Origin of the sequence: Clostridium sp. MF28 (genome assembly GCF_002969175.1) — a bacterium.
Classification (GTDB): Bacteria; Bacillota; Clostridia; order Clostridiales; family Clostridiaceae; genus Clostridium; species Clostridium beijerinckii.
This window is the reverse complement of record NZ_CP014331.1, coordinates 1,728,261-1,843,603: the sequence shown is the minus strand read 5'-3', so window position 1 is coordinate 1,843,603 and position 115,343 is coordinate 1,728,261. Positions and strand designations below refer to the sequence as shown.

Below are 115,343 nucleotides of genomic sequence, written 5' to 3'. Positions count from 1 at the left end.
TCCATGGCCAGAAGTATTCTTTATTTGTATGTTTTGGGAAATAGCGCTTCCCATATAATAGGTAAGTTAAGATGACTAAAATGTCTAAGCATAGCCAAATTAAAGTGATATAAGTTGTAATATTTAATATATTATCTTTTAAATCGAAATAAGAATTGACACTTTCCCAAGCAAAATTAAGAGCTAATGCAATAAGTGGAATTCCGCAAGCTTTATATCTAAAACCTAAATGAATTAATTTTACATAAACAATCGACCAACAAAATCCACAAACTAATAACAAAAATAATACCATAAAATTGCTCCCTTATAATTATAAAAGTTAATTACATTGTTAATATATGATATTCAGAAGCTAAGAAAACTAGACTCGTATTTATTAATTTAAATTAGTAAATACGAGTCTAGTTTTCTCTTTTTAGATCTTCTATTGGCTGATATACATATAGCTCACAGTAATTGTCTTTGGACCTTGAATTGTCTATATATTCAAACCTGAAGGTGGCAGCAAATTTATAGCCAGACTTAAAAATCCATTTTCTATATAACTGGACTAATAAACGGCCTAAATGTCTTCCGTTAAGATCGTCAGGGCGAAAGAATCCAACAAAACGGAACACTACATATTTATGAGCTGGTATAGAAATACTAATCATTCCTTCAGGTATAGTATTTATATCAGAAACTTGGACACTTGGAATGTAATATATGAAGTCATCACTACCCCAATCTGTAAAACCAAAGTATTCATGTGGGTTTATCAAATTATTAATTTTATGCTTATGATTATAGAAGAAATCTCGACCATATGAATTTGCGCTTTTATCACCAGATTTGCTTAATATCTTATGCTTTATCCCAATCAAATTGAATTTTTGTTTAAAGACAAATTGAGGATTATATGTAATAGAATTACCTATGGATAAGATATCATTGCAATTAATTTTTTCTTTAAGTATTAAACTCAAAGAAATCTTATCGGATCTAATTTTAAGAGGCGTATGTCCAAAACATTTTTTAAATGCTCTAATATATGATTGTTCATAATCAAAACCGTACTCAAGAGCAATATCTATAATTCGCATAGTTGTATTAATTAATTCGTTAAGGCTAGATGTTAATTTTCGACCTTGAACATATTCCATAATAGATTCGCCGGTTAAAGATTTAAAGATTCTGTGTAGATAATATTTTGATATTCCTGTATGTAGTGAGATGTCAGCCAAAGAAATCTTATTATAGAGGTTATCTTCAATATAATCTACAGTTTCAATAATAGTTTCTTTTAAGTCTTTCATATTTTAAACACCTTTTCTAAAAAATAGTTATTGAGATAAATGAAAAATAATAAGGCAATAATTTTATGTAATATATTTGATGCTGAACAAAATTAAATATATCAATTTATTCATTTTGGAAATATATCGGACATTAAAAAAGCAATATCTGTTCATTTTAATTAACAATTTACATATAAAATCATATTGAAAGATGATTTTAAATTGTTTAGATTTATTATATCGATTAAAAGTTATAAAGTAAATACTTTGTAAATTAGAAAGAATTATACTGTATTGGTTACGGAAAGTAGGAGGTTTAGTATGAGTAGAAGAGTAGTTATTACAGGGATTGGAGCAGTTACATCACTTGGAATTGGAGCAGATAAGCTTTGGAACTCAATAAAGGATGGAAAGTCTGGAATTAGTATGATTGAGGGAATAGATGTTTCTGATTTACCTACCAAAGTTGCATCTCAAGTAAAAGATTTTGATCCAAGTAGCTTTATTGATAAAAAAGAAGTTAAAAGAATGGATAGATTTGCACAATTTGCTCTAGCATCAGCTCAAATGGCTATGGAAGATTCGGCACTTAATTTGGAAAAAATAAATAAAGAACGTATGGGAGTAATAATTGGTAGCGGCATAGGAGGAATTGGGACTTTAGAAAGTCAGTATGATGAATTGAAAGAAAGAGGTCCTAGAAGAGTAAGTCCGTTTTTAGTACCAATGATGATAGCTAATATGGCTTCAGGACTTGTTGCTATAAAATTTGGAGCTAAAGGTTATAATGAATGTACTGTTACAGCGTGTGCAACTTCAACAAATGCAGTTGGGAACGCATTTAAAGTAATTCAAAGAAATGATGCAGATATAATGATTGCTGGTGGAGCAGAGGCTTGTGTAACGAAACTAACTTTAGCGGGTTTTTGTGCAATTAAAGCTATGACAACAAATCATGATCCGGCTACTGCATCTAGGCCGTTTGATTCAGAAAGAAATGGATTTGTACTTGGAGAAGGTTCGGGTGTTCTTATACTTGAAGAATATGAGCATGCTTTAAATAGAGGAGCTAATATAATTGCCGAAATAGTTGGATATGGGTGCACTAATGATGCGTTCCATATAACTGCTCCGGCTGAAGGAGGGGAGGGGGCTGCAAGATGTATGAAAATTGCGCTTGGAGACGCAAAGATTACACCTTCCGATATAGGATATATAAACGCTCATGGAACATCAACAAAAGCAAATGACAAAAATGAAACTATGGCTGTAAAATCTGTTTTTGGGAAACATGCGTATGAACTTGCTATAAGCTCAACAAAATCAATGACGGGTCATCTGTTAGGAGCTTCAGGTGCTATAGAGGCGATTATAACAGCATGTGCTCTAAGAGAAGGATTTATCCCTCCAACAATAAATTACAAAAATCAAGATCCTGATTGTGATTTAAACTATGTACCTAATGAAGGAAAGAATCTGGAATTTACTTATGCTTTGAGTAATTCCTTCGGTTTTGGGGGACACAATGCAACTTTAGTTTTAAAGGCATTTAATTAGTTTAAGTGATATAACGGGTTGAGTTAGCTTGTCTTATTTAAAGAAGCTCTAGTAGCGACTTTTACATTAAAATTGTTGATAGTTCATTATTTTTGTGAGATTTTACAAATGCATAAGAAAATATGGATTATTTTGTTATAATATGATAATGTAGACATAAGCAAAACAATTCAAACATAATAATCTGAAAAACAGAATTAAAGATAGGTAGAGCGTTGCTCGACCTATCTTTAATTCTTTAAGAAAACTAGATTTAAGACTAGAGATATTAGGTCAGAGTTTTAAAGAACACAACCATATATGCTATAGTCTATAATGATATTATAGAGTATGGAGTTATACTGCTTTTTGAGTGACATGCTATGATTAAGCTAATTTTAGATAGCTATATATTTAAACTCGGATGATTGGAAAATTTTCTGTGAGCGTAAATTGCAAATATGCTTAAAAAAATTAACCCTAATAATCCTTCCCCATTAATAATTTTTACATTACCAATAATAAATCCATAAGAAACATTATTATAAGAGTAGCCAAGTGTGGCTATGTTTATATTATTCCATAATATGTGCATTATACTTGGTAAAATTACATTTGGTGACATTGTATAAAGATAAGTAAAGCAATAGTTCAACGCAAAAATAGCTGCACATTGCAAAACTACATATGTAACTGCGTTAGGTAAACCAAAATGCATATTTAGAATAAAGAATGCTGGAACATAGTATAATGACCAAATGATACCCATTATAAAATTTGTTCTTTTAATACTATATCTTTTTAAAAGACGAGGTAAAAGGTAACCTCTCCAACCATACTCTTCAAATAATCCAGCTATAAAAAGTGTTAAAGAGATCAAAGTAATCTTTATAGAATCGAGAAATATGTACGATATATTTTCTGATAATACACCTTGTTTAGTTAAATATGCAGATGACCCGCATAGAAAGATCACAATTAATGGAAATGCAATAGCGAAAATTAAGCCCTTCAATGTGATTTTGTAAGTAAAGGGATTTAGTAATACTTTTAATGACCTTGATTCCATTAATATCGAAATTATAGCAGCGAAAGCTGGAATAACCATTATAATAGTTAAGGCTCCAATAAAACCTTTCGGTAAAAGTATTATACTTATAAAATAAGTTAATAAAAAAGTGATTGATAGGAATATTTTTTCGTATTTCATTTTTAAGCTCCTTTTAAAAACATAATTGTTTTAGTTCTTCGATATAATTATATTTTGTTTCGTAAAATAAATAACTTTGATTAATTATTATATCATATAGTTTAGAATATTATGTGGCAATGTTGGAATATTATATGAAAAACATGAAATGTTGCATTAGAAACTATATTTTTTGAGTTTTATTATTAAGAAGCAAAAATTTTTTATAGTCAATGCACTAATGGTTATTGAATATATATGATAAAAAGGGTATATTTAACAATTAAGTGGATAGTGTTATTATAAATATGGGATCATAAAAGAAGTCATTCTAAAGATGTACCATATTAGTCCGTGTGAATTGGACATTATAAAAAGGAGAGAGCTATGAAGAAAAAAGTGATAATAATAAATGGAACTATGGGGGTTGGAAAAAGTGCAACCTGTAGAGAGTTAAATAAAAAGTTAAAAAATTCAGTATGGCTTGATGGGGATTGGTGCTGGATGATAAATCCTTTCGTAGTTAATGAGGAAAATAAGAAAATGGTTATAAATAATATAAATTATTTACTGAGAAGCTTTCTTACTAATTCATCATTAGAATATATTATTTTTAATTGGGTTATACATATGGAAGAAATTTTTGATGATATATTAGAACCGTTAAATGATTTGAATTTTGAGATTATCAAGATAACTTTAATTTGTGATGAAGATGCTCTAAAGAAGAGAATTTTAGGAGATGTAAAGTTAAAGTTAAGGGATGAAGAGTGCGTAAGTAGAAGTGTTGAACGTCTTGATTTATATAAAGAAATGTCAACTAAAAAGATTGATACAAGCAACATTTCTGTATTGGAAACTGTAGATAAAATAATGAAAATTATTTAAAAATAAATATTATTTATTTTTGATGACATGGAATATATTTAGGGAAAAAAATGTATACTGTGTAGATACCCCATTAACTAATACTTAACTTTCTTATATTAATATTTTATAGGTGGATTATCCACCTATATTTTTTTGTAAAACTATAAAATTTAAATATAGATAAATAATGTTAAAATTATTATAATAATTATGAAAAAAATGTAAAAAACAAGGCTTTTGATTAATAATATTTTTAATAATACTATGATATTCCGAAAAAATATATAGGGGGTAGTCCTTTGTAGAGTCAAGGTTTAGAGCATATAAGGGCGGACGGTAGAGTAAAAATAAGTAAAACAGAGGAAGTTACAGCTATTTTCTTTTTAAAGAGAATCTCTAAGGAAAAACATGTTGAATAATGTCGAAAAGATGATAGTATTAAGGCATGGACTTCGTTGAAAGAGTAAACAAGTGAAGCAATTAATAAAGAAAATGTTTACTTTAAAAATTCAGAAGACAAATAAAAAAACAAAGGAGAAAAACTAATGAAGAAAGCTTTTTTAAGAAAGATAGTGACGGCTGTTATTGCTGCTACAACAATGACTAGTATTGCACCATTAGGAGTATCTGCAGCGACTAGTAATTCAATGTTTAACAATTATTACAATGTATTCTCTAATGGAGGATTACAAACTGGTTGGGTTAATAACAATGGTCAATGGTCATACTTTGATAATAGTGGAGCAATGCAAACTGGTGTTATTAAAGTTAATGGTGAGACTTATTGCCTAAATCAGAATGGTATAATGGAGATTGGAAAGGTTTTAATAAACAATAGAATATATACAACTTCTCAAAGTGGACAAGTTATAGGGACTAAAGCTCCATCAAGTGATAAGGTATTCGATTCTGGAAATAACGTAGTACAAGATAATAATAAAACATCTACAGTAAAACCTTCAAATACGACAAGTACAACAGGAGGTACAACTGGAACTGTAACAACAACTAAACCCGCAACAGGAAGTACGACTGGTACTGTAACTACAAAACCTACAACAGGAAATACAAATAGTACTGGCACAACAACAACTGGAAATACAACAAATTCAGGAAGTACAACAAATACTTCTACAAGTACAAGCTCGCTAGATGTTCAGGGGTTACCTAAGTTACCAGCTAATTATTCTGTAACTGTACAAGCTGCTGCTGAACAAAAGATTCTTGAATTAATGAATGCAAAAAGAACAGAAGCGGGTTTAAAACCGTTAACATTAGATAATACTTTATTACAAGTAGCTAGATATAAGAGTAATGATATGATCCAAAATAATTTCTTCGACCATACAAATCCAGATGGAACAAAGTGGACAAATTGGTTGCAAGCAGTAGGCTATAGATACACTACAACAGGTGAAAATATAGCATACAACACATATGATGCTGTTGAATTATTTACTCAATGGTGGAACTCACCAGGTCATAGAGCAAACATGATGAATTCTTCATATACTAAAGTTGGTGTAGGAGTTCTTTATGGAAATGGTAAATACATGGGAACACAAGAATTCTCAAACTAGTAAGCCATAATAATTACATGTGGCTTATCGAAATAAAGGACAATTATTTTTATGAAAGTCCTTTATTTCTAGTTTTTGATATTTGGTTTAATCATAGAGCTTAATTTAATTATACATAATCAATGGAATTGAAATGAAGAGAATATACCCTAAAAGGTAATGTCTAAAAGACTGTGCCGTTTAGGGTATATTTTTTATCTTAATTAGTACATATGTATATAATTTTAGGTTATCCTTATTATAGAATGTGATTATAATATCTAGTAAAAAGTGCGATGTTTATAGCTAATTTCGAGAGAATTTTAGCATAATATTTTAATGAATTTTTTGCAATTAAATAGAGAATTTATTTGGGATTTTTCGATAAATTAAAATATGCATTATATAAGAAGTATTGTTAAGTTTTTTATAATAATTAATTTTATTTCTCGTATAAGTATTGAAATAATAAATCTATATTTAGAATTGAAGTAAACTAAATATTAAAATAAAATTAGAGTGTAGAAATTTGATTGCGCTATGGTTATATAAAAAAATAAAATGTAAGGAGGAAGTTTTATGGCTTTTGGTAAAGATTTTTTATGGGGTGGTGCTGTTGCAGCTCATCAAGTTGAAGGTGGTTGGAATAAAGGAGGGAAAGGTCCCAGTGTTGCAGATGTAATGACCGCAGGAGCTCATGGAGTACCAAGAAGGATAACAGATGGAGTGATTAAGGGAGAAAATTATCCTAACCATGAAGCTATTGATTTTTATGGACATTATAAAGAAGATATTGCACTCTTTGCAGAAATCGGTTTTAAATGCTTTAGAACAAGTATTGCGTGGACGAGGATTTTCCCTAAAGGTGATGAATTTGAGCCTAATGAAGAAGGTTTGAAATTTTATGACAATATGTTTGATGAATTATTGAAGTATGGAATCCAACCCGTTATTACGTTAAGTCACTTTGAAATGCCTTATCATTTGGTCAAGAAGTATGGAGGGTGGAGTAATCGAGAAGTTATTGGATTTTTTGTACGTTATGCAACTACTGTAATGGAGCGCTATAAGAACAAAGTTAAGTATTGGATGACTTTTAATGAAATTAATAACCAGAAAAATACTATAAATTCTATATTTGCATGGACTTGTTCAGGAATCCAGTTTAAAGAAGGTGAAAATAGAGAAGAGGTAATGTATCAGGCTGTTCATCATGAATTAGTTGCTAGTGCATTAGTAGTTAAGAAAGGGCACGAAATAAATCCTGACTTTCAAATTGGATGTATGTGTTCATTTGTTCCTATATATCCTTTCTCCTGCAATCCAGATGATATGATGCTTCAAGTTGAATCGATGCATGATCGTTATTTGTTTGCTGATGTACATTGCAGAGGTCATTATCCTTCTTATGCATTAAAAGAATGGAGTAGAAAAGGGTATGATATCAAGATGGAACTAGAAGATGCTAAAATTTTAGCTGAGGGGACTGTAGATTATTTAGGGTTTAGTTATTATATGTCTGATGTAGTTAAATCAGGAGTTAATGAAGTTGATAAGGATTCGGTAAATGGAGGGTCAAGTGCAAGTGTTAGGAATCCACACGTAAAAGCTTCGGATTGGGGATGGCAAATTGATCCTGTTGGGTTGAGATATTCTTTAAATTTATTATATGAAAGATATGAACTTCCATTATTTATAGTAGAAAATGGATTTGGTGCTATTGATGTTAAGGATGCAGATGGTTCATGTAATGATAATTATAGAATAGATTATTTAAGGGCGCATATAAAAGAAATGAAAAAAGCAATTGAATTAGATGGTGTTGATTTGCTAGGATACACTCCGTGGGGATGTATTGATTGTATTTCATTTACTACAGGAGAAATGAAAAAACGTTATGGATTTATATATGTGGATAAAGATAATGAAGGAAATGGAACGTTAGAGAGATCGAAGAAGAAATCATTTGATTGGTATAAGAAAGTAATTTCATCTAATGGCGAAGAAGTTTAAATAATAGGCATAATTAGGAATGATGAAGTTTAAAATTCTGAATATATATTAATAGGTGGAATTAGAGTAGTAGTTGTAACTACATCTATTATTTAACAGAAGCAAAATATTTTTATTGTATATATTAATAATTCATATAGAATATCCTTTATAAATTTCCTATATTAAGACGCTCACAAAATATAAATCAATTAGGAAGATTTTATTTGTTGTGAATGCAAACTTATTCCTAGAATGAAATAGAACTAAAGAATGAAGCCTAAAAATTCAAAATAATTTAAGTTAAGTAAATTTAGGAGTAGAAATACACAAAATACTGTGGTAAAATATTACTTATTTTGTTGCATATGCTAATGATAACGGATAACTTAGGAGGATACTATTATGGAAGATAGAAGGCACCTTGAGTGCATAGAAGAGACTTCTTATATATTATTAAAAAATCATAAAGTTTTTAAGGTGAGTCAACAGTTTGCAGAAATTACGGAATATACAACTGCTGACTTGCTTGGAAAAAGTATCAAAGAGATATTTAAAATTCTAAGAGTCGGCCCAAGCGTTGATGTAAAAAACATCGCTAAAAAGGCCGACTATTTTTTATTTACTAAATCTCTTGAATTTAGATCAATTTCAATGGAAATAATTAATGGAAAGATACTCAATTATTTATTATAAGAGAAAATCCAAATTCAAGACTTGAAGTTAAACATGCATACTTATCAGAATTATGTAAATCAAACTTTGTGGGAGTAGCAGTTTATAGTGTTCCTGACATGATACTTATTAAAGCAAATCAGGAATATTTAGATTTCTTAGAACCTCCATTTAACCAATCATATTATAGTATAGGGCAAAGCATAGAGAAGATTATATTAGGATGGAGCGGAAGCAAAGTAGAAAAATTTTGGAAGGAAGCTATATTTACAGGAAAAGCAGTTCAAGTAAAAGAATATGAACATATTGGATATGAAAGGGGAATTACATATTGGGATTCCATAATTGTTCCAGTTGCAGAAGGTGGAAGTATCAAATATGTGGTAAGTAATACATCTGAAGTTACAGAAACGGTACTTAATAGAAAGAAAGTTGAAGAACAAATGGATGCCATTAACATTCAAAACAAAGAAATGGAGGCTATATTTGAAAGTATTCCAAATGGAGTATTCGTTAGATCAAAAGAAGGAGATATACTTCAGCAAAATGAGATATCGAGAAAATTGATTGAATACCCTAATGAGGAAAAGACTTCACATGGAAAAAATAGTGAAGCTAAATATTTTAATGAATCAGGAAAAGAAATTGACATTGAAGATATGCCATCGTTTCGCGCTTTGAAAGGTGAGAAAATTAAAAATCAACGTATTACAGTTATAGATAATTGTAAAGAAAGTGTTTTAGATATGAGTTCTTCACCTATTTATGATAAAGAAAATACTGTGTTGATGTCAGTTACTGCATTTGATGATATTACAGAACTTGTAAGTAATGAGAAAAAAATTAGAAATAATAGAGAGCAATTAAAAGCGATTATAGATAACATGTCTGATGGAGTTGTAGCTATAGGAAAATGCGGCAATCTGGTTATGCTTAATAAAGCAGCAGAGAAACATTTTAATGTCATAAAAATAATTGAAGGAAGAAATAAAAACGATAGTGAAATAAAATATTTTGATATTAATATGAAGGAATTGAAGGAGGGGAGTCTTCCGTCAGATAGGATTTTAAGAGGAGAAATAATTACTGAATATAGAATAATTATAAAGAGATATAGCGAAAATATATATATGTGTATAAGTGGTAATCCTGTATATGATGATAGTGGTAATTTCTTATTTGGAATGATGTGTATGAAAGATATAACGGAAAAAGTTAAACAGGAAAGAATCATAAAATCTCAACATGATTCAGTTTTGCAGGCGGAATTTGAAAGGAATGAAGCATTAGAAAAAACAATAGCTATGAAGGATGAATTTCTTTCCATAATATCGCATGAATTCAGAACACCACTAAATGTAATTAATTCAGCAGTACAAGCTATGGAGTATATTTGCTTTAATGAGTTATCAAATAATACTAAAAAATATTTGGGGATGATAAAACTTAATGCATTTAGGCAATTAAGGCTAGTAAACAATATTCTTGATATAACCAGTTCAAATTTGAAGAGTACCAAAATAAATAGAAAGAACATAGATATTGTGTTTTTTATAGACGTGATTGTTGAAGCTGTAAGATCATATGCTAGTAAAAAAGAAATTGGTTTAATATTAGAAACATCATATAAAGAATTTATGGTCGCTATTGATAATGAAAAATTCGAAAGGATACTTTTAAATCTGCTATCTAATGCTATTAAATTTACTTCTGATAATAAGAAAATAACTGTACGATTTAATGCTTTAAAAGAAAATATATTTATAGAAGTAAGCGATGAAGGTATAGGTATTTCAAGTGATAAAATAGATACAATTTTTGAGCAGTTTGGGCAGGTAGATAGTTCTCTATCTCGTCAAGTGGAGGGGACAGGATTAGGATTATCATTAGTTAAGAAATTTGTTGAGGAACTAGGTGGGAGAATTTTTGTAAATAGTAAAGTTGGTAAAGGAAGTGCTTTTATAGTAATGCTGCCAAATGAAAAGGTTACCGAAACGTATGATTACAGATCATCAAAAGAGTTTTTTTACAATCACATTTTAGAATCAACTAGGGTGGAATTTTCTGATATTTATCTATGATCATAAAAGAATTGCAGTAAAATTAATGGAGGAGATTTTTATGTTTATGTATGCATTTTCTATTATAATTGTTGTTGTATCAAATATGATTTATCATATTTGCTCAAAGTCAGTTCCGGAGAAGGCTAACCCTTTCTCTTCTTTATTCATTACTTATTTAACTGGAGTAATTGTAGCCGCTATAGCATTTAAATTTTATAAATCAGATAAAGGATTTTTTGAATCCTTTGATGATCTGAATTGGGCGAGTATATTACTAGGGTTTGCTATTGTTGGTCTTGAGTTTGGATATATAATGGTATATAGGTCCGGCTGGGATATAAGTATAGGATCTCTAGTATCTAATATTCTTCTTGCACTTATACTAATTCCAGTAGGTATAATTTTTTATAAGGAAGGATTTAATATAAATAAATTAATAGGAATAATATTATGCATTCTTGGACTAATATTTATAAATAAAAAGTAAGAATCAATTACTACAATTTCGTAGTGATTGATTTTTTTTAGCTGATTAATATTTGTATAAATTAGGATGATTTAATTGTAGTGCTTATTCATATTAAAATTCATAAATATATTTTATATATTTGATCAAAATTTTAATATGCTAAGGTTATAATTTCAAAAAAGTAATCATATTAAAATACTATGAATTGAAATTTGAAAAATATATTTCTAGAATTTGCGTTGGAAAATATTTTAATAATATCAATACTTTAAGTTATATGAATCAAAATCAAGCTATGAAAGAGAGGAATATTTATGATTCGGAGAAAAAATAAAATATTGGCTGGTATGCTTTCAATGCTATTATCTATATTGCTATTAAACGGTTGTGGAAGTACATCTGCAGAAATACCAACTAATTCATCAGCTGATAATCAATCATCAAGCGGTGAATCTGTATTAAGATATGCTGTAGAATCTTCACCTAAAAGTTTGTTTAGCCCATTATTATCAAATACAACGTATGATAATAATGTAAATAGCTTGGTATATTCACCATTGATTTTATTGGATGAGAATAATGATTTTAAGCCTGGACTTGCAGATAAATATGAATTTTCAGGTGATAATCTTACTGTGACATTCAATTTAAGAAAAGATGTCAAATGGCATGATGGAGAAGATTTTACAGCAGATGATGTTGCATTTACATTTACTAGCATGGCTGATCAAAAGTACACAGGATCAAGATTCAATGAAATTTCCAAAATAGTTGGTGCGCAGGATTATCATGATGGTAAAGCAGATTCTATAAGTGGAATTAAGGTTATTGATAAATATACCATAAGCTTTACATATTCTAAAGTTTATGCGCCAGCATTATCAAATTTTTCACAACGTGGAATTATTCCGAAGCATATTTGGAGTAAAGTAAATGTTGCTGATTGGGATAAGCAAAGTGATTTGCTTAATAAGCCTGTAGGAACCGGACCATATAAGCTTATAGATTTTAAACCAGACCAATATGTTGAATTAGCTAAAAACGATAGTTATTTTGGAGGAGCTCCCCAAATAGATAAATTTATTTTTAAGGTTGCTAATACAGAAACAGAGCTTTCGGAGTTAGCAAAAGGGGATCTTGATATTGTTGAACTTTCAAGCACAAAAGAAGAAGATTTAAAGATGTTAAAAGATGCAGGTATAAAAATAGAGGAGAAACCAAGTGCGAATTATCAATTTATGACTATGAATAGCAATAGAGATTTCTTTAAAGATAAAAGAGTACGTCAAGCAATCACCTATGCGATAAACAGAAAAGGCATAGTTGATAGTTTACTAGGTGAACATGGACAAGTAATAAATGCACCTATATCTCTAGCTGGATGGGCTTATCCTAAGTCAGGACTTAATACCTATGATTATAATGCAGATAAGGCTAAAGAATTACTAAAAGAAGCTGGATGGATTGAAAATAATGGAGTTCTTGAAAAGGATGGTAAGAAATTTGAAGTGGATTTAATGGTTCCGACAGGAAATAAGGTTCGTGAACAAAGTGCTCCAATTATTCAGCAAAATTTAAAGGATGTAGGTATTATAGTAAATATCAGTACTATGGATGTTGCTTCTGCTATGGCAAAAACTAAAGGACAAGGAGATTATGACATGGGATTATTAGGATTTACCTTAGAAGTTGATCCAGGTGATGCCGATCGTTATTGGTCTTCAAGCATTGCAAATAATTCTCAATTTAATTTTTCGAATTTTATAAATGCTAAAAGTGATGAATTTATAGAAAAGGCTGCAACTACTATTGATCGTAATGAACGTAAAGAAGTTTATGCAAAATGGGGACAATTATTGAATGATGAAGCACCATATGTATTTTTATATTCACAAAATGCTATTCGTGCTCATAATCCCAAATTGCAAGGATATAAGTACTCAGCATATTCTGTATTTCCAGACATACAAAACTGGACGATTTCAAAATAGTAAGTTACTGCGCAAGAGTGATATAGAAGTGAAATATAAAAATTGAAAATTTGATGTATTGGTTAGGGTAAAAGCCCTAACCGATATGATTTTATAGGAGGAGGTGATCGTTCTGCAAAAATATGTATTTAGACGTTTAATACAAACAATACCTGTATTGATTGGAATTTCTATAATTGTTTTTATGCTTGTAAAGCTGCAACCAGGAGATCCATTTTCATCTATGATGGATCCTAATCTTTCACAAGAAATGAAAGAAAAAATGTTGGAACAATTGGGATACAATGATCCCGTATTAATTCAGTATTTTAAGTGGCTAATGCAAGCTTTACAGGGGAATCTTGGATATTCTATTCAATTTAAACAGCCGGTTCTAAATGTTATAGGCAGCCGGCTGGGCAATACAGTTATCTTATCTATATGCTCAATGATTCTTAGTATTTTAATAGCGATTCCATGTGGAGTTATAAGCGCCACAAAACAGTTTACTAAAACTGACTACATTGTCACAGTATTTGCATTTATAGGATTATCTATTCCATCCTTTTTCTTTGGTATGATTTTGATTAAAGTGTTTTCTGTAAATCTAGGATGGCTTCCTATATCGGGTATGGTGACTACAGGCGTTAATTTAACTGGCTTATCATTTGTAATAGATGTTGCAAAGCATATGTTATTGCCGATGATAGTTCTTGCACTAATGAATACGGCTAGTTTAATGCGTTATACACGTTCTGATATGATTGAAATTTTAAAAACAGATTATATACGTACAGCACGTTCAAAAGGAGTTGGGAAGAGGAATGTTATATACCAGCATGCCTTAAAAAATGAATTACTGACTTTAATTACAGTAGTAACTATGCAGATACCATCATTATTATCAGGCGCTCTTCTTACAGAGACAATTTTTGTTTGGCCAGGGATTGGAAGGCTGAACTACAATGCTGTTATTAGCAGGGATTATCCACTTATTATGGGCATAGTTATGATGGTTGCAATAATAAGTTTATTTACGAATTTATTGGCAGATATACTTTATGCAGCCGTAGATAAACGTATAGAATTTGATTAAGGGAGGAAAGGTGTGTTAAAACATGTGATTTTAGCTAGGTTTCTAAAGAATAAGCTGGCCGCAATTGGTTTTTGTCTTTTAATTATATTTGTATTAGCAGCGATTTTTGCACCATTTTTGTCAGGTTATGGGAGAGACACGATAGATTTAATGAATATAGAAAGTCAACCAAGTTTAAGGCATTTATTTGGAACAGATGAACTTGGAAGAGATGTATTTACTAGATTATTATATGGTGGACGCATTTCATTGGGGATTGCAGTAAGTGCAACTGTTTTGCAGTTGTTAATAGGAGTTACGTTAGGCTGCATCAGCGGATTTTATGGAGGCTGGATTGATAATGCAATCATGCGTATAGTCGATACAATTATGTGTTTTCCTTTCTTTGTGATAGCAATTACAGTTGCTGCGCTAGCTGGACCTAGTGTTTGGAACGTAATTTTGATTATAGGTCTTTTACAATGGACGGGAGTTGCTAGAATTGTAAGAGCTGAAATTCTTTCTATTAAACAAAGTGAATTTATTGAAGCTGCACGAGCTATGGGACTTAACAGTTTTGAGATTATTATTAATCATTTGCTACCCAATACATTATCACCGGTTATAGTGAATGCTACGTTAGCTGTTGCACAAGGGATTTTAATGGAAGCTGGTTTAAGCTTCCTAGGATTAGGAGTAAAACAGCCCGAGCCAAGCTGGGGGAATATATTATCAGCAGCTCAAAGTATGCGTGTATTGCAATATGAATGGTGGCTTTGGATTCCCGCAGGAGTATTGGTATTCTTATCAGTTCTATCAATTAATTTTGTAGGGGATGGACTTAGGGATGCTCTTGATCCCAAAATGAATATATAGGAGGGGGGCAAATATGGATAAACAAATTCTCTGTATTAATAATCTATCTGTTAGTTTCGGAGAAGGAAAAGATAAAGTAATAGCTGTAGATGATGTAAGCTTTGCTTTTGAAAAGGGCAGAATACTAGGAATTATAGGGGAATCTGGTTGTGGTAAGAGTACTTTAGCTTTATCTATCATGGGATTGTTACCAGATAAGATAAGTAATATTGAAAATGGAGAAATATTATTTAATGGAAATGATTTAAGTAAGTTTACAGAAAAACAATTTGAATATATTCGTGGAAATGAAATTTCTATGATATTTCAGGAACCAATGACTTCACTAAATCCAGTATTTAAAATAGGAAGGCAAATAGCAGAGCCGCTAAAGATACATAAAAGTTTGTATGGGAGAGCGCTTAAGGAGAAGGTAATTGAGATTCTTAGAGCAGTCCATATTCCAAATCCAGAAAAAGTTTATAATTCTTATCCACACAACTTGAGTGGAGGGATGCGTCAGAGAGTAATGATTGCAATGGCTCTAAGCTGTGAACCAGAAATATTAATCGCAGATGAACCTACAACAGCGCTAGATGTAACTATTCAGGCTCAAATTCTATTTCTATTAAAAGAATTAAATAACAAAGTTAAAACATCTATTTTGTTTATTACCCATGATTTATCGGTAGTTGCTGAAGTCTGTGATGAAGTTATGGTATTGTACGGAGGAAAGGTGGTTGAGCAATGTAATGTATATGAGTTATTCGACAATGCTAAGCATCCTTATACTCTTGGATTATTGGAGTCGCAACCGCATAGATGTGAAAGTGGAAAACCTCTAAAAAGTATTGAAGGGATAGTGCCGTCTTTATCAGATATGCCCTCAGGGTGCCGATTTAGTAATAGATGTTCTAAAAAGTTTTGCATAAAATGCGAAAGCGATATTCCACCATTATTTAATATTAGAGATAATCATAAAGTAGCATGTTGGTTATATGAGGAGGGAAAGGATTTTGATTGACACTATTTTAGAAGTAGATCGGATTAGAAAGAAATATGTAATTGAAAAAAGCTTTTTGGGAAGAGAAAAGATTGTTTTAGATGCGGTAAATGATATTTCATTCTCAATAAAAAAGGGAGAATGTTTTGCTTTGGTAGGAGAATCAGGATGTGGAAAGTCTACAACAGCCAGAACTATATTGAAATTAATAGATGCTGATGGTGGAAAAGTAATATTTGAAGATAAGACTTTATTTGATGTCGAAAATAAGAAATCAATTAGTAACAAGGAAATGTGTAGATTAAGAAAAGATATGCAGATTATTTTTCAAGATCCATTTGCTAGTTTAGATAAAAAAATGAAGGTTGGACAAATTATAGCAGAAGGAATTAAGAAACATAGATTGATACATGGGAAAGATGCATTTAATATAGCAGAAGAATACTTAAGGATTTGCGGTATGGATAAAGAAGCTATAAATCGATATCCTCATGAATTTAGTGGTGGTCAACGTCAACGAATAGGAATTGCTAGAGCTTTGGCTGTTCAGCCTAAATTTGTGGTTGCAGACGAACCAGTAGCTTCATTAGATGTTTCTATTCAAGCACAGATTATAAATTTACTGAATGAATTAAAAACACGATATCTACTAACTTTTCTGTTTATATCTCATGACTTAGGCGTTGTAAAATATTTCTGTGATAGAATTGCAGTTATGTATTTAGGGAACATTGTTGAGCTGGCTGAAAAAAAAGATTTATTTGATAATCCAATGCATCCATATACAAAAATGTTACTTGAATCTATGCCGGTTAGTCATCCAAAATTGAGGAAGCAGAGGCTTAGTATAAAAGAATCAGAGATAACATTGAAAGATAGAGAAAATGGGTGTAAATTTTGTAATCGCTGCCTATATGCATATGAGCGATGCAAAAATGAAATTCCTGTTTTTAAAGAAATTGAAGGTGATCATTTTATTGCATGCCATTTATATGATTGATTGGTAAACTTGATATATTAATCCATTAATTTCATACATCATTGCACCATTTAAAATAGAGGAATTTGAATATTTTTGTGGAAATATAGAATTTATGAAATATATTAAATTTAAAGTAAAAGTTTTTTATACTAATATGCTGAATTTTCTTGGTTTACAGAATGAAAACGCTGCTTAAACATAAAAATTAGCAATAATATATTCAGATTATTATACAAGAGAGTGAGGTGTAAAATAGGAAGATACAAGCTAAATCATAAGTATCTATCCTATTAAGTGAATGAGTGAAACAGGTATATGTGGTTGGTTATCAAGAGATGGAAAATTTTATAAATGTGGTGAATCTAAACATAATCTTTTAGCATCCAGGTTAGAAAAAGAATTGGGATTAGAAATGTTTGATGAAGAAAAATCAATTTATCTTCATGATACAGCATTGCTAGAGACTCTTGGGTTTATTAAATTTACTCAATCTACCTATGGATTAGTAGGAGATAATTATGACAATCAATTTATGTTATTCTTTGGAAAAAGATTTTCTTATGAACAGCGAAAATGGATGGAAGAAAATATATTAAAGATGTCATCATATCAAAGATCAGAGTGCAGGCAAAGATTAATTTTGGGGTACTAAAATAATCATATAACTATGTGCATATGAATGTTATAGAAATTATATATTGGGAATTGGAAATGCATAATTTTTAACTATGCGTAGTTTATTAAAATATTCGGGATATATGTGAAAATAAATAAACATAAAAATAGAGCTAGTATCATAGATGTTAGAATACTAGCTCTATTTTCTAATTAACATTATTTAATTGCAATTTTAGAATATTGAAAAATAAACATTTAAACCTGTATAGTAAAATATAAATACAATGACTAGATTTTTTGTGTAAAACTGTTTCGTAACATATTTGAAAAAAAGATGAAGTAATATACAATTATGTTATAAGTATTGAAGGGAGGAATAAAATGAAAAGTCTAAGATTAAGAAATATCATTATTTGTACATTGGTTGCAGCTTCGATCACAGCGCTAACCCCAATAGGAGTTTCGGCAGAGTGGAAGTCTAATTATAAAGGCTGGTGGTATACAGAAGGTAATTCGTATGCCACTGGATGGAGAAAGATAGATGGCTTTTGGTATTATTTCTACCAAAATGGATATATGGCACAGAATACTACTATTGATGGATATTACTTGAATTCTAGAGGAGTGTGGATTGACTCAGTAAATACATTAATAGGACAAGAAATATTAAAGAATGTCAGTATTCAAAATCCATCATTTTATATAGAGTGTCCAAGTAGTGGTGTGGATATTAACAACCTAGAAAATATTATTAAAGATGAGATAAGTAAGTTAAAAATCACTAACTCTTATGAAATGTTTAATGTATCTGATTATGATGTAACCATGACAAGTGATGGATCGGGTAATATTGGAATACAGGTTAAATGCAATTATAAAATGACAGCAGGAATGGAAGCAGATTTGGATTCGAAAGTGAGATCCATAGTCGCACAGATTGCTCCAGATAGCATGAGTCAGCCAGATAAAGAACGTGCGATACATGATTGGATAATAAATAATACAAAATATGATCAATCTTTAACTATATATGATCCTTATAATACTTTAATTAAACATACTGGAGTCTGCGAGGGATATTCTCTTTTAGCTCAAAAAATGTTTACTGTTGCAGGAATTAAATCAATGGTTGTAGAGGGTACTGCTGATGGACAGGCTCATGCATGGAACTTGGTTTATATAAATAACAAATGGCGTCATGTGGACTGTACGTGGGATGATCCTGTATCTAATTACGGTGATGTTATACAATATGACTATTATAACTTAACAGACCAAGAAATAAGTGCAGATCATTCATGGGACACCTCGGTTTATCCAAATGCTAATTAGGTATACAATTCAATTTAAATGAAAATATATATTATGCAATATAAAATACTAAATGTTTATGGTAGTCCTGGTTTAGGTAGTTTGTTTTTGCATAATATATTTTAAACAATCTAAAAATCATTAAGTGAATAAGTAAATTCTTGATCTTTGATAATTTCTGAAAATACAAGGCTTAAATCCTTTTGTCAAAAAAAGCAGTGCGAGACTAAAGTCATTAATAACGAATTTACTCTTGCAATCAAGAAGTTAGTTTTTCATTTTACAAAAATCTAAAAATGTAATATTGACTTAAAGTTAACTTTAAGTGTTAAAGTAAAGTTATAAAAACAAAGGAGTTGAGAGAATGAAATATCAAGCATCAAAAAATAGATATAATGAGATGAAGTATAGTAAATGTGGGGAAAGTGGTTTAAAGCTTCCTATGATATCCTTTGGCCTTTGGCATAATTTTGGAAGTAATGCAGATTATAATAACATGAAAGAATTATGCTTTACTGCTTTTGATAATGGAATAACTCATTTTGATTTAGCAAATAACTATGGGCCAGTTCCAGGAAGTGCAGAAGAAAATTTTGGACGTATTTTAAGAGAGGAATTAGCATTATATCGTGATGAATTATTAATTAGCACAAAAGCAGGTTATAAGATGTGGGAAGGGCCTTATGGAGACTTTGGAAGCCGTAAATATATATTAGCGAGTTTGGATCAGAGCTTAAAGCGCATGGGATTGGAATATGTAGATATATTCTATCACCATCGAATGGATCCTGATACTCCATTAGAAGAATCTATGATGGCTCTTGATACAGCTGTAAAAAGTGGAAAAGCACTTTATGCAGGAATTTCAAATTATAATGGAGAGACAATGGAAAAGGCAGCTGCGATTTTAAATGAATTAAAATGTCCATTTGTAATTAATCAAAATAGATATTCTATATTTGATAGAACTATTGAAAATAATGGACTTAAAAGAGCAGCAAAAGAAAATGGAAAAGGAATTATAGCGTTTAGTCCATTGGCCCAAGGGACATTAACAGATAAGTATTTAAATGGAATTCCAGACGATAGTCGAATGAAGGTAGATGGAAGATTCTTAAAGCAAGATATATTGACAGAGAAGAAGTTAGAGCAAATTAGGAGATTAAACAACATTGCTTTAAATAGAGGGCAAACTCTTGCTCAAATGGCGCTTAGCTGGGTACTAAAAGATTCAGAAGTAACAAGTGTACTTATTGGAGCATCAAAACCGTCTCAAATTATTGAAAATGTGGGAATAGTTCATAATATTGGATTCACAGATGAAGAGCTAAGGATGATTGATGAAATAAGTGCCAACTAGGCTAGGGATAAAAAATCGAGTTTTATGTATACATTTTCTTTTTCTTTCTATTCTAAAAATAGTAATTTTGGCGTATAATGTATCTTAGAAATTTCTAGTATAAGGAGAGAGACTATGAAATATTCTATACAAGAAGCAGCTAGAATTACAGGACTAACAGCATCTACCTTAAGATATTATGAATCTGAAGGATTATTGCCTAATATTAAAAGGGCTGAAAATAGACATAGATATTATGATGAGTCAAATCTAGAGTGGATAGCAGTAATTAATTGTCTAAAGAACACGAATATGCCCATTGAGCAGATAAAAGAATTCGTTGCTTTAAATAGCCAAGGTGATGGTACATTATATAAAAGGTTGGAGTTAATATTAAAGCACAGGGAAAATGTTCAAAAAAAGATAGATGAATTAAATAAATACATGGAACATATTAATTACAAGGTTGACTATTTCACCATGGCGTGTGAATTAGGGACTGAAAAGGAGCTTAAAAAAGAGCGATATCCAAATCATTTCTATATAGAAGAAGATGAATAATGAGAGTTAAGAAAAAATATTTAGTGATACATAAAATATCAAATTAGCGTTTATATAAGTGAAAATATTTAAAAAGTTTAGTATTTTTTTATACTAGACTTTTTGTTATATAATTTCTAAATTCAATGGAAAATAAAAATTGATTTTGTGTAGTTAGTTATATAAAAATAGTAGAATTTAAGGTGATCATCAATATGAAATATAAACTAAATGTATGCAAATAGATTGATAAGAAACGGAGAGTAAGGGTAGTGAAATCTTATTAAGAAACAAGAAGCTCTTATGTATCGAAAATAAAAAAGCGTATTTCAGAAAGAAGCAGCAACAAAGGAATTGATGGATAAAATAATAAAAAAGCAAATGGGTAAATAATTAGGAACTCTAGAAATAGGGTTCTTTTTGTGGCTGTTTTAAAATTATGATAAAAATACTTAAGAATTCTGATTAAAATGAAAAAAATGTTGCAACTTTATTAAAAATGTATTACTATATAACAGTAAAATCTAAAAGTTCAGATGAAGATAGCGGGAGAGTAATGGCTATGGTCATTCACCGAAGAAGTAAATCTTTCAGGTACCTATTTAATTAGAGATGACCGCTATTGGATGAAACCTTGGAGAGACTCGAAAAGAGCACCGAAGGAGAAAGCTGTAAAGGCGAAACTCTCAGGTAAAAGGACAGGGGACAGATAACATATCTTATCAAAGTAATATATTATAGATTACTTCATTTAGATCTTATCTATTCCCATTTATATCTCAAATCACAAAATATTTAGATTAGTAAAGGGCTTTTTAGTACATGCCTTTTAACTAAGATGGAGGGATAAAATGGATCAATTAAAATCAGAAAATCAAAACTTATCAAGAGGACTAAAAAATCGTCATGTCCAATTACTCGCAATTGGAGGAGCAATCGGTACTGGATTATTCCTTGGTTCAGGAAGGTCTATTCACTTAGCGGGACCATCTATATTGTTTGCGTATATGATAACAGGAATAATTTGTTTTTTTATTATGCGTGCCCTTGGGGAATTATTACTTTCTAATTTAAACTATCATTCATTTGTAGACTTTGTATATGATTATTTAGGAGAGAGAGCAGCATTTATTACTGGATGGACCTACTGGTTCTGTTGGATTTCACTTGCGATGGCAGATGTAACTGCTGCAGGTCTTTATATACAATACTGGTTCCCGAATGTAGCTCAATGGGTTCCAAGTCTTATAATTCTTATAGTTTTATTGATTATGAACCTTACAGCAGTAAAGTTATTCGGCGAAATGGAGTTCTGGTTTGCTTTAATTAAAGTTGTTGCAATTTTAGCGCTAATTATAATCGGTATATTTATGGTTATTAAAGGATTTTCTACAGATGCTGGCGCAGCTAGCTTCACAAATCTTTGGAGTCATGGAGGATTGTTCCCGAAGGGTGCAACTGGATTTATTCTTTCATTCCAAATGGTTGTATTTGCTTTTACCGGAATCGAGTTAGTAGGACTTACGGCTGGTGAAACAGAAGATCCAGAACGAGTTATTCCAAGGGCTATTAATAATATTCCAATTAGAATTATTATTTTCTATGTTGGAGCACTATTTATTATTATGAGCATATATCCATGGACTTCAATTAATCCAGATAAAAGTCCATTTGTACAAGTGTTTTCAGCAGTAGGAATTGCAGCGGCAGCGAGTATTGTAAATTTCGTTGTATTAACATCAGCTGCTTCTGCATGTAACAGCGGTATTTTTAGCACAAGCCGTATGGTTTACTCTCTTGCAAAAGAAGGTAATGCACCAGAGTCAATGAATAAATTAACGTCTAATCAAGTACCTGCTAATGCTACAATCTTCTCAGCAATTATTATCTTGATTTCAGTTATTTTAAATTATATTATGCCAGAAGGAGTATTTGTTCTAATTACAAGTATATCAACATTTTGTTTTATCTTTATTTGGGCAATTATTGTTGTTTGCCATTTGAAATATCGTAAAACTAATCCAGAACTTGCAGCTTCGAACAAATTCAAGATGCCACTTTACCCAATGATGAATTATATAATTCTAGCGTTTTTAGCTTTTGTTATAATTACATTAGCATTTAATAATGAAACTCGTGTGGCTCTATTTGTAACGCCAGTATGGTTTATTATGCTTTGGTTGATCCATAAGGGGATTAAATCAAAAGCGGAAACAAAAGAAGTTGTTAAAAGAAATTTAGCATAAGATTTTAACACTCAAATAACTCTGTTAAATGATTGTAGATTTTGATGTGATGAATGTTTTTAATACGTATGCTCACATTTTTAAAGTATGAATTTAAGAAATATTTAAGATAAAAGATAATAAACCACTTTATTCTAGATTAATCAGAATAAAGTGGTTTATTATATTGTTAACAATATATCTAAGTATTAATTAGTCTTGATACTGAGATAATTGTTGGCATGCAGAATTAAGAGAATTTATTGCTTGTTGAATTTTATTTTTATTATCTTGTTTTTCTGCAGAGCTAAGAGCTTGTTGTAATGAGCTAATAGTATCTTTGCATGAAGATACGCTTTGATCAACATATTGTTTAGCTTTTCCTGGCATATTTAGCACCTCCTATATAAATCATTCAAAGTTAGTATGAGCATAACTTAATTAAATATACGAAATTAAGAGAAGGAATTTGTATTGTAAATATTGGATATTTTGATTATGTAATACAAAGGGGAATAGTTTTTTATTAATCTTAAGCTGCTTCTAAAATATAAACTTTAGTTATTAAGAGTAATCTGAATTATCTTAGCGTATTCAGTTATATAATTTTTATATTATTTAGAACTGAAAAAGTATAAAAAAGTATACAAAAGTATAATATACAACACATGAAAATAACTTTAGAATAATAAATGTAACTTAATACATAGGGGGATAAAAATGTTAAAAAGTATATTAAGAACATTAGCCGCTTTAACTATATTTACTATTATTCCAGTTATTTCATATGCTAATGATTCAACAAATGCATCGGAAATAAATTGGATTGAAGGGCCAAAGAATGTTGATGTAGGAACTGACTTAGCAAAGTTAGATTTGCCTAGTGAATACGTTTTTGCGAATGGAAAAGATGCAAAGGAATTAATGAAAGAAATGGATAATTCAGTTACCGGCATGGAACAGGGAATAGTTTTATCAAAAGATAATAATGAAAATTGGTATGTTTTATTTGAATTTGATAATATGGGATATGTCAAAGACAATGATGCAGGAAAAATAAATGCTGATCAGTTATTGTCCGATATAAAAAATGGAACTGAAGAGGATAATAAGGAAAGAATGAAGAATGGAAAATCTACATTAGATATAATTGGATGGGATGAAAAACCACATTATGATCCAAATACCAATAATTTAGTATGGTCAGTATTATGTAATAGTAGTGGCGAACAGATAGTTAATTATAATGTAAGAGTTTTAGGGCGTGGTGGAGTGACTGAAGTCACACTGGTTGCAAGTAAGGACGAAATGTTGGCGGTTAAACCTAAACTGGAAAATATTCTTAAGAATTATGCTTATAAAGAAGGAAAAAGATACTCAGATTACATGAAAGGCGATAAGGTAGCAGAAGCAGGATTAGCAGCACTAATTGTTGGAGGCACAGCATCTAAGATAGGTTTGCTTGCTAAAATACTAATAATATTTAAGAAGGTATGGATATTTGTTTTGGCTGCTATAGGAGGTCTATTTGGTAAAGTAATAAAGGTATTTAAGAAAAAGCCATATAGATATGATGAAACTGAATTGAATTCAAATAAAATTGTATTTAAAGAAAATTCTGAGGCAGATATAAAAAGCTGATATATTTTTTAAAATAATTTGTATGAGCTTTATTAGTTGCAAATATTCCAATATAAACTAAAGGTACATGTGAAAGCTTACTAAAAGCAACTTCCTCACATGTACATTTTTGTTGTATATGGAAAAAATTTATTGTAGTTATTCAGAATATAAATAAGGATTTGTTATAGGAAATGAGTAGAAATAAAAGCCATAAGTAAATTTATGTAAATTCACTTATGGCCATTAAATAAAGAATATAGCAGTATAACTCACACTAATATAGATAACTTAGTATCTAATTATAATCTTTCGACCATAATTAAACAGTGCAATACCTATATTAATATTTTGTTCGACTAAATAAGATACTTACACGACCATATATAATCTTTTGACTATATATGATTATTACACCACCAAATATAATCTTAGCTTGACTTTATAAGATAAGTTGGAATCCTATTATAATAAAATTAATCTACTATAATAAAACTTTTCCTAACCATATAAAATCTCATCTAATGTTAATACAAGTCTTTTGACTTGTATTAACATTCTGATAAACAAATATATTGTTTTTGAACATATTTGTTTGCTTAACTGTTATATCATTTATGATATTAGCATATCCTAAAGGAAGTATTTGATACTATGAAATTCATGGTAGTGCTATATAAATTTTCATTGATAAAATAATTAACTAGTAATTTTAAAAAAATTTCTAGTGATATAGTGATTAGTTAAAAGTTTTTGGGTGCAATATGTAGACTTAATGACTACAAAATTGTAGTCATTAAGAATTGAAATTTAAATGTAAAATTATAAGGCGTTTTTATAATTTTATATTTAATACTATTTTTTATTATGTTCTTGTAAACTAGTTAAAGGCACTTCGCGTGAATTTTTTGGATTTTTAAAAAAATGGATATTAGCAGTTTCTGTATTAGTATTTACGCTTTCGATGTAAATTGGAGTTCCATTAAGTGTTACATTTGCCATTACTGATGATGAAACAATTTCCTGTGCTCTTTCTTTATCCATAATAAATCTCTCCTTTATGATTTTATGATTAGCTATATATTTGACATGGGAAAATTATAATATTCAATAAAAAATAAAAGTTCACAGTTTCTTAACAAGTTTTAATAAATTTTATTTTTACATCAAAAGATTGTGTGAAAAAATATTTTATTAGATAAAATACGCTTATTATAAAAAATATAATATGGTATTATGGGAGTAGATGAAATAATTAGTAGAAAAGTAGAAGGTGATAGACTTGATAGATTTTGATTATAGAGGATTAACGGGAGATATCATTACAAAAGAGGAATTTAGTTATGAAGAAGAACGAAAAGCTTGGAATAGGGCTATAGAAAAATATCCATTAGCAATTGTATATTGCCATACTAATGATGATATCATCAATGCAATAACTTGGGCCAAATTGCATTCAGTAGAAATTAGAATAAGGTCAGGCAGACATCACTATGAGGGATATTCAACAGGAAATGATGTTTTGGTTATTGATATTAGCAAAATGAATGCAATTAGTGTAGATGAAGAAATAGGAGTAGTAAAGATACAAGGCGGAGTTAGGAATAGGGAACTTTACGAGGTTTTGGGAGAACTGGGCTATCCATTTCCAGGAGGAGGATGTCCAACAGTTGGAGTTTCGGGACTAACTTTAGGTGGCGGATGGGGTTATTCAAATAGATTGCTTGGATTAGCATCTGATAACTTACTTGAAATTGAATTGATAGACTATAAGGGGGAAAGAATAGTTGCTACAGATAAATCTAATACAGACTTGTTTTGGGCTTTAAGAGGTGCTGGTGGAGGAAATTTTGGAGTAGTTACTAGCATGATATTTAAACTTCCTGAAAAAATTAAGATGGCGACTTTAATAGATATCGATTATATAGGTGCTGATGATCATGAGATATTAGATATATTTGAGATTTGGACACATTTATATATGAATTTAGATAAAAGAGTTAATTTAAAGATGGGGATATATAATTCAGAAATAAAAGGAAGAGGAGTCAGAATTGCAGGAATAGTATATGGTTCCAGAGAAGAGGCAGAAGTAATTTTAGGCGACTTTAAGAATATTTCTAAAAAGGGAGTATTTGATTTTAACTATATTTCAGTTTTAGATGTAAATAGAAGGATTCAAGATGGTCATCCTCCATATGAAAAATATAAATCAGCAGGAAGATTCGTATATAAGGATTATAGTAGAAGTGAAATGAAAAAAATTATAGAACTTGTTGAAGAGAGGGCTAAAGGTGCAGTATATGCAGCTGTTTCCCTATATGGATTAGGTGGAGCAATTATGGAAAAAGATAAAAATGATACAGCTTTTTACTATAGAGATGCGAAATTTATAATGGGGTTTCAATCTGTTTGGGAAGAGGCTGAGTATGCGCCTATGAATATAGAATGGGTTAAAGAAAAGCTTAAATACATAAATAGTATCACAACAGGTTCATATATTAATTTTCCATGCGCAGATATTGAGGATTATGAAAAAGAGTATTATGGAGAAAATTTAGAGAAATTAAGAGAAGTTAAATTGAAATATGATCCGTATGAGGTGTTTAAATTTCCTCAAGGAATACGAATTGGAAACGGGCAAAATTTAAATTAAGGAAATTATTTATAATAAAATATTATATTGGAAGCGAAAAAAGGCTATGTATAAGAGATAATTGTTTTAAACTTATACATAGTCTTAAGTTTTTTATATTACTTTTAAAATGAAGATATTCAATAATTTTATGTACGTTTAAAAATATTTTAGAAAATATTTTGCCAGTAAGACTTTATATTGAATTATATTACATAATTTGCTAAGATTTATACATAGAAATAAATCAAATTTTAAATACAAATGTAAAGTTATTCTGGTTTTAATGGGAAGATATTACTGTTTGAACATTAGTGTATTATTGTGTAATATTTTAGGAGGTAATTATTTGGTTAATTTTGAGATGGAGATTAAAAAAATAAATCCAATCAATATAAAGGAAATGGAATTGAATAGATATAAGATCGATAATGACATTAAGAAATCCATTATTCTATATAATTCAGCAATAGGAGAAATAAAAAAGAGCAACTTTGAGTTGGCTGTAAATGATTTGAAAAAAGCTTTATCCTATAATAAGGGGTTTTCAGATGCAATTAAGCTTATTGGATTGTGCTATGTTAGTATGAAGCAATATAGAAATGCAGAAAAGATCTTTAAGAAACTCAAAAAATACGCGATATATGATAGTTTAGCAAATGATTATATACAAAGTCTAAAAATAGAATCATCCAGAGGAAGAAATGTAAATAATATGGATGTTATAAATCATATTAATAGTGATATATGGAATGAGTACTCTAAAAAAACAAAGCGCTCGACAGGGAAAATAATTATGGTTATATTAAGTACAGTAATCATTATGGGTGGTATTGTAATGAATTATTTTTATCCAAAGTTTATTCAGGTGGCAATAGCGAAGGTTCCTATCGAAACTCAAGAATTTTTACATAAGCTTATTATAAATAATAAACTAATAGTAAAGCAAGAGGAAGTCGATAACGATCAGAACAAAGTAGATGATTCGTTAGAAGAGAACATGGTAAATCTTGAAAATAGTGAGAAAGCTAAAATAGATTCAGAAGATCAGAAAGTAAAAATCGATAGCTATAAAAATAATATCTTTGGCATGTTAGATGAGGCTGAGAAATCAATTGGAGACGGAAAATATGAAATTGCTGCTGAGGATTTAATAAATGTGAAGAACGAAAATCTTGATAATGATATGAAAGCGAAGTTTGATAAATTATGGCAAGATTTAAAAATAAGTGGACTCTGGCCTATATACAATGATGGAAATAAGCTATATAAACAAAAAAAATATGCGGAAGCACTTCCTAAATTAAAAATGGCTTCACAAATCGATTCTGATATAGATATTATGCCTTGGTTGATGTATCAAATAGGGACATGCTATAAAGAGACAAATGATTATTCAAATGCTCTTATATATTTTAAGCAGGTAAAAGATAAATATCCTAAAACTGAGTATGCTTCATATGCAGATTATAGTATGAAGGAAATGGGAAATTAGAAATGTTTCTTTCCGAAAAAATAGCTATATTTATGTAATTAATTTCAAAAAATTTAATAAGAATAATTATAATTGAAACGTGCTGCATTAGATTAAATAGTCTATACAGCACGTTTTATCACTGTCTTTAAAGAATAATAAGTAAAGATTACACAAAAGTGGGATAATTGTATATAATTATATAATATTGTATTATATAGGTAGAGGCGTTTTAATAATCTATTAAAAAATAAGATTAAGGGAAATTAGCCTTTAACCTCATGATTATATGAGACAGTATTATTGACATATTTTTTAGATTGTATATGGATTGGAGAGTGGTACTTTTGTATTCTATTATTATAGTAGAGGATGATTCTATACAAAGAGACATTTTAAAGAGAATGATATTATCTGTATGTGACTTTGTAAAAATTTATGAGGCTGATAGCGAAATGTCAGCATTAGAAATAATTTTAAATAATGATATTAATATGTTTTTAATAGACATTAGTTTAAAACAATCTTCAGGATTGGATCTTGCTATGAAGATTAGAAGTATATCTAAATACGAATTTAGGCAAATCATTTTTTTAACAACACACATGGAATATATAACTCAAGCATTTAAACAAACTCATTGCTATGATTATATTGTAAAACCATATGATAAAAATGATGTACAAGCTATGCTGAATAAGATTATTCTTAATGAAACAAGTGACTTGAATAACAAAGTTGATAATTATAGTGAGGAGAAAGACAAAGAAGTTGTAATCACTTTAAAAAATGGCGTGTACGTTGGAATAAAGGTAAATGATATTATATTTATAGAAGTTGATGGTAAAAACTGTGATATTAATACTTACAATGGCGTTTATACTGCATATAACATAAGTTTAAAAAAAATATTGCAGCTAGTTGACTGCAATTATATAGTTCAAAGCCATAGAGCTTTTGCAATAAACACGAATTATATATACAAGATAGAAAAACTAGACGTTAAACTTAGTGAAGTATATTTTAACGAATGTAGTAAGACAGCATTTTTAGGATACAAATTTAAAAATAGCATTATGTCTGAATTTAAAAAAGGAAAAGTGATAATATGTTAAGTTCAGCGATTATAAATGGAATGAATACATTTAATATAATTTATTTATGGGCAACATTAACCAAGAAAAATAATGATATATTGAAATTGGCTTTAAGTGTATTGATTGCTTCAATATTAGTTACAGGTATTGAAGTATTACAATTAAACTTTATGTTAGAATATATAGCAGTTATTATAAGCATTAAAATTATATATAAGGCAGATTTTAAACAAGTTATACTAGGATTTTTTTTAGTGTTGATTGCAGTAATGAGTTTAGAATTAATATTCGCGGCCCTTATTGATAAGTTTATCTACGATAATATAGTCACGGAAATTTGTGTGGAAGGAATAATATTGGTAGGAGAAATTATATTCTCAAAGATAAATTTATTAAATGAAAATTTTATTTTTGAGAATAAGGATAATATAGTTTTCATTTATTCTATTCTAATATGCAGTATATATGCTATGCTTTTTAAAATTAGTTGGTATTATGATAACATAGTAATTTTAAACAATTTATTTCTTTCATCTTTAATATTTGGCATATTGGCTTTATCTCAAGTTTTGATATACTTGTATTTTATTAAGGTGACAAGAGAAAAAGAATCATTAAAAATTTCAAATGAGTATAATGCTGTTATCGATGAAATAGTTCAAGAAATAAAACAAAGACAACATGATTTTGTTAATTATAAAAATTCAATAAGAGGAATGGTGGAAGTTTTAAGTGAAAAAGATTTAAAGGAAGCTATTAGAACTTATATGAAAGACGAAGATATATATGATAGTAAAATAAATGAACTTATATATATTGATAATGTAGTTGTTAGATCTATAATATATAGAAACATGTGCAGGGCAAAAAAGCATAATATTGTTTTTAAATATGAAATAGAAAATAATGTTTTAGATAATATATTAAGCTATAATGAATTTTCTAATATATTAAATAATTTGCTAAATAATGCTTTTGATGAGGTGACAAAAAAAGATTGTTCAATAAAATGTATTGAAATAAAGATTTTTAATGAAAATAAAGAATCTCATCTAATAGTCAAGAATCAAGTGGTAAATCCTAGTGACATTAACTTAGATGAGATTTTTACAAGAGGCTATTCTACTAAAAATACAGATACAAGAGGTTATGGTTTATATAATGTACAACAAATAGTTAATTTACATAAGGGATACATTAAAATTAATATCCAATGTAATGAAATTATTTTTGATATTTATTTTAATAATTCTTCAGGATAATCTGGCTCGCCCCATACGCCTGCACAGCTTGATTTAGATGCTAAGTTAAATAACTTAAGAAGTATAGCTGAAAAAATGTTTATAGATTTTTGCATTTGAAACCACTCCTTTCGTATTAATAATAATTATTTGAAGTATTTGCAAGAATATACTTATAAATATGCAATTACATAATTGCATATTTGATAGATTAAAGAATACTACAATCCAAAAAGCTAGCGATATTAAAGAAATTATTTTTAATGTCGCTTTATTTTTTACAGGTCTCTTTAAATTACGGCATGGCGCATAAGCTGCAACTATAATAAAAGATATTGTAAAAAAAATTATATAAAAGCTATTGCTTAGCTTGGGAGTCAGTGTCGTAAAAAGCAGTACTATTACGAAGTACATTATAGTAACAAGCAAACATGAAATAAAAGTTTTACAATGAGTACCTCCCATAAAAGGCCTGATTGAAATTAAAATAACATAAGATAGTAAAAGTATAGGGACTTCATTCAAGCCTAGAAATATTAAGAATATAACTACAAAATCAAATAAATTACCTAAAATAACCTCTAATGTATATTGGATTTTTAGTAAATCTGTTTTAATTAAAGAAGGATTATTTTTTTCTAAGTATCTTGTTATAAAAGTTGATATTAATTTTATCATTTTAACCTCTCTAGATTATTTAGTGAACAATATCTTTATAAAGTATATTGGATAAAATTTCAATATTATTGGAATAAAACGTACAAATTTTGGAATGAAAAGAATAATTGTTTAATAATTAAGCAAATAATTTATTGCATTGCTTTTAATACTTCATATTGTATGTTTAGAGGAAACACTATTTATTTAGGTTTAGTAATATGAGAATATATAAATGTGGTAAAGAGTGTTATTAACAATTGTATTAAGCTGATGGTGATGTTAATAATACTAGTAATTAAGAGGGGAGAGGTGAGATGAAAAAACAACTTAGAAAAGTGATGATTTTGGCTGTATCATTATTAATGCTTTTGGGACAAACTTCTAACATTGTTTTCGCTGCAACTTCACCAAATATATCAAGCAGTGCTTATAACAGTGAAAACATATTTACTCAGAGTGGTTACAAAGGACAATGTACATGGTTTGTATGGGGACGTGCATATGAGAAATTAGGAATAAAGTTAAACTCTCAGTTTTATGGCAATGCAAAACAATGGTGGAATGAAACTACTTATTCGAAAGGGCAAACACCAGCCGCTAATTCTATAGCTGTATTCGGGAATGGTAGCGCGGGGCATGTTGTATTTATTGAAAGTGTTTCTGGTGACACAATATACTTTAACGAAGCTAACTATCATGTGAGTAAGGCATATGATGGCACAGAGGAAAATCAGACAGTATCAGCATTTAAGAGCAGATCTGCGAATTTTCTTGGATTCATATATCTACAGGGTAATCCATCTGAGCCGAGTGATCCAACACAAAGTGGCTTTACTTATACAAATAATGCTCAAGTATTAGGAGATTTTCTTTATGTAAGAGATTCGAGTGGTAATATTATTCCTGGTCGTAGAGTTGATGATGGGGATAAAATAACAGTATTGGATGTTAGTTATTCAACACAACTGGCTTTGATAGAATATCCAACACCTAATGGAGTACGGACAGGATATGTTAGCAATGCTACAAATATAATCAAATATTTTAATGCTGGAGCTTGGAAAAATGGTTCTACATCGGAAACTGTTTATGATTCTAATGGAAATATAATAGGATCACTATCTCCTGGTGAGACTGCGACACCACTGTATCGTAAAAATGGTAAGTTGAGTGTAGTTTATAATACGTCTAAAGGCGCAAATACTAAATCAGGATTTGTAGTATATAATGGAGGTTTCAATAAGTATTAACAAGTGAGTTTTAAAAATGTGGGTATGACTTTATTTCAAAGAGGAAAGTCTAAATGAGATTGTGGGTTAGAGAATAGGTTTTATATATACATTTATAAATAATAAATATAGCTTAATAAAAATTGATGATATAAAATGTTTGATATCATCAATTTTTTATTATTTTAGATATAACCTTATATGCAAATGTTTCTGAATAGTACATAAAGTGAATTGAAAGAATTTATAAATTAAGGTTTCATATTTTTAAAATATCAAAAGTATAGAGGTTGGATTTTTAAATATTTACTTCAGAATATTCAATGTATACAACGGTTTCTAGTGTGTCAATATATGTATTAGTTAGCATAATAGCGAATAATAGCGAAAAAATAGAATAACTTCACAAAAAGGTGAGAAGATAGGAGATTAATATATGCCAGAGGTGTTAAGATAAAACACGTCGCTAAGAGATGTGAAATTAATAACTTAAAGCTAATAGAACTAATGAAAATGAAGTTCAAAAAGTTTTTTTAGTTGTTGACAAGCTTTGAAAGCGGTGATATACTGAGTAAGCTGTCAGAAACGATAGATACTTGTAAAGCCTTATAACAACAGGTTTTAGAAAGAAAAATTGGTCTTTGAAAATTGAACAGAATAAGATAAATACATTTAAGTAAACCAGCAATTTTTATTTGAGTAAGCTAAGATTAAACTTTTAATTGAGAGTTTGATCCTGGCTCAGGACGAACGCTGGCGGCGTGCTTAACACATGCAAGTCGAGCGAGATGAACTCCTTCGGGAGGGACTCTAGCGGCGGACGGGTGAGTAACACGTGGGTAACCTGCCTCATAGAGGGGAATAGCCTTTCGAAAGGAAGATTAATACCGCATAAGATTGTAGTGCCGCATGGCATAGCAATTAAAGGAGTAATCCGCTATGAGATGGACCCGCGTCGCATTAGCTAGTTGGTGAGGTAACGGCTCACCAAGGCGACGATGCGTAGCCGACCTGAGAGGGTGATCGGCCACATTGGGACTGAGACACGGCCCAGACTCCTACGGGAGGCAGCAGTGGGGAATATTGCACAATGGGGGAAACCCTGATGCAGCAACGCCGCGTGAGTGATGACGGTCTTCGGATTGTAAAGCTCTGTCTTCAGGGACGATAATGACGGTACCTGAGGAGGAAGCCACGGCTAACTACGTGCCAGCAGCCGCGGTAATACGTAGGTGGCAAGCGTTGTCCGGATTTACTGGGCGTAAAGGGAGCGTAGGTGGATATTTAAGTGGGATGTGAAATACTCGGGCTTAACCTGGGTGCTGCATTCCAAACTGGATATCTAGAGTGCAGGAGAGGAAAGTAGAATTCCTAGTGTAGCGGTGAAATGCGTAGAGATTAGGAAGAATACCAGTGGCGAAGGCGACTTTCTGGACTGTAACTGACACTGAGGCTCGAAAGCGTGGGGAGCAAACAGGATTAGATACCCTGGTAGTCCACGCCGTAAACGATGAATACTAGGTGTAGGGGTTGTCATGACCTCTGTGCCGCCGCTAACGCATTAAGTATTCCGCCTGGGGAGTACGGTCGCAAGATTAAAACTCAAAGGAATTGACGGGGGCCCGCACAAGCAGCGGAGCATGTGGTTTAATTCGAAGCAACGCGAAGAACCTTACCTAGACTTGACATCTCCTGAATTACCCTTAATCGGGGAAGCCCTTCGGGGCAGGAAGACAGGTGGTGCATGGTTGTCGTCAGCTCGTGTCGTGAGATGTTGGGTTAAGTCCCGCAACGAGCGCAACCCTTATTGTTAGTTGCTACCATTTAGTTGAGCACTCTAGCGAGACTGCCCGGGTTAACCGGGAGGAAGGTGGGGATGACGTCAAATCATCATGCCCCTTATGTCTAGGGCTACACACGTGCTACAATGGCTGGTACAGAGAGATGCTAAACCGTGAGGCGGAGCTAAACTTTAAAACCAGTCTCAGTTCGGATTGTAGGCTGAAACTCGCCTACATGAAGCTGGAGTTGCTAGTAATCGCGAATCAGAATGTCGCGGTGAATACGTTCCCGGGCCTTGTACACACCGCCCGTCACACCATGAGAGTTGGCAATACCCAAAGTTCGTGAGCTAACGCGCAAGCGGGGCAGCGACCTAAGGTAGGGTCAGCGATTGGGGTGAAGTCGTAACAAGGTAGCCGTAGGAGAACCTGCGGCTGGATCACCTCCTTTCTATGGAGAAATCTAGATCAGCATGATGTCTGACTAGTACAGATACATTATTATGTGTCAAAATATAAAATACTTGCTCAAAGGTTACTTAAGTATTTGTTCTGTTCAATTTTGAAAGACTAAGTCTTTCAAAATGCGTAGCTTAGTAGCGACAAGTGCGAGAAAGCGAAAATTTTATGAAATGAAGCGTACTTCACGTACGTAAATGAGTAAAATTTGTAGCTGATGAAGAAATTGACGGTAATAAGCAAGCAAGATGTTCTTTGAAAATTGCACATAGATTTAATGTATATATAAAATACAACAAAGCCAAGAATAAATATTCTTTGTGAAATGATTAAAAACAAATTGGAGCAAATTATAATATATATCGCTATATACTATATTTGTAAGCCAATTTGCGCAGCTTATTGGTGGCAAGTGCGAGGAGTCGATGAAATTTTGGAGTGAAGCGTACTTAAATGTACGTGAACGAGAAAATTTCAGCAGACGACGAAGCAATTGACATCAATAAGCAAGCAAAAGGTCAAGCTACAAAGGGCGCATGGTGAATGCCTTGGCATCAGGAGCCGATGAAGGACGCGATAAGCTGCGATAAGCTTCGGGTAGACGCACATAGTCAGAGATCCGAAGATTTCCGAATGAGGAAACTCACATGGGAAACCCCATGTATCATAAAGTGAATACATAGCTTTATGAAGGTAAACCCAGGGAACTGAAACATCTAAGTACCTGGAGGAAGAGAAAGAAAAATCGATTTTCTTAGTAGCGGCGAGCGAAAAGGAAAGAGCCCAAACCAGAGATTTATCTCTGGGGTTGCGGACAGAACATAACGTGAAATTATAGTTAATTGAACACAACTGGAAAGTTGGACCGTAGGAGGTAATAGTCCTGTAAATGAAAACTATAATGAGCAGTTCTGCACCAGAGTACCACGAGACACGTGAAACCTTGTGGGAAGCAGGGAGGACCACCTCCCAAGGCTAAATACTACCTGATGACCGATAGTGAAGCAGTACCGTGAGGGAAAGGTGAAAAGAACCCCGGGAGGGGAGTGAAATAGAACCTGAAACCATGTGCCTACAACCGATCAAAGCACCTTATGTGTGTGATGATGTGCTTTTTGTAGAACGAGCCAACGAGTTACGGTATGTAGCGAGGTTAAGTACTTAAGGTACGGAGCCGAAGGGAAACCGAGTCTTAATAGGGCGACTAGTTGCATGCTGTAGACCCGAAACCGGGTGACCTATCCATGGCCAGGTTGAAGCGAGGGTAAAACCTCGTGGAGGACCGAACCACGTTGCTGTTGAAAAAGCATGGGATGAGCTGTGGATAGCGGAGAAATTCCAATCGAACTCGGATATAGCTGGTTCTCCTCGAAATAGCTTTAGGGCTAGCGTCGGAAAATGTGAGTAGTGGAGGTAGAGCACTGAATAGGCTAGGGGGCATAGCGCTTACCGAACCTTATCAAACTCCGAATGCCACATACTATCAGTCCGGCAGTCAGACTATGAAAGATAAGTTCCATGGTCAAAAGGGAAACAGCCCAGATCGTCAGCTAAGGTCCCAAAGTGTAAGTTAAGTGGAAAAGGATGTGGGATTTCTAAGACAACTAGGATGTTGGCTTAGAAGCAGCCACTCATTAAAAGAGTGCGTAATAGCTCACTAGTCAAGAGATCCTGCGCCGAAAATGTCCGGGGCTCAAACTTACCACCGAAGCTACGGGTTCACGTGTATAACGTGAGCGGTAGAGGAGCGTCGTAATCGGGCTGAAGTCGTACCGTAAGGAGCGGTGGACTGATTACGAGTGAGAATGTTGGCATTAGTAGCGAGATGTAGGCGAGAATCCTACAGGCCGAATATCTAAGGTTTCCTGAGTAAAGTTTGTCTTCTCAGGGTTAGTCGGGACCTAAGGCGAGGCCGAAAGGCGTAGTCGATGGACAATTGGTTGATATTCCAATACCACTATAATCGTTATTATCGATGGTGTGACGGAGAAGGATAGGATGTGCTAGCTATTGGATGCTAGTCTAAGCGTTTAGGGAGTTGGGATTGGCAAATCCGTTCCAACAATTCTGAGGCGTGATGGGGAAGGTTCTACGGAACCGAAGTATCTGATTCCATGCTTCCAAGAAAAGCATCTAGAGAGAGAAGTAGTGCCCGTACCGCAAACCGACACAGGTAGATGAGGAGAGAATCCTAAGGCCGACGGAAGAATTGCAGTTAAGGAACTAGGCAAATTGACCCCGTAACTTCGGGAGAAGGGGTGCCTGAGAAATCAGGCCGCAGAGAATAGGCACAAGCAACTGTTTAACAAAAACACAGGTCTCTGCTAAAGCGAAAGCTGATGTATAGGGGCTGACGCCTGCCCGGTGCTGGAAGGTTAAGGGGAACACTTAGTGGTAACGCGAAGGTGTGAACTTAAGCCCCAGTAAACGGCGGCCGTAACTATAACGGTCCTAAGGTAGCGAAATTCCTTGTCAGGTAAGTTCTGACCCGCACGAATGGCGTAATGACTTGTGCACTGTCTCAACTGCAAATCCGGCGAAGTTGTAGTGCGAGTGAAGATGCTCGCTACCCGCGATTGGACGGAAAGACCCCGTAGAGCTTTACTGTAGCTTAGCATTGAATTTCGGTATTGTCTGTACAGGATAGGTGGGAGACTGGGAAACTAGGGCGTCAGCCTTGGTGGAGTCGTTGTTGGGATACCACCCTGATAGTATTGAAGTTCTAACTGGATGCCATGAAACTGGTGACAGGACATTGTTAGGTGGGCAGTTTGACTGGGGCGGTCGCCTCCTAAAATGTAACGGAGGCGCCCAAAGGTTCCCTCAGAACGGTCGGAAATCGTTCGAAGAGTGTAAAGGCAGAAGGGAGCCTGACTGCGACACCTACAAGTGGAGCAGGGACGAAAGTCGGGCTTAGTGATCCGGTGGTACCTCGTGGGAGGGCCATCGCTCAACGGATAAAAGCTACCTCGGGGATAACAGGCTGATCTCCCCCAAGAGTTCACATCGACGGGGAGGTTTGGCACCTCGATGTCGGCTCGTCGCATCCTGGGGCTGAAGTAGGTCCCAAGGGTTGGGCTGTTCGCCCATTAAAGCGGCACGCGAGCTGGGTTCAGAACGTCGTGAGACAGTTCGGTCCCTATCCGTCGCGGGCGTAGGAAATTTGAGAGGAGCTGTCCTTAGTACGAGAGGACCGGGATGGACTGACCTATGGTGTACCAGTTGTTTCGCCAGAAGCATAGCTGGGTAGCTAAGTCGGGAAGGGATAAACGCTGAAAGCATCTAAGTGTGAAGCCCACCTCAAGATGAGATTTCCCATAGCATAAGCTAGTAAGACCCCTTGAAGACTACAAGGTTGATAGGTCAGAGGTGTAAGTGCGGCAACGCATTTAGCTGACTGATACTAATAGGTCGAGGGCTTGACCAATATAATCAAGTTGTAATATACATTAAATAGAGAGAAAGCTCGACTCACTAGCGTTCGCTGAGTAAGTTCGAGGAACCAAATATGAAATTTGGACTCTCACTTATGTGCAATTTTGAAAGAACAAGGTTCTTTTAAGTAGTAATTATTTAGTATAATTGCTGAAAAAATAGTATAAGCGATGGACTTGGGTTATTTTTTCTAAGGAAACACTAACTCACATACGTTCGTTGGTGTGCTGTTTTTCAACCAAATCGAAGATTTGGGAAAAACATGCATCTCGTGATGATGGCATAGAGGTAACACTCCTTCCCATTCCGAACAGGAAAGTTAAGGTCTATAGCGCCGATGGTACTGCATGGGAGACTGTGTGGCAGAGTAGGACGTTGCGAGGTAAGTATAAAAGATAGCTGTAATGGCTATCTTTTTTTTGTCTTATTAAATATACTAATTAAATTGGTAGTAAGGAAGTTTTTATATAAGGAAATATGAGTTTCAATTAGTAAATAAATTTAATAATAAACTATAAGCTTATTTCATATGTTATAAAAGAATTCATGAGCCGGCATGTATTGCTTTAATTTAGTTTTTATATTGTTTCTAGAATAAGTGGGAAGAAAGCCATTTATAAGAAATAATCATATTAAGTTGAGCTTTTCTATGTTACTTATTTACATATATAGAATATATATTATCAATTTAATTTTCTTGTAACATATAAGGTAATATGTTAAAATAGTGTCAAACAATTAGGTGTAAAAGTTTTATTATTGGGATTTATCAAAAATACTCTGATAATAATATTAAAACAATAATATTGTTATACGATAATTAAATAATAAGAGCTAAATAAAGATTCAAAAAATATGATATATTTAAAAGGGATATGAGAGGAGAACATTTAATGGAGGCAGATTGTAATTCATCTGAAGGGGAATCTATCTTAAATAATTGGATGAAGGAAAAGTGTGATAATATGGAGTTGGTAGTAGTGAATGATATTCCGATTTTAGTGGAGGATTGTTTATCTATACTAACAGGTACTGTTGCTAAAGTTAAAAACTCAACTGACAAGTTAATTGTCACAACTATAGACAATACTAATTATGTTTTAGAATCGTTCACAGAAATGAATATTACAAATTAAACGTATTTTGAAAATTCATATTAACATGTTGGAATTCGATTTTATACAGAAGGAGATAGCTTTTTACAAGACTATAAGAGTGATATTTGGATTCCTATAATATCAGAGAGTAAAAATTAGTAATAAAATATTTTAAATTAAATATAATTGGCTTAGTATTGCCGAAATTTAAAATAAAAGCAGGTGGTTTTAATTAAACTATCTGTTTTTATTTTAGAATAAAACGAGTTAACTCTCCTTTTTATATATTAGAAAGTGGCTATAAAGGTTAAAGTATCCATAAAGTGCAATGAAAATAGTTTTAATATTCGTAGGAGATTTAATGTATTCTGATGAAAAATTAACAAGCCACTTTGAAGTTCATGAAATTATTTTGATAGTAATGTATTTATGTGAATAATATTCATGTAAACCCTTTATAAGGAATAAAATCCTTGTATGTTATGAATTGTAGGGAATATGCCACTATGATATAATTATGTTAAAAGATGAAGCAAACACTATAGGAAATTATGGAATGCAAAATTATATGGACTAAATTCATAGAATATGTATGACAGTTACTGAATAATGCAAGATAAAGTAATATTCTGTCACTATTCGTTTGAATAGTTTTTGGTTATATAGAATTATAATAAAATTAATCAAATCTGTTTATCAGTACAGTTCCTTAGAAGTGCAGATAAAAAGTTACTTTGATTTATAGGAGGAGGGAAGAAGGTCTAAAAGAGTGGTGATAAGCTTAATTAAGTACATTTACGAAAGATAAATTTAAGGAGGGGTACACAAATGAAAAAAATTATTTCAGCAGTTACTTTTTTATTAGTAGCATTTGGATTTACAGCAAATGTTAATGCAGCGGTAGTAACATCAGTCTCAACATCAAATGAACGAGTAATCATCGTATTTAAAAATAAAGCTGATAAAAATGTAGTTTCAAAAGCGAGAGGAAATGTAAGACGAGAATACAAAAATGCAAACGTTCTATCAGCATCTGTTCCTACTACAGCTATTAAGGATTTGAGAGATGATCCCAATGTATTAGCCGTAGAACAAGATATAATAGTTAAAACAAATTCTCAAACAGTAGACTGGGGAGTGAATAAGATCCAAGCTCCGACAGCATGGTCTTCAAGTTATACTGGAAAAGGAGTAAAAATCGGAATTGTTGATACTGGGATAGCTAACCATGAGGATCTATCAGTTGCAGGTGGCGCAGCTTTCACATCTTATACAACATCATATTTAGATGATAATGGGCACGGAACGCACGTTGCAGGTATAATAGGAGCGAAAAATAATGGTTATGGAATTGTTGGAGTTGCTAATGAGGCAAGTCTTTATGCTATAAAAGTATTAGGAAATGATGGGGCTGGATACCTTTCTGATATAATCGCAGGAATAGATTGGTGTATTACAAATAAAATGGACATTATTAACTTAAGTCTTGGTAGTTCCGTACCATCAACTGCATTGCAACAAGAAGTTGACAAGGCTTATAATCAAGGCATTTTAGTTGTTGCGGCAGCAGGAAATGATGTACATCAGATGGATCAACGGATACTGTAGATTATCCAGCAAAATATAGTTCGGTTATAGCAGTAGCGGCAATTGATTCTAATAATAAAAGACCTTCGTTTTCCTCTACAGGAAATACTGTTGAAGTAGCGGCGCCAGGGGTTAGTGTTCTTAGTACATATTTAAATAATAAATATGTATCTATGAGCGGTACTTCAATGTCAGCACCTTTTGTTACAGGAGATTTAGCATTATTAAAGCAGGCTAATCCAGGGCTTTCTCCAAATCAATTACGTGCAAAACTTAATGAAAATGTTATTGATTTAGGAATAAGCGGAAAAGATAGTTGGTATGGTTATGGGCTAATACAAGCACCTAGAGGACAAACATCAACGGTGACACAGCCAATTTCAACAATACCAACTAATACGCAGCCTGTTACTACTCAACCAGTTGTAAGTCAGCCTGTGACAACGCAACCTTCAAAATTAGGGACAAGAACGGTTGTGTCTACAAATAAAGCCTATTACTTAGCAGGTGATATAATATATATTAAAGCTAAGGTTACAGATACTTCTGGCAAAGCAATTCAAGGAGCAGCCGTTAAATTTAGTATTACTTCACCCAAAGGTGTTGTGACAATATATAAAGGAATGACAGATAGATCTGGAGAGGCTTTTTTTGGTATTTTGACATATAGAATTACAGGAAAAGGTACTTATAAAGTTCTGGCTGAGACTACATATAGTAGTTATATGACAAGTTCGTCTAATACTGCATTTCAAATTTATTAAAAATAGTTTATATAGTAGAACTTAGTGAAATACATTACCTACCACTATTTTGTGGGAGGTAATGTATTTTTTGATTAGAGGACATTACTAAAGCAAGGAATAATTCACAATAAAAAAGATAGATGCATTGGAATTTGTTGGACTAATTACTATAATTAATAAAAAATGTCTGTTTTATAGGAGGTATTTCGCTGATATTGTCGAATATTAATTAAAGTACTAATCTAATATTTTAGAAATATATAATAACTTAGGAGGAAAAACATGAATATTAAAAGGAAGTTGACGTTAACACTTCTTCTTGCGAGTTCTGTGCCTTTAATAATATTCACAATCATTAATTTGTTTTTTTCACAAAAGATTGCGATAGAAAATGCACTAGCTGATAATTTTAAAAGAGCAGAAATTGTGGATGAAAAGATAAATGGTTTAATTGAGAGAAATATGTATGGGATAAAGAGCATGGCTAGAAATCCTATTATTAGTTCCTATGATGCAGAAAAATCTAAACCAATTTTAGTTGAGAGTTCAAAAGTATATCCAGATTTATCATTTACGGCTGTTACTAAATTGGATGGAGTTCAGTTTGTGAGAAGTGATGACTCTAAATCATCTGATATATCAGATCGTAATTTTTATAAATCAGCACTTAAAGGACAGGATGAGGTTGTATCTGAAGTTCTTGTAAGTAAAGATAATGGAAGTTTAATCACAGTTCTAGCAACGCCTATTAGAGATAAAGAGGGCGGGATTGTAACGGGAATTTTACAAGGAAATATTGAACTTCCAGTGCTAAATTCTTTTGTTAAAGAGCTTTCCCAGGATAATGCAACTGTTTATATCGTAGATTCAGACGGCAAATTGCTAGCTCATCCTACTAAGACATTAGACAAGCCAGAAGATCGTACAGATTTAAATGATTTCGAATTTATTAAGAAAGGTGTAAAAGGGGAGAGTGGTTCCGAAGAAGTAGTTAAAGATGGGAAAAGTATGCTTGTGAGCTATGTTCAGGATAAAAAGACAGGATGGGTTATTTGTGCTGAAATTCCTAAAAGTATTACTGTTGAAAAAAGCATACATTCTTTAATTAATACTAGTTTAATAGGAATAGTTATATTGTTTATTACATGTGGAGGAGTTTTTGTTCTAGTTGGTTATGCAACTAAACCATTGCATATACTTTTAAATGCAGCAAATAAGATTTCAAATGGAGATTTAACAGTTAATAATATAAACATAAAATCCAACGATGAGATAGGTAATTTAGGAAGAGCATTTGAAAAAATGGCTGTTAACTTACGAGAGGTAATAAATAATATTAAAGAACATTCAGAGAGAGTTTCATCAGCATCTAGTGAGATGACAGATGTTTGCGAGCAGCAGTCAAAAGTTGCTACAAATTCTGCAGAAAATGTTAATGAAATTGCGGAAGGTTCTATGTTAGTAAGCTCTAAGATAGATAAAATAAATTCTAATATGAATATTTTAGATAGCGCAATAAAAGATATAAATGAAAAATCAGATAATGTTTCTTCGGCTGTACAAACTGCGTCTAGCTATTCTGAGAAGGGAAGCGAGGCACTCCATAAAGTTAACTCAAGTATGGTTAATATTAAAAGTTCAGTTAACGATACATCTAAAGTTATAGACAAGCTTGGAGAGCATTCACAAGCAATAGGGAAAATTACAGAAGTAATAAAGGGCATCTCAGAACAAACAAATCTGTTGGCTTTAAATGCAGCAATAGAAGCAGCACGTGCCGGAGAACAAGGAAAAGGATTTGCAGTTGTTGCTGATGAGGTTCGTAAATTAGCAGAACAATCTGGAGAAGCTGCGGGGCAGGTTAGTGCTCTTATAAATGGTATACAAAAAGAAACTGAAAATGTAGCTTTAGTTATGAATAAAGGCATAAATGAAGTTAATGATGGATCTAAAGTAGTGAATGAAGCTAATAGCTATTTTCAATTAATATTTAAATCTATACAAGAAGTTGAATCTAATATGCAGGAAGTAAGTAATGCTATAGATAATATGAATAAAACTGAAAAGGAAGTATTTGTTAATATTAGTGATATTACACAGCTTTCTGAGGCTGTAGCAGGAGAAACTCAAGGAATATCTGCGGCTACAGAAGAACAAGTAGCTTCAATTGAAGAAATGACAGCATCAGTTCAGAGCTTTAGCGATATGGCTACAACGCTTAAAGAATTAACAGATAAGTTTAAGACAAATTAATACTATTTATCTTTAGCGTAAAAAAACTCAATGATAATTGTCTACTTTCCATAAATAAGTGGTTATTTTATTAATGGATTAAAATTTAATATGCTCCCTTTTATGATCGATAGTTTTTTACTGTCTACCATGTAGGGCGCATATCATTAATTTATAGTGCGATAGTCCTTTTTTGCTTATAAATTACGAAATAGTAGTGAAACTATTATATTCTATATTATGAAAATTTTAGTTTGGATAATATAGCTAAAATGAGTTGATGAAACTAATAAATTCTAAATATTCAAGCCTTTGAGCATTTAGATAAGATTGGAAGTTTCTGATAATGAATCTATCTGAACTAGTTAAAATATTATTCTCGCACCACTTCTTATAAAATTTGTATCTATAACGTGCCGCTTCAGAAGATATTGAACAGTATGTTTCTATGTCATGAGAAGATCTAATATTCAACTTATGAAGAATTACTGGATTAGATAATAAAAGACCAGTAAAATAATTTGCTTCAGCCTCCATAATTTTATATTCAGATTCTGACAGGTAGTCATCAAATATTTTAGTATTATCAGATGAATAATGGCTACATAAAATATGACCTAATTCATGAGTTAAAGTCCATCTAATTCTTTCATCAGATTTAAAATCTAAATCATTATAATAAATTATATACTTATTTGAAGGTTTAAAATAATCAGTACATCCTTCGTCAGAAGTTAATATTTCAAAAGTTTCTTCTTTGGTTAGATTGTGATCAAGCATGAATCGATGATAAGAAACTATTTTTATATTATCGAAAGAACCTATTATTTCAAATACGTTTATAGGAAACTTACTAATATTTAATTTTATATAAATATCATTAACTATCTGTTTTATACGCTTATATCTAATCGTCGAAGTACTCATCAAAAGCAGACCTTAAAATTTTCATCATTTTTTCTTTGTTTTTAGGATCCATTTTTCTTCGAGCTCTCTCAATTCTTCTTATATCATCATCGCCAAATCCAGTGTCACTAATTCTCTTATCAGGAAAGTCTAATTCTTCTATATTATCAGACAATAAGTAATCAACAGTAGTATTTAAAGTATTTGCCAACTTAATTAATGTATCATTGCTAGCACCTTGTCTATTTCCTTCTATCATTCCTATAGTAGATTGACTTACACCAATAGCTTCAGCTAACTTTTGCTGTGTAATTTTTCTCTCTTTTCTAAGTAGTTTTACTTTATCACCTAACATTATAAATTCACCTCTTAAGATAATTTTATCATAGTGACCGATAAATTCAATAAAAAAATTAAAAAAATGAAAGTAATTTTATTATTAATCTATAAACCACATTATTTTCATAACATGAGGACAAAATAATTAATAAAATTAACCTTAAAATTAAATAATTAAAGGAGAAAAATATGAAAATGAAGAAATCGGCAATTTTATTAACTGGCATAACAATACTCAGTTTCTTATTAATGAGAAATTTTCATGTTAATAATCTGAAGTGTATTAATCTAATAAAAAAAGAGGCTTTAGCTGTTAATAAAATTAATTATTTTAATATGGAAGTATCTTTACGTAATGAATCAAAACAATACGAAATAATTAATGAAGTTTATAGTAAAGATCATGTGAAGATCAATTACCCTCAAATAAAAAATTATGCTGATGCAGTAAAGCTTGACTCTATAAATAAAGATTTAAAAAATGCAGCCCTAAGTATTGTAAATATATATGTTGAGAATAATACAAATATTAATGATATAAACATGGAAGTAAATTATGAAGTGAAAACTAAAAATAATAAATATATATCAATAGCTTTTAATGGATTAGTAAATATTAAAGGAACAGCATATCCAACTTCAATCTTTTATACGGTTAATATAGATTTAGAGAACGGTTTAACAGTTGGTCTTTCAGAATATGCTAATGTGCAGGGAGTACTAGAAAAATTAAAAAAGTTAGATGATGTTAAAATGCTTTCAGAGGATGATAAATTAATAGAAGTACAGAAGTCTGTTATAAAAAACATTAGTGATGATGAACTTTTAAATATATTAAAAGATGCTGATTTTCACGAGAAAGATGGCGTGATTGAAATTCCAAAGAAAGGAGCTTATAGTTATATGGAAGATAATAAAATAGTAATTAGCATTCCAATGATTCATGCTATAGGAGATCATGCGGAATTTATAATAGAAAAGCAATAGATCTTTAAGTAAAGTTTTTGTAAGATAAAAAATATAGTTGAGATTGATCGCCTATATTTTTCAATTCATTGATGCTGTTTAATAGCCTCCGCCAGTAACATTTTTGAAAACTTATAATTCTAGTTTTTGAGCTTTATACATTTGAATAGTATAGAAAATGTAAGTAAATTATTAAAAATTAAGAATTTAGTAATAAGAATATATTACTATTATATGATATAATTGGATAATAGATTTTGATGCAGATAATTATTTATTCAATTAAAATATATAATTTGGAGGGCGAAATATGGCAAGTGTATTGAATGATGAAGAAATACTATGTTCTATTAATTCTTACAAAGATATTAAAGCTTCAAGTAAAGTAGCAAATACGTTGGTTAATTTGCTAGCACAGGGAGTTGCAGGTGGAGTAGTAAATGATTTTAAATTGATTCTTACTCCTAAAAATTTATATATACAGGCTATTACTCATGCTGTTTGGGGAGGGCTATCTGATATTGCTTATACAGATAAAATATCAAGAGAAAATATAAAATCATTTAATGTCAAAAATGAAGATGCAAAAGAATATATTGAAATAATAACAAAAGATGATAAAGTAGCAAACTTTATTAGAGATAATGAAAAAAAGAACGATTTAGCATTAGTGATGTCGTCAATTTTAAAAGAAGGTAAATAAAATTCAATTGAAAAATCATTGAGAAAGTCATCTTGTATGGAAATGTCATTTAGTTAACTAAATGACATTATTTATATAGTGGCTTTTTTGATATAAGGTGAGTTTTAATGCTATTAGCCTAAACTATATATAGCTGCTCTTAAGCAGAAGTAAATCGCGTTTTGCTGATTGTAGTCTTAAACTTATAAATTGTACAAAATCTTAATTGGAATTTATAGTAATTATAAAAGTACGATCATTAAATACTAAATAAATCTTGTAGATTTATTCTCTTTTAAGATATAGTCACTTCTCCATTTCCAACTACAACTATTTTATATCCATCTTTAAGCGGAAGTAAATTATATTTCTGTGATTGAGGTCTCAATCGTAAAGACTGTATAAAATTTTGTTCGGAATCAAAAACAAGTATGTAAGCACGCTCATTATAAGAATCATTTTGAATAGTATAACTTGTATTAGGAGATAGTTTTAAATCTTCTAATGTGTAGAACCCCTTTTTTAAAACTCTAGATATGGACAGAGCCTGAATTGTTGAAATATTTAATGACAAAAATAAGAAAAATAATATTGAAACAGTAAATTTTTTCATAGATATGACCACCTTTATATTTTTTGCTAAAGTAAACTAATCTATATACTCTAAGAAATAGTAATTTCACCATCTCCAATTATTATTATCTCATATCCAATTTGGATAGGTGGTAAAGCATATTTTTCTGATTTAGGGACTAATCTTATAAATTCCTGAACAATTTCATTTGAATCAAAAAGAACTACAGAAACATATTCAGTGGGAGAGGTATTTTGTATTGTATGCAGAGCATCAGGGGATAAATTTAAATCTTTTGTTGTATAAAAACCCTGTCTAAGAATTCTAGGCTGATCGGCAGAAGCCGTTATTGTTATATTAAATAATAAGAAAATAAAAAATATAATGCTGATTTTTCTCATTAAAGTAATCCACCTTTCTAAATTGAACCGTAAATATATTTTATTTTTTGAAGATAAAAAAAATATATTCACAAAACATAATTTTAAATATTTTAGTTCTTTGCTCAGTAACAATGCATTTCCAATTTTCATATTATGTTATGAAGAATATGCTGCAGATGTAGCAGGGAGGGAAATTAATGACTGAAGAGCAATTTGTGGTGTTTCATATAGGAAAAGAGAGGTATGCGGTGCCAATAGAACAAGTTAATGAAATTATTGGTTATGCGGCTCCTACTAAAATACCATTGAGTAGAGAATATATACTAGGAGTCATAAATTTAAGGGGAAGAATAATACCGATAATTAATTTAGGTCAGAAGATCTGCATAAAAAATAAAAAAAGAAATGATGAACAGAAAATAATAATTATTGAAGATAGTGAAGGAGCTTTTGGTGCTATCGTTGATGAAGTAGAGGATGTTACAAGGATTCCAAAAGATAGTATAAAAAAGATTAATTATGATGTATGTAACGGAAATGAATATATAATTGGAATTGCCAAACAAGATAATTATCTAATAGTTATATTAGATTTAAATTTATTTTGGAGGAAGTGTTCAAATGAAATTTACAATCAGAAATAAACTTATTGCTTCATTTGGGTTAATAATTTTGCTAACGTCTTTTTTAGGAGTGTATTCTATAATATCAATTAAAAATGTAAAAGATAAAGCAAGTGAAATTGCAGAAGTTTGGTATAAGAGGAGCGAATTGGCTCATACTATGGATCAAAATATTTCAGAATATAGACTTAGAGAATACAGACATGTACTAGAAGATGATCCTGACTTAATGAACGCTACAGAAAAAGAACTTCAAGATTTGAGAGAAGAGTTTGAAGATGAATTAAAAGAATATCAAGGAACTATGATATCAAGCGATGATATGGAGATATTTAAAGAAATTAAAGAGTATTATCCTAAGTATTTTGAAACTAGCAGGAAGACTATTCAATTAAGTAGAGAATCTCAAAATAAGGATGCATTTAATTTAATGTATGGAGAATCTAGACAGGATTTTGAGAATGTAAATAGCGCAATTGAAAAACTTGTTCAATATAACCAGGAACAGGCGAATTTGGCCAATATACAAAATGATCAAATTTATAATCACTCAAGATTAATGCTCACACTGAACGTAATAATTATAATAATAATCAGTCTTGTAGTAACAATATCTATAATAAATATTATTACAAAAAGAATAAACTTTTTGGTTAAATTTATTAATAAAACTGCGAATTTAGATTTAGTATTTGACCAAGCTGGTTTGAATATAATAAAAAGATATAAGGACGAATTTTACGATATGGGTATTGCAGTAGCAAACATGAGAAGAACACTAAGAGAACTTGTGGAAAGTATTAAACAGAACTCCGTAAATGTAGCATTAAATTCTGACGTTTTATCAAATATAATATCTGAAACATCTCAGTCAATAGAGGCTATAGCGAAGGCAATTGATGAAATGGCACAAGGTTCTACTGATCTTGCAAGGAATACTGAAACTGGAGTAGATAAATTAGAGGTTTTAGCAAAAGAAATTCATGATTCGGTAGAAAATACTAATTCAGTGAAGAATTATATAGAATTGGCGTTAAAATCAAATTTGGAAGGTATGGAGAATATAAATAAATTAAAAAGTGTTGTAGAATCAAACCATAAAGTAGCGGAAAATATACTTGATCAAGTTAGTGTTTTAAATAACAAATCTCAATCAATTGAGAAAATAACTGACGCAATTAAGGGCATTACATCACAAATTAATATATTGTCTCTTAATGCAGCCATAGAAGCAGCAAGAGCGGGAACACAAGGAAAGGGATTTGCTATTGTGGCTGAGGAAATTAGAAAACTTGCATATGAAGCCGCTGATTCAACAAAAGAAATAGATGCTATCGTTAGAGAGGTTAAGAAGGAAATAAATAAAACTAAATCAGAAATGATAACGGTAGGAAATATGGTAATTCAAATGGGTGAGGTATCAAATGATACTGAAAAGGCATTTAAAACTATAGAAAGTTCAGCATCTAATGTGGTTAAGCAAATAGATAGGATAGTAGTTAGTATAAATAGTATAGACAATAATAAAAATGATGTTATAGGAAGTATAAGCGATATGTCTGCAATAGCAGAAGAGTCAGCTTCTACTACGGAGGAAATATCGGCATCCATAGAACAACAGTCTGCAAGTATGGAACAAATAAATCAATCTGCAAAAGATTTAAAGAATGTTTCCATAGAGCTGCAAGATTTAATAGCTAAATTTAGAACTTAAACTAATGATGAGGTGTAGTAGGTATGAAGATTCTACACCTTAAATTTTTTTGAAGTATATGGAAGTTAATAAACAATGAAAGGAATGTTTACCAAATGTGTTATAATTGATAATAATAACAAAAGTTAAAGATATAATTTAAGCTTATGGGGGGCAAAAAATGCAAAACATATATCTTTTTATTTCTACTTTATTTGCATATTTTACGAAAGGTATAACTGGCTTTGGAAATACACTTGTTATGGGTTCGTTATTTTCCTTTGTAGTATCAAATAGGTTAACAACACCAGTAGATCTTCTCTTTGGAATTCCAACAAATACATATATGGCATGGAAAGAAAGAAAAAATATCTCTTTAAAAATTGTCATTCCATTATCTCTCATGCTGCTGGCAGGTATTGTACCTGGAACATTACTATTAAAGGCTGGAAGCGATCGGATATTAAAATGTATACTAGGTGTTGTAATTGTTGGAATTGCAGTAGAAATGTTAACAAGAAAGCCTAGTAAAATTCAAAATAAGAAAGCTAGCATTATTTTTCTCATAGTAATAGGAGTAATTTCAGGAATATTAGCTGGGCTTTATGGAATTGGAGCACTTTTAGTTGCATATGTCAGTAGAACTACAGAGAATAAAAATGAATTCCGCGGAAATATTTGTTGTATTTTTTTAGTAGATAATATATTTAGATTTTTCTTATACTTATTTACAGGAATATTAACTAAGGAAGCATTAATTATGGCTTTATGTCTTTCTCCAGCAGTTATTATTGGAATGATTATAGGAGTTAAAGTTGATTCAAAGATGGAAGAAGAAACAGTTAAAAAATCAGTAATTGCTTTACTTATAGCAAGTGGAATGATTTTATTTTTAAAGAGCTTTTTTAGCTAATAATGCATAACCCAAATAATAAAAGGACATTAGATATATCATTATTAAATTAATTTTTAAAATTAAAATTAGAATATTTAAGTAATATTAAAAACATATAATAAAGTAATGAAAACTATGTTATAATTTATATAGTATAGTTTTTACTATTGGATAAAATATATTAAATTTAAGGGGGAGTTAAATGACGAAAAAATATAATGATATTTGGGTTAAAGCAAGCAGAATACTATTTATGATAATAGGTTCGATTTTGGTAGCAGTAGGTTTAGAGATATTCTTGATACCTAATAATATAATAGATGGAGGTATGACTGGAATATCAATTATGGCAAGCTATCTAACAAAAGTACAACTAGGAGTATTTACATTTCTATTTAATTTACCATTTGTTATAATAGGATATAGGCAAATAGGAAAAACATTCGCTATTTCAACTATATTTTCAGTAATATGCTTGTCAGTTGTAGTAACATTGCTTCATCCAGTTCCAGGAATAACACAAGATGTACTTTTAGCCACTATATTTGGCGGAATTATAATAGGAGTTGGAGTAGGCTTGATTATAAGAAATGGTGGTTCTTTAGATGGAACAGAAATTGTAGCTATAATATTAGAAAAGAGAACTGCATTTTCTATTGGGGAAATAGTTATGTTTTTTAATCTTTTCATCTTAGGTACTTCGGGCTTTTTATTTGGATGGGATAGAGCAATGTATTCTTTAATAGCATATTTCATTGCTTTTAAAACCATAGATATAACAGTTGAAGGCCTTAATGAGTCAAAAGCAGTAATAATTGTATCGGATAAAAATAATGAAATATCAGAAGCAATAATGGCTAGGCTTGGTAGAGGAATTACTTTGTTAGATGGAAAGGGCGCTTATAGTGGCACAGAAACAAATGTTATTTATGTGGTTCTATCAAGGCTTGAAATAGCAAAGCTAAAAAATATTGTCCATGGTTTTGATGAAGATGCATTAGTTACAATTACAAGTGTTGAAGGAACGGGCAAAAAATACGCAAAGAAAGCTATACATTAATTTATAGCAATCATAAAATATAATAAAAATATGTTAAATAATTGCATAAGATTATAGACTTAAAAGAGCCGAAATTAATTTTAGTTTTGGCTCTTTTTGCGTTCTTATTTACAAAATACCCTAAAAGTAGTAATATATATGCGAACGTATGTTTGTAATAGCGTCGTCTGATAATTTAAATATGTTTAGGTATTATATTGAAATAACCAACTTTAAACATTAAATGACATTATATATAAAGCTATAGGGAGATGGTTCTATGTTAACAGAAAAACAACAAGAAATATTGGATATTATAAAAAACTATATAGGCAAAGAGAAGATATCTCCAACGGTCAGGGAAATTGGAAAGTTAGCAGGATTGGCATCTACGTCAAGTGTGCATGCGCATATAGAGCGATTGGAAAGGAAAGGATATATATATAGAACAGGTAATTGCCCAAGAAGTATTCGAATAAAAGATAATATTTAATTAAAATATATATTAGTGAGCATGAAAGTTCAGATAAATTAATAAAAACTTTGATTGAAACTAATGAAATCTGAAAATAAAAACAGGGAAGATTATATTAGAAACATATCTTCCCAAGAAAATTGATATTTTATTAATATGTAGAATTTTAAAGCTTTTATAATATAAGAATATTCAAATGAATTTTAGATATTTTTTTGATTTGCTAGGAAAAGGTGATATTACCGCCTCCAATAATTATTATTATGGAACCAAATTCTAAAGGCTTTACAAGGTAATCAGGAGAATTAGGTTCAAGTCTCAAAAATTCCTGCATTTGTTGATTTGAGTCAAAAATAATGATAACAGATCTACCAGTAGGGGATGTATTTCTAACTTTATAAGTAGTATTTGGCATTAAGCCTATATCCTTAACTCTGTAAAAGCCTTCGGTTAAAGTTTTAGGATTGGGATCAGCATAAGCGCTCTTTATATCCATACTAAGAGACATAAATAAGAAAACAGAAAATATAATAATAAATTTTTTCATTGGTACAACTACCTTTCATAGTCTTATCTATAGAATCGAACTATTCTTTCTATTTTCCTTTAGTATGCGATTATTAAAAAAATTTATGTATAATTTACTTAGTGAAAGTGCGGTAGAAGACATAATATGCCTTAGAAAAGGATAGATTTACATTTTAGATTCTAGTTAACTAGGTAATCAGTAATAGATTATAGAAACTTAATCGTAACATAGATTAATAAATAAATGAGTTACTTTCAAAATGAGTATAAAATTTCATTTACAAAATATGTTATAATTAATTCGTTATAATAACTTTTGTGAGTTCAGTATTTGGATAATAGATAGAATGTGTTAAGGAGGCATTTAATATGGAAGTTGCAACTGGTGCAATCCTAGCATTAATACTTATAGTAATTGGAATGTTTTTTGGAAGAATTGTAGATTTTAATTGTATAAAATCTTGATTTGTGAAAGCAATTATAAACTAGTTTTTTAGTAGTTTGGTAGGTTCTATTATATAGATATTCCATAATCCTATTGTTTTTGGAATAGGATTATGAAATATCTAAAAGTTGATCAGTTTATTTTAAGGATATTAATCAATAAATTCAACTTCTAGCGGGTTTCTATCTACTATTTTTCTATATTTATATTTTGGATAGCCAACCATGACAGCTCCTGTTATAACTTTGTTATCAGGAATTTGAAGCAGTTCTAGTAGTGGCTTATAGTTTGAAAAAGCACACATTTCAAATAATCCAGCCCAGCATGAACCTAATCCAAGAGTAGTGGCAAATAATTCAAGATATGAGAATGCAGAAATAGTATTTTTTATTCCATTTTTGAAGTCTTTTGTAGATGTTGCTAATATTATGTGTGGAGCATTACGTAAAATTGAGTCTTCACCAGCTTCTCTATAATTTTTAACATGTCTTGAAAAGCTCCAATGTGGCGATGGGGAATTTTTTAGTTGATATTCCATCCATTCTACTACTATGTTTGCAGCTTGTTGTAAAATCTTTTTATTTTTTATTATAATATATGAAAGTCCTTGGGTATTACTAGCTGTAGGTGCAAAACGAGCTATGTTAACTAATTTTAATAGTGTTTGTTGAGGAACTTGAGCTTCTTTGTAGCAGCGGATTGAACGGCGAGACCTAAGAAAAGATTCGGCGGTGCTAGAATCTATAATTGGAAATGATTCTAAATCCAATTGATTAGATAAAGGTGTTTTAACATTATCTATTGAACTAGAGGGACATACTGCAACACAATGGCCACAGGTAATACAATTATCTGGGTGAATAGCTATTGGTCCATTTTCATTCATAGATAAAACTCCACTTGGGCATACATTTGAACAAAGTCCACATTTAACACATGTTGATTGATTTACAGTAATTAATTCCATTGATATCACTCCTATTTGAGAATACTTAATAAAATCCTAGATTAATTATTTTAGGATACTTACAAAATATAATTTATACGTTATAGGAATTATTATCAAGAACGCACTTTTTAGTAACGTAGTTACTATTTATATACTTAAATTAAAGAGGTAGTCAAAATGATGAGATTTAAAGGAATTGAATATAATTGCTCTATGGAATTAACTTTAGATATTATAGGAGGAAAATGGAAGCCAATAATTATTTGGCATTTAGGTAAAAGAACCATGAGATTTAATGAATTAAAAAGAAGTTTACCTAATATTACACAAAAGATGTTAACTCAACAGCTGAGAGCTTTAGAGGATGATGAGTTGATTAATAGGATTGCTTATAATCAAGTACCACCTAAAGTTGAGTATTCTTTAACTAACTATGGAAGAAGCCTTCTGCCTATTTTAGCTAATTTGTGTGATTGGGCAATTGATTATTCAAATACTGTTGAGGAAAAGAATATGCTTAAGGAAAAAATATAATAGGAAATTAAATGAAATTTAGAATACAGTTCTCTTATGTAGGAATACATTGGGATGGGGGGACTCCTACAACGAGGAGTCCGAAAAATAATTATGAAAACTTAATTTATGTCACATAATTAGTATTGCACATATAGAGAGAAATATTCAAAATAGGAATAAAAAATTGAATATTTTTAGATGTGGATTCTTGAAAGATGATTTAATTAAGAGCAATAAAGATAATAGCTAAAAATATTTGTATTTACTTATGTAAAATATTTATTGCTATAAAGTGTTTCTGCATTTTGTAAGATAGATACATTATGCATATTTGATAAAGTTGATATAAGCAAAGATTTACCGAGAACTATAGGCGATTGGATACTAATTGTATATACCAAAATGGAAAATAAGTATTTATTTGATAATTTGAGATTGTAATTAATATATAATTATTATAAAAATATAAAAAATAGAGGTAGTATCAGTGGGGGACACTAACGATACTGCCTCTATTTTAATTAAGATATTACTCTTTTCATATAAAAGTATTGACCATGTTTAAGTAAAATATACAATTACAACAAAAAATTTAATTATCATTAATTAAGTTAATATCAGAACTAATTATCATTATAAAAAGCATGATTGATATAACTAAGAAGAAAGTTCTAAGTGAGGAAGTACATATGCATAGGTACGTGTAACATAATTTATCATTTGCTCATAAAATATATTACAGTCAGTAAACTTATGATAAAGAGGAACTGAAATTATGTCAATTTAAACAAAGGAAATTGAAGTTACTACTGCAGAGAATCAATTTCAAGCTGAAATAAGTGATGGCAACATTGTTGATTCTTTATTTCAAAACTCTATACAAATATCGAAGACTGGTCCTGCATATAGCAGAGTTGGAGATATAGTAACTTACACCTATGCTATTACTAATACAAATCTACTAGGAGATGGAACAAATTTTTTGATTTAGCATACATTTATATAATTAGGGTGAGAAATATGTATACAGAAAGAACTTTAATAAGATGTATATTCAAGTACAAAGGAAAAAAATATAATATTGAGGATATAATGCCACATTGTTTAGAAAAAGAAAGCTTACTATTTTTATATGAACACGGGAATTATTCAGATGATATCTATAGAGCATCTTTAATAAGAATAAGATATGGTGATGATGAGATTCCTAAATTACCAAAAGGAAGTAATGAAATTGAGTTAGTAGATATTGATATAAATTGTAATTAAGCACCACAAATGTAGGTGCTATTTTAATGTTTAAAACTATGATACGAATTTTAGGTTGAAGTTCGAAGAGTATAATAATAAAAATACAGAATAACTGAACATTATGAATACAAAAGAATATAGTTAGAAAGTAAAATACATTATATGGAATATGTGGTATAATGAATTCAATATGTTAATATTAAGAGCTGTTAATTTAGAGAAAAAGGTATTGTTAGATGTTTCGTATAGTACATAAAATTAATAAAGCAGTATAAATTTATAGCTCCACAGGTTATAAGGTGTTATGTATCTTAGTTAAATAAATTAAAGAAATTTTTTGTAACAGGGGGGTAACCAATGAAAGTAGCAGTCTTATTAGATATTCATGGAAATGGAGTAGCATTAAAATATGCCATAAGAGACTTGAAAGAACTAGGGATTAGCAAAATTGAAATAGTTAATGAGCCTCTTTTTAGAGGAGGCTCATTAAATGGATTACAATGAAGGGAAAGTTATAATTTATCCCAGGAGTATTATATGGAGTTAAGAAATAAATATTCATTATAAGGAAATTATTATTGCTATAAGATAATAATTATGATTTGAATAAATTTAAGAGTGAGAGCTCTATTGCTGAATAGTGATTGCTATTTCACCTTTTCCAACTATAGCAATACGATCATCATCTAAAATAGTACCTAAATTTACAGACTCATTTGCAGTATCAAACTTTTTATAAAAAATTTCATTACCATTTGGGTCAAATATTATTAGGCTTGCAATCTCATCTGGCGTTGTAAGCATGCCTGTGGCTTTAACTTGTTGCGTATCTGTAATATCATATACCCCTTCTTTATATGTATTTGACTCGAAAATTGCTTTTGCGCTGTGTATAGTAGATACTATTAATATCAAAAGTGCTATTAAAAAAGTTCTTAGTTTCATTTGTACTAGCCTCACTTCCCTATATTTGAATTGAATAAAAAATTATGTTAATAATACATGACGTGTCAATATACTGTTATTATGTGAATACTTAGTTAGACTATTCATAAGTAGCAATTGTTGAAAATAAAAAAAGCTCTCATGTTGAGAGCTTTGGAGATTTAAATTGTGTTCATTTAGGATATTTGTTTTTTAATTGCCAGAACTGACCCTCTTTACGAGGGCAGCTGTTAATTAATAGATTAAAATAAAATTCAGATTATAATCTTTTCAATAGATAGTATATGAAGTTACAATTTAATTATTCAAATCATTAATTGGTAATTTATGCAATTAAGATTGTTTGCAAAGCTGATAGTTAAAAATTGTTGACATCAAAATTAGGGTTGGAAATAAAGAGATGTTTTATTTAAAGAAGGGGGAAGAGCAATGGAGGTTAAAAAGATCATAAATGACAAAAAGAAGTTTCTTGATTTATTGATGTTAGCAGATGAACAAGAAGATATGATTGATAGATATCTAGAGAATGGAGAAATGTTTTCTTTATATGATGATGATTTAAAAAGCATTTGTGTAGTAGTAAAAAAAGATAGTAATATATGTGAATTAAAGAATATGGCTACATATGAGAAATATCAAGGAAAAGGATATGGGAAAAAGCTTATAAGATACATCTTAGATTATTATAAAGGAAAGTGTACAACTATGATTGTTGGGACAGGCGATAGTAATCTAACAATTCCGTTTTATGAGAACTGTGGATTTCGTGTATCACACAGAATTAAAAATTTTTTTACAGATAACTATGACCATCCAATCTTTGAAAATGGAATACAGCTCGTTGATATGATTTATTTAAAAATAGACTTATAGAAAATGAAATAGAAGAACCTAAGGCGAAACTACAATTTTTTAATAATTGGCTATCTTTATTAAATTTGTTGCTAGAATTATGGATTATGAGGAATATACTAGGAGGCACATAATGATAATAGAAGATAAAATAATAGACGGTAAAAACTTAAGATGGATACTTAGATGTCCTAGAAAAGCGGATGCAAATGAGTTGTCTAAATTAAGAGGTCAGATTGATGGAGAAACAGAAAATCTTGATAGAGAATCAGGGGAAGCGTTCTTAACTCCAGAAGATTTTGAAGGAATTATTTGTGAGGATAATACTTCTAAGATAAATCTATTTTTAGTTGCTGAAGTGGGCGGAAAAATTGTGGGATTTTCACGCCTAGAAGGAAATAAGTTACTTAGATTCAGACATAAAGCAGAGTTTGGAATATGTATATTAAAGAAATATTGGGGATATGGAATTGGGAGAGTAATTCTAGAAAATATTTTAAGATATTCAGATAGTTCGGATATTAAAAAAGTATCATTGTCTGCAGTTGAGACAAATACTAAGGCAATTGAATTATATAAAAGCTATGGCTTTGTGCAAGAAGGTTTATTAATAAATGATCGTATTCACAAAGATGGAAAATATTATAATACAGTCATAATGGGAAGAATAAATAGCAACAATTATTAAAAATGTAATGAGGTCGTATAAATAAAGAATTATAGTTTTATTTTCTTTCTTAAAACTTTATTAGAGGTTTTAATTATTATATTATAGTTTTTTGAGTCACTTATTGCTCCAACATTTTCAAAAATAGCATAACCAGTTACGGAAGTATGTTCAGGTATATTTGTATTATTTAGAATGTTTTCTAATAATACGTTTGAATCGAGAGCCTTAAGGTTATTTTTAGCAGATTGTGTTGTTGGAAAAGTTGCTAAATGTGATTTAAATCCAGAAGTTAATTTTACTTTTATAACATCTATTGGATTAGATGAGTTATTTTCTATAGTTAGATTTATAATTGCTATTTTATTGTTTTTATTATAGTAACTTTTTGAGTTGTTGCAAGACAGTTTTAAGTTAGTATTAATTATTAAAAAAGCTTTATAAGCTAGTAGAAAAGTATCAATCGTTAAAAATATAAGTAATAAAGGAATAAAAATATTTAAGTTCGACATTATAAATCCAGTCATTCTTTAGCCACCTTTCACAATGATTTTATCATATATTTAGATAAAATAGAAAATCAAAGTTTAAATTTCAAGAAATGGAGATATTAACAATGAAGATTATTGAAAAGAATCCAAGTGATCCTGATTCCATACGTTTAATGGATGAATTGTCTAAAGAACTGGAATTTATAACTGGAGATAGCGGAAAAAATTCCTTTAATCCAGAGGATGTATGTGTTACCCGGTCCTTGTTTGTGGTTGCATATGATGATAATGGAGAGGCCGTAGGATGTGGAGGAATACGGTATATTAATAAAGATATAGCGGAAGTTAAGCGGATGTTTGCGAAGATTAAGACAATGGGTGTTGGAAGTGAAATACTATCATATTTAGAGCTTAAGGCAAAGAAAATGGGATACTCTGTTATTTGGCTAGAAACTAGATTAATAAATGAGCAAGCAGTAAATTTCTATAAGAAAAGAGGGTACCATCAGATACAGAATTATGGAAAATACAATGGAAATTCTAAAGCAATCTGCTTTGAAAAGAAGGTTATCTAATAATATAATAATATGAAAATCAGTTTATTATACTTAATATAAGCTAACTGGTTTATTTTATAGAGATTTGTATAAAATTTAATATTAATAAAAGCCAAAATAAATATTTTCTTTCACTGATGATAACAATAATGTTAAACAAAAGTGAAAGAGAGGATTTAAAATGAATATATCAAAGAGAATATTAGCAATCCTAGAGATTATATTTATAGTTACTGCAATGGAGGTATCAGTATGTGATGCTAGAGTTATTGCGGGAACAAATGGGTTAAGTCAGAGATCTGTAATGATAGATGTAGTGCTGTATAATTTTAAGGATAAATATGTCTCTTTAGTTATGGAAAACTTAGAAGAAATTCAAAAGCAAAATGAAGGAAAAGTAGTATTTAGATTTTATGATGGAAAGGGTAACCAATCAACACAAGATGAAGTACTAAGCAATTTGGTCAGTGATAATGCAGATATTCTAATGGTAAATTTAGTTGATACAAGGGCTACACAGGATGTTATCAACAGATTTAAGTCTAAAAATATCCCTATAATTTTTTTTAATAGAGAACCAGTATCTGTTGATGCGCTTAGGTATTATGGAAAAGCTTATTATGTAGGAACAAATGCTAAAGAAGCTGGAGAGATGCAAGGAAAAATTATTGTTGATATATGGAATAAGGATAGAAAGTTTATAGATAAGAATAATAATGGAGTCTTGCAATATGTTATGCTAGAGGGAGAACATGGAAGTATAGAGGCACGTGAAAGAAGTGAGTCTTCTATTGGAACAATAAATAAAGCAGAAATAAAAACTGAGCAGCTTGCATTAAAAGCTGCTGATTGGCAAAGAGACTTGGCCAAAACAAATATTAGTTCACTACTTCTGCAATATGGTAAGAATATTGAGGCAATAATTGCAAATAATGATGAGATGGCTATAGGAGCTGTTGAGGCATTGCAAAACAATGGATATAATTTAGGAGATAAAAATAAGACAATAGTTGTTGTTGGAATTGATGCTACAGCTGAGGCACAAGAATTAATTAAAAAAGGTTTTATGGCAGGTTCTGTTATGCAAGATCCATATGAAATGGCAGAAGTGAGTTATGTAATAGGTATGAATGTATTTGAAGGTAGAGATCCGCTTTATGGTACTAAATATAAGTTTGATGATACAAAAGTTGCTATCCGTTTGCCATATCATGAATATGCTGCCTAAAGTGATTTAGATAGGAGCTTCTGATTAAAAAAATGAGAAGTTGGTTTTTAGTAAATAGGGAAGGAGTTTATTATGTTTAAGAGACCTAGTTTTTCTAATGGAACGCTAAAAGCAATACAGTGTATTTGGTGGGCCGTTAGTTTATTAATTGCAATGGTTTTAAAAGATAATTTAGATTTGAAATTGTGGGAGTATCTTTGTATAGCGGTACCACTAATTTTAATTGGAGATGCTCTAATTAGAAAATTTACTAAAGGTAAGATATAATTAATTATGGGAATTATATACATTTAAAAATAAAATCTAGTAATATTTAATGAAGAAAATTACATGTTTGGTTGTTGCAGATTAATGATACAAGCTAGTGATTTTATCAAGTATTTAAGTATCTTCATTATAAAAATATTGAAATAATAACATGTATAGACCTCGTTAATGAATATATATTAAAGATAGTAATTTTGATTTTAAGAGGTTTAGGATGATGTTAGAAATAAAAATAGTATTCAAAAGTGGATATATCGGGTATTTTACTCCTTTAACTGATGAAGAACCAACAGAAGAGAATATATTAAAATTAAGAGAACTTATAAGGAATGCAAAGCAACAGGGAATGAGAGGAAGTTTTGAATTAAAAGAGTTAAAAACAGGTTGTATAACTGTAATAGATATTCAAGAGGTTGCCGCATTTGGCACTAAATTAATAGAAAAGACAGGGATGAATAATGAACAAGGTAGCATAAGAATACGTAAGAAAAAGAAAAAAGCTTAAATTTACAATAAACATGAAGCCTATTGATAAAACTTAATTAATAATTTATAGACAGAGGGACTGTCCATTAAGTAAGGCATTCACAAAGCATAATGAAAATGGTTTTATTTTGGTAGGAAATAAGGAGAAAAAAATGATTAAAGATTTTAAATTGGATAATTTGGATAAGGTAATGGAAATATGGCTTGATACAAATATAGAGGCTCATGATTTTATACCTAAAGAATATTGGAAGGATAATTTTGAATTAGTTAAGCAAATGCTTCCGTCAGCAGATATTTATATATTTGAAGAAAATAATATTATAAAAGGATTTATAGGAATAGTAGAACAAAATTATATAGCTGGGCTTTTTGTAAAAAAAGAATATCAAAGAGAAGGTGTTGGTAAGAAGCTTATAGAGTATTGCAAATCTAAATATGATAATCTTATATTGCACGTATTTACAAAGAACGTAACTGCAGTAAATTTTTATATGAAGAATAATTTCAAAGTTATAGATGAACATATAAATGAGGATATAAAAGAAAGTGAGTATACAATGGCATTTGGAGAGAAATAGCTCATAAGTTTTATTAGTATGCACATGCATTGATAAAAAATATTAACTTTCAACTTTAAGGAAGATAAAATAAAAGTTTTAAGTACCATATTTTGAAGTGAGTTTGTAGTACTTTTTTAGGCTAATAAAAATTTAATTTATGATAATTGTAATTTAGGATTAAGATTAAATTAATTTTTTTCGGCTATAATTAAAACACTTTGAAGCAATTAAAATTAATAATATACTAGTACTAAGATTTATTATACTGGAATTAGTTGCTGATAATTAGTAAGTATAAGAAATAGAGGTTGATAAAATGAAAAAACAATATCTAAAAAGATTAGTTGCAATTGGTTTAATATCTACAAGCGTTTTAGCGGTAGCTCCAATTAAAGCATTTGCAGCTTGGAAACAAGATAATGTTGGATGGTGGTATACAGAAGGAAATGAATATGCTACAGGTTGGAGAAGCATTAATGGAGAATGGTATTATTTTGATGGCAATGGTTATATGAAAACAGGTTGGGTACAATATCAAGGAAAATGGTATTATCTATATAGTAGTGGTGCTATGGCTAAAAGTACTACAATTGGAAGTTATTCAGTAGATTCAAATGGAGTCTGGATTCAAAAGAATGATGGCACTACTGGAAATACGGCTGCCACTGCATCCACAAATAATAGTACAATCATTACTTCAACAAATGCTGACTCTGAATCTCAAAAGATAAGTGGTGTAACTGGTATAAAGTTTGATGATGTTACAAAAATAGTATTTTATGATGGAAGAGGCGGTAAATCAATAACAATAGGTGATAAAGAGAAAGTTAAAGAATTCATGGGATATTTAGATGGGTATATCATTAAAAAAGCAACAAATGTTGAAGCATCAGATGGATATATACATTCTGCACATTTTTATATAAATGATAAGGATGTAATGGATATAACATTTGTAAATCCTATAATTATCAATAATAATTATTATAACGTAATAAAAGGTGAATTAGACACATATAAAATTGATAAATATCTAAAATCAATTGATTCCTCTTATGTTACAACAAGTGAATGGAATGATACTTATAAAAATCAATGAGATTAGTTAATGTTGTTAAAGCTTAAATATTAGAGTAAAGAATAAATAATAGTATAATAATTATTGAGTTAAACAAAAAAATATAATCATAATGAAAATTAAAAAAATAAGCAAAATAAATGGGCAGTAGCCATAAATTTAGAAGTACATTTTAGTAGATAGAATTATTTATATTTTTACATTAGGTATCTACCGTAAAAATGATATCAAAAATTTGGCTGCTGCCTTTGTTTTTGTATTAAAGAACTAAAGAATATGTCATTAATTTATAACATAAATTTCAGTGAGAAGTGAAGAAAATGTCATTTACAATGATTAATATATTATGGAGTAGTAAAAATGTTACTACAAATGGTTTTTAAAAGATCAATTATATAAATATAAGATAAGGCAGCAATTTAAAAAGCTGCCTTATCTTATATTTAATGTTAGGAGAATAGTAATTCATGTCTAATATAATTATAGACAAAAATAGTTATATATAATCATTAAATAGAATATTAATTTCCATATAATTAAGGATAGCTAATTAAGGAAAGTTATTTATGATTAAAAAAACTATGATTGTTTAGAATATTCATTGTAAGGAATCATAACTGTATTACCTGTCTCATCGAATTTATAATTTGTTCCGTTAAGCGGATTTTGCCCTGAAACAATATTCATTCCTATGGAATAAACTGCATTTGCATAATTAATAGTTAATTAGAAATCGTTATCTATAATTATCAGCACAATAAAAAATATAATGACTAAGCATTTTTAAGTAAATGTTACTGGACTAGTGCCAAAAATTATTATAGATGAACCATAGTCAAGAGGTTTTATAGTATGTTGAGGCGATTGGGGACCAAGACGTATTAATTCCTGCAACTGCTGATCGCTATCAATAACTATTATAATAACTCTGCTGTTTGGTGAGTCAATTTTAGCAGCCATAGGTGAACCTATTTTTAGGTTTGCATCTCTTGCACTGTATATTCCTTGACTAAGAGTTTTACCAACCTGGCCATAGGCAAGTTGTGATATGGTAGTAGATGAGATTAATAGAAATATAAAAATTAATATAACATATCGTTTCATTAAAACTATCAACCTTTCATAAATTTAGATTATTTAAATAATGTATTAATTATTATGTGAATATTAAGTGAAATTATTCAAAGGAATTAATCAAGAGGTAGTGGATTTTACAATTTGATTAAAGGTAGTTCAATTTAATTTATTAGATAAAGTTAGAGAATTTGTTAGTTCGGGATTATAGCTAAAGAGATATGTATAAATAAGTTAGGAATTTGTGAAATATACATGAAAGAAATTATATTAATAAATTTTAGATATTATAATGTTGTAGGAAATAAATGTATAAACATATTTAAATATAAGTTCATATATTATTAACTAGAATAAATAATACTAAAGGAAGAGTAGAATGCAATCTTCTTACGAAGCTTCAGCTGACAAAATAGAATTTACAGAAATATTAGGTAGGTATTCATTTAAAACATCTATAGATAATGGAGCAATAGATGGAATTGTAAATTTAACTGAGCTAGCTCCAAATGGAGTTGTGGGTCGATATCCGTATATTTATGGATATTATAATGCAAGTATATTGACTTTAACAGGTATATGGTCAACAGTATCTTATCCTTATGCATACCCTGAAAGCGCTTGTGTATTTGGCGCATTTAAATTTTATTTCTATAAAAAGAATGGAAAGATAGGATTTAATGGTACATGGGGATGTGGACGTAATCAATATGGCGGTCTTAATGGTGTTGATTATTGGAATGGTGTGAAAATAGAAAAGTAAAATTGATGATTCACAAATTCATATCCTAATTGATATGATATAGATTATAGATAGTTTTTTGGAGGTTATTATAATGGGTTACTATGTCAAAGTAGAACCAGATGTAAAGATCTATGTAGAAGACCTTAATGAGGGTGCCGATAAAACAATTTTATTTATACACGGTTGGCCAGGAAGTCATAAACTGTTTGAATATCAATTTGATGTTTTGCCAAAGATGGGATATAGATGCATTGGGATAGATACAAGAGGATTCGGAGAGTCAGATAAGCCATATAGGGGCTATAATTTTGATACCTTGTCAGACGATGTTAAATGTGTAATTGATACATTAAAGTTAAAGGATATAACATTAGCAGGACATTCAAATGGAGGTGGAATAGCTGTTAGATATATGGCGCGTCATAAAGGTTATGGAGTATCAAAACTTGCTCTTTTTGGGGCAGTAGCTCCAAGTCTTATTAAACGTCCTGATTTCCCTTATGGTTTAGATAAAGAAACAGTTTTACAGCTCATTGAAGGAACATATACCGATAGACCTAAAATGCTTCAAGGATTTGGAGATATGTTTTTTTATCAACATATAACAGAAGCTTTTTCACAGTGGTTCTTTCAATTAGGATTGCAGGCAGCGGGATGGTCAACAGCAGCAATTGCAAAGGCTTGGATAAATGAAGTTTTCTTTTCTGATTTAGAAGAGATAGATGTTCCAACTTTAATTATTCATGGAATCCATGACAAAATTGTTCCATTCGAATTAGGACAGATACAAGAAAAGATGATTAAGAATTCTAAGCTTATTCCATTCAAATACAGTGGACATGCAGCGTTCTATGATCAACGTGAAGAATTTAATAAAGAGCTAATGAAGTTTATTGGAGAATAAGATTTTATAATTTAAGAAAATATTTCTATAAAAATATTTTGTATGAATAATTACTTTAATGCCGTATGATTCATTAATTTGGATTTGCGGTATTTTTATTTACTGGAAATATTAGAGTCTATATGAATCTAATATTAAAGCTAAGACTTAATATTTAAATATAATACGTTAATTAAAACGAAATTCCTTATATGTAATTATAAAATGTTACACAATATGTAGAAAGTATTTAATGATGAAGAAAAGGGCACGTTTATTTTGAGTAAATATGCAGAATTGCTCGATAAGTTACCTATTAACATAGGAGACCGGTAGTATTACATGGAATATCATGGTAAAATAATGAATAGGTGCAAAAGCACAAATGAAAAAAGCTGAAAATTGGAGGGCTTTATTATGGAATTATATAACTCCTTCGATTTCATTGGGGAACAATCATATATAATGGTAGACAATGGGATCGCTACTGAAATCAGTAAGTTATTTATTGAAATGACTGAATATTCAGAGGAAGAACTATTAAATAAAAATATTAAAGAATTATTCAATATATTGAAAATTGGGCCTAATGCCGATTTTGAAGATATTGATGACAAGAAAGATTACTTTCTATTTACTAAATCATTAGATGCTAGGTTTATAAATATAGATGTGGCAGAAGGTGCAATTGGAAAGGTGTATATTTTCTCAGAAAAACCAAATTCACGTCTAGATGTTAAATTCGCAGCAGTAGACGCTCTATGCGCTCATAATAAATTTGGAATTGCTATTTTTAGTACTCCAGATATAACTCTATTGAAAGCAAATCAAACTTATCTAAACTTTCTCGATAAACCATTTAATAGTATAGAAAATTCAATAGGCAAAAAGTTAAATGAAATAATAAAAGGATGGACTGGAAGCTCATCAGAAGAAGTATGGAAAGGAGTGCTTTCAACAAAGAAACCGTTTTACAGTGATGAATATATATTTGAATTTGAAAGAGGAGTGACGTATTGGAAGGCTAGTCTCGCTCCGGTGTTTGAGGATGGAATTCTAAAATATTGTATTGAAATTACAACAGATATAACAGAAAAAGTTTTAGACAGAAAAAGAATGGAAGAGCAAACAAAGGTCATTAAAAAACAAAATGAACAGCTGATGATGCAGGCAAACCTATTAAATCTTTCTCATGATGCTATCTTAGCTTGGGAGATTAATGGGTCTATTATATATTGGAACAAGGGAGCAGAGGAAAAGTATGGTTATAACAGCGAAGAAGCTATAGGAAGTATTAGTTATGAACTGCTAAAAACTACATTTCCTATTAGCTTTAGCAGTATAAAATCAACACTTTTAAGTGATGGAATTTGGCATGCTGAAATAGAGCAAATTAAGAAGGACGGAAGTAAGCTTTTAGTTGAAACTAGATTGCAGTTAATAGTAGATGAGAATGGAAAGCAAATTGTCCTTGAAACTAATCGTGATATTACAGAGAATAAGAAAATGGAAAAAGAATTACAAATTCAAAACCAAATTATAAAACAGCAAAAAGAAGAATTAGAAATAATAATAGATAATATGGCAGATGGCTTAACTGTTGTGGATAACTGTGGTAAGTATAGAAGAACAAATAAAAGAGTAGAAGAATATACTAAAAAGGTTACTTCGCTTGATAATCCAGTCGATAAAGTTGGTGATTCATTTGAAAGTGGAGAAATATACTATGATGAAAAAGGCAAATGCATTTCACTTGAAGATTTTCCTTCTATGAAGGTCATAAGAGGTGAAAAAGTTAAGAATCAGAGAATAATCATAAAGCACGGAGACGATGCGTCATATTTTGATTTTAATGCAACTCCTGTCTTTGATGAATATGGGAAAGTTAGTTTAGGAATCATTATTAATCGTGATGTGACAGAACAAGTTAATTATGAGAAGCATATTAAAGAACAGAAAGAACTTTTTGAAGCTATATTAGATAATATGCAAGAGTCGATTTATGTATTTGACAAAGATGGTAAGTATATAATTAAAAACAAAGTGGCTAGGAAACGTTTTTCTGGAGAGTTTAAAGAGTTAGGGGAAGGTTATAAAGTTACAGAGCTTTATGATTTAGAAGGAAACAAAATGCCAATAGAGGAAACTCCAATATATCGTGTGAAATCTGGAAAAATAGTAAGAAATAATATTGTGAAGTTTAAAAAAGACGATATGGAATATTACAATATTATTAGTGGAACGCCGATTTATGATAATAGTGGTGATTTTTTATATGGAGTTGTAAGTTTTCTTGATGTAACAGATATGATCAAGAGCCAACAAGATTTACAAGAAGTACAAGAAAAGTTGCTAGCTGTAGAGCGTGAAAAAAACGAAGGACTTGAGCAGGCAATGGAAATGAAAGATGAGTTCTTATCATTTATTTCTCATGAGTTTCGAACACCACTTAATGTAATTAATACAGCTATACAAACTTTAAATTTAGTTTACTCAAATCAAATGACCGAAAAGATAAAAACATATATGGGAACTATCAAGCAAAATACTAATAGGCAATTAAGATTAGTTAATAATATTCTTGACATCACTCGTGTTAATGCTGGCCGGATAACGATAAATAAAAAAAATATAGATATAGTTTTTCTAACAAAAGCTATAACTGAATCTGTATATGAATTTGCATCAAAAAAGGGTGTAAGGTTAACATTCGTATCAAAACTTACGAAAAAGATAATAGGGATTGATGATGAAAAATATGAACGAATCATTTTAAACCTTCTTTCCAATGCGATAAAGTTTACACCAGAAGGAAAATCTATTATTGTAAATTTACATTCTGCGAAAACTAATATATGTATTGAAGTAAAAGACAATGGTATAGGTATACCAAAAAATAAGATAGATGTAATATTTGAAAGATTTGGGCAGGTAGAGAGTTCTTTATCAAGGCAGGCAGAAGGAACAGGTATAGGTTTGTCATTGGTAAAGAGATTTGTTGAAGCACTAGGTGGGAGTGTAAGTGTAAAAAGTAATTTAGGCAAAGGTACAACTTTTAAAATATTACTTCCTAATGAGAAAGTAATAGAAGAAAAAAATGAAAAACCGATGATTGATTTAATGACTGATAATAGACTTGTTCAAACTACCAATATAGAATTTTCAGATATATATTTATAACTAAAGGTATTTAGATATGAGTGTTTTATGGTGTAAATAATACATTAATATAGTAAGTATAAAATTATTTGGAGGTGCATTACTATACTTTTTATCGAAAAAATAATAAGGAATAGGAGCTAATAACGCATAATTAAGCTCCTATTCTAATGAAACAAGTGATAACTACCATTTTGAGGAAATGGTCGGGGTGTAGTTAGTGACGGCTATCAGATTGCACTATTATTATGTGAAAGAATGAGATAGATATTCTAATTATATTTTACAATAATTTCAGATTGCAGGGGATTATAGATGATTTAACATAGACTGTTTTAAAGATGGACATTTTGGAAAGAATTAAAATTAATAGACTATGTTAAATCAAAGGAGATAATACAATTATGATGTGTAGTGGAGAGCTATTAGAAGAAAAAGTACAGGAATTTTGCAATAATAACAACAGGGATGAAGGACAAATATGGCAGGTTATAAATAATGTTCATACAAGGACGTATGGACGCAACATAATGTGGGAAAAGGAACAATATCAAAAAGAAAATAATTTGAAAGATATACCAATGGCTGAACAGTTTGCCAAATTAAATTTAGTTTATAGAGCAATAGAAATATTGAAAGGGCTCCAAGAATGTATTAAAAATGGTTGGGAGTTAGAATAGAAAGTCTACTTCAATTAATATAAATATTAAAGTTAAATGGAAAATTAAGATGAAAATCTAAAGCCTAAGTATGGCTTTAGATTATGATGGTTTTGGATAAGGCTTTCAGTTATTTGCTTTCAACCTTGAAATCTCTTAAGCAAGCGACAATATTTCCATTGCCTCGATGAAAATTTACACATTCGCAACACTTACCATGTCTTTCGCAATTAATATTAGAGCATGTACAATTCTTTTCGTTACAACCAGCCATTATGAATTCCCCCTACAATCTAGATAAAATATTTTAATTCATTAACAATTATAAACTAATTTCTAGGAAATATATAGAAAATTGAAGATGATTACTGAAATTTTAATGATTAGAATTTATATGTATGAATTATCATTTAACTTAAAAAAGCTTATTAATTAAAGTTGTATTGTTCATTTTGTAGAGAGCAAAATAATAAATGGACTAACAGGTGATAATAGTATATTATTATTTAAGTCGAAAACTTAAAATAAAGTCATAAAACACCCGGGAAGGTAGATTAAGTTGAAAATACTTAATCTACCTTTATATTTATTTGAACTTAAGATAATGGTTATACAGAATAATGATAAAATTACAATATGTGTTATAATTAAGGATAAGAATGAATTGATTCTAAATGAGGCAAAATTGTTATTTATTGTTTGAAGATTTACTATTATATAAATTGGAAAAATGATATGATGAATTACAGATAAATTAGTGTTATTTCTAAGTGATTTCACTACTTAATCAGAAAGAAATTTGTATGCAATGTTCTAATAATTAAGTTAATTGAAGGAAGGAAATAAATATGGAACTTATTATCCGGAAAATGAAAGAAGAAGATTGGGATAGTGTTGCTGATATTTATATGGAAGGAATAAAAACTAAAAAGGCTACATTTCAAGCAGAAATTCCTAGATACGAAGATTGGGACAAGGGACATTTAAATATAGGAAGGTTTGTCGCTACTAATAGTAATAATAGAATTATTGGTTGGATAGCGCTAAGCCCAACAAGTAGTAGATGTGTGTATAAAGGTGTTGCAGAAGTCAGCATCTATATTAGTGAATCTTGTAGAAGGAATAATGTTGGATATGAACTTATGAATAGAGTAATAGAGGAAACTGAAAAAGAAAATATATGGACACTGCAATCAGGAATATTTTCTATTAATGAACCAAGTATTAAATTACATGAAAAATGTGGTTTTAGAGTTGTTGGAATAAGAGAAAAAATTGGATGTGATGTTGACGGGATATGGCATGATACTATCCTTATGGAGAGACGAAGTAAAATAGTAGGTATATAGAAAAGATGACAGTGCTAAGAGTTAACAGCTATTAATTATAAATGATTCTATATTTTATCTATAGCGATGAATTAGAGAAGACAATATTATTTAAGATAGACTTAAAATATCAATCAATAATACCATATTCTTGATATGTGATATAATAATTACAAGATAAAAAAGAATGAACACAAAAGGAGAGAAGTAATGGACAGTGCAGTTAATCACAACTATAAGAATCAAGGTATAAAATTTTTAAAGGAATGGGTAATTCCAATAGCAGTAGCCCTTATAATAGCTATGTTAATAAAAAATTTCTTGTTTTTTAACATATATGTTCCTAGTGAATCAATGGTACCTACTATAAACGTCGATGATAAGATGGTTGTTACAAAAATATATAATATGGGTAATATTAAAAGAGGAGATATTATTGTATTCTATTCTGATGAATTAAAGAAAACACTTATTAAAAGAGTTATCGGGCTACCAGGAGATCATATTGTAATACATGATGGTGTTGTTAATATAAATGGAAATGATATTAAAGAAGATTATGTAAAAAACAATGAAAAATATAATAGAACCTTTGATGTTCCAGAAGATAAGTTTTTCTTTTTAGGCGATAATAGACCTGATTCTTTGGATTCAAGAAGATGGAAAAACCCCTATATAGATAAAAGTAACATAAAAGGTAAAGCTGTTTTTAGATTTTATCCATTTAGCAAAATGGGCTCATTATCACAATAAAAAATAAGAATAAATAACATATTAAAAATCGCAGTATTCATAATAATATATTTTACTTAAAGTAGTGGATTTTGATTTTTCTATCTATCTACTTTAAAAAGAATAGATTGTAAGTGAATTTGTGATTTTTTATTATTTAGCTTTAAAATTTTAAAAATAGTTTGGAGTTAATTAACAAATAAAATTGTTGTAGATGAGACTAAAATATAGAAATCTAATCTAAATATATATAACAAATAATTAAAAATAATATAATAGAATAATTGGAGGAGAGAATGAAAAGATTAAATTTTATATTACCAACTTTAGAAGATAAGAAAAAACTCATGGATTATAAAAGAGAGTTTATTGAAAATAATGACAGCATGGATGGTACAGCAGGATTAGGTAGTGCTGAAACTTTTGAAGAATGGTATAGCGAATTTTGTGATAATTCAAAAGAAGAAACTGTAAGAGATGGCTTAGTTCCTGCAACCACATACATGGCTGTTTCTGTTAGCGATGGGCATTTAATTGGAATGATTGATATTAGACACCGATTAAATGACTATCTTTTAAACTTTGGTGGTCATATAGGTTACAGTGTTAGAAAATCAGAAAGACGTCAAGGATATGCAACAGAGATGTTAGGACTAGCACTAAAGGAATGTGTAAAACTAGGAATTAAGAAAGTATTAATCACTTGCAATAAAAATAATATTGGATCTGCAAAAACAATAGTAAATAATAATGGAATATTGGAAAATGAAGTGGATGAAGGAAATAGGATCACACAAAGGTATTGGGTTTATTTATAATATCTGTAAAGTTTAAAATATTACTAATTCTTATATAGAATAGAATTTTTATAATAGCTAAATATAATTAATGAATATCAACAAGTTATTCGTAATTTAGAAGAACATAAAAGAACTTATAGTGATTCAATTTCAGATGTATTTTTTTCGGATCAAATATCAGTTATAGCCCAAAGTTTCGTCATAAGTTTAAGGCATCAGCAAAATTTGATAAGAGCACTTCAAGGTACTGAAGAAGAGTCAAAAAGGCTATTTTATTCAAGTTATTTAATACCAGTATATTATTATTTAACTTTAGGAGATCAAATGATAGCGTATATTGATAACTATTTTACATTACCAGATTAAACTTAAAGAAAAGCATAAACAAATTTATAATTATATATTCAAGGATCGCATAACTTAGAACGATATGCGATCTTTTTATATTATAATATTTATAGAATGAAAAACATTACGTTAAAACATGTAAAGAAAGTGGGGATTAATATGAAAGTAATAGATTTAACACATACCATTTCAGAGAATATGCCGGTATATCCAGGAACGGAGAAACCTAAATTAGAAGTCGCAAGTACCTATGAGAAAGATGGTTTTAAGGAAACATTGTTAACTATGTTTTCTCATACAGGAACGCATATGGATTCTCCAGCGCACTTATTCTCTCAAAGAACAACTTTGGATTCATTTAGTGCAGAACAGTTTGTTGGAAAAGGCATAGTAGTTGATTGCAGCAATTTAAAAGAAGGCCAAAAGATTACGATGAAGTATATTGAAACTGTAAAAGAAAAAGCAGATACAGCACAATATATTTTGTTTTATACAGGTTGGGATAAATACTGGGGGACAGATGCTTACTTTGGAAATTATCCATATATTACAGAAGAAGTAGCTGAATACTTAATAAAAAGCAAGAAGAAAGGGGTAGGTATAGATGTTATAGGAATTGATCCTATTAAAGATGAAAATTTAACTATCATAAAAAGCTTTTTGCTGAAACAGATATAGTTGTAATAGAAAATTTGACATCTTTAGATAAAGTGAGAAATAACATTTTTACATTCTGTGCTCTTCCAATAAAATTTAAAGATTCAGATGGAGCGCCTGTTCGTGCAATAGCTATTCTAGAGGATTAATTATTTAAGCAGAAAAGAGGATTAAAATGAATTGTAGTATTAAATCGTTATACTTATGCGTTAAAGATATGAATAGAGCAATTGATTTTTATGAAAATTTATTTGAGCAAACTGTAACCGTTCGAGATGAGATTTATAGTGTGTTTGATATTAATGGTTTTCGTATTGGCTTGTTTGCTTATGAAAAAGTTAATGAAAAACATGTTTTTGGAAATAGTTGCTTACCAAGCATAGAAGTTAATAACTTTGATGTTCTTAAAAGTAAATTAGAAAAATTAGAAATTGTATTTCCAATAAAACAGATTGGAGCTAATTGGGTTGCTGAATTTAGAGATAGTGAAGGTAATCATATTGAAATAACAACTCCTATAACAAATTAGAAGTTTGTAAATAAACAGCGGTAGATATAAAAATAAAATGTAACAAGGGTTTTGGTTAATATGACTATAAATGTTGAATAATTGCACAATAAATATTATAATGTAATTAATGGAATAATTAGGTTGATAAGGAAGTAGAGGGAATTTGTTTGATAGTCTAACACAAGATAAAACTTGATAGATACACATTTCCAATTTTACATCTCTGATTTCTTAGATAGAATTATTTCTTTTCATATATCAATTTAATTATTCTAAATAAGTTAATTTAAATAATAATTAAGAGGTGGATATTATGGGAATAAAAAAAATGATTGCAAATTTATTATTAAGTCTTTCAAAAGCTATGACTAAGTCGCCTATAGTCTCATATGTAGCGACTGGTATTGAAGATATGCCAGAATCAATGAAGAAGTTAAGGTAATAAGCATTATAAATTACGTAAAATTATAAAGGAGATGTAAATTGGAAGTGCAATACATTGATGCATTAATTACTACTTTCCAAAGTATAGTATTTACCTATATAGTTAGCTATTGCTTGGAAAATGACAATTTAGAGGATAACAAAAAAATAATCTTATGCATATTGCTAATGTCGATAAACGGATTTTTTATTACTTATTTATTCGGAAATTCATCGACATGTATATTTGTGACACATGGTTTAGGTATATTAATTATATACTTAATTTTTAGAAATAATACGGTAAAGTCAATAGTAGCTTATAGTTTAATATATTCTATAGTAGTAATTTGGATAGCTGTATTTGGTAATATATCATATATAATATTAAATAATTTTTTGATACACGATATCGATATGTTAAATATTACGCTTGTATATATTTCTCAAATATTCTTATTTGTTTTATGCTTTTTATTTAGAAGTAAGATTAGGCAAATTTATAAGCTATTACTAGACGAAAGTAACTCCGTACAATACATAATTATAATAAGTTTCTTTCCTGATTTTTTGATTTCTTTATATAATATTTCATACGATATTGAGCCGGTATTATCAAGAAATATCATAGTTATAGCTTTAATTGCATTTATAATCTTTAATATAATAGATTTTAGAAAGACGAAAAAAAATTCAGATGAAATACATAAATTAAATAGAATTTTGACATCAAAAAATATTGAGCTTAAAAATATAAAAGATAATTACAATATAAATATTTTAAGCTTATATGAACTTTGTGATATGAATATGTATCAAGATGCGTCTAACTTATTGAAAAGAATTATAAATACATATCAAAATAGTGGAAATGTTTATGAAAAGGATGCTGAAGCCTCTTCGCTTTTATCACTAGCGACTAAACATGTTATAAGAGATGATATAAAAGTTATTGTATCCGATAATGCTAATTTTAGGTTAACAACAATGAAAGAGATGGATTTATATCGAATAATAATTAATATAGTTAACAATGCGGTAAAGGCTATGAAGAATAAGGGGACTATAATTGCTGAATCATACGAGGATTTAAACAATATAGTTATAAATATAGCAAATGACGGGGAAAAGATTCCCGATAACATAATTAATAAAATTTTTGATTCTGGATTTACTACTAAAAATAATAATAACAAGAATCATGGATATGGTTTAAGCATAGTAAGAGAATTAATTGAAAAGCATAATGGAAAAATTAAAGTTGAAAGTAATGAACATATGACTAAATTTACGATTGTTTTACCAATAAATGTGGCCGCATAATTATATAATATTTAGGCAAAGTTAATTCATAGAAACACATATTAAACTTTATATATTCTAAAAGTTTAATTGATTAAAACCAAATTTAAAATGTAGTCATTAATACAACAAGTAAAATAATTTAGGTTATTTAGAACCTATAGAATTTAAATAATAAATGAATATCTTTTTAATAAAAACAGCTATTGGACTTTTTCACTATACCTGAAAGTGGAAATCCAATAGCTGCTTTTTTATTCTCTTTATGAATTGTAACTTCCTAAATAAGTCTTTTCCATGAATCATATCGTCAAGGAGCATAATGTCCACAGATTTAACTTAAATATAAATTTCTAGATAATAAAAAAGGCAGCAACTTTAGTTGCCACCAAGTCCATTTTGCAAATTTAGTATAACTTAAGTTATCTATAGAAATCAAGGGGGAGCAGCTAAAATAATTTAGCATATTGAATTAAATAAATAGATTCAATATTATACTATAGCTCATAATTAAAGATTAGTTATGCCAGTATTTACAATTTATGATATAATTTATTTATATAAATTAGAAGAGGTAGATGATTTTGCAGTATGGGGGAAAAAATGAGTGATAAAAATAAGGGAAGAGTTACTTTATATTTGATGAGGCACGGGCAAACTATCTTAAATAAAGTAGGAAGGACTCAAGGATGGTGTGATGGAGTTCTAACTAAAGAAGGAATTGAAGTAGCCGTAAATACGGGATTAGGACTTAGTGATGTGAAGTTTAAAGCAGTTTACAGCAGTGATTTAGGAAGAGCAATAAAAACAGCTCAAATTGTCATAAAAGAGAATAAGGCAAGTGTGGACTTAGAACTAAAAGAATTTGAAGGCTTAAGAGAAGTATATTTTGGAAAATATGAAGGAGAGTTTGAGAAGATAAAGTTTAAGGCGATACTTGATTTCCTTAATGTAACTTCATTTGAAGAAATGGCAGAAAAATATGATTTTCAAAGGGCATATTGTGATTCATGTGCTGCATTAGATGAAACGCATGAGGCTGAAGATTATAATACAGCTTTAAAAAGATTTGTAACAACTATAAATAATATATGTATTGAAAATGAAGAAGATGGTGGAGGGAATATTCTAATAGTAGTTCATGGAGGAATGCTTAGAGTATTTATTGAACATTTAGATAAAAATTTCGATATAAGGAATATGGATAATTCAAGTATATCAAAAGTTGTATATGAAAACGGAAAATTTAAGGTTGAATCTGTAAATGATAGTAGTTATAGTGAAAAAGGTAAAGCTATGAGACAAATACTAAAATAGTGAGATGCTTAGTACTTATTTCGGCGAGCTATATGAATAAGTTCAGATTTTAGTTTGTTTGGCATCTATAGTGGATAGTATTTAGCCAAATTTAGCAGGTATAGATTCAATATCAAGAATGGGTGTACTAACAATATTAACATATTATAATGACGATGATAGTATTACAAACTCATACGTAGCATTGAAAATATAAGGACTGAACTTCATTAGTTCAGTCCTTATATTGTATTGGATTTAAAATGGAATATTATAAATCACAATTGGTTGATAGAATTAGATTAATGAAAGCAAAGAAGCGAGCATTAGCATGTTGAAGAACTGTAAAGTCATGAATTAGGTGGCAAGTTGCGCCTAAATTAAACATTGTACCTTTAATATTCCCCTGGAAATATTCATTAAGTGCTTTTGTATAATAAGATATGCATTCTGATTTGGTATTTCAATATATTTATCTCTTAATTATTATAAACATAAGTAAAACTATTATCCGTAGAGTCGTATAGATGTTGGCAGATATATTTCTTAAAGATCAATATGAAATTGTAGTAAATGAAAAATTTGGTGTTATGTATCATGGGAGATAATAAATTTAAAAGTTAGAAAGCCAGGTTCTTAGTTGAAGATAACATGTAATAGCTCAATGGCAAAAGAGATATTGTGAAACATGGATTTAAAGAATATAATGTATATATAAGTAATTAAAGTTAAAATATTGTTTAAATAGAGGTGTGAATTTTGAGTAAAATTAACAGAAAGGTATTGCTAGGAATAACTTCATTAATGTTGTTTGTTTTAGGAATATTATTTGGAATTTCATTGGGCGGAAATCCTAGTTACGGGGATCTTATATTAAAGTCTATAGGTTTAGGTCCATGGTCAAATATCGATACAGGACTACATTATACAGCAATTATATCTTTAATATTTTTAATACCGGCAGTTGTTTTTGGATATATGTTCTTAAAAGAAACTTTAGAATTAGAAAATATGAATGGTAAGAGAAGAATAGAGACTTTGGAATGTAAATTAAGTATATTTATAGTTTTAACAAGCACCTTTGTTTTGCCAGGGAAAATAGAACAGAATATGGGAAGCTTTTTTGAGTACGCGTTTGGCTTTCCTTTAAATTATTGGTCTGTATATCAAGGAGACGGAGGAAGTTCTTATTTATTCAGTAACTTATTTAATGGAAATATTGGAATGAACATTAATATAGTAAATTTATTCCTTGATATAGTGATTCTTTATTACGTTTTATTAATAATAAGAAAAGTATTTATAAAATTATATGCCGTATATAAAAAAAATTAATTTAGAGGATTACTTAAATATGGTAATATTCAGAAATGAATTTACCATATTTTTTGTTTTCATATAGAAATTCTATAAAATGTAGGTTTAGAATGTTAAATATGAAGTATTTTTTAAAATTAAAGTGAATATCAATTAATATATAAAAGAAGTATAAAAAACTTAAATATCATATTATAAGAACGTATTTATAATTATTAATATAGAATTTAGAATAAATTTCTTTTTAAAAGTAATCCTATAAATTAGATAGAATTACAGGAGGTTTTAGAATGAAGCTATTAAAAAAATTTATAATAATAATTATAGTAACAGTTATAGTAATGGAAACCTTAATTGAAGCAGTCCCATTAAATAGTCACAATGATTCAACAAATCCAGTAAATGTAGGAGTAGTTTTTTATAGATTCGATGATCCTTATGTTATTGATTTAAGGCATAGCCTAGAAGATATTGAATCACGAAATGAAGGAAGGATTAAATTTAATTTTTACAATAGTGAAAATAACAGAGATATCCAAAATCAAACTATTAATAATCTTCTAGAAAGCGATAATATCGATCTTCTCATATTAAGTTTAGTAGATTTAGTAAACGATCCCAAAGAACTAATTAATTCAATCAAAGAAAAAAATATTCCAGTAATTTTTGCTAGCAAAAGAATACTTAAGGTAGATGAAAATATAGTTAAATCATATGATAAAGCTTATTATATATTGCCAGATTCAGAGCAGGCAGGAAGGCTACAAGGAAAATTGTTAATTAATTTATGGAATGGTAATAAAAATACTATAGATACAAATAAAGATAATATTATGCAGTATATAGTATTGCAAGGCGGAATTAACAGTAATGCTAATGAGTCAACAGATAGAACTAAATATTGCATTATGACAATCAGAGATGCTGGAATAAAAGTTGAACAACTTGCATCAGAATTTTGTAATTGGAGTGAAGAGTTAGCTAGAGATGCGACAGATGCTTTATTGACTAGATATGGAAATAAAATTGAAGTAGTAATAGCTAATAACGATACTATGGCTGTTGGTGCTGTAAAAGCTTTACAAAAGCATGGATATAATAAAGGTGATGGTACAAAAAATATACCAGTTGTTGGAATTGATGCTATTCCAGAATCACTATATTTCATACAAAAAGGATATATGGCAGGTACTGTTTTCCAGGATCCAGATGTTATGGCAAATGCATTTTTTGACGTTGCGATGCATTTATCAGGCAAAATACGTTTTGAATGTCCTAAGGAGTATCGATGTGATGAAAGTGGAAGAATAATTCAATTGCCATTTAAAGAATATATGGCTTAGGCTAAAAGTATATTTATTGGATTTAAAAATGATGTCGTTTTGATAATGAATTTTATTTACCTCGAAGTTAATAATTATAAATTAGTGGTAAATAAAATGCATAGTTAAAAAATTAACAATGCATTAGTTATGAATTAGAATAAACATCATAATTAATTCTAGTATTATTTTAAAAGTTGCAAGCAAAGTTTTATGGACAAAGAACAATAAGGATCTTGTTTCATTTTTTATTAGAATCTACATTAAATTATAAATGAATCCAAACCAAATAATTGTATGCGAATGAATCAAGTTACTTAGCGCTCATATTTAATAATTTCAACATAGAATACTTGTAAAAAAATACATTTATAGTATAATGTGTACATGCAATATTAAAGGAGAATTGATCTATATATTGTAGTTAAATTTCTATATTTTAGGTTTTTATTTAGCATGAGAGTTCTAGAATTTAAAATATTCAGCATATATATGGGGGAATATACATGGGGATAACAGTATTGATAGCATTTTTTCAGTTATTGCAGTTGTAATATTTCAGACGGTTTTCACAATAATTGAAACAAGAGCTGAGAGTAGGTGACTCTGAGCAAATATTTTATATATTTAAGTAGACGTGAAGAAGAATATTTGCAAATAATTGTACGCTAATAAATAAGGAGTTGTGTTATGGGGTTAATTGGAATTTTACCTGTGTTTGCATTAATTATATCTGGAATTATATATTTTGCAGTGAAAGTATTGGAACGTTTATTAAATAAAAACATAATGGGATATGTAATTTTATTATTAATAATTGCTTTTATAGGTATTTATGGACTTTTATATTTTTCAGAAGATGATGGATGTGGTGGAGGAGCAATATTTTTACTTTTATCTACCTTTACAATAGATTTCTTTATAATCACTTTTTTCATAATTGAAAAGTTATATAAGAAATTCAGAGCGCGGTTACGATAAATTTAGGTGAATTGTGGACAAGAAATACATTCATTAGAAAGGGAGTTAAATTAACGTGGATAGAAAGATAAAAATTTTTATTGCAGGTGATTCTACAGCTGCTACAAAATTACCGGATGAAAAACCAGAAACAGGATGGGGAGAAAGAATTGGAGAATTTTTTACTAGTGATATAGAAATTTGTAATTTTGCTATCAATGGAAGAAGTTCTAAAAGCTTTATAAATGAAGGAATATTACAAAAGATATCTGAATTAATTAAGGCGGATGATTTTTTATTTATAGAATTTGGCCATAATGATAAAAAAGAAAATGAGGAATTATATACAGATCCATTTACTACATATAAAGCTTATTTAACTGAATATATTAAAGTTGCTAGAAATGCTGGTGCGCACCCAGTATTACTAACATCTATACATAGAAGAAATTTTGATGAAAATGGCATTATAAAAGATACACATGGAGATTATCTTGTAGCTGTAAGAGATCTTGCGGCTGAATTAAGCGTACCATTAATAGATATGGGTGAAAAAAGTAAGCGTTTATTTGAGCAAATAGGAATAGAAAAAACTAAAGAGATATTCTTATGGGTGAAACCAGGTGAAAATCTCAATCATCCCGATGGGATCCAAGACAATACTCACTTTTCGGAAAAAGGAGCAAAGGAAATAGCGAGACTAGTAGTAGAAGGAATAGAAGAAAATCACATAGAATCATTGATAGGATGTATGAAATAATCAGGTGTATTACGATGTAGCCATTAATAATTATCATCATAATGTGTGTTACTTCTCTAAAGTTACTAAGTGAGATGATCTCTAAGGTATAGATGATATGTTTTATTTTATGTAATATATTGCAATTCACAATGCACAGTTCAAAATTACGGATAAAATTATTGCAATATTTTTAGAATTACTATGAAGAATTATTTTCACAACATATATATTTATTTTATTATGAAAATTGCTATAATGATTTAAAAATTGGATGATATTCACTGGAAAAAATCAGAAAGTAGGAAAATAGGTATAAATTATAATGTGTGAGAGGTGTTAAAATTGAAAATTAACAATAAAGTATTTTTTATAGCAAGCATTATATTTAGCGGACTCACAATTATTTCAATATTTTTTATTCATAGTGATATTGCATTTATATTTCTGGGATTTTCTCTATTATTTGGTGGTTTAGATGAAGTTAAATTATTAAAAGGTATCGATTCAGAAGAGACTAATAAAGGAAGTAAGACTGGCGGAATAATTGCGATAGTCGCAGGGTTATTTATAATAATTACTTATATTGTTAGATTGTTATCTTAGATGAGGAGTACTTTTAAGTTACGTAAGATATTTGCGATTAAGATAGGAATATAGACAAAGAATACTGTAGTAAATATCAGATTGTTTTAAGAAAACTAAGAATGATATTGTTTATAAGATTTGTTATAAGAAATTAAAAATAATAAAAATAAAAGAACTAATGGGATTATATGATTAAATTCCATTAGTTCTTCTATTTACAAATACAAAATTATTTCTTGATTGTTATTATTAATTATATTAAATCTCTAAGCCATTATTGATTCAGTATCATCATTTACAGAAGTTGCTTTCTTGCTGTGTAGGCAATAATATAAGAAAATGCAAAGAACTGCAACTGCTGCCATCATCATATATAAGCCACGATATCCTATTAATGGGATAAAGTAACCTAAGATAAATGGTCCAATACCAACGCCTAAATCTTGAAATATAAAATTAGTAGATGTAGCTAATCCTATACGATGTTTTGGTGATACCTTTATAGCAATTGCTTGTACACTAGATGAAGTTGTACCATAACCAAGACCTAATATAGCAGCAGCTAATAAAAGAGTTAAGCTTCCATGAGTTTGACTAAGGAAAAATAAAGATAAGGCAAACAATGCTATTGCTGGATACATAACGAAGTTCTCACCTTTTTTATCAAACATTTGTCCAGTAAAAGGTCTTGAAAGCAAAACAAATACTGCATAAACGATAAAGAAGAGACTTCCAACGCTCATTAAATTAATTTCTTTAGAATAAGAGCTTATAAAAGTAAGGATGCTTGAATAACCAAGAGCAATTACTCCAGCAATAATTGAAATAGGAATAGCTTTTATTTCAAAGAAATTATGCAAAGAAAAATCTTTATTATTATTTGAATGTCCTTTTACAATTTCTAACTTTGGAATTTTTATAAAAAAGACAGCAAAAAAACTAAGTATTAAGAAAATAATACATACAACAAAATTCATATAAAAGTTTGAATGCTCAGTAATAAACATGCCTAAAAAGGGTCCAATTGCAGCAGCAATAGTAAGACTTAATGCATAATACCCAGTACCCTCTCCACGACGTTCATTTGGAATTATCTTTGCTACAATAGTTCCAGTTGCTGTTGAAGCAATTCCCATTGCAGCACCATTTAAGAAACGATTAATGAATAAGAATACCATACTATTCACTAAAAAATATAAAAATGTAGTAGCTAAAAATAAAATAAATCCGATATAAAGCATTTTCTTCCATCCAACTTGATCAATATATCTTCCAGAGAAAATACGTGAAAGAAGTACTCCTATTACAAATATGCCAGAAGCTAATCCAGCCTCACTTGGTGATGCATGAAATCTTTCTGTTGCAAATGTGGTTATAGTAACCATCAATAAATAAAATGTAAAATAAAGAAAAAAGTTTGCCGTCGAAACAATTAAGAAATTTTTCGTCCATAATTTAGGTTTATCCATTTTTTATATCTCCTTTTCATTCGTAATGTTTTTTTGTATTTTAGGAAGTGTCTCAAATGTTATGATTTGATCATTTTCTGAAATACCCTTTACCACGTCATTTTCTAATTGAGTTATTCTTTCACGGCATACATCATAAAGTTCTTCACCGATTTCAGTTAGCTCAATTATTTTTTCACGTCTATCTTTACCAGATATTGTTTTTACTATTAGTCGTTCTTCTAAACGTTGAACTCTTCGTGTTATGCTAGGCTTTTCGATATTATAGTAGTTAGCAATATCTACTAGGGAAGATGGTTGGTTATTTTTTAGATATAGAATAACCTGCCATAATGAATAAGAAAGATCATATTCACCTAGTAATTCATTTAGCTTATTTATAAGAGGTCGATGTAGTGAAAAAAAGCGTTGAAATAGTCCTTGCATATTATACCCTCCCGAAAATATATAGTTACCATAGTTAACTATTACCCAGGGTAATTATACTATTTTTATTTATAATGTCAAGTCGAGTATATAGAAATATATATTGCAAAAATGATTCTTCATGATAATTCTAAAAATATTGCAAGAATTTTAGCTGCAATTGTGAATTGTGCATTGCAACATATATATTAAGTTATTTTTAATTTTATATTCATAAATAGTTAATATTATACTGATATACTAGAAATAGTAAGTGATATATGATGCGATAATAAACTTGCAGTTAATATTTCAGTAGAAAAAGTTCTTAATTTTTAGAATAAAAAAATTTAGCTGCATCACTATTATTGGAATATTAATAATAATTTTTGCAAAAGTATTAAGGGGGATGGGAAATACATATGGAAAATAAAAAAACAAAACAAGAGACACTAACAATTTGCTTACTTTTAGTATATTTAGTAGTGTTAACCTGGATTATATTATTTAAGATGCAATTCTCACTTAAGGAATTAGGATACTTTCGAAGTATTAACATAATTCCATTTCATGAATCTGTAATAGTAAATGGTAGGATTGAGTTTTCGGAAATATATAATAACATACTTGTATTTGTGCCGTTTGGAATCTATATTGGTATGATAAAACGTAAATGGTCTTTCTTGAAAAAAGCAGCTTTGATAGCAGGAGTAAGTCTGCTATACGAGGTATTACAATTCATATTCGCAATAGGTGCATCAGATATAACTGATATTATAGGAAATACCTTTGGAGGAATCTTGGGAATCATAATTTACCTTATTTTTCTCAAATTATTTAAAACAGAGTTTAAAGTAAATAAAATTATAAATATTATTTCATTAGTAGGAACAATTTTAGTTATTTTATTATTAGCATTTTTAGTCTTGGTTAATAATTAGAAATTTGAATTTTATAAAATTAGAGGGTTAAAGGAGTTGAGAACAAACATAATTGTTCTATCATTTCTAAATAGCAAAATATCATTAAATTTTCAAAATATAGTTATTGCCGTGAAAATATTTTTAGCAATCACTAAACACTTCAATTACAAAAATGTGTTATAATTTACATATATTATATGAAAAGGTGTGTAGATATTATGAAAAGAAAAATTATTGCATTTTGTAGTGTTTTAGTTTGTTGCATTATAGCTTTTTTAATCTTTTATCACAATACACAATATAATAAATATACAATAAAAGGTGCTGCGTACATTACGGAAAAGAATAAGCACTTAGTTGGGACGGAAGTTGTAGAGAGAAAAGGGCAGGTAGAAGAATATGATGAGCATAACATGCTGAAATATAGTAAAACTATAAAAAATATACCTGATGAAATGAAGCTAGCGGATTCTGCTTTGATTAGTGATTTTGTAACAAAAGAAAAAAACAATGAATATATAACTCCAGAGATAATAGAGACAAATGGCAGTATAGGAGTATTTACAAAGGATGATGGCAGTGGATGGAAACTAAAAAAAGGAGATTCATTAGTATTTAATTTTGATAAATATCAATCAAAAGTAATTAAGGATCAAACAGCAGTAATCGGCTATGTAGTAAATGGGAAAATGGTAGAAGGAGAAAGTTTTAAAGACTTATCAGGAAGTTATGAAATAACAGCAGATGAGCCTGGAGAATATTATATCTACACAATCGATGCTAGTTCAGAATATCTTGCATTCAAAGAAGGAAGCATTAGTGTTCACGAGTGTTAATTTTCTTGCAATTTGAAATGTAAAGGCAAGAAAAATATCAGATTCTAAAGGTAATTAAAAGATAAATAGTAACTTTGTTGGAGGAGATAATGTTTTCGCATGATAATATTCAAAAATTTAATGAAACCGAAATCAAGATATATAAGTTTATTGTTGATAATGAGGAAAAAATACCTTATATGACTATTCGAGAATTAGCCAATGCAATTCAGGTATCAACATCAACAATTATTAGATTCTGCAATAAGTTAGATTGTGATGGGTATAAGGAATTCAAAGAAAGACTTGAAAAATATGTACATAGAATGCAGGAAATACCAAGACAAAGTGATTTGACTGAGATGTTAAATTACTTTAAGAAAACTAACATTAATTCCTTTGAACAGAAAATAGAGCAAGGCGCAGAGGTGATTAGAAAATCAGAAACAGTGTTATTTTTAGGTTCGGGTTCATCTGGTGCACTTGCGAAATATGGGGCAAGATATTTTTCTAATTTGGGGAAATTTTCAATGGGATTGGAAGACACATTTTATCCAATTACGAAGGATATGAAGACTACAGTGGTAATTGCACTTTCAGTTTCTGGAGAAACAAAGGGTGTTATAGATTTAATAAATCAATTCAAAGTTAGTAAATGTATTATTTTGAGTATAACGAATCAGTCTAATTCGACTATTGCTAAGATGTCAGATTGGAATATTTCATACGATATGGACATGCATCAAGCTAATGGTGGATATAATGCTACTACACAAGTGCCAGTATTATTCCTTATAGAAGCATTGGCAAGAAGAATATGAATTTTGAAACATCTTGTTACTAGATATGTACAAGATGTTTTTTATACTGTTGATAAACGCAATTACGAAAAAAGGAGCATTATAATATGAAAACAGAATTAGAAAAATGTATGGCAGGAGAGAATTATAACTGTCATGATGAAATTTTTTTAGGGTTTAAAAAGACTACAAGAACATTACTTTCAAAATATAATAGCCTTAGCTATGTTGATAAGGAAGAAAAAAGAGGAATTCTAGGACGCCTTTTTGGTAGAATAGGGAGTAATGTATCGGTTGGATCTCCATTTATATGTGATTATGGATGCAATATATACATTGGTAATAATGTATCTGTTAATATGAATTGTACTTTTGTAGATTGCAATAAAATTATTATAGGAGATAATGTACTAATTGCATCTAATGTACAAATTTATACAGCAACTCATCCAATAGAGCTAGAGGAACGATTGGTAGAAAATTGGGATCCGGAAAATGGGGAATATTTTTGCAATACTTATGCACTTCCTATCACTATAGGCGATGGATGTTGGATTGGAGGCGGAGTTATTATTTTACCTGGAGTTAGTATTGGAAATGGAAGTGTTATAGGCGCAGGCAGTGTAGTAACAAAGGATATTCCTGAAAATAGTGTAGCAGTTGGAAATCCGTGTAGAGTAATTAGGAAAATTAATGGAGCACAATAATATTATAAAGCTGCTAAAAAAATATCTTTTTAAAATAAAGAGTGGTACTTTGTCTAATATGTTATAATTGTATATAAAAAATGTACTAAGCCATGAAGAGAGGGAAGTATATAAATGATTAAAGAAATTGAAATGCGTAGAAGCATAAGAAAATATATTAGTAAACCAGTAGACGATGAAAAAATAAATGAATTACTTGAAAGTGCAAGGCTTGCTCCATCAGGTAACAATACTCAGCCTTGGCATTACATAGTGGTTAAATCTGAAGAAATGAGACAAAAAATAGTAGAAGCTTCTCATAATCAAAAATGGATGTTTACAGCTCCAGTATTTATTGTATGTGTTGCAGATATACGTTGCAGAATTAAAGAAGGGGATGTGTATTTAGATGATAACAGTCCTCAGGATGAATTAAAAAGAATAATTAGAGATACTTCAATTTCAACAGGGTATATGCTACTGGAAGCTAATAGCTTGGGGCTAGGAGTTTGCTGGGTGGCAGAATTCACACAGGAAGAAATTAGACCAGTATTAAATATACCATCAGACAAATATGTAGTTGGAGTCTTAACTATTGGATATCCAGATGAAACTCCTAAAGCTCGTCCGAGAAAGAAGCTTGAAGATATGGTTCATTACGAAAGTTGGGAGTAATAAAGTAATAACTACATTAACATTTAATATATTGAAATCTAGCTCTAATTAGGAAATTGTTTTTCTAGAGTTTTAAATTTAAATCTATTAAAGAAATATATAATAATTTATAAGCAATAAAAAGTAAATATTCGATTAAAGTATCACACTATTAAAATTTCAGGTTGGTAGTGTGATTATTTTTATATAATGAAATAATTTTAATAAGAAGTAATTTATAGCTAAGTTTTTTATGAAGTTTATTGGCAATGCAAATACAAGTTGCGGGTTTGCAATTATAGGTTGGTGTTATTTTAGTGTAAAACTCATTATAATTTGCACATAATAATAAAGAAAAGAGGTTTGAAGTCATGAGTTTTTCAGATAATTTAAAATTAATTAGGCAAGAAAGAAATATTTCACAAGAGAGGCTAGCAGAAATAGTTGGAGTAAGCCGCCAAGCAGTTTCTAAATGGGAGCAGGGAGTGGCTATCCAGAAATGGATGAAATTGCAGATGCAATTAAATAAAGGCATACCAGTATATGAATTAAAATATGCAGTAAAAGTTAAGAATAAAATGCTGAGAGTAAAAATAGATGAAGATTAATAAAAGGTAGAGGCTGTTCAAATGTAACTTCCTCTATTTGCTGTACATCACTGCTGTATTCTAATATTCTTTACCATAAATATTGTGGAGAATATATATTCTAATCCATATTTATTCTGAAGAATATTAGAATATATATTCTTCAGAATATGCTGGAATAATGCAGGCTTAGGGGATATTGGCTAAAAACTTTGTTTTTTTAACAGATAAGAGCATTAAACATATCCACCATTAATTCGAAGAGTTTGACCTGTTATCCATTGAGCCTTATCACTAACCAAAAATTCAATGGTATTTGCTATATCATCTGGTTCACCAATACGTCCAAAAGAATTCATTTGTCTAATTGCTTCTATCTGTTCATCTGTCTTTCCAACGTTGAAAAGTTCAGTATTTATTGGACCAGGTGCTACAGCATTAATTGTAATTTTTTTAGGACCAAATTCCTTTGCTAATTGGCGTGTGATTTGTTCAACTGCTCCTTTTGTGGCTGCATAAACGCTATAAGTTGGGAACATACTTCCAACCACTGAGGTTGAAAAATTAATGATTCTTCCGTTATTCTCCATATGTTTCATAGCTTGTTGGCATGCAAAATAAGTACCTTTTACATTTATATTAAAAAGCTTATCAAATTCTTCTTCTGTTACATCAGAAAGTAATTTATAAAGTATTACGCCTGCATTATTTACTAATATATCTACCTTTCCAAATTTAGTTATTGTTTCTGAAAATAATTTTTCAACGTCTTTTATATTACTAACATCAGCTTTAATTGCAACAGCTTGCTCACCTGATTTAGTTATTTCTTCTACAACTTCTTCTGCTTTTACTGCATTATTAGAATAATTGACAACTACTTTAGCTCCAAGTGCAGATAATTGTTTAGCTATAGCACTTCCTATTCCTCTAGATGCACCTGTTATTATTGCAACTTTACCTTCTAAGTTTCTCATTGATATAAACCTCCATTAAAATAATTTACTTATAATTAAAGATATATAAGAGTATTTACATTGAGTAAATATTTTTGTCTTGCATATTCTTTATTGATTTGATTATAGGATAATTTAGATATGAATAGGTAGCCTATTTATTCCTAATCATTGCACAATCCTGCAAAAGAAATTATAATTTTTTTATGAGGAGATATTATTATGGGAAAAAGGATTTACAATATAAAAAATTATAAATTATGTAATCAGCAAAGGCGTCTGGCTTCTCTAGTTGAGAAATTTACTTATAGAGATGGATTTCAATCAACGGATATACCATCATTGGATTTAATACGTGCCTCTAATATTTCAGAACCACTGCATTCGATTTACATCCCATCCATATGCGTAATTGTACAAGGTGCGAAAACTGTAATTCTAGGAAAAGAAAGTTATAGATATGATGCAAACTCTTATTTAGTTGCATCTGTTAATTTACCTATTATAGGCAAAATAATTGAAGCTACTCCTGACAATCCATATTTATGTGTCAGACTTAGTTTTAATTCAGATCAAATTCTTGATATCATCAAAGAATCAAAACAAGATTTTGAAGAGAAGCTTGGCTTGGAAAAAGGATTAACTGTAACAAAAGGCAATGCATCACTTCTTGATGCATTGCTAAGACTTGTAAGCCTTTTAGAAACGCCAGAGGAAATTCCAGTTCTTGCTCCTCTATTTATTAGAGAAATACTTTATAGAGTTTTACAAGATAAACATGGATACATATTGAAGCAATTTGCTGTGATAGGCAGCCATGCACGGGCTATCTCAAAAGCTATTAACTTGATTAATAATAATTTTGAGAAACCGCTGCGGATTGATGAATTAGCAAAGGAAATTAATATGAGTTCTTCATCGTTGCATCATTGCTTTAAGAAGGTTACTGCAATGAGTCCGTTACAATATCAAAAGCAGATTAGATTACAAGAAGCAAGGAGACTGCTGCTTTCAGAAGTGTTAGAAGCAGCAGAGGCAAGTTATAAGGTTGGTTATGAAAGCCCATCTCAATTTAGTCGTGAGTATGCGCGAATGTTTGGATTACCACCTATAAGTGATATAAAACGGCTTAAGGACTCTATATATATTAATTTTTGAGAGTGGTACATTAATATATCATTGTAAGAGAAGCGATATAATAAAAAGCTGAAGTCTTATGATATGATGAAACGTATGGAAAATAGAATATAAGATGCAAAATTAAAGAATTGTAATAGAGCTATTCAGCTACACTTTAACGGAGCAACAAAAGAAATTGATGCATATGCTATTCTCAAAAATAATAATAAGCCAGATTAGGGAGATCGAATCAATAGAGCTTAATATAAATGATAACTTAATAATGTATCTAATTAGCGTAGGAGAACCAAGTCCAGATGGAAGAGTTTCTCCTTTTTCTATTGTTTCAAGAAGAATTTAATAAATTTAAAATAATGCAACTAAATGATTAATTACTTTATCTAATAGGATGAAAGAATGATATACGTATATTTAATTCTTGAAAATGAAGGCGGGGGATATATGGAGATTAATAATATTTTAGTTAAGAAAGCTAAAAAGGGAGACGGTGAAGCATACATAAGTCTTATTAAAGAATATGAACAAGTATTATATAAGGTCGCTAGTAGGATATTATATAATGATGAAGATGTTGCTGATGCTTTGCAGGAAACAATAATGACAGGTTATGAAAAAATACATACACTTAGAAACGATAGTAATTTTAATACATGGATATGTAGAATTTTAATAAATAAATGTAACTATATATTGAATAAAAGTAAGAATGAAATAGTGCTTGATGATATATTACCAGTAACACAAAAAGCTAATAATAATGATTTCCTAAAAATTGAATTAGAAGAGGCTCTTAATAGCCTGAATAAAGATTATAAATTAGCCATGATTTTATATTATATTGTGGGCTTGAGTACAAGAGAAATAAGTGAAATGATAAGAGAGTCAGAAGGAACAATTAAATCTAGACTTTCTAGGGCAAAAACAATATTAAGGGAAAATTATTTTAAGAATGAGGGGGTTGTTGAGTATGGAAGATAATTTTGAAAAGCAATTAGTTAATGTTTTAAATAGGGAAAAAGAAATGCCTAGTTTAGTTAGAAGTTCTTTAGATAGTACTTATGATAGAATAAGAGCCATGCCTAAGAAGAAAAGTAAATCGGTTTTGAAAATAGCGGCAGTAGTTTGTTGTATTGTTATATCAGGTGCTTTGTTTTCTAATCAATCTGTAAGGGCAGGTATAAAGACATTTTTTGATTTTAACGATAAAGGTATTGAAAAAGCAGTAGATAAAGGGTTTATTAATGAAAACGGCAATTCTGCTTATGATAATGGTATAACGGTCACATTAGATAGTTATTTTGCAGATTCTAATAAAATAGGTTTTTCTATTAAGTTAAAATTTGAAGATTCAAAAATGTTAAATGGAGTAGATAAGGTTTCATTGGATTATAGAATTAAAAATGGCGATGGAGAGTATGTTGTAGAATTTATTCCTGACACTAAACAGTTAAAAGGAAAAAATCAATATATTTCTTCAGCAATTGAGAAAAACTCAGAATTTGATTTGAAAAATAGTGAAGTACAGTACGATGGAATTAATGAATCTAATTATGGATATATACCAAATATAGAAAATGCAGTAATAGAAGTAGAAACTGTTAAGTTTTTTAAAGATAATAAAATGTTAAAAGGTATTGATGGAAAATGGAATTTAGAACTTAATGAAGGAAAAACAATTTCAGTTAATTCAGTTGAGTATAAAGCAAAAAATAATTCATCTAATATAGAAATATTATCAGCTAAGTCAAGTCCAACATCGTTTAATATAACTTTTGGAGTGGATGGAAAATATGAAGATGAAAATACATTTGGGGAAGAAAACATGAAGCTAATAGATGAAAGCGGAAAAGAGTATAAATTTAATGGTTATAGCATGGATTTAAGAGGTAATAAGACAATAATATCTACAAACTTTTCTTTAAGTTCCTATGATAATGTTGGTAAGTTAAAATTAATCATATCATCAATAGGAGAGGTAGAGCTTGAAAAATAACTAAAGAGATGACAACTAATTAAGGATTTTTTGATATTCTTCAAAATTATATATAGAATATACAAAGTAATAAATATAATATTAGAATCTAAGAGTTGTCGCTTTCCACTGATGCAGTGAATCAATCATATCGCAAATAAATGATGATAAGTAAGTTTAAGGAAAAATAACTGTTTTTTATTAAAAATGGTAGCTATCCAAATTGCAAATGGGGGCTACTATTTTTTTGAGCTTAAAATCTGGATAATATATTGTCTTATTATGATAGAATTAAAGGTATAATATTAGCATTTTTATAGCTTGGATAGAAATAATATAAATTTTTAAATAGGGCTCGGAGTTATAAGGAATGTATGCAATTTGCGTAGAGATATATTGGTAGTTATCATTTAATAGATTTATTTTTATTATGAAAGTACTTATATATAAGGCACAAAAAAATAAAAAATTTTATTCATTGATAGAATTAGGATTACCCTATCCGTAATAGTAAGTGTAAGGCATTGTCAGAAAGGGGGATTTTGCTATGGATAAAGAAATCTATTCATTAATAAAAAAAAGAAGTGAAAAAGGCATGGAGTTACTTATTAATGAATATGCACCATTAATAAAAGCTATAGTAAAGAAACATTTATACAATTTTCCACAGTATCATGAGGAATGCATTAATGATGTATATCTTAAAATATGGAATAATATCACAAGCTTTGATAAAGAAAAGAATATTTTAAAAAATTGGATAGCCGCAATAGCAAAGTACAGAGCTATAGATTATAAGAGAAAATATTTAAAAACTCTTGAGCATATGGATATATCTGAACTAGATATAGAAAGTGACTTCACAATAGAAAAAGAGGCTTTAAAGAACGAATTAGAATATGAAACAGAGGAAATCTTAAAATACCTTAGTTTATTTGATAAGCAGCTTTTTATTAAGCTTTTTGTGAAAGAAGAATCTATAAAGGATGTTAGTGAAGAGTTTAATATTAAACCCTCTGTGTTATATAACAGAATTTCTAGAGGAAAGAGTAAGCTTAGAAGTATATTTTCTAAACCATAAGGAGGGATAAGCCATGAAAGATGAATATAGTTTATTAAATAATGTAGAAATAGATTTTTCACAGTATGTAATAGAAGAGGTTAATGAATTAGAAAAGAAGAAAATGATGAAAAAATTTATAAAATCTAAAAATAAAAAGGTGATTTGGAATAAAAAGAAGGCTTTAGCAGCTATAACAGCCTTGCTTTTGATTGTAAATTTAGGCGTTCATGGTGATAAAGTTTTAGCAGCAGTAGCAAACTTTAGATATAGTATTAATACATGGTTAGGTATTAATACTACTGGAGAAAAGTATTCAACTGAAATAGGGAAAACTTTGGAGGGGAAAGATATTAAGCTTATTTTAAATGAGTTTTTTACTGATAATTCAAGAATCATTATTAATTTTAATATTAATGAGAAAAAAGACGATCTTGTTGATAATAAAGACAAGTTAGTACCTGATATCTATATCAACGGCAAAAAGATTGAGAGAAGTTCGAATTATGTTGGATATAGTATTGCAGGATATAAGGATTTTGCTGGATACGATAAGGTAGAAAATAATGAACTTGAGAAAGAAAATAATGTAATTCTTGAGGTAGAAATGAAGGAATTGCCATTAAGTGATAAGGAGGATGTAAAGTTAGTATTTTCTTCTTTGGCTGAAGAATATGGTGTTAGTTCTTCGGATTTTACCTATACCTTTGTTTATGATGCCACTAGTTATAAGAACGATACTAAAGCTGTTAAGGTAGGTAAAAATATTACAATTGGTGATAATGAGCTTTCAGTAGACAGCGTTACTATTACACCGGACAGAGTGCTTATTTCTGGTACTTCAAAAGGTTTTAGTGCATGGGAAAATAATAAAGATGCAAATTACTATTATGATATTGTTGATGCAAATGGTGATTCAGTGCCTTTAAAAGAAGAAATAGGAAAAGGTGCATATTTTTATACATATCATGGAAATGAGTTGCCAGTAAAGGATGCCAATGTAAATACAATAAAGATTATTCCGTATACTTTTAACAAAATAAATACAAATACCACATCTGTTTCAGAAGATGGTAGAACAAAATATATAATTGAAGATAAGATTGTTACAGTTGATTTAAAATAAAGTATAAATAAGAAAGGTAATTAAAATATAATTCTAAATAGGATGTCTGAAAAGCAGATATCCTATTTGTATAGAAGCGTTAATTGCTGCTACTGATACGATGAATTATATAATAAATATGACTTACAGCTTTGGGCATTTATATATTGTCTAAGGCTATTTTTATAAGTGATTGCAATGTGTCATGAACAATGTCATGTTTACAAAATATGTTATAATTTAAAGAAGTGAGAGATGTTTTTAATATAAAATAAATATGAAAATAATGATTGGTGAAGCTTATATTTTCTATTTATTGTTGTTATTGAAAATCAGCATTTCAGTAATATTTCTTTATAATGAAAGTAAACTTTTATCAAAACGAAATTTTAGTTTATGTAAAAAGTATTTGGGAGAGGGCCTTAAAGTGATAATTAAAAAATCTTTGATAAATAAAAGCATTGAATACATTTTGCAGCATATAGATGAGGAGATTTCTATTGAAGATGTTGCCAATTACTGTAATTTTTCAAAATATCATTTTAGTAGAATGTTTAAAGCAGAAACGGGAATAAGTTTATATTCCTTTATTAAATGTGTAAAAATGGATCAAAGTGCAGTAAGTCTTAAGGTTGAAAAAGATAAAACTATTACTGATATTGGAATTAATTATGGATACAGTTCTTCCAATTATAGTTCAGCCTTTAGTAAGCAATATAGTATTTGTCCAGTAGAATTTAGAAAATCTATGAATTCAGCAGGCGTTATTAATCCATTTTGTCCTAGTGAATATAATTCCTTTAAATCTTTTGAGCATTATGATGGGAACATTATTATAGAAAATTTGAATGATTTTAAAGTGATTTATGAAAGATATATTGGAGATTATAGTGAGATAGGTGTTAATTGGTATAGTTTTATGGAACGGTATAAAGATTATATTAAAACAGATACGCTTTTGATGGAAAAATCTTATAATGATCCATCTATTACTCAGTTAGACAAATGTATATATGATCTATGTATCACTGTCGATGAATATGTACAGTCAGAAAATCTTACAACAATAAAAGGTGGTAAATTTGCAGTTTATAGATTTAGTGGATATATATATGATATTTTTATAACATTCCTGGGAATCTTTAATGTTTGGCTTCCACGTAGTGGGTATAGAAGAGACGAAAGATATGCATTAGGGATTTACCATAGTATTGATAGAAAAAATAGTCATGTTAATATGGACTTATGTGTTGCTATTAAATAGAGCAAGAATTCAGAAGTAAAAAAATAAGGTTTCCTTTATTATAAAAATAGTGATAAGAAATATTCAAAAAATAATAATAAAATTTTAGAATTGTTATTTTCTTTTATGTGATTAAAGTTATTGCTAGATAAAGTCAAGAAAAGGGGAATTTTATGTTTGATATAAGGAAAATCCAAGAGGATGTTATTTATGAAGCTGTGAAGGGGCAAAGCAATGAGGATATTGCAAGAGAAGTTGTATATGGAAAAGAGGGAAGTGGTAAATTAGAAAGCAACGCCATATGGGTGAATTCTACAATGAAGAGATTGGAAAGCAAATTTGATAAGGCGACTATTAAGAAGATCAGAATGAAGTGCCAGTGTGGATATGGAATGGATAAGAAGTTAGAACTTGTGAAAGAGCTAATGGAACTATCATCAAGTTTAGAAGAATTCGGAAATTTACAGAAAGCAAAAGATATAGGGCTATTTTATGAGAATGGAGAACTTTATTTACAGTTTAATTTTTGTCCATGCCCAATGCTTGCGGATGTAGATAGGTTAGAGTCTGATACATGGTGCCAATGTACTACTGGGTATAGTAAAGTATTATTCGAAGAAGCCTTTAAGTGTGAAGTTGATGTTGAGCTACTGAAAAGTATAAAAATGGGTAATGAAAGATGCCTCATGAAGATAATTCCAAAGGGGGTTATATGGCAATAGAGAAGAAATATCATATTAATAATGATTATTTAACTATGTTATAATTACCACATGAAGGTAACACTAAACAAAATACACAGAATGCTAGTGGAGGAAAAAGTAATGAATGCAAGTGAAATAAATATTTTAACGGAAAGATTAGAATTAAGGTGTATTACGCCTTTAGACGCTGAATCAATTTTTGAATATCGTTCAAGTGAAGAAGTAGGTAAATTTCAAACTTGGAGGCCTAAGTTGCTTAAAGAAGTAGAGGAATTTATTTCTGAAAAAGTATCAAGAATTCCCAATATACCAGATACATGGTACCAGCTTGGAATTATAATTAAAGAAAATAATGAGTTTATAGGAGATGTTGGTATTCACTTTTGTGATGAAGATAATTTGCAAGTTGAAATTGGATATACATTATCTGAAAAATATCAAGGAAAAGGGTATGCTACTGAAGCAGTAACAGGCGTGATAGATTACTTGTTTAATGTTTTAAATAAACATAGAATAACGGCATCGGTTGATCCTCAAAATAAAAAGTCTATTACTTTGCTTGAGAGAATTGGAATGAGAAAAGAGGCACATTTTAAAAAAAGTTTTTGGTTTAACAATGAGTGGGTTGATGATGTAATATATGCGATTTTAAAAGAAGAATGGAATATTCAGTGACATGGAATTTGGCGCAAATAAATGATAAAAAAATATATGACAGAACTCTTGGAAGAGAGCTTTTAACTATTTAAAGTCCTTACTAAGTAGTCTATTTAATTTAGCACAAAAGCCAGTTTCCCATATAAAAATTATATTTAATGCATAATATGTTTAAATATATATACCGCAAAAATAATTCTTCATCATAACTCTAAAAATATTGTGAGAATTTTAGCTGTAATTGTGAATTGTGGATTTCAACATATATATAAATGGATAGATATTTTACGATCTATCCATTTTTTATATTTTGGTATCATACCTCTAAATAGATACTAATCTAGTTGATTTAGATACTTACGAAAGAGTTTTTCATTTTTCTGTAAAATACCAAAAAAATTATCATCTATTTTTTCAACAACAGGAAGAGCGAGTTTTACCATTTCTTGCCCCTTTGGCAGTAGTATAATTGCATTTGCTCTACTATCTTTCGGATTTACAGTTTTTTGTATAAAATCCTTCTTTTCTAATCCCTTAACGATTTGGGATACTGACATGACATCCATATCTGCCATCTTAGAGATACTTACTTGAGTCACATTATCGTCAGATTGACTAAGAAAGTTTAAGGTGGTAAGCACTACAAATTGAGGATGAGTAATCCCTAATTTACGTAACTCTTGATTTATAATGGAATGCCATTTATTATATACGCGAATAAAAAGAAGTCCGGTTGACGATTCTGCATCATCTTTAAAGCGATTTGATGGAAATTCCAATTTATTTTTCAACCTCCTTTTTGATTAGCATAGTAGATTTTGGGACATCAGAAAATACGTTGCAAAGAAAATTAAGATCATCTTCTGATGGTTTTTCTTTATCTAATCTCACAGTATGTTGAATAAAAGTTTTACCATCTTTTTGCAATATGTCATGTCCAAAATATATGCCTCCAACCCCAGGGACATCAGTTCTATCCCAATAAGAACAATTAGGAACGATATTAGTAAGAGTAAAAGACATCTCTGGCATTCCCTCTAGTTTCATTGTTCCAGTAGTTCCTGTTTTTAATTCTCCATTAAATTTAATATCTTCTAAATCCTCTTCCCAAATATGCCTTTTTTCAAGGTCAGCATAATAAGACCAAATAGCTTCCTTAGGTGCATTTACTTCTAATTTGAATGTTAACTCCATTTTAACCTCTCCTTTAATATACATATATTTATTATAAGTACATTTATTATATATATATTTATAATATTAATTCCTTATTTTGTCAAGTTAAATAAATGAATTAATTTATGTGAGGATTATTTTAGGAGGATTTCTAAAAATAATTATGTAGTATAATTATTTATTATAAAGCTACATTAAGGTACAACTAAAAAATACTAGACTAGTATGCTTGCATATTTCCCATCATGCTGAGACATTAAATTATTCTTGTAAATCGGATATAAGCAGAATTTATATATCTGTCTGGCACGAAATATGAAGGACATATTTAATCTATTATTTTATTTCATATGCTAAAATATAATAAGAAATATTACTAAGGGAGTTGATGTATTAATTATGGAAAAATTATATTCTTTAATAAATGAAAAAGTGAAAGAAAATTCAAAGGCGTTAATTGGTATTAGTGGCATAAGTTTAAGTGGAAAAACTACTTTAGCTAATAAATTAAAAGAAAGATACCAAGGCCAATATAAGGTTTATACAATTTCTTTAGAGGAGAATCAAGATGTATTAAAAGAATCTCTTAGTAATATTAATCCATCTAAGTATTACTATGAAAATGCTTATGATTTTTCTTCAATAAAAAATGAAATTGAAAATGCATGCAAAAGTAATGATATAGTTATAGTTGAGGGCGCATTAATATTTAAGAATACTGTAGATATTAATTTTGATATAAAAGTATGGTTAGATTGTACTTTTACATCATCCATAGAAAGAAGCGACGAAGATAAAAAAGATCTTTATGGAGATTATTTCATGTGGCTTCAAAGACAGCATTTTTCAATAGATAACCCTAAGGCAAAGGCAGATATAATAATAAAAAATGATAAAATATTAGAGAAAGAGTCAGAGGTTTTTATTGATTTAGTAAATGATCCTTCGACAGTAGATAAAATGAAGTGGCTATATGAACCTAAAGTGTGGAAAGTGGAAGAAAAGGGAATTTACGTGGAACCTGATAAGGTAACTGATTTTTGGCAAAGGACTCATTATGGTTTTAGAAATGATAATGCTCATATGTTTTATATAGAAATCGAAAAGGACTTTACTATGACAACGAAGGTTAAGTTTAATCCAATCAATCAATTTGACCAGTGTGGATTAGCAGTAAGAGTGGACGAGGATAATTGGCTGAAGACTTCCATAGAATATGAGCTAGATAATCCTCCAAAACTTGGTGCTGTCGTAACTAATTTGGGATATTCAGATTGGTCTACACAAGAGTTAGATAAACAAGTTAATGAAGCTGAATTTAGAATTAGCAGACAAGGAAACGACTATAAAATAGAGGTTAATGTTCTAAATAAAGGTTGGAGGCAACTTAGAATTTGTCATCTACACAGTCCAAAGAGAAATGTTAAGTGTGGGATATATTGCTGTAGCCCTATTGATAGTGGTTATAATGTTTTATTTACAGAATTGAAGATAAAAGAGGATTTTTTTTGATATATTTCAAGAATAATTCTTTATCATAATTCTAAAAATATTTCAAAGATTTAGCAGTGATTGTGAAATGTGCATTGTGAATTGCAAAAATAGCAAATTTATAATGGACACGAATATGAAGATAAAAGAGCCTGCTATAAATATTAAATATGATAGTGATGAAACAGCCTAAAGCATAATACAACGTGTTTTAGGCTGTTTTTTTATTGTAATTTAATTTCAGTTGCTCATTTATTTTAGTTCATTAGGGTTTACTAACATGCTGCGTTAAATTAATGAGTATCTTTAGAAGGAATAAATCCATTTTGAATTTTAGATGTTAGTACTGAAGTTATTTCAGGATTTATTTCATCAAATTCTATTTGTTCAAGAATACCAAAAAGTCCACATACAATAAAAGAGATGGTACTCTTATTTACAAGTCTTGATTTCTCATCATTTTGAGTTTTTTCTAACAGCTTTTTAATAATAAGTTGTTTTGTCTTATACATAGAAAAAGAGTGCCTTGGTGAATTGAAAAATGGAACATAAAGATCCCTATTTTCCCTAAATATATCCAATGTTTTTTCAATTATTTCTGGCATGTGATTTATTAACTCGGTAAAATCATAAGGTTCTATAACTTTAATGGTTTTATCGACGGCATAATTCATAAAACTATCTGCACAGTCATAAATATCTCTGTAATGTAAATAAAATGTACTCTTATTAATGTCTGCTTCTTCACATAATTCTTTTATAGTAATATCTTTTATATCTTTAGTTGATAATAATTTAGCAAAAGCAGTTTGAACAGCTTGTTGTGTTTTTCTTTTACGCCTATCTGTCATTTGTAATCCCCCATTTAATAGACAAATTTACCATTTTAGTTTATTAACAGACTTATCCATTAATATTGATTATTGAATAAGAATCCACATATTTCTATAATAGACCTGTGTCTATATAAAGGATAATTCATAAAAAATATAATGTCAATATATGTATTAATCCTAATTAAGTCAACAATAAATATACAACTTATGAGATTTAAATTTTAGAAAATAAAGTTTTCTAGATTATATTTTAGGAGGAATTTTATGAAAGTAAAAAATGCAGCATTAGTAGTATTTTCAATGGTTGTAGCTAATATATTTACAGGATGCACGCCAGTATCTACATTAACTGGGGACAAGCTAGTAAAGCAGACTCAAAGTAATTTAATAGTGCAGTCAAATGTTGACATGACAGATGTTAATGTAAATACATTAATTCCCGGAAAGGTTAAAGAAATAAAAGTTAAGGAAGGTGATAATGTAAAAAAAGGAGATGTTTTACTTATAGTTGATAGTGATACATTGGCAGCTCAACAAGCTCAAGTACAAGCTCAAATTGAAACAGCAAAGTCTCAGTTAAATGCTGCTCAGGCAGCTAGGGATGCTGCAAGTGCAAAGCTTGAGTTAGCTCAAAATGGTGCAAGACCAGAAGAAATTGACCAAGCTAAGTCTGCTTATGATCTTGCAAAGGTAACTGTAGATAGATTAAAAGTTTTGTATGATCAAGGTTCAATTCCTAAATCAGATTTTGATAATGCTGAAACTCAAATGCAGGTAGCAAAAGATAAGTATGATATAGCACAAAGTGGTGCAAGACCAGAAGATATAAAGGCTGCCCAGGCACAAGTGGAGCAGGCAAATGCATCAGTTGAAGCAGTTGAAGGGCAAATAAAACAGGCTGAAGCAGCACTTCAAGGAGTTAATGTAAACCTTAATTATGCTACAGTTACTGCACCAGAAGATGGGACAATAACACAAGTGAATGTTGAAGCAGGAGAAGTTATATCAACAGGGATGCAACTTATTGTAGTTACTAAGACCGATGAACCATCAATATTATGTAATGTTAGGGAAACAGATTTGTCTAAAGTAGACTTAGAACAAGAAGTTTCTGTAAAGATTCCAGCATATAAAGACGAGGAATTTAAGGGGAAAGTAGTTAGAATTAATAAAGACGCTGATTTTGCAGTTAAAAGAGCAACAAATGATAATGGTGAATTTGATGTACTATCTTATGGTGTTAAAGTTGAATTAACTGATAACGATAAGCCACTCCGTTCTGGAATGACTGCTTTTGTTGATTTTGGAAAGTGATGTGAGAATAGGTATGAAGGAAATAGTATCGAAGATTAAAGAAAGATTTATAAAGTCTAAAGAAATTATAGTTTCTGTTATGTTACTTTTGATAATACCAGCTATTTCTAGTTATGCTTTAGGTTATACATATAGTGAACATGTAGTAAAAAATGTTCCTACAATGATAGTTGATCATGATGATTCTACTTTAAGTAAAAATTTTATTACTCAAATAAATACAAACGAAGTATTTAATGTAGTTAATTATAGTGAGAATGATAATGATATTAAAAATTTAATGGATGAAGGGAAAGTCGTGGTTGGCATTATCATTCCTGCAAATTTTGCTAAAGACTTAAACGATGGGAAAGCACCTAAAATCATGATTTGCTATGATGGCTCGCAGATGTCAGCAGTAAGTGCAGGTAAGACTAGAATAGCTGAAATCTTAGGGACTATTAAAGTTAGTTATTTAATGAAGCTTGGAGAAGGTAAACTTGGGATAATGCCTCAGGAAATTAAAAATAATATTATTCCAATACAAACTGATTCTATATTTTTAGGAAATTCAGCAAGAAGCACAGCCAATTTTTTGCTTCAAGGAATGTTAATTGGAATTGCCCAAATAGGAATTATTTCACTTGGTGTATTAGTAGTAAAGGAAAAGGAGAATTATTTTTTCTTACTAATTAAAAGTATCATTTTTGGATTAATAGGTTCAATATCAATTTTTCTATTGATGTTTATACAATATAAATATTTTCAAATGCCGTATAGAGGATCAGTTAAAGCTGCAATTGCATTAACTATAACTTTTAGTATTACTATGATAAATTTAGGGATTTTATTTAGATTAATTATAAAAAATAAGCTGGAAGCAGTGAGTAGCTCTAGCCTTATGGCTTCTTCTTTTGTTTTACTTTCAGGGTATACATTTCCACTAATGGCTGCACCTGAGATGTTTAAAAAATTATCTAAAATTATTCCATTTCTATATTATGGAATTCCAATGAGAGACTTATCTCTTTTAGGATTAAATTTTAATGATGTAGTGCCTAATCTATATTATTTGATAAAATATATGATTTTTACATGGATTATTATGTTAGTTATACTGCTAATTAAAAGTATTTCAAAGAAAAGAACTAATATTAAAGAGAAAATTTTAAATAAAGTTATTAGAAGGAGGAAAAAAGATGAGGTTTCTGAAGTTTCTAGCTAGAGATAAAAAAAGTATTATTTCACTTAGTTTACTTCACATTAGTATAGTAATTTTTGTGGCTTGTATTTTCAGTAAAGTCTATATTGAAAATATTCCTTTTGGGATAGTAGATATGGATAACTCATCTTTATCCAGAACTATAATAGCAGAACTTAAAAAGAGTCCGGGTGTTAATATTAATTATTATGCAGATTCACAAGAGGAATTACAACAGGCAATTAAGGAAAAAAAGGTTAGTGGGGGAATGGTGATTCCTAAAGATTTTAATAAAGATGTTGTCAAAAAGAAATCTCCTAGTGTTGCATTATTAATAGATGAAACAAATGTTGTTGTTGGAAGTAATTTATATGCATATTGTAATGGAGTTACAGGAACTATAAATGCTGGAATTCAACTTAAAGTATTTGAAGGCAAAAATATGATGCCATATAATGCAAAGAAAGCCATTACGACTTTTTCATATAGTGAGCGTGTTCTTTATGAACCACAGCTTAGCTATATACGGTATTTGATGTACTCTCTTGTGCCATATTTACTGCAAGGGACTTTTCTTATGACATTTTTAGTACCTGCTTTAATAAAAAGTAGAGAAAAGTTAACTTTAATCAATTTTAAATCAAAAGATACTGTGAAAAACATACTTATTCTTTTAGCAAGAGTTTTAATGATTATTTTCATATCAGTAATTTCGAGCTTAATTGCCTTATGCATTTTAGGAAAATACTTTGATTTGCCTCTTCGTGGAAATATCTTAGAATACTTGACGTTGACTTCAATATTTCTTATTGATCTTACAGCTATTGGAGTTTTATTTGCAGCGTTATTTAATAATTTAATATATTTCACTCAATTTTTTACCATGATAAATATAGTAACCTTTTTAGCTAGTGGAATTCCATTTCCAGAGTATGCAATGCCTAGCGGACTTCCTAGAATAATTAAAAATATTTGGCCATTTATGAATGTAGCACTTCCATTAAAATTCATAAACTTAAAAGCGGTTGGATGGGATGTTATATTACCATATATAAAAAGTGGAATGGCCTATGCGTTAGAATGGTTTTTAATAGGGATTGTATTATATTCTGCTAGAATTGCACTAAGTAAATATAAAAATAGGAAAATATCAAAGGAAGAAGACGAAAAAATATCGATAGAAACCTATGATAGACCTGAACTTATGCAGTAGCACGCCGAAATAAGGATTATGCTGTTGTTCCAGTTTCTAATAAGTGAAAATATTTAATACAAGGGGGAAGAATAAATGAAGAAGAATATAAAAAAGATAGTTGCTATTGGAATTGGATTAAGTATAGTAAGCGGAAGTATAAATCCAGTCTTAGCAATAGAGAATCAAAAAAATAATGAAGTAGTAAGTGCTCAAATAATAAATGATGAAAGTAATTCAATAATAAATGGACAATCATCTAACGGTAAACCAATTCTTACTTTAGATCAGGTTATAAATGCAGCTATAACTAATAGTGAAGATTTAAATTTGAAGTCTCAGCAAATATCCATGTACAGAAAGAAAGAAGATATTCAGGATAAAACTAATGACTTTTATGAGAGCCTTGGTGAAAAAATATATGATTTTCCATATGATAAACTTGAGCTTCTAGAAAAACAAACAAATCAGTCGAAAGATTTTTTACAAGATCAAATATCGAGTGACATCACTAATAAGTATAATGCAATTATTATAAAGCAAATAGATATAAGTCAAGCTAAAACAAATTTAGATATAAAAAATAAAGACTTAGAAACTATTAAAACAAAAGTGCAAATAGGCATGGCAACCTCAAATCAATTAACGGATAAGCAGATTGAAATTAATTCCTTAAAAAATGATATAACAGCAAAAGAAAATTCATTAAAGGACAGCATGGATTATTTAGGAGTCTTAACTAATTTGAATTTATCAAATTACACCTTAGATCCCAATATAGAATATAATTTATTTAAAATTGATGGTTCAAGTGATGAATACATAAATGATAAAATTGAAACTTATTTAAAATATAATCAGAAATTAATTAATCTTACAAAGGATTATTTAGATGACTTAAAGGATGATGGCGTAAAGGATATTATGAACAAAGATATTCCAAGCATGCCATCTGGTGGAATTCCATCTCCAGCTTCATATATGAAAAAGGATGATGCTACAGGAGCAGTTGAATTAGACGAGGGTGCTTATTCTATTGGACTTACTTCTTATGCTCTTCAACTTATAAATTATGAAAAAAATGCATTGAAGTATTATCTGGATCTTACTAAGTATGGAGCATATGTAGATGGTAAGTATGGAGTTGAGGAAGCACAAGTTAAGCTTGATGATTCAAAAAAGAGTCTGAAAAATGGATTAAAGCAAGCTTATTCAACGTTACTTGACTTGGAAAATAAAATAAATGACTTAAATGATACAATAAAGTCAACTAACACAAAACTTAAATATGCAAAGACACAAGTGGATGTAGGGTTGATGACAGAAAATAATTATAATGCTTTAGTTCTAAAAAGCGAGCAGTTAGATTCATCACTAAGAACACTCATTAATGCTTACAATAATTTAAAGACCACTATTCAGGAGCCTTGGGTGCTAGGGGCTAATTAATTATTGAAATATTACTTTTAATAATTATTCAAAGAGAATACTAAATTGAAATACTATGTATTTTATCACACATACAAGGTACCCTATAAAGATAGACTTTTATTAAATTGTTTATCTTTATAGGGTATTTTTAATTGATCAATAGTTAATTGTATTCAGTAAGTTCCCAGTAGATTCCCTAAACTTAGGTGAAGTACGAACATGGATTGTTCTAAATGGAATAGATGGATTGTCTATTCTTGAAAGTAACAAATCTGCGGCAATATCTCCCATCTCATAACTTGGAATACTAACGGTAGTGAGGTGAGGTTCAATTATTTTTGATTCCATTGAATCATCAAATCCACATATTAAAATATCATCAGGTACAGAAATACTTTTATGTTTTAGAGCTCTTATGACATTAATTGCAATAAAATCGTTTGCGCATACAAGAACTTGAGGAAGAACTGAAAGGTCCATTATCTTGTTCCCAAGCATTCAGGATCAGCATAAGGCTCTTTGTCGTTTTCGATAATAGAATTATTAATATCAAATGAGAGTTTTGAATCTAATATAGCAGAGCAATAACCCTTCCAACGTTCGTAAAAACTCTCACAATGATATATATCTCCTACAAACCCTATATTTGTCTTCTTATTATTAATTAGGGTTTTAATAATATTATAAGTACTATGGAAATTTTCCATTAAAAGAATATCAGCATTTACAGGCTTACTGTCGTGAGTGCTGGGTGAATCGATAAATAGTGTAGGAATGTCTAATCGACATATAAGCTCACTATAATTTTTATCAAACATTTCTATGCATATTATGCCATCAACCAACTCAGGTTTAAAGTTCGATGGTAAGCTTGAGGAATTTAATTCATTATCACGAACAACATACATAGACAATCTATAGCCAAGAGTGCTCATCTTTTCTTCAAAACCTGATAAAAGATGAGATCCAAAATGGGAACTGTTTGGCATACTGCTTGTTAATAGTGCAATTTCTTTATTTAAAGATGAATTGGGAGAAATGGATGATACATTGTTTACATATGCAAATTGTTTGTAACCCATTTCAATTGCCTTTTGAATAATTTTAGATTTTGTAGCTTCTGCTAATGTTCCAGTATTATTTAAAGCTTTAGAAACTGTATTCCTTGAAATCCCCAATTCATCGGCTATATCTTGAACCGTTATTTTCTTATTTAGCATTATTAAAGGCTCCTTTCTTTGTCATATAAAATTTATATCAATATTTTAAGTATTGTTATTGACATTAGTATAACAAATGAAGTGACAAATGTAAAATAAAATAATTATATATACATAAATGCTAGCAAATAAAAAGAGCTATAATATATTTTGTGTGCAAATGTAAAAATATAACGATGATAAAATGTAATATTTATATTGACAAATGTAATGAGAATCTGGTAATATCTATTTATAAATTGAAGATAAGGTTTACAAAAAAGATTTAACAAGCAGAGTGGATTTGTAAAGGTAAATTGAGTTTTTGTTACAAATGTAAAAAAATAAATAATAAAATGAAAGGGGAAATAAGTTTGAATGGGGTAAAAAGTACAAGATTTAATTTTAACAGATTAGATGGTGGAGATCCTATTATTAATAAAAAGAACTCTAAAATATATAGTAAGTTAAAGTATATCAAAAAGAATTATCAATTATATCTGTTCTTCACACTACCACCACTAATACTGTTAATTATTTTTAAGTATATTCCTATGGGAGGAGTACTAATTGCATTTGAAGATTATAGTGCTATTTCGGGAGTTTTCCATAGTCAGTGGGTAGGATTAAAACATTTTGAAAGATTTTTATCTTCCCCAGATTTTATGACTTTGTTAATGAATACTTTAAAGGTAAGTTTATATGGAATATTGTGGGGATTCCCGTTACCGATTATACTTGCTTTACTTTTAGCAAGAATAAAGAGTGAGGGAATTAAGAAAAAGATTCAATTAATTTTGTATGCTCCTAATTTTATTTCTGTAATAGTAATTTCAGGTATGATTATCGTTTTCTTATCACCGATTGGGCCAGTTAATCAATTTTTTGGAACTGCTACAAACTTTATGGCAATGCCTAGTGCATTTCGGACTATATATGTAGCTAGTTCAGTTTGGCAGGCAACTGGTTGGGCATCAATTATTTATACAGCAGCTCTTTCAAATGCAAGTCAAGAATTAACAGAAGCAGCTGTTATAGATGGAGCGAATATTTTTCAACAAATTTTGAATGTTGATTTACCAGCAATTAAGCCAATTATGGTTATTCAATTTATTTTATCGGCAGGAAATATTATGAGCGTAGGTTTTGAAAAAGCATTAGCTTTGCAAACAGATTTGAATTTACCAACTTCAGAAATTTTACCAACTTATGTTTATAAAATGGGTCTTCTAAATGGAGATTATAGTTTTTCAACAGCCGTAGGTTTGTTTAATTCAGTTATTAATATAGTTTTATTAATAGTTGTGAATTCAATTGTTAAAAAATTAAACGAGGGAGAAGGAATATAAGATGAATATGAAAATGAAAATAAAAAAATTCAAAAAATTATCATTTTCTGATAAATCTATTACAATAAGTGGTTATGTAGGCGTAATACTTTTTGTATTAGCTATTATTATACCACTTATATATATAGTTGTTGCTTCTTTTATGGATCCCAATACATTAAACAATCAAGGAATAACATTTGATTTTAGTAAATGGTCAATAGAAGGATATACAAGAGTATTTAAAGACGATATGCTTTTAAGAGGATTTTTGAATTCCGTATTCTATTCTACTGCTTATGCGGTAATTTCAGTTGGAGCCACACTTTTAGCTGCATACCCATTATCTAGACCAGATTTTGTGGGGAAAAAAATTATTACTACTTTATATATTATTACTATGTTTTTTGGCGGAGGGTTGATGCCAACATATCTTTTGGTTGACAATCTAAAGCTTCTTAACACAGTGTGGGCGATTTTACTTCCAGGTGCAATTAATGTATGGAATATTATACTGGCAAGAACTTATTTTCAAAGCTTACCAAAAGAGTTAAGAGAAGCATCTGCTATAGATGGTGCAAGTGATATTACACATTTCTTTAAAATAATGATTCCAGTATGTAAACCAATTATTGCAGTATTACTTTTATATCAATTTGTAGCTCAATGGAATAGTTACTTTGATGCTATGATTTATTTAGATGATACTAAATTGCAACCTCTGCAATTAGTAATTAGATCAATCTTAATTCAAAATACACCAAGACCTGGTATGATTGCAGATGTTCAAAGTGCAGCAGCAATGGCTAAAATGGCACAATTGCTAAAATACTCCACTATTGTTGTTTCAAGTTTACCTTTACTAGTTATGTATCCATTTTTCCAAAAGTATTTTGATAAGGGAATAATGGCAGGATCAGTGAAGGGATAAAAAAATATATATAGAAAAAGGATGGGGAAATAATATGAGGAAAAATAAAATTAGAAAGTTGGTTAGTATTTCTTTAGCTATGTTAACAGTATTATCATTTACAGCATGTGGTAGCTCAAGCAAGAAAACAGATACAGCTACATTAAAGGATGTTTCATTTCCATTAAAAGAAACAGCTACTTTAAAAATGCTTACAAGTGCGCCATCAATTTCGACTCAAGACCCAAATGAAAGAATTATTTTTCAAAGATTAGAGAAAGAAACAAATGTGCATATCGATTGGACGTGCTATACAGATGATCAATTTCCTGATAAAAAGAATTTAGCATTATCAAAAAAAGATACACTTCCAGATGTAGTATTTAATGCTGGTATGAACAATAATGATTTACTTCGTTATTCAAAACAAGGAGTTATTATTCCAGTTGAAGATTTAATAACAAAATATATGCCAAATTTATCAAAAGTTCTAGAAGAAAAACCAGAGTATAAGAAAATGATTACTGCACCTGATGGCCATATTTATTCATTCCCATGGATAGAGGAATTAGGAAGTGGAAAGGAAGCTATTCAAGCTGTTGGAGATATTCCATGGATAAATAAAAAATGGCTTGATGAATTAGGTCTTCAAGTACCAAAAACAACTGATGAATTAGTTACAGTTTTAAAAGCATTTAAAGATAAACACCCTGAAGGAAAAACAGATGTAATTCCAATGTCATTTATTATTAATGCTGTTGGCGGAAATGAAGATCCAGGATTTATACTTGGGGCTTTTGGATTGGGAGACAATGGAGATCATTATATGGTGACTAATGATAAGAAAGTTGTATATTCAACTACTCAAGATGGATATAAAGAAGGTATCAAGTGGCTTCACAAGCTTCAAGAAGAAGGTCTTATAGATCCAGAAGCGTTTACTCAAAAATGGGATACTTTTGTATCAAAAGGAAAAAATGATCGTTACGGTATGTTTTTCACTTGGGATAAAGCTAATATAGCTGCAAACAAAGATGATTATATACCTCTTCCAGCACTTGCAGGTCCTAATGGAACTGTTAATGCTACTAGATCAAATGGATATGGGTTTGATTTAGGAAGATGTGTTGTAACATCGGCAAATAAAAATTTAGAATTAACAGCAAAATGGATAGATAAGTTATATGATCCTCTTCAATCAATACAAGATAACTGGGGAACATATGGTGATGAGAAAAATCAAAATGTATTTGAGTTAACAGAAAATAAAACTTTAAAGCATTTACAATTAGGTACAGCATCACCATGGGAAGTTCGTGCAAATCAATTTGTTTCAGGACCATTAGCAGTTCTTGATAGTTATTATGGAAAGTATACAACATCTCCAGATGATGCCCAAGAAAGATTAGATATACTTCATAAAACTTATGTTAAAGATATGAAAGCTGATTACAATTATCCACCTGTATTTATGTCTCAAGAAGATATAGAAAAACTTACTCAATATGAAACAGCAGTAAAGGCATATACAGAACGTAAGAAAGCTGAATGGATTTTAAATGGTGGAATAGATGAAGAATGGGACTCTTATTTAAAAGAAATGGATGATCAAGGTTTATCAAAAATATTAGAAATTAAACAAAAATATTTAGATGCATACTTTGCAAAATAAAAAACTTATATAAGCGGCTTGAATGGTCGCTTATATAATATTTAAGATGATTGAAAGGAAATGATTATGAATAATATAGTGAGAAATAGTAGTGAAATTTTAAATAAAGCAAGAGTTTTTGAAGAAGAATCTATAAAGAGTATACCAAAAGAACAGAGGCCATTGTTTCATTTATCATCACCAGTCGGGTGGATTAACGATCCAAATGGATTTTCTAAATTTGCAAAGGAGTATCATCTTTTTTATCAATATTATCCATACGATACTAAATGGGGACCAATGCATTGGGGGCATAGTAAGACAAAGGACTTTATAAAGTGGGAGCAGTTACCAACAGCTCTTGCGCCAGATCAGGAATATGATAGGGGAGGATGTTTTTCTGGAAGTGCAGTAGAGTCAGATGGAAAGCAAATACTCATGTATACTGGAGTGTTGGACAAAGTTCAAGAAGATGGGGCTCATATAATTAGACAAACTCAATGTATTGCAATTGGAGATGGAGTAAATTATGAAAAGCTAACTTGTAATCCTGTGATAACAAGTTATTCTCTACCAGAAGGTAGTAATTTAGAAGATTTCAGAGATCCCAAGATATGGAAAGAAGCTGATGGGTTTTATGCTGTAGTAGCTAGCAGGCATGCTGATGGAAGCGGACAAATTCTTTTATATAAATCAAGTGATTTAAAAGAATGGAGCTTTGTTTGTATTCTAGATAGAAGTAAAAATGAGATAGGTAGCATGTGGGAATGTCCAGACTTTTTTAATATTGATGGAAATAATATCATGATTATTTCACCAATGGAAGTAAAGGCGAATGGACTGAAATTCCATAATGGACATAATACGGTGTACTTAATTGGAAAATATGATAAGGAAAATCATACGTTTAATAGAGAAGAGTATGGAACTATAGATTTTGGTTTAGATTTTTATGCTCCTCAAACCTTAGAAGCAGAAGATGGAAGAAGAATTATGATAGGATGGATGCAATCATGGGAAAATAATATTGTTCCAAAAGACTTTAAGTGGTGCGGAATGATGAGCATTCCTAGAGAACTAACAATAAAGGATGGAAAGCTAATCCAAAATCCAATTAGAGAAATTAGAAATTACTATAAGAATTCTGTTAAATACGAGAATGTATTAATTAAAGATAATGTGGAGTTAGAAGGTATATCAGGAAGAGAATTAGATATGACTCTGGAAATTGATGGTTTAAATTGCGAAGAGTTTATAATTAAAATTGCTAAAAATAATGACTATGAAACATTAGTTACTTTTGATCCAAGAAAAGATATCATTTCATTTGATAGAAGTTATTCAGGGAAACTTTGTGATTCCTTACATAAGAGAGAAATGAATATAAGAAATCAAAATGGAAAGATTAAGCTAAGATTAATTATAGATAAATACTCTGTTGAAATATTTGCAAATGATGGCGAACAAGTAATGACATCTACTTTTTATACTAACTTAGATGCAACAGATATTTCGTTTTGTGCTAAGGGTGAAGCAAAAGTAAGTATTGAAAAGCATAGTATTGTTTTAAATTAAGGATTATATTTAGATGTGTTTAAAAAAGCGATTAAATTAGGCTTTATAATTCAGCTACTTTTAGATACATAGATAAGTATAAAATTTTCAACAAATATTAGTTTACAAAGCAAATTTCTATAGTTTAATAAAGATAAACTAAGATAGATGGAGGATTAAGATGAGTAAAAACATTTTTTGTATAGGAGAGCTTTTAATTGACATGGTTTGTGTTGATAATAAAGGATTAAAAGATGGAGAAAAGTTTGAGAAAAAAGCAGGTGGAGCGCCAGCAAATGTTGCAGCATGTATTTCTAAATTAGATGGAAATGCTTATTTTTTAGGACAAGTTGGTGACGACTACTTTGGGAAACATTTAATAGAATTGTTAAAAGATCTGAATATAAATACTGAAATGGCAGTAGAAAAAGGTAGTACAACAATAGCACTAGTTGGTATAGATAAAAATGGTGAGCGTAATTTTGATTTTCTAAGAGGCAGTGATGGAGAATATTCATTTAATAATATTAATTTATCAAAAATAGCTAACTCAGATATCATTCATTTTGGTTCTGCTACAGGATTTTTAGAAGGTGAATTAAAGAAAACTTATTTTAAATTATTAGAATATGCAAAATCAAATAATATATATGTGTCTTTTGATCCCAATTATCGTGATGCATTGATAACAGCAGATAAATTAGAAATGTTTATTGAAGATAGTGTTGAGTTCATAAGAAAAAGTGATTTCACTAAGCTAAGTGATGAAGAGTTATTTCTATTAACTAAAGAAAAAGATGTAACAGCAGGAGTTAATAAATTGCATGAATTAGGCGTTAAGGTTGTAACTATTACATTAGGATCTAAAGGAACATATCTAAGTGTTGATGGACAGCATGAAATAATTCCATCCATTAAAATTAAGCAAGTAGATTCAACTGGTGCTGGAGATGCATTTGTTGGAGCCGTATTAAAACAAGTATCTGATATTGAAAATAAACAAAATATAAGTTTTGAAGAATGGAAAGACATAATTTTATTTGCAAATAAAGTAGGTGCTATTACATGTACAAATTATGGAGCAATAGCATCAATGCCTATTTTAAGTGAAGTAAGAAATTTAGTTTAATATATACTGCAGTAATAAATTTGTATTTAAACTTCTAATAAGCAAAGTGCCCAGCTAGGTAAAAATTTAGAGGCTCAATTGTAACATATATACTAGTGTGAAAAAATACAATAAATAATATTAGAATGTAATTGTACTAAAAAATAAGAGGAAAAGTGTGTTAATGAAAATCTGTATTGTGTAAATTAAAAAAAAGAGTGTAAAGAGTAAATAATTTTATTCTCTAGGAAATTATATAGTTGGACAATCTGTTGATAAATTATGAGAAAGGCTGATTCAAAATGTTTCCTTTTAAAAGAGAATAAAAAAAGAAAATATATTCGCCTGCCAGATTTTTCTCACATGCGTTCGAAAAGGCAGATGCGTAAAAAAATCTACAGCTCCACAGTCGCCTGCGATTTTGTTCTTAAGTGAAGCTGGTTTTAGCTTAAATTTAGTATAATATGCTTTATTTACACTCTTGTTTGGCATAATAATTGCTTTAAATAAGAAATTAGGTAAGTATTTAGTTGAAAATTTAAATAGAAGTGTTATTTATAGCTTTGGATATATAATGGTTAGTACTAAAAATTAAAACTAGGGATTAAAGGAAAGTGATAATGCCATGAAGCAAATTGATAAAATTTATAAGTATATATTATCAAATTCTAGGGAATTTACTAAAGAAAAATTATTTAAAATCAAGGGATTT

At 29.7% G+C, this 115,343-nt stretch carries 114 protein-coding genes, 3 rRNA genes, 1 pseudogene and 1 riboswitch (2 of these 119 cut by a window edge); of the genes and pseudogenes, 92 read left to right on the top strand and 26 right to left on the bottom strand.

All coding sequences use genetic code 11. From position 1 onward, the window contains the following. Both AXY43_RS08270 and AXY43_RS08265 read right to left on the bottom strand, forming a co-directional pair. Positions 1 to 295: the 5' portion of a hypothetical protein gene (locus AXY43_RS08270; protein ID WP_105411399.1), read on the bottom strand. Its footprint begins 347 nt before the window's first position; the window shows 295 of its 642 coding nt (coding positions 1-295); it begins with the start codon at positions 293 to 295; the stop codon falls past the left edge of the window. Between the two features lie 109 nt (positions 296 to 404). Beyond that, positions 405 to 1,298 (bottom strand): AraC family transcriptional regulator, encoded by an 894-nt coding sequence (locus tag AXY43_RS08265; RefSeq protein WP_023973011.1) that lies wholly within the window; start codon positions 1,296 to 1,298, stop codon positions 405 to 407. 303 nt (positions 1,299 to 1,601) lie between these two features. Between AXY43_RS08265 and fabF the strand changes: the two genes are divergently transcribed. Continuing rightward, positions 1,602 to 2,837 carry a beta-ketoacyl-ACP synthase II gene (gene fabF / locus AXY43_RS08260; RefSeq protein ID WP_105411398.1) on the top strand — a complete coding sequence of 412 codons (1,236 nt, stop codon included), beginning with the start codon at positions 1,602 to 1,604 and terminating at the stop codon, positions 2,835 to 2,837. 385 nt (positions 2,838 to 3,222) lie between these two features. Here the strand turns inward: fabF and AXY43_RS08255 are convergent, their stop codons facing one another. Further along, the gene (locus AXY43_RS08255) at positions 3,223 to 4,026 is read right to left on the bottom strand and encodes a CPBP family intramembrane glutamic endopeptidase (protein WP_039772841.1); all 804 of its coding nucleotides are present in this window, start codon (positions 4,024 to 4,026) and stop codon (positions 3,223 to 3,225) included. Positions 4,027 to 4,392: 366 nt separating this feature from the next. On the opposite strand from AXY43_RS08255, the gene AXY43_RS08250 reads away from it, so the two are divergent. From AXY43_RS08250 to AXY43_RS08180, 16 genes are all read left to right on the top strand, one after another. Beyond that, the gene (locus tag AXY43_RS08250) at positions 4,393 to 4,893 is read left to right on the top strand and encodes an AAA family ATPase (protein WP_012060144.1); all 501 of its coding nucleotides are present in this window, start codon (positions 4,393 to 4,395) and stop codon (positions 4,891 to 4,893) included. Positions 4,894 to 5,420: 527 nt separating this feature from the next. After that, the gene (locus AXY43_RS08245) at positions 5,421 to 6,455 is read left to right on the top strand and encodes a CAP domain-containing protein (protein WP_105411397.1); all 1,035 of its coding nucleotides are present in this window, start codon (positions 5,421 to 5,423) and stop codon (positions 6,453 to 6,455) included. Positions 6,456 to 7,013: 558 nt separating this feature from the next. Continuing rightward, positions 7,014 to 8,447, top strand: a complete 1,434-nt coding sequence (locus AXY43_RS08240) for a 6-phospho-beta-glucosidase (protein ID WP_023973007.1) — start codon at positions 7,014 to 7,016, stop codon at positions 8,445 to 8,447. Between the two features lie 384 nt (positions 8,448 to 8,831). Further along, entirely contained in the window at positions 8,832 to 9,122 is a 291-nt protein-coding gene (locus AXY43_RS27785) for a hypothetical protein (RefSeq protein WP_243099190.1), read from the top strand. Positions 9,123 to 9,220: 98 nt separating this feature from the next. Continuing rightward, positions 9,221 to 11,182, top strand: coding sequence for a sensor histidine kinase (locus tag AXY43_RS08235; protein WP_243099189.1), 1,962 nt, complete (start codon positions 9,221 to 9,223; stop codon positions 11,180 to 11,182). A gap of 40 nt (positions 11,183 to 11,222) precedes the next feature. Next, entirely contained in the window at positions 11,223 to 11,651 is a 429-nt protein-coding gene (locus AXY43_RS08230; protein WP_012060140.1) for an EamA family transporter, read from the top strand. Positions 11,652 to 11,947: 296 nt separating this feature from the next. Beyond that, complete coding sequence (locus tag AXY43_RS08225) at positions 11,948 to 13,624, top strand: peptide-binding protein (RefSeq protein ID WP_105411396.1); 1,677 nt, start codon at positions 11,948 to 11,950, stop codon at positions 13,622 to 13,624. Between the two features lie 103 nt (positions 13,625 to 13,727). Beyond that, a complete protein-coding gene (locus AXY43_RS08220) occupies positions 13,728 to 14,699 on the top strand; it encodes an ABC transporter permease (protein WP_105411395.1) in 972 nt (323 codons plus the stop codon). 12 nt (positions 14,700 to 14,711) lie between these two features. Beyond that, positions 14,712 to 15,554: an oligopeptide ABC transporter permease gene (gene opp4C, locus AXY43_RS08215; protein WP_023973003.1), complete on the top strand. Its 843-nt coding sequence runs from the start codon at positions 14,712 to 14,714 to the stop codon at positions 15,552 to 15,554. 13 nt (positions 15,555 to 15,567) lie between these two features. After that, complete coding sequence (locus AXY43_RS08210; protein WP_105411394.1) at positions 15,568 to 16,557, top strand: ABC transporter ATP-binding protein; 990 nt, start codon at positions 15,568 to 15,570, stop codon at positions 16,555 to 16,557. Next, positions 16,550 to 17,536 carry an ABC transporter ATP-binding protein gene (locus tag AXY43_RS08205; protein WP_105411393.1) on the top strand — a complete coding sequence of 329 codons (987 nt, stop codon included), beginning with the start codon at positions 16,550 to 16,552 and terminating at the stop codon, positions 17,534 to 17,536. The genes AXY43_RS08210 and AXY43_RS08205 overlap by 8 nt, the downstream gene beginning before the upstream one ends. 280 nt (positions 17,537 to 17,816) lie before the next feature. Beyond that, positions 17,817 to 18,170 carry a hypothetical protein gene (locus AXY43_RS08200; protein WP_105411392.1) on the top strand — a complete coding sequence of 118 codons (354 nt, stop codon included), beginning with the start codon at positions 17,817 to 17,819 and terminating at the stop codon, positions 18,168 to 18,170. A gap of 347 nt (positions 18,171 to 18,517) precedes the next feature. Continuing rightward, the gene (locus AXY43_RS08195) at positions 18,518 to 19,468 is read left to right on the top strand and encodes a transglutaminase domain-containing protein (protein ID WP_077308805.1); all 951 of its coding nucleotides are present in this window, start codon (positions 18,518 to 18,520) and stop codon (positions 19,466 to 19,468) included. 343 nt (positions 19,469 to 19,811) lie between these two features. Beyond that, positions 19,812 to 20,807, top strand: a complete 996-nt coding sequence (mgrA, locus tag AXY43_RS08190; RefSeq protein ID WP_041899061.1) for an L-glyceraldehyde 3-phosphate reductase — start codon at positions 19,812 to 19,814, stop codon at positions 20,805 to 20,807. Positions 20,808 to 20,921: 114 nt separating this feature from the next. Further along, on the top strand, positions 20,922 to 21,347 hold the full coding sequence (locus AXY43_RS08185; RefSeq protein WP_105411391.1) for a MerR family transcriptional regulator: 426 nt from the start codon (positions 20,922 to 20,924) through the stop codon (positions 21,345 to 21,347). Between the two features lie 603 nt (positions 21,348 to 21,950). Further along, positions 21,951 to 22,038: riboswitch (glycine riboswitch) on the top strand. Between the two features lie 139 nt (positions 22,039 to 22,177). Continuing rightward, positions 22,178 to 23,572, top strand: a complete 1,395-nt coding sequence (locus tag AXY43_RS08180; protein WP_023972997.1) for an amino acid permease — start codon at positions 22,178 to 22,180, stop codon at positions 23,570 to 23,572. Between the two features lie 192 nt (positions 23,573 to 23,764). Here the strand turns inward: AXY43_RS08180 and AXY43_RS27780 are convergent, their stop codons facing one another. Beyond that, positions 23,765 to 23,941, bottom strand: coding sequence for a hypothetical protein (locus AXY43_RS27780; protein ID WP_023972996.1), 177 nt, complete (start codon positions 23,939 to 23,941; stop codon positions 23,765 to 23,767). A 330-nt stretch (positions 23,942 to 24,271) separates the two neighbouring features. On the opposite strand from AXY43_RS27780, the gene AXY43_RS08175 reads away from it, so the two are divergent. Next, on the top strand, positions 24,272 to 25,192 hold the full coding sequence (locus AXY43_RS08175) for a DUF2167 domain-containing protein (RefSeq protein ID WP_039771330.1): 921 nt from the start codon (positions 24,272 to 24,274) through the stop codon (positions 25,190 to 25,192). 834 nt (positions 25,193 to 26,026) lie between these two features. On the opposite strand, the gene AXY43_RS08170 is transcribed toward AXY43_RS08175, so the two are convergent. Beyond that, a complete protein-coding gene (locus tag AXY43_RS08170) occupies positions 26,027 to 26,215 on the bottom strand; it encodes an H-type small acid-soluble spore protein (RefSeq protein ID WP_017208958.1) in 189 nt (62 codons plus the stop codon). Between the two features lie 238 nt (positions 26,216 to 26,453). Between AXY43_RS08170 and AXY43_RS08165 the strand changes: the two genes are divergently transcribed. The 4 genes from AXY43_RS08165 to AXY43_RS08150 all read left to right on the top strand — a co-directional run bounded on the left by AXY43_RS08165 (position 26,454) and on the right by AXY43_RS08150 (position 31,639). Beyond that, positions 26,454 to 27,827: an FAD-dependent oxidoreductase gene (locus AXY43_RS08165; protein WP_105411390.1), complete on the top strand. Its 1,374-nt coding sequence runs from the start codon at positions 26,454 to 26,456 to the stop codon at positions 27,825 to 27,827. A gap of 328 nt (positions 27,828 to 28,155) precedes the next feature. After that, positions 28,156 to 29,301 carry a tetratricopeptide repeat protein gene (locus AXY43_RS08160; RefSeq protein ID WP_105411389.1) on the top strand — a complete coding sequence of 382 codons (1,146 nt, stop codon included), beginning with the start codon at positions 28,156 to 28,158 and terminating at the stop codon, positions 29,299 to 29,301. Between the two features lie 326 nt (positions 29,302 to 29,627). Then, complete coding sequence (locus AXY43_RS08155) at positions 29,628 to 30,395, top strand: LytR/AlgR family response regulator transcription factor (protein WP_081098884.1); 768 nt, start codon at positions 29,628 to 29,630, stop codon at positions 30,393 to 30,395. Further along, on the top strand, positions 30,389 to 31,639 hold the full coding sequence (locus tag AXY43_RS08150) for a sensor histidine kinase (RefSeq protein ID WP_039771326.1): 1,251 nt from the start codon (positions 30,389 to 30,391) through the stop codon (positions 31,637 to 31,639). The genes AXY43_RS08155 and AXY43_RS08150 overlap by 7 nt, the downstream gene beginning before the upstream one ends. On the opposite strand, the gene AXY43_RS08145 is transcribed toward AXY43_RS08150, so the two are convergent. Further along, positions 31,615 to 31,734: an AgrD family cyclic lactone autoinducer peptide gene (locus AXY43_RS08145; protein ID WP_085953365.1), complete on the bottom strand. Its 120-nt coding sequence runs from the start codon at positions 31,732 to 31,734 to the stop codon at positions 31,615 to 31,617. The two genes, AXY43_RS08150 and AXY43_RS08145, sit on opposite strands and share 25 nt — an antisense overlap. Next, positions 31,694 to 32,296, bottom strand: a complete 603-nt coding sequence (locus tag AXY43_RS08140) for an accessory gene regulator B family protein (RefSeq protein ID WP_039771324.1) — start codon at positions 32,294 to 32,296, stop codon at positions 31,694 to 31,696. The genes AXY43_RS08145 and AXY43_RS08140 overlap by 41 nt, the downstream gene beginning before the upstream one ends. Positions 32,297 to 32,592: 296 nt before the next feature. Between AXY43_RS08140 and AXY43_RS08135 the strand changes: the two genes are divergently transcribed. From AXY43_RS08135 to AXY43_RS08105, 8 genes are all read left to right on the top strand, one after another. Then, entirely contained in the window at positions 32,593 to 33,528 is a 936-nt protein-coding gene (locus AXY43_RS08135; protein WP_031275497.1) for a CHAP domain-containing protein, read from the top strand. A gap of 697 nt (positions 33,529 to 34,225) precedes the next feature. Continuing rightward, positions 34,226 to 35,739: ribosomal RNA gene (locus AXY43_RS08130) — 16S ribosomal RNA — on the top strand. Positions 35,740 to 36,263: 524 nt separating this feature from the next. Further along, positions 36,264 to 39,174: ribosomal RNA gene (locus AXY43_RS08125) — 23S ribosomal RNA — on the top strand. 275 nt (positions 39,175 to 39,449) lie between these two features. Then, positions 39,450 to 39,566 (top strand): 5S ribosomal RNA (rrf, locus tag AXY43_RS08120). The 16S, 23S and 5S rRNA genes sit together here, the layout of an rRNA operon. A gap of 509 nt (positions 39,567 to 40,075) precedes the next feature. Further along, a complete protein-coding gene (locus tag AXY43_RS08115) occupies positions 40,076 to 40,318 on the top strand; it encodes a hypothetical protein (RefSeq protein WP_039769576.1) in 243 nt (80 codons plus the stop codon). Positions 40,319 to 41,107: 789 nt separating this feature from the next. After that, positions 41,108 to 41,887 carry a S8 family serine peptidase gene (locus tag AXY43_RS28425; protein WP_279220079.1) on the top strand — a complete coding sequence of 260 codons (780 nt, stop codon included), beginning with the start codon at positions 41,108 to 41,110 and terminating at the stop codon, positions 41,885 to 41,887. A gap of 26 nt (positions 41,888 to 41,913) precedes the next feature. Further along, complete coding sequence (locus AXY43_RS28420; protein WP_347501438.1) at positions 41,914 to 42,630, top strand: S8 family serine peptidase; 717 nt, start codon at positions 41,914 to 41,916, stop codon at positions 42,628 to 42,630. Positions 42,631 to 42,894: 264 nt separating this feature from the next. Beyond that, complete coding sequence (locus AXY43_RS08105) at positions 42,895 to 44,865, top strand: methyl-accepting chemotaxis protein (protein WP_105411388.1); 1,971 nt, start codon at positions 42,895 to 42,897, stop codon at positions 44,863 to 44,865. Positions 44,866 to 45,111: 246 nt separating this feature from the next. Here the strand turns inward: AXY43_RS08105 and AXY43_RS08100 are convergent, their stop codons facing one another. Together AXY43_RS08100 and AXY43_RS08095 are read right to left on the bottom strand one after the other, a co-directional pair. Beyond that, positions 45,112 to 45,771 carry an ImmA/IrrE family metallo-endopeptidase gene (locus tag AXY43_RS08100; RefSeq protein WP_041899040.1) on the bottom strand — a complete coding sequence of 220 codons (660 nt, stop codon included), beginning with the start codon at positions 45,769 to 45,771 and terminating at the stop codon, positions 45,112 to 45,114. Then, a complete protein-coding gene (locus tag AXY43_RS08095) occupies positions 45,752 to 46,105 on the bottom strand; it encodes a helix-turn-helix domain-containing protein (protein ID WP_017211864.1) in 354 nt (117 codons plus the stop codon). Before AXY43_RS08095 ends, AXY43_RS08100 begins: the two co-directional genes overlap by 20 nt. A 173-nt stretch (positions 46,106 to 46,278) precedes the next feature. Between AXY43_RS08095 and AXY43_RS08090 the strand changes: the two genes are divergently transcribed. Together AXY43_RS08090 and AXY43_RS08085 are read left to right on the top strand one after the other, a co-directional pair. Continuing rightward, entirely contained in the window at positions 46,279 to 47,076 is a 798-nt protein-coding gene (locus AXY43_RS08090; RefSeq protein WP_077869209.1) for a DUF4163 domain-containing protein, read from the top strand. Between the two features lie 289 nt (positions 47,077 to 47,365). Then, on the top strand, positions 47,366 to 47,758 hold the full coding sequence (locus AXY43_RS08085; protein ID WP_039769590.1) for a hypothetical protein: 393 nt from the start codon (positions 47,366 to 47,368) through the stop codon (positions 47,756 to 47,758). 274 nt (positions 47,759 to 48,032) lie between these two features. Here AXY43_RS08085 and AXY43_RS08080 read toward each other — a convergent pair whose 3' ends face one another. Next, positions 48,033 to 48,350, bottom strand: coding sequence for a hypothetical protein (locus AXY43_RS08080; RefSeq protein WP_012060114.1), 318 nt, complete (start codon positions 48,348 to 48,350; stop codon positions 48,033 to 48,035). A gap of 50 nt (positions 48,351 to 48,400) precedes the next feature. Beyond that, entirely contained in the window at positions 48,401 to 48,844 is a 444-nt protein-coding gene (locus tag AXY43_RS08075) for a hypothetical protein (protein ID WP_243099188.1), read from the bottom strand. Between the two features lie 47 nt (positions 48,845 to 48,891). Between AXY43_RS08075 and AXY43_RS08070 the strand changes: the two genes are divergently transcribed. From AXY43_RS08070 to AXY43_RS08050, 5 genes are all read left to right on the top strand, one after another. Next, positions 48,892 to 49,338: a chemotaxis protein CheW gene (locus tag AXY43_RS08070; protein WP_105411387.1), complete on the top strand. Its 447-nt coding sequence runs from the start codon at positions 48,892 to 48,894 to the stop codon at positions 49,336 to 49,338. After that, positions 49,316 to 51,031, top strand: a complete 1,716-nt coding sequence (locus AXY43_RS08065) for a methyl-accepting chemotaxis protein (RefSeq protein ID WP_105411386.1) — start codon at positions 49,316 to 49,318, stop codon at positions 51,029 to 51,031. The genes AXY43_RS08070 and AXY43_RS08065 overlap by 23 nt, the downstream gene beginning before the upstream one ends. A gap of 160 nt (positions 51,032 to 51,191) precedes the next feature. Further along, positions 51,192 to 51,923 carry a sulfite exporter TauE/SafE family protein gene (locus AXY43_RS08060; protein WP_077855425.1) on the top strand — a complete coding sequence of 244 codons (732 nt, stop codon included), beginning with the start codon at positions 51,192 to 51,194 and terminating at the stop codon, positions 51,921 to 51,923. A gap of 184 nt (positions 51,924 to 52,107) precedes the next feature. Beyond that, on the top strand, positions 52,108 to 52,965 hold the full coding sequence (locus AXY43_RS08055) for a YitT family protein (RefSeq protein ID WP_012060109.1): 858 nt from the start codon (positions 52,108 to 52,110) through the stop codon (positions 52,963 to 52,965). A 259-nt stretch (positions 52,966 to 53,224) separates the two neighbouring features. Then, positions 53,225 to 53,437 (top strand): transcriptional regulator, encoded by a 213-nt coding sequence (locus AXY43_RS08050; RefSeq protein ID WP_077844853.1) that lies wholly within the window; start codon positions 53,225 to 53,227, stop codon positions 53,435 to 53,437. 205 nt (positions 53,438 to 53,642) lie between these two features. Here the strand turns inward: AXY43_RS08050 and AXY43_RS08045 are convergent, their stop codons facing one another. Beyond that, positions 53,643 to 53,966 (bottom strand): hypothetical protein, encoded by a 324-nt coding sequence (locus AXY43_RS08045; protein WP_041899027.1) that lies wholly within the window; start codon positions 53,964 to 53,966, stop codon positions 53,643 to 53,645. Positions 53,967 to 54,543: 577 nt separating this feature from the next. Further along, complete coding sequence (locus AXY43_RS08040; protein WP_077308770.1) at positions 54,544 to 55,359, bottom strand: nitroreductase family protein; 816 nt, start codon at positions 55,357 to 55,359, stop codon at positions 54,544 to 54,546. Between the two features lie 159 nt (positions 55,360 to 55,518). Between AXY43_RS08040 and AXY43_RS08035 the strand changes: the two genes are divergently transcribed. From AXY43_RS08035 to AXY43_RS08025, 3 genes are all read left to right on the top strand, one after another. Further along, the gene (locus AXY43_RS08035; RefSeq protein WP_105411385.1) at positions 55,519 to 55,875 is read left to right on the top strand and encodes a winged helix-turn-helix transcriptional regulator; all 357 of its coding nucleotides are present in this window, start codon (positions 55,519 to 55,521) and stop codon (positions 55,873 to 55,875) included. 1,002 nt (positions 55,876 to 56,877) lie between these two features. Next, on the top strand, positions 56,878 to 57,126 hold the full coding sequence (locus AXY43_RS08030) for a hypothetical protein (RefSeq protein WP_012060104.1): 249 nt from the start codon (positions 56,878 to 56,880) through the stop codon (positions 57,124 to 57,126). A gap of 339 nt (positions 57,127 to 57,465) precedes the next feature. Then, on the top strand, positions 57,466 to 57,612 hold the full coding sequence (locus AXY43_RS08025) for a hypothetical protein (RefSeq protein ID WP_023976645.1): 147 nt from the start codon (positions 57,466 to 57,468) through the stop codon (positions 57,610 to 57,612). Between the two features lie 123 nt (positions 57,613 to 57,735). Here the strand turns inward: AXY43_RS08025 and AXY43_RS08020 are convergent, their stop codons facing one another. After that, positions 57,736 to 58,053: a hypothetical protein gene (locus AXY43_RS08020; RefSeq protein WP_105411384.1), complete on the bottom strand. Its 318-nt coding sequence runs from the start codon at positions 58,051 to 58,053 to the stop codon at positions 57,736 to 57,738. A 429-nt stretch (positions 58,054 to 58,482) separates the two neighbouring features. On the opposite strand from AXY43_RS08020, the gene AXY43_RS08015 reads away from it, so the two are divergent. Next, positions 58,483 to 58,926, top strand: coding sequence for a GNAT family N-acetyltransferase (locus AXY43_RS08015; RefSeq protein ID WP_012060101.1), 444 nt, complete (start codon positions 58,483 to 58,485; stop codon positions 58,924 to 58,926). A 112-nt stretch (positions 58,927 to 59,038) separates the two neighbouring features. Then, positions 59,039 to 59,593, top strand: a complete 555-nt coding sequence (locus tag AXY43_RS08010) for a GNAT family N-acetyltransferase (RefSeq protein ID WP_023976647.1) — start codon at positions 59,039 to 59,041, stop codon at positions 59,591 to 59,593. A gap of 29 nt (positions 59,594 to 59,622) precedes the next feature. On the opposite strand, the gene AXY43_RS08005 is transcribed toward AXY43_RS08010, so the two are convergent. After that, the gene (locus tag AXY43_RS08005) at positions 59,623 to 60,099 is read right to left on the bottom strand and encodes a hypothetical protein (protein ID WP_023976648.1); all 477 of its coding nucleotides are present in this window, start codon (positions 60,097 to 60,099) and stop codon (positions 59,623 to 59,625) included. An 89-nt stretch (positions 60,100 to 60,188) separates the two neighbouring features. Here AXY43_RS08005 and AXY43_RS08000 point away from each other — a divergent pair, with 89 nt between their 5' ends. From AXY43_RS08000 to AXY43_RS07975, 6 genes are all read left to right on the top strand, one after another. Further along, positions 60,189 to 60,638 (top strand): GNAT family N-acetyltransferase, encoded by a 450-nt coding sequence (locus AXY43_RS08000; protein WP_105411383.1) that lies wholly within the window; start codon positions 60,189 to 60,191, stop codon positions 60,636 to 60,638. Between the two features lie 163 nt (positions 60,639 to 60,801). Further along, complete coding sequence (locus tag AXY43_RS07995; protein ID WP_105411382.1) at positions 60,802 to 61,848, top strand: galactose ABC transporter substrate-binding protein; 1,047 nt, start codon at positions 60,802 to 60,804, stop codon at positions 61,846 to 61,848. A 72-nt stretch (positions 61,849 to 61,920) separates the two neighbouring features. Continuing rightward, complete coding sequence (locus AXY43_RS07990; RefSeq protein WP_023976651.1) at positions 61,921 to 62,115, top strand: hypothetical protein; 195 nt, start codon at positions 61,921 to 61,923, stop codon at positions 62,113 to 62,115. 214 nt (positions 62,116 to 62,329) lie between these two features. Next, positions 62,330 to 62,620 (top strand): hypothetical protein, encoded by a 291-nt coding sequence (locus AXY43_RS07985; RefSeq protein ID WP_012060096.1) that lies wholly within the window; start codon positions 62,330 to 62,332, stop codon positions 62,618 to 62,620. Between the two features lie 133 nt (positions 62,621 to 62,753). After that, positions 62,754 to 63,182 carry an N-acetyltransferase gene (locus AXY43_RS07980; protein ID WP_105411381.1) on the top strand — a complete coding sequence of 143 codons (429 nt, stop codon included), beginning with the start codon at positions 62,754 to 62,756 and terminating at the stop codon, positions 63,180 to 63,182. A 298-nt stretch (positions 63,183 to 63,480) separates the two neighbouring features. Then, positions 63,481 to 64,263, top strand: a complete 783-nt coding sequence (locus AXY43_RS07975; RefSeq protein ID WP_023976653.1) for a cell wall-binding protein — start codon at positions 63,481 to 63,483, stop codon at positions 64,261 to 64,263. Positions 64,264 to 65,025: 762 nt separating this feature from the next. Here the strand turns inward: AXY43_RS07975 and AXY43_RS07965 are convergent. Then, complete coding sequence (locus tag AXY43_RS07965) at positions 65,026 to 65,346, bottom strand: hypothetical protein (RefSeq protein WP_023976654.1); 321 nt, start codon at positions 65,344 to 65,346, stop codon at positions 65,026 to 65,028. A gap of 349 nt (positions 65,347 to 65,695) precedes the next feature. Between AXY43_RS07965 and AXY43_RS07960 the strand changes: the two genes are divergently transcribed. The 4 genes from AXY43_RS07960 to AXY43_RS07945 all read left to right on the top strand — a co-directional run bounded on the left by AXY43_RS07960 (position 65,696) and on the right by AXY43_RS07945 (position 70,783). Continuing rightward, complete coding sequence (locus AXY43_RS07960) at positions 65,696 to 66,079, top strand: hypothetical protein (protein ID WP_012060091.1); 384 nt, start codon at positions 65,696 to 65,698, stop codon at positions 66,077 to 66,079. A gap of 73 nt (positions 66,080 to 66,152) precedes the next feature. Continuing rightward, positions 66,153 to 66,965 carry an alpha/beta fold hydrolase gene (locus tag AXY43_RS07955; protein ID WP_023976729.1) on the top strand — a complete coding sequence of 271 codons (813 nt, stop codon included), beginning with the start codon at positions 66,153 to 66,155 and terminating at the stop codon, positions 66,963 to 66,965. A 396-nt stretch (positions 66,966 to 67,361) separates the two neighbouring features. Continuing rightward, the gene (locus AXY43_RS07950; RefSeq protein ID WP_105411380.1) at positions 67,362 to 70,124 is read left to right on the top strand and encodes a PAS domain S-box protein; all 2,763 of its coding nucleotides are present in this window, start codon (positions 67,362 to 67,364) and stop codon (positions 70,122 to 70,124) included. Positions 70,125 to 70,507: 383 nt separating this feature from the next. After that, on the top strand, positions 70,508 to 70,783 hold the full coding sequence (locus AXY43_RS07945) for a hypothetical protein (RefSeq protein WP_105411379.1): 276 nt from the start codon (positions 70,508 to 70,510) through the stop codon (positions 70,781 to 70,783). 109 nt (positions 70,784 to 70,892) lie between these two features. Here the strand turns inward: AXY43_RS07945 and AXY43_RS27775 are convergent, their stop codons facing one another. Continuing rightward, positions 70,893 to 71,036: a hypothetical protein gene (locus AXY43_RS27775; protein WP_017211888.1), complete on the bottom strand. Its 144-nt coding sequence runs from the start codon at positions 71,034 to 71,036 to the stop codon at positions 70,893 to 70,895. Positions 71,037 to 71,610: 574 nt separating this feature from the next. Here AXY43_RS27775 and AXY43_RS07940 point away from each other — a divergent pair. From AXY43_RS07940 to AXY43_RS07875, 14 genes and pseudogenes are all read left to right on the top strand, one after another. Then, the gene (locus AXY43_RS07940; protein WP_023976733.1) at positions 71,611 to 72,111 is read left to right on the top strand and encodes a GNAT family N-acetyltransferase; all 501 of its coding nucleotides are present in this window, start codon (positions 71,611 to 71,613) and stop codon (positions 72,109 to 72,111) included. Positions 72,112 to 72,300: 189 nt separating this feature from the next. Next, positions 72,301 to 72,843 carry a signal peptidase I gene (gene lepB / locus AXY43_RS07935; protein ID WP_039769628.1) on the top strand — a complete coding sequence of 181 codons (543 nt, stop codon included), beginning with the start codon at positions 72,301 to 72,303 and terminating at the stop codon, positions 72,841 to 72,843. A 275-nt stretch (positions 72,844 to 73,118) separates the two neighbouring features. Beyond that, positions 73,119 to 73,640, top strand: coding sequence for a GNAT family N-acetyltransferase (locus tag AXY43_RS07930; protein WP_105411378.1), 522 nt, complete (start codon positions 73,119 to 73,121; stop codon positions 73,638 to 73,640). A 207-nt stretch (positions 73,641 to 73,847) separates the two neighbouring features. Continuing rightward, the gene (locus AXY43_RS27770) at positions 73,848 to 73,988 is read left to right on the top strand and encodes a hypothetical protein (RefSeq protein WP_173696071.1); all 141 of its coding nucleotides are present in this window, start codon (positions 73,848 to 73,850) and stop codon (positions 73,986 to 73,988) included. A gap of 141 nt (positions 73,989 to 74,129) precedes the next feature. After that, positions 74,130 to 74,776, top strand: a pseudogene (locus AXY43_RS07920) (cyclase family protein). Between the two features lie 26 nt (positions 74,777 to 74,802). Beyond that, positions 74,803 to 75,156 (top strand): VOC family protein, encoded by a 354-nt coding sequence (locus AXY43_RS07915; RefSeq protein WP_077870023.1) that lies wholly within the window; start codon positions 74,803 to 74,805, stop codon positions 75,154 to 75,156. Between the two features lie 295 nt (positions 75,157 to 75,451). Next, on the top strand, positions 75,452 to 75,580 hold the full coding sequence (locus AXY43_RS28415) for a hypothetical protein (protein ID WP_278337361.1): 129 nt from the start codon (positions 75,452 to 75,454) through the stop codon (positions 75,578 to 75,580). A gap of 47 nt (positions 75,581 to 75,627) precedes the next feature. Beyond that, the gene (locus AXY43_RS07910) at positions 75,628 to 76,884 is read left to right on the top strand and encodes a sensor histidine kinase (RefSeq protein ID WP_242986216.1); all 1,257 of its coding nucleotides are present in this window, start codon (positions 75,628 to 75,630) and stop codon (positions 76,882 to 76,884) included. Between the two features lie 582 nt (positions 76,885 to 77,466). Then, positions 77,467 to 78,180: a histidine phosphatase family protein gene (locus AXY43_RS07905; protein ID WP_105411376.1), complete on the top strand. Its 714-nt coding sequence runs from the start codon at positions 77,467 to 77,469 to the stop codon at positions 78,178 to 78,180. Between the two features lie 738 nt (positions 78,181 to 78,918). Beyond that, complete coding sequence (locus tag AXY43_RS07895) at positions 78,919 to 79,494, top strand: hypothetical protein (RefSeq protein WP_236887856.1); 576 nt, start codon at positions 78,919 to 78,921, stop codon at positions 79,492 to 79,494. Positions 79,495 to 79,766: 272 nt separating this feature from the next. Then, positions 79,767 to 80,819, top strand: coding sequence for a galactose ABC transporter substrate-binding protein (locus AXY43_RS07890; protein WP_105411375.1), 1,053 nt, complete (start codon positions 79,767 to 79,769; stop codon positions 80,817 to 80,819). Positions 80,820 to 81,488: 669 nt separating this feature from the next. Next, complete coding sequence (locus tag AXY43_RS07885; protein ID WP_077308734.1) at positions 81,489 to 81,779, top strand: hypothetical protein; 291 nt, start codon at positions 81,489 to 81,491, stop codon at positions 81,777 to 81,779. 55 nt (positions 81,780 to 81,834) lie between these two features. Further along, positions 81,835 to 82,518, top strand: coding sequence for a rhamnogalacturonan acetylesterase (locus AXY43_RS07880; protein WP_105411374.1), 684 nt, complete (start codon positions 81,835 to 81,837; stop codon positions 82,516 to 82,518). A 324-nt stretch (positions 82,519 to 82,842) separates the two neighbouring features. After that, positions 82,843 to 83,103 (top strand): hypothetical protein, encoded by a 261-nt coding sequence (locus AXY43_RS07875; RefSeq protein WP_105411373.1) that lies wholly within the window; start codon positions 82,843 to 82,845, stop codon positions 83,101 to 83,103. A 248-nt stretch (positions 83,104 to 83,351) separates the two neighbouring features. Here the strand turns inward: AXY43_RS07875 and AXY43_RS07870 are convergent, their stop codons facing one another. Together AXY43_RS07870 and AXY43_RS07865 are read right to left on the bottom strand one after the other, a co-directional pair. Continuing rightward, positions 83,352 to 84,554, bottom strand: a complete 1,203-nt coding sequence (locus AXY43_RS07870) for an MFS transporter (RefSeq protein ID WP_105411372.1) — start codon at positions 84,552 to 84,554, stop codon at positions 83,352 to 83,354. A gap of 3 nt (positions 84,555 to 84,557) precedes the next feature. Next, a complete protein-coding gene (locus AXY43_RS07865) occupies positions 84,558 to 84,980 on the bottom strand; it encodes a MarR family winged helix-turn-helix transcriptional regulator (protein WP_105411371.1) in 423 nt (140 codons plus the stop codon). A gap of 401 nt (positions 84,981 to 85,381) precedes the next feature. On the opposite strand from AXY43_RS07865, the gene AXY43_RS07860 reads away from it, so the two are divergent. The 3 genes from AXY43_RS07860 to AXY43_RS07850 all read left to right on the top strand — a co-directional run bounded on the left by AXY43_RS07860 (position 85,382) and on the right by AXY43_RS07850 (position 87,518). Next, positions 85,382 to 85,900, top strand: coding sequence for a VanZ family protein (locus AXY43_RS07860; RefSeq protein ID WP_105411370.1), 519 nt, complete (start codon positions 85,382 to 85,384; stop codon positions 85,898 to 85,900). 200 nt (positions 85,901 to 86,100) lie between these two features. Beyond that, positions 86,101 to 86,718, top strand: coding sequence for a hypothetical protein (locus AXY43_RS07855; protein WP_105411369.1), 618 nt, complete (start codon positions 86,101 to 86,103; stop codon positions 86,716 to 86,718). Positions 86,719 to 86,807: 89 nt separating this feature from the next. After that, on the top strand, positions 86,808 to 87,518 hold the full coding sequence (locus tag AXY43_RS07850; protein WP_105411368.1) for a MurR/RpiR family transcriptional regulator: 711 nt from the start codon (positions 86,808 to 86,810) through the stop codon (positions 87,516 to 87,518). Here AXY43_RS07850 and AXY43_RS28730 read toward each other — a convergent pair. Next, positions 87,483 to 87,614, bottom strand: a complete 132-nt coding sequence (locus AXY43_RS28730; RefSeq protein ID WP_435867743.1) for a hypothetical protein — start codon at positions 87,612 to 87,614, stop codon at positions 87,483 to 87,485. The genes AXY43_RS07850 and AXY43_RS28730 overlap by 36 nt on opposite strands. Here AXY43_RS28730 and AXY43_RS07845 point away from each other — a divergent pair. The 3 genes from AXY43_RS07845 (at position 87,605) to AXY43_RS07835 (ending at position 89,445) form a co-directional block, all read left to right on the top strand. Further along, positions 87,605 to 88,204 (top strand): sugar O-acetyltransferase, encoded by a 600-nt coding sequence (locus tag AXY43_RS07845; protein ID WP_105411367.1) that lies wholly within the window; start codon positions 87,605 to 87,607, stop codon positions 88,202 to 88,204. The two genes, AXY43_RS28730 and AXY43_RS07845, sit on opposite strands and share 10 nt — an antisense overlap. A 114-nt stretch (positions 88,205 to 88,318) precedes the next feature. Continuing rightward, positions 88,319 to 88,858: a nitroreductase family protein gene (locus AXY43_RS07840; protein ID WP_105411366.1), complete on the top strand. Its 540-nt coding sequence runs from the start codon at positions 88,319 to 88,321 to the stop codon at positions 88,856 to 88,858. Between the two features lie 350 nt (positions 88,859 to 89,208). Continuing rightward, positions 89,209 to 89,445: a helix-turn-helix transcriptional regulator gene (locus AXY43_RS07835; protein ID WP_105411365.1), complete on the top strand. Its 237-nt coding sequence runs from the start codon at positions 89,209 to 89,211 to the stop codon at positions 89,443 to 89,445. A gap of 215 nt (positions 89,446 to 89,660) precedes the next feature. Here AXY43_RS07835 and AXY43_RS07830 read toward each other — a convergent pair whose 3' ends face one another. Beyond that, positions 89,661 to 90,401, bottom strand: coding sequence for an SDR family oxidoreductase (locus tag AXY43_RS07830; protein ID WP_105411364.1), 741 nt, complete (start codon positions 90,399 to 90,401; stop codon positions 89,661 to 89,663). A gap of 201 nt (positions 90,402 to 90,602) precedes the next feature. Here AXY43_RS07830 and AXY43_RS07825 point away from each other — a divergent pair, with 201 nt between their 5' ends. The 9 genes from AXY43_RS07825 to AXY43_RS07790 all read left to right on the top strand — a co-directional run bounded on the left by AXY43_RS07825 (position 90,603) and on the right by AXY43_RS07790 (position 98,279). Further along, positions 90,603 to 91,538, top strand: coding sequence for an AraC family transcriptional regulator (locus AXY43_RS07825; protein ID WP_105411363.1), 936 nt, complete (start codon positions 90,603 to 90,605; stop codon positions 91,536 to 91,538). A 166-nt stretch (positions 91,539 to 91,704) separates the two neighbouring features. Further along, on the top strand, positions 91,705 to 91,860 hold the full coding sequence (locus AXY43_RS27765) for a hypothetical protein (protein ID WP_192898360.1): 156 nt from the start codon (positions 91,705 to 91,707) through the stop codon (positions 91,858 to 91,860). A 56-nt stretch (positions 91,861 to 91,916) separates the two neighbouring features. Continuing rightward, positions 91,917 to 92,498, top strand: coding sequence for an RNA polymerase sigma factor (locus AXY43_RS07820; RefSeq protein ID WP_023977058.1), 582 nt, complete (start codon positions 91,917 to 91,919; stop codon positions 92,496 to 92,498). Continuing rightward, positions 92,488 to 93,513 carry a DUF4179 domain-containing protein gene (locus AXY43_RS07815; protein WP_105411362.1) on the top strand — a complete coding sequence of 342 codons (1,026 nt, stop codon included), beginning with the start codon at positions 92,488 to 92,490 and terminating at the stop codon, positions 93,511 to 93,513. Before AXY43_RS07820 ends, AXY43_RS07815 begins: the two co-directional genes overlap by 11 nt. Before the next feature lie 526 nt (positions 93,514 to 94,039). Then, positions 94,040 to 94,573: a sigma-70 family RNA polymerase sigma factor gene (locus AXY43_RS07810; RefSeq protein WP_012060062.1), complete on the top strand. Its 534-nt coding sequence runs from the start codon at positions 94,040 to 94,042 to the stop codon at positions 94,571 to 94,573. A gap of 13 nt (positions 94,574 to 94,586) precedes the next feature. Continuing rightward, a complete protein-coding gene (locus AXY43_RS07805; protein ID WP_105411361.1) occupies positions 94,587 to 95,678 on the top strand; it encodes a DUF4179 domain-containing protein in 1,092 nt (363 codons plus the stop codon). Positions 95,679 to 96,084: 406 nt separating this feature from the next. Beyond that, positions 96,085 to 96,921 carry an AraC family transcriptional regulator gene (locus tag AXY43_RS07800; RefSeq protein ID WP_105411360.1) on the top strand — a complete coding sequence of 279 codons (837 nt, stop codon included), beginning with the start codon at positions 96,085 to 96,087 and terminating at the stop codon, positions 96,919 to 96,921. 152 nt (positions 96,922 to 97,073) lie between these two features. Next, positions 97,074 to 97,622 (top strand): DUF6144 family protein, encoded by a 549-nt coding sequence (locus AXY43_RS07795; RefSeq protein ID WP_087702481.1) that lies wholly within the window; start codon positions 97,074 to 97,076, stop codon positions 97,620 to 97,622. A gap of 102 nt (positions 97,623 to 97,724) precedes the next feature. Continuing rightward, entirely contained in the window at positions 97,725 to 98,279 is a 555-nt protein-coding gene (locus AXY43_RS07790) for a GNAT family N-acetyltransferase (RefSeq protein WP_023976768.1), read from the top strand. Positions 98,280 to 98,596: 317 nt separating this feature from the next. On the opposite strand, the gene AXY43_RS07785 is transcribed toward AXY43_RS07790, so the two are convergent. Both AXY43_RS07785 and AXY43_RS07780 read right to left on the bottom strand, forming a co-directional pair. Next, complete coding sequence (locus AXY43_RS07785) at positions 98,597 to 99,040, bottom strand: MarR family winged helix-turn-helix transcriptional regulator (protein WP_105412500.1); 444 nt, start codon at positions 99,038 to 99,040, stop codon at positions 98,597 to 98,599. Position 99,041: 1 nt separating this feature from the next. Continuing rightward, positions 99,042 to 99,455, bottom strand: coding sequence for a polyketide cyclase (locus tag AXY43_RS07780; protein ID WP_105411359.1), 414 nt, complete (start codon positions 99,453 to 99,455; stop codon positions 99,042 to 99,044). 381 nt (positions 99,456 to 99,836) lie between these two features. Here AXY43_RS07780 and AXY43_RS07775 point away from each other — a divergent pair, with 381 nt between their 5' ends. Beyond that, positions 99,837 to 100,949: a DUF1349 domain-containing protein gene (locus tag AXY43_RS07775; RefSeq protein WP_077829543.1), complete on the top strand. Its 1,113-nt coding sequence runs from the start codon at positions 99,837 to 99,839 to the stop codon at positions 100,947 to 100,949. A 272-nt stretch (positions 100,950 to 101,221) separates the two neighbouring features. On the opposite strand, the gene AXY43_RS07770 is transcribed toward AXY43_RS07775, so the two are convergent. Continuing rightward, positions 101,222 to 101,779, bottom strand: a complete 558-nt coding sequence (locus tag AXY43_RS07770; RefSeq protein ID WP_077829542.1) for a TetR/AcrR family transcriptional regulator — start codon at positions 101,777 to 101,779, stop codon at positions 101,222 to 101,224. A 249-nt stretch (positions 101,780 to 102,028) separates the two neighbouring features. Between AXY43_RS07770 and AXY43_RS07765 the strand changes: the two genes are divergently transcribed. The 4 genes from AXY43_RS07765 (at position 102,029) to AXY43_RS07750 (ending at position 106,899) form a co-directional block, all read left to right on the top strand. Continuing rightward, positions 102,029 to 103,078, top strand: a complete 1,050-nt coding sequence (locus tag AXY43_RS07765; RefSeq protein WP_105411358.1) for an HlyD family secretion protein — start codon at positions 102,029 to 102,031, stop codon at positions 103,076 to 103,078. Then, positions 103,068 to 104,282 (top strand): ABC transporter permease, encoded by a 1,215-nt coding sequence (locus AXY43_RS07760; protein ID WP_242986214.1) that lies wholly within the window; start codon positions 103,068 to 103,070, stop codon positions 104,280 to 104,282. The genes AXY43_RS07765 and AXY43_RS07760 overlap by 11 nt, the downstream gene beginning before the upstream one ends. Then, entirely contained in the window at positions 104,257 to 105,471 is a 1,215-nt protein-coding gene (locus AXY43_RS07755) for an ABC transporter permease (protein ID WP_105411356.1), read from the top strand. The genes AXY43_RS07760 and AXY43_RS07755 overlap by 26 nt, the downstream gene beginning before the upstream one ends. 75 nt (positions 105,472 to 105,546) lie before the next feature. Continuing rightward, positions 105,547 to 106,899, top strand: a complete 1,353-nt coding sequence (locus AXY43_RS07750) for a TolC family protein (RefSeq protein WP_105411355.1) — start codon at positions 105,547 to 105,549, stop codon at positions 106,897 to 106,899. A 138-nt stretch (positions 106,900 to 107,037) separates the two neighbouring features. On the opposite strand, the gene AXY43_RS27760 is transcribed toward AXY43_RS07750, so the two are convergent. Beyond that, a complete protein-coding gene (locus AXY43_RS27760; RefSeq protein WP_243099187.1) occupies positions 107,038 to 107,361 on the bottom strand; it encodes a substrate-binding domain-containing protein in 324 nt (107 codons plus the stop codon). After that, complete coding sequence (locus AXY43_RS07745; protein ID WP_243099186.1) at positions 107,361 to 108,101, bottom strand: LacI family DNA-binding transcriptional regulator; 741 nt, start codon at positions 108,099 to 108,101, stop codon at positions 107,361 to 107,363. Before AXY43_RS07745 ends, AXY43_RS27760 begins: the two co-directional genes overlap by 1 nt. Positions 108,102 to 108,454: 353 nt before the next feature. Here AXY43_RS07745 and AXY43_RS07740 point away from each other — a divergent pair, with 353 nt between their 5' ends. The 6 genes from AXY43_RS07740 to AXY43_RS07715 all read left to right on the top strand — a co-directional run. Further along, positions 108,455 to 109,429, top strand: coding sequence for an ABC transporter permease (locus tag AXY43_RS07740; RefSeq protein ID WP_207715458.1), 975 nt, complete (start codon positions 108,455 to 108,457; stop codon positions 109,427 to 109,429). A 7-nt stretch (positions 109,430 to 109,436) separates the two neighbouring features. After that, entirely contained in the window at positions 109,437 to 110,339 is a 903-nt protein-coding gene (locus AXY43_RS07735) for a carbohydrate ABC transporter permease (RefSeq protein ID WP_181246092.1), read from the top strand. A gap of 34 nt (positions 110,340 to 110,373) precedes the next feature. Then, positions 110,374 to 111,990 (top strand): extracellular solute-binding protein, encoded by a 1,617-nt coding sequence (locus AXY43_RS07730; protein ID WP_105411354.1) that lies wholly within the window; start codon positions 110,374 to 110,376, stop codon positions 111,988 to 111,990. Between the two features lie 66 nt (positions 111,991 to 112,056). After that, positions 112,057 to 113,544, top strand: a complete 1,488-nt coding sequence (locus AXY43_RS07725; RefSeq protein ID WP_105411353.1) for a glycoside hydrolase family 32 protein — start codon at positions 112,057 to 112,059, stop codon at positions 113,542 to 113,544. 160 nt (positions 113,545 to 113,704) lie between these two features. Beyond that, positions 113,705 to 114,652 (top strand): carbohydrate kinase family protein, encoded by a 948-nt coding sequence (locus tag AXY43_RS07720; protein WP_105411352.1) that lies wholly within the window; start codon positions 113,705 to 113,707, stop codon positions 114,650 to 114,652. Positions 114,653 to 115,256: 604 nt separating this feature from the next. Then, positions 115,257 to 115,343, top strand: partial view of a sigma 54-interacting transcriptional regulator gene (locus tag AXY43_RS07715; protein WP_105411351.1) — the 5' end (the start) only. It continues 2,709 nt past the right edge of the window; the window shows 87 of its 2,796 coding nt (coding positions 1-87); it begins with the start codon at positions 115,257 to 115,259; its stop codon lies off the right edge, out of view.

Coding starts and splice junctions, on each gene's coding strand:
- AXY43_RS08035 (WP_105411385.1), top strand. CDS start 55,519: ATGATGAGATTTAAAGGAATTGAATATAATTGCTCTATGGAATTAACT.
- AXY43_RS08015 (WP_012060101.1), top strand. CDS start 58,483: ATGGAGGTTAAAAAGATCATAAATGACAAAAAGAAGTTTCTTGATTTA.
- AXY43_RS07980 (WP_105411381.1), top strand. CDS start 62,754: ATGATTAAAGATTTTAAATTGGATAATTTGGATAAGGTAATGGAAATA.
- AXY43_RS08020 (WP_105411384.1), bottom strand. CDS start 58,053: ATGAAACTAAGAACTTTTTTAATAGCACTTTTGATATTAATAGTATCT.
- AXY43_RS07765 (WP_105411358.1), top strand. CDS start 102,029: ATGAAAGTAAAAAATGCAGCATTAGTAGTATTTTCAATGGTTGTAGCT.
- AXY43_RS07975 (WP_023976653.1), top strand. CDS start 63,481: ATGAAAAAACAATATCTAAAAAGATTAGTTGCAATTGGTTTAATATCT.
- AXY43_RS07990 (WP_023976651.1), top strand. CDS start 61,921: ATGTTTAAGAGACCTAGTTTTTCTAATGGAACGCTAAAAGCAATACAG.
- AXY43_RS08240 (WP_023973007.1), top strand. CDS start 7,014: ATGGCTTTTGGTAAAGATTTTTTATGGGGTGGTGCTGTTGCAGCTCAT.
- AXY43_RS08140 (WP_039771324.1), bottom strand. CDS start 32,296: ATGATAAAATTAATATCAACTTTTATAACAAGATACTTAGAAAAAAAT.
- AXY43_RS07775 (WP_077829543.1), top strand. CDS start 99,837: ATGGAAAAATTATATTCTTTAATAAATGAAAAAGTGAAAGAAAATTCA.
- AXY43_RS08210 (WP_105411394.1), top strand. CDS start 15,568: ATGGATAAACAAATTCTCTGTATTAATAATCTATCTGTTAGTTTCGGA.
- lepB (WP_039769628.1), top strand. CDS start 72,301: ATGGACAGTGCAGTTAATCACAACTATAAGAATCAAGGTATAAAATTT.
- AXY43_RS08135 (WP_031275497.1), top strand. CDS start 32,593: ATGAAAAAACAACTTAGAAAAGTGATGATTTTGGCTGTATCATTATTA.
- AXY43_RS08050 (WP_077844853.1), top strand. CDS start 53,225: ATGTTAACAGAAAAACAACAAGAAATATTGGATATTATAAAAAACTAT.
- AXY43_RS08060 (WP_077855425.1), top strand. CDS start 51,192: ATGCAAAACATATATCTTTTTATTTCTACTTTATTTGCATATTTTACG.
- AXY43_RS08170 (WP_017208958.1), bottom strand. CDS start 26,215: ATGGATAAAGAAAGAGCACAGGAAATTGTTTCATCATCAGTAATGGCA.
- fabF (WP_105411398.1), top strand. CDS start 1,602: ATGAGTAGAAGAGTAGTTATTACAGGGATTGGAGCAGTTACATCACTT.
- AXY43_RS08100 (WP_041899040.1), bottom strand. CDS start 45,771: ATGAGTACTTCGACGATTAGATATAAGCGTATAAAACAGATAGTTAAT.
- AXY43_RS27785 (WP_243099190.1), top strand. CDS start 8,832: ATGGAAGATAGAAGGCACCTTGAGTGCATAGAAGAGACTTCTTATATA.
- AXY43_RS07835 (WP_105411365.1), top strand. CDS start 89,209: ATGAGTTTTTCAGATAATTTAAAATTAATTAGGCAAGAAAGAAATATT.
- AXY43_RS07930 (WP_105411378.1), top strand. CDS start 73,119: ATGAAAAGATTAAATTTTATATTACCAACTTTAGAAGATAAGAAAAAA.
- AXY43_RS08025 (WP_023976645.1), top strand. CDS start 57,466: ATGAAAGTAGCAGTCTTATTAGATATTCATGGAAATGGAGTAGCATTA.
- AXY43_RS07940 (WP_023976733.1), top strand. CDS start 71,611: ATGGAACTTATTATCCGGAAAATGAAAGAAGAAGATTGGGATAGTGTT.
- AXY43_RS08065 (WP_105411386.1), top strand. CDS start 49,316: ATGAAATTTACAATCAGAAATAAACTTATTGCTTCATTTGGGTTAATA.
- AXY43_RS08070 (WP_105411387.1), top strand. CDS start 48,892: ATGACTGAAGAGCAATTTGTGGTGTTTCATATAGGAAAAGAGAGGTAT.
- AXY43_RS08095 (WP_017211864.1), bottom strand. CDS start 46,105: ATGTTAGGTGATAAAGTAAAACTACTTAGAAAAGAGAGAAAAATTACA.
- AXY43_RS07770 (WP_077829542.1), bottom strand. CDS start 101,779: ATGACAGATAGGCGTAAAAGAAAAACACAACAAGCTGTTCAAACTGCT.
- AXY43_RS08255 (WP_039772841.1), bottom strand. CDS start 4,026: ATGAAATACGAAAAAATATTCCTATCAATCACTTTTTTATTAACTTAT.
- AXY43_RS08010 (WP_023976647.1), top strand. CDS start 59,039: ATGATAATAGAAGATAAAATAATAGACGGTAAAAACTTAAGATGGATA.
- AXY43_RS07840 (WP_105411366.1), top strand. CDS start 88,319: ATGATTAAAGAAATTGAAATGCGTAGAAGCATAAGAAAATATATTAGT.
- AXY43_RS08080 (WP_012060114.1), bottom strand. CDS start 48,350: ATGAAAAAATTTACTGTTTCAATATTATTTTTCTTATTTTTGTCATTA.
- AXY43_RS07815 (WP_105411362.1), top strand. CDS start 92,488: ATGGAAGATAATTTTGAAAAGCAATTAGTTAATGTTTTAAATAGGGAA.
- AXY43_RS08055 (WP_012060109.1), top strand. CDS start 52,108: ATGACGAAAAAATATAATGATATTTGGGTTAAAGCAAGCAGAATACTA.
- AXY43_RS07885 (WP_077308734.1), top strand. CDS start 81,489: ATGGGGTTAATTGGAATTTTACCTGTGTTTGCATTAATTATATCTGGA.
- AXY43_RS07730 (WP_105411354.1), top strand. CDS start 110,374: ATGAGGAAAAATAAAATTAGAAAGTTGGTTAGTATTTCTTTAGCTATG.
- AXY43_RS07720 (WP_105411352.1), top strand. CDS start 113,705: ATGAGTAAAAACATTTTTTGTATAGGAGAGCTTTTAATTGACATGGTT.
- AXY43_RS08040 (WP_077308770.1), bottom strand. CDS start 55,359: ATGGAATTAATTACTGTAAATCAATCAACATGTGTTAAATGTGGACTT.
- AXY43_RS08230 (WP_012060140.1), top strand. CDS start 11,223: ATGTTTATGTATGCATTTTCTATTATAATTGTTGTTGTATCAAATATG.
- AXY43_RS07795 (WP_087702481.1), top strand. CDS start 97,074: ATGTTTGATATAAGGAAAATCCAAGAGGATGTTATTTATGAAGCTGTG.
- AXY43_RS07750 (WP_105411355.1), top strand. CDS start 105,547: ATGAAGAAGAATATAAAAAAGATAGTTGCTATTGGAATTGGATTAAGT.
- AXY43_RS07855 (WP_105411369.1), top strand. CDS start 86,101: ATGAAAAGAAAAATTATTGCATTTTGTAGTGTTTTAGTTTGTTGCATT.
- AXY43_RS08180 (WP_023972997.1), top strand. CDS start 22,178: ATGGATCAATTAAAATCAGAAAATCAAAACTTATCAAGAGGACTAAAA.
- AXY43_RS08185 (WP_105411391.1), top strand. CDS start 20,922: ATGAAATATTCTATACAAGAAGCAGCTAGAATTACAGGACTAACAGCA.
- AXY43_RS27760 (WP_243099187.1), bottom strand. CDS start 107,361: ATGGACCTTTCAGTTCTTCCTCAAGTTCTTGTATGCGCAAACGATTTT.
- AXY43_RS08045 (WP_041899027.1), bottom strand. CDS start 53,966: ATGAAAAAATTTATTATTATATTTTCTGTTTTCTTATTTATGTCTCTT.
- AXY43_RS07965 (WP_023976654.1), bottom strand. CDS start 65,346: ATGAAACGATATGTTATATTAATTTTTATATTTCTATTAATCTCATCT.
- AXY43_RS08225 (WP_105411396.1), top strand. CDS start 11,948: ATGATTCGGAGAAAAAATAAAATATTGGCTGGTATGCTTTCAATGCTA.
- AXY43_RS07850 (WP_105411368.1), top strand. CDS start 86,808: ATGTTTTCGCATGATAATATTCAAAAATTTAATGAAACCGAAATCAAG.
- AXY43_RS07735 (WP_181246092.1), top strand. CDS start 109,437: ATGAAAATGAAAATAAAAAAATTCAAAAAATTATCATTTTCTGATAAA.
- AXY43_RS27765 (WP_192898360.1), top strand. CDS start 91,705: ATGCTATTCTCAAAAATAATAATAAGCCAGATTAGGGAGATCGAATCA.
- AXY43_RS27775 (WP_017211888.1), bottom strand. CDS start 71,036: ATGGCTGGTTGTAACGAAAAGAATTGTACATGCTCTAATATTAATTGC.
- AXY43_RS07820 (WP_023977058.1), top strand. CDS start 91,917: ATGATATACGTATATTTAATTCTTGAAAATGAAGGCGGGGGATATATG.
- AXY43_RS08200 (WP_105411392.1), top strand. CDS start 17,817: ATGAGTGAAACAGGTATATGTGGTTGGTTATCAAGAGATGGAAAATTT.
- AXY43_RS07905 (WP_105411376.1), top strand. CDS start 77,467: ATGAGTGATAAAAATAAGGGAAGAGTTACTTTATATTTGATGAGGCAC.
- AXY43_RS08265 (WP_023973011.1), bottom strand. CDS start 1,298: ATGAAAGACTTAAAAGAAACTATTATTGAAACTGTAGATTATATTGAA.
- AXY43_RS28415 (WP_278337361.1), top strand. CDS start 75,452: ATGGGAATAAAAAAAATGATTGCAAATTTATTATTAAGTCTTTCAAAA.
- AXY43_RS07950 (WP_105411380.1), top strand. CDS start 67,362: ATGGAATTATATAACTCCTTCGATTTCATTGGGGAACAATCATATATA.
- AXY43_RS08245 (WP_105411397.1), top strand. CDS start 5,421: ATGAAGAAAGCTTTTTTAAGAAAGATAGTGACGGCTGTTATTGCTGCT.
- AXY43_RS27780 (WP_023972996.1), bottom strand. CDS start 23,941: ATGCCAGGAAAAGCTAAACAATATGTTGATCAAAGCGTATCTTCATGC.
- AXY43_RS07860 (WP_105411370.1), top strand. CDS start 85,382: ATGGAAAATAAAAAAACAAAACAAGAGACACTAACAATTTGCTTACTT.
- AXY43_RS07780 (WP_105411359.1), bottom strand. CDS start 99,455: ATGGAGTTAACATTCAAATTAGAAGTAAATGCACCTAAGGAAGCTATT.
- AXY43_RS08005 (WP_023976648.1), bottom strand. CDS start 60,099: ATGACTGGATTTATAATGTCGAACTTAAATATTTTTATTCCTTTATTA.
- AXY43_RS07830 (WP_105411364.1), bottom strand. CDS start 90,401: ATGAGAAACTTAGAAGGTAAAGTTGCAATAATAACAGGTGCATCTAGA.
- AXY43_RS07755 (WP_105411356.1), top strand. CDS start 104,257: ATGAGGTTTCTGAAGTTTCTAGCTAGAGATAAAAAAAGTATTATTTCA.
- AXY43_RS08175 (WP_039771330.1), top strand. CDS start 24,272: ATGTTAAAAAGTATATTAAGAACATTAGCCGCTTTAACTATATTTACT.
- AXY43_RS07745 (WP_243099186.1), bottom strand. CDS start 108,101: ATGCTAAATAAGAAAATAACGGTTCAAGATATAGCCGATGAATTGGGG.
- AXY43_RS07945 (WP_105411379.1), top strand. CDS start 70,508: ATGATGTGTAGTGGAGAGCTATTAGAAGAAAAAGTACAGGAATTTTGC.
- mgrA (WP_041899061.1), top strand. CDS start 19,812: ATGAAATATCAAGCATCAAAAAATAGATATAATGAGATGAAGTATAGT.
- AXY43_RS08030 (WP_012060104.1), top strand. CDS start 56,878: ATGTATACAGAAAGAACTTTAATAAGATGTATATTCAAGTACAAAGGA.
- AXY43_RS07805 (WP_105411361.1), top strand. CDS start 94,587: ATGAAAGATGAATATAGTTTATTAAATAATGTAGAAATAGATTTTTCA.
- AXY43_RS08195 (WP_077308805.1), top strand. CDS start 18,518: ATGAAAAGTCTAAGATTAAGAAATATCATTATTTGTACATTGGTTGCA.
- AXY43_RS07845 (WP_105411367.1), top strand. CDS start 87,605: ATGAAAACAGAATTAGAAAAATGTATGGCAGGAGAGAATTATAACTGT.
- AXY43_RS08235 (WP_243099189.1), top strand. CDS start 9,221: ATGATACTTATTAAAGCAAATCAGGAATATTTAGATTTCTTAGAACCT.
- AXY43_RS07870 (WP_105411372.1), bottom strand. CDS start 84,554: ATGGATAAACCTAAATTATGGACGAAAAATTTCTTAATTGTTTCGACG.
- AXY43_RS08090 (WP_077869209.1), top strand. CDS start 46,279: ATGAAAATGAAGAAATCGGCAATTTTATTAACTGGCATAACAATACTC.
- AXY43_RS08145 (WP_085953365.1), bottom strand. CDS start 31,734: ATGCAAAAATCTATAAACATTTTTTCAGCTATACTTCTTAAGTTATTT.
- AXY43_RS08105 (WP_105411388.1), top strand. CDS start 42,895: ATGAATATTAAAAGGAAGTTGACGTTAACACTTCTTCTTGCGAGTTCT.
- AXY43_RS07825 (WP_105411363.1), top strand. CDS start 90,603: ATGGGAAAAAGGATTTACAATATAAAAAATTATAAATTATGTAATCAG.
- AXY43_RS07915 (WP_077870023.1), top strand. CDS start 74,803: ATGAATTGTAGTATTAAATCGTTATACTTATGCGTTAAAGATATGAAT.
- AXY43_RS08250 (WP_012060144.1), top strand. CDS start 4,393: ATGAAGAAAAAAGTGATAATAATAAATGGAACTATGGGGGTTGGAAAA.
- AXY43_RS08085 (WP_039769590.1), top strand. CDS start 47,366: ATGGCAAGTGTATTGAATGATGAAGAAATACTATGTTCTATTAATTCT.
- AXY43_RS08000 (WP_105411383.1), top strand. CDS start 60,189: ATGAAGATTATTGAAAAGAATCCAAGTGATCCTGATTCCATACGTTTA.
- AXY43_RS07890 (WP_105411375.1), top strand. CDS start 79,767: ATGAAGCTATTAAAAAAATTTATAATAATAATTATAGTAACAGTTATA.
- AXY43_RS07725 (WP_105411353.1), top strand. CDS start 112,057: ATGAATAATATAGTGAGAAATAGTAGTGAAATTTTAAATAAAGCAAGA.
- AXY43_RS07960 (WP_012060091.1), top strand. CDS start 65,696: ATGCAATCTTCTTACGAAGCTTCAGCTGACAAAATAGAATTTACAGAA.
- AXY43_RS07955 (WP_023976729.1), top strand. CDS start 66,153: ATGGGTTACTATGTCAAAGTAGAACCAGATGTAAAGATCTATGTAGAA.
- AXY43_RS28425 (WP_279220079.1), top strand. CDS start 41,108: ATGAAAAAAATTATTTCAGCAGTTACTTTTTTATTAGTAGCATTTGGA.
- AXY43_RS07985 (WP_012060096.1), top strand. CDS start 62,330: ATGATGTTAGAAATAAAAATAGTATTCAAAAGTGGATATATCGGGTAT.
- AXY43_RS08115 (WP_039769576.1), top strand. CDS start 40,076: ATGGAGGCAGATTGTAATTCATCTGAAGGGGAATCTATCTTAAATAAT.
- AXY43_RS08075 (WP_243099188.1), bottom strand. CDS start 48,844: ATGAAAATTGGAAATGCATTGTTACTGAGCAAAGAACTAAAATATTTA.
- AXY43_RS07865 (WP_105411371.1), bottom strand. CDS start 84,980: ATGCAAGGACTATTTCAACGCTTTTTTTCACTACATCGACCTCTTATA.
- AXY43_RS07810 (WP_012060062.1), top strand. CDS start 94,040: ATGGATAAAGAAATCTATTCATTAATAAAAAAAAGAAGTGAAAAAGGC.
- AXY43_RS07995 (WP_105411382.1), top strand. CDS start 60,802: ATGAATATATCAAAGAGAATATTAGCAATCCTAGAGATTATATTTATA.
- AXY43_RS08150 (WP_039771326.1), top strand. CDS start 30,389: ATGTTAAGTTCAGCGATTATAAATGGAATGAATACATTTAATATAATT.
- AXY43_RS07790 (WP_023976768.1), top strand. CDS start 97,725: ATGAATGCAAGTGAAATAAATATTTTAACGGAAAGATTAGAATTAAGG.